The sequence below is a fragment of the Pseudomonas sp. GD03875 genome, assembly GCF_029840585.1.
Classification (GTDB): domain Bacteria; phylum Pseudomonadota; class Gammaproteobacteria; order Pseudomonadales; family Pseudomonadaceae; genus Aquipseudomonas; species Aquipseudomonas paralcaligenes.
The window spans coordinates 165,074-246,544 of the sequence record NZ_JAOCCV010000005.1; the positions used below are offsets into that span (position 1 = coordinate 165,074).

The 81,471-nt window shown below is 66.8% G+C and carries 76 protein-coding genes and 1 riboswitch (1 of these 77 running past the window's edge); of the genes, 25 read left to right on the forward strand and 51 right to left on the reverse strand.

Translation table 11 applies throughout. The annotated features are described in order from the left end of the window. Nucleotides 1-500, forward strand: the 3' portion of a protein-coding gene (locus tag N5D30_RS06295; protein WP_279908207.1) for a TetR/AcrR family transcriptional regulator. The gene continues 169 nt to the left of window position 1, outside the view; the window shows 500 of its 669 coding nt (coding positions 170-669); the start codon falls outside the window, past its left edge; the stop codon is at nt 498-500. On the opposite strand, the gene N5D30_RS06300 is transcribed toward N5D30_RS06295, so the two are convergent. Next, a complete protein-coding gene (locus tag N5D30_RS06300; protein ID WP_279904409.1) occupies nt 487-1,848 on the reverse strand; it encodes an HlyD family type I secretion periplasmic adaptor subunit in 1,362 nt (453 codons plus the stop codon). The genes N5D30_RS06295 and N5D30_RS06300 overlap by 14 nt on opposite strands. Continuing rightward, nucleotides 1,838-4,015 carry a type I secretion system permease/ATPase gene (locus N5D30_RS06305; protein WP_279908209.1) on the reverse strand — a complete coding sequence of 726 codons (2,178 nt, stop codon included), beginning with the start codon at nt 4,013-4,015 and terminating at the stop codon, nt 1,838-1,840. The genes N5D30_RS06300 and N5D30_RS06305 overlap by 11 nt, the downstream gene beginning before the upstream one ends. A gap of 305 nt (nt 4,016-4,320) precedes the next feature. On the opposite strand from N5D30_RS06305, the gene N5D30_RS06310 reads away from it, so the two are divergent. After that, nucleotides 4,321-8,724, forward strand: coding sequence for a retention module-containing protein (locus N5D30_RS06310; protein ID WP_279908211.1), 4,404 nt, complete (start codon nt 4,321-4,323; stop codon nt 8,722-8,724). Between the two features lie 39 nt (nt 8,725-8,763). Here the strand turns inward: N5D30_RS06310 and N5D30_RS06315 are convergent, their stop codons facing one another. From N5D30_RS06315 to N5D30_RS06325, 3 genes are all read right to left on the reverse strand, one after another. Then, nucleotides 8,764-9,135: a hypothetical protein gene (locus tag N5D30_RS06315; protein WP_279904406.1), complete on the reverse strand. Its 372-nt coding sequence runs from the start codon at nt 9,133-9,135 to the stop codon at nt 8,764-8,766. Between the two features lie 220 nt (nt 9,136-9,355). Further along, nucleotides 9,356-10,849, reverse strand: coding sequence for a sodium/proline symporter PutP (gene putP / locus N5D30_RS06320; protein ID WP_279904405.1), 1,494 nt, complete (start codon nt 10,847-10,849; stop codon nt 9,356-9,358). Between the two features lie 414 nt (nt 10,850-11,263). Continuing rightward, nucleotides 11,264-11,455 (reverse strand): PLD nuclease N-terminal domain-containing protein, encoded by a 192-nt coding sequence (locus N5D30_RS06325; protein ID WP_279908212.1) that lies wholly within the window; start codon nt 11,453-11,455, stop codon nt 11,264-11,266. A 242-nt stretch (nt 11,456-11,697) separates the two neighbouring features. Between N5D30_RS06325 and N5D30_RS06330 the strand changes: the two genes are divergently transcribed. The 7 genes from N5D30_RS06330 (at nt 11,698) to N5D30_RS06360 (ending at nt 16,889) form a co-directional block, all read left to right on the forward strand. Then, nucleotides 11,698-11,964, forward strand: coding sequence for a hypothetical protein (locus tag N5D30_RS06330; RefSeq protein WP_279908214.1), 267 nt, complete (start codon nt 11,698-11,700; stop codon nt 11,962-11,964). Nucleotides 11,965-12,140: 176 nt separating this feature from the next. Further along, nucleotides 12,141-12,425 carry a DUF1652 domain-containing protein gene (locus N5D30_RS06335; RefSeq protein WP_279904404.1) on the forward strand — a complete coding sequence of 95 codons (285 nt, stop codon included), beginning with the start codon at nt 12,141-12,143 and terminating at the stop codon, nt 12,423-12,425. A gap of 9 nt (nt 12,426-12,434) precedes the next feature. After that, entirely contained in the window at nt 12,435-13,127 is a 693-nt protein-coding gene (locus N5D30_RS06340) for a DUF421 domain-containing protein (RefSeq protein WP_279908217.1), read from the forward strand. After that, nucleotides 13,124-14,218, forward strand: a complete 1,095-nt coding sequence (locus N5D30_RS06345) for a DNA topoisomerase IB (protein ID WP_279908218.1) — start codon at nt 13,124-13,126, stop codon at nt 14,216-14,218. Before N5D30_RS06340 ends, N5D30_RS06345 begins: the two co-directional genes overlap by 4 nt. A gap of 89 nt (nt 14,219-14,307) precedes the next feature. Next, nucleotides 14,308-15,291, forward strand: a complete 984-nt coding sequence (locus N5D30_RS06350) for a helix-turn-helix domain-containing protein (RefSeq protein WP_279908219.1) — start codon at nt 14,308-14,310, stop codon at nt 15,289-15,291. Between the two features lie 132 nt (nt 15,292-15,423). Then, the gene (locus N5D30_RS06355; RefSeq protein ID WP_279908220.1) at nt 15,424-15,681 is read left to right on the forward strand and encodes a DUF1272 domain-containing protein; all 258 of its coding nucleotides are present in this window, start codon (nt 15,424-15,426) and stop codon (nt 15,679-15,681) included. 41 nt (nt 15,682-15,722) lie between these two features. Further along, nucleotides 15,723-16,889, forward strand: a complete 1,167-nt coding sequence (locus tag N5D30_RS06360) for an MFS transporter (RefSeq protein ID WP_279908273.1) — start codon at nt 15,723-15,725, stop codon at nt 16,887-16,889. A 24-nt stretch (nt 16,890-16,913) separates the two neighbouring features. Here the strand turns inward: N5D30_RS06360 and N5D30_RS06365 are convergent, their stop codons facing one another. The 5 genes from N5D30_RS06365 to N5D30_RS06385 all read right to left on the reverse strand — a co-directional run bounded on the left by N5D30_RS06365 (nt 16,914) and on the right by N5D30_RS06385 (nt 20,804). Continuing rightward, nucleotides 16,914-17,483 carry a DUF1285 domain-containing protein gene (locus tag N5D30_RS06365; RefSeq protein WP_279908221.1) on the reverse strand — a complete coding sequence of 190 codons (570 nt, stop codon included), beginning with the start codon at nt 17,481-17,483 and terminating at the stop codon, nt 16,914-16,916. Nucleotides 17,484-17,499: 16 nt separating this feature from the next. Then, nucleotides 17,500-18,105, reverse strand: a complete 606-nt coding sequence (locus N5D30_RS06370) for a DUF4823 domain-containing protein (RefSeq protein WP_279908222.1) — start codon at nt 18,103-18,105, stop codon at nt 17,500-17,502. A gap of 89 nt (nt 18,106-18,194) precedes the next feature. Then, nucleotides 18,195-19,088: a radical SAM protein gene (locus N5D30_RS06375; protein ID WP_279908223.1), complete on the reverse strand. Its 894-nt coding sequence runs from the start codon at nt 19,086-19,088 to the stop codon at nt 18,195-18,197. A gap of 29 nt (nt 19,089-19,117) precedes the next feature. Next, entirely contained in the window at nt 19,118-20,086 is a 969-nt protein-coding gene (locus tag N5D30_RS06380; RefSeq protein ID WP_279908224.1) for a radical SAM protein, read from the reverse strand. A gap of 79 nt (nt 20,087-20,165) precedes the next feature. After that, nucleotides 20,166-20,804, reverse strand: coding sequence for a TetR/AcrR family transcriptional regulator (locus N5D30_RS06385; RefSeq protein ID WP_220815965.1), 639 nt, complete (start codon nt 20,802-20,804; stop codon nt 20,166-20,168). A gap of 75 nt (nt 20,805-20,879) precedes the next feature. On the opposite strand from N5D30_RS06385, the gene N5D30_RS06390 reads away from it, so the two are divergent. Beyond that, complete coding sequence (locus N5D30_RS06390; protein WP_279908226.1) at nt 20,880-22,013, forward strand: aminotransferase class V-fold PLP-dependent enzyme; 1,134 nt, start codon at nt 20,880-20,882, stop codon at nt 22,011-22,013. A gap of 221 nt (nt 22,014-22,234) precedes the next feature. Here the strand turns inward: N5D30_RS06390 and N5D30_RS06395 are convergent, their stop codons facing one another. The 13 genes from N5D30_RS06395 to N5D30_RS06455 all read right to left on the reverse strand — a co-directional run bounded on the left by N5D30_RS06395 (nt 22,235) and on the right by N5D30_RS06455 (nt 32,322). Beyond that, on the reverse strand, nt 22,235-23,020 hold the full coding sequence (locus tag N5D30_RS06395; RefSeq protein ID WP_279908227.1) for a TatD family hydrolase: 786 nt from the start codon (nt 23,018-23,020) through the stop codon (nt 22,235-22,237). Nucleotides 23,021-23,090: 70 nt separating this feature from the next. Next, nucleotides 23,091-23,447: a PilZ domain-containing protein gene (locus N5D30_RS06400; RefSeq protein WP_043310025.1), complete on the reverse strand. Its 357-nt coding sequence runs from the start codon at nt 23,445-23,447 to the stop codon at nt 23,091-23,093. Between the two features lie 35 nt (nt 23,448-23,482). Further along, nucleotides 23,483-24,469, reverse strand: coding sequence for a DNA polymerase III subunit delta' (locus N5D30_RS06405; RefSeq protein ID WP_279908228.1), 987 nt, complete (start codon nt 24,467-24,469; stop codon nt 23,483-23,485). Beyond that, the gene (tmk, locus tag N5D30_RS06410; protein ID WP_279908229.1) at nt 24,462-25,094 is read right to left on the reverse strand and encodes a dTMP kinase; all 633 of its coding nucleotides are present in this window, start codon (nt 25,092-25,094) and stop codon (nt 24,462-24,464) included. Before tmk ends, N5D30_RS06405 begins: the two co-directional genes overlap by 8 nt. 9 nt (nt 25,095-25,103) lie before the next feature. Further along, entirely contained in the window at nt 25,104-26,141 is a 1,038-nt protein-coding gene (gene mltG, locus N5D30_RS06415) for an endolytic transglycosylase MltG (RefSeq protein ID WP_279908230.1), read from the reverse strand. A 3-nt stretch (nt 26,142-26,144) separates the two neighbouring features. Then, entirely contained in the window at nt 26,145-26,960 is an 816-nt protein-coding gene (gene pabC, locus N5D30_RS06420; RefSeq protein WP_279908231.1) for an aminodeoxychorismate lyase, read from the reverse strand. Continuing rightward, complete coding sequence (gene fabF / locus N5D30_RS06425; RefSeq protein WP_279908232.1) at nt 26,960-28,204, reverse strand: beta-ketoacyl-ACP synthase II; 1,245 nt, start codon at nt 28,202-28,204, stop codon at nt 26,960-26,962. The genes pabC and fabF overlap by 1 nt, the downstream gene beginning before the upstream one ends. 110 nt (nt 28,205-28,314) lie before the next feature. After that, nucleotides 28,315-28,548, reverse strand: coding sequence for an acyl carrier protein (gene acpP, locus N5D30_RS06430; RefSeq protein ID WP_220815957.1), 234 nt, complete (start codon nt 28,546-28,548; stop codon nt 28,315-28,317). Nucleotides 28,549-28,728: 180 nt separating this feature from the next. Further along, the gene (gene fabG / locus N5D30_RS06435; RefSeq protein WP_279908233.1) at nt 28,729-29,472 is read right to left on the reverse strand and encodes a 3-oxoacyl-ACP reductase FabG; all 744 of its coding nucleotides are present in this window, start codon (nt 29,470-29,472) and stop codon (nt 28,729-28,731) included. A gap of 16 nt (nt 29,473-29,488) precedes the next feature. Further along, the gene (gene fabD / locus N5D30_RS06440; protein ID WP_279908235.1) at nt 29,489-30,427 is read right to left on the reverse strand and encodes an ACP S-malonyltransferase; all 939 of its coding nucleotides are present in this window, start codon (nt 30,425-30,427) and stop codon (nt 29,489-29,491) included. Nucleotides 30,428-30,587: 160 nt separating this feature from the next. Continuing rightward, nucleotides 30,588-31,595, reverse strand: a complete 1,008-nt coding sequence (gene plsX, locus N5D30_RS06445) for a phosphate acyltransferase PlsX (RefSeq protein ID WP_279908236.1) — start codon at nt 31,593-31,595, stop codon at nt 30,588-30,590. 3 nt (nt 31,596-31,598) lie between these two features. Continuing rightward, nucleotides 31,599-31,781 carry a 50S ribosomal protein L32 gene (rpmF, locus tag N5D30_RS06450; RefSeq protein ID WP_007160601.1) on the reverse strand — a complete coding sequence of 61 codons (183 nt, stop codon included), beginning with the start codon at nt 31,779-31,781 and terminating at the stop codon, nt 31,599-31,601. A gap of 13 nt (nt 31,782-31,794) precedes the next feature. Then, nucleotides 31,795-32,322 (reverse strand): YceD family protein, encoded by a 528-nt coding sequence (locus N5D30_RS06455; protein WP_220815953.1) that lies wholly within the window; start codon nt 32,320-32,322, stop codon nt 31,795-31,797. 106 nt (nt 32,323-32,428) lie between these two features. Here N5D30_RS06455 and N5D30_RS06460 point away from each other — a divergent pair, with 106 nt between their 5' ends. Beyond that, nucleotides 32,429-33,007 (forward strand): Maf family protein, encoded by a 579-nt coding sequence (locus N5D30_RS06460; RefSeq protein WP_279908238.1) that lies wholly within the window; start codon nt 32,429-32,431, stop codon nt 33,005-33,007. Between the two features lie 34 nt (nt 33,008-33,041). Here N5D30_RS06460 and sppA read toward each other — a convergent pair whose 3' ends face one another. From sppA to rluC, 3 genes are read right to left on the reverse strand one after another with little or no spacing between them, the layout of a single operon-like run. Continuing rightward, nucleotides 33,042-34,010 carry a signal peptide peptidase SppA gene (gene sppA / locus N5D30_RS06465; protein WP_220815951.1) on the reverse strand — a complete coding sequence of 323 codons (969 nt, stop codon included), beginning with the start codon at nt 34,008-34,010 and terminating at the stop codon, nt 33,042-33,044. After that, complete coding sequence (locus tag N5D30_RS06470; protein ID WP_279908239.1) at nt 34,003-34,695, reverse strand: HAD-IA family hydrolase; 693 nt, start codon at nt 34,693-34,695, stop codon at nt 34,003-34,005. The genes sppA and N5D30_RS06470 overlap by 8 nt, the downstream gene beginning before the upstream one ends. Beyond that, a complete protein-coding gene (rluC, locus tag N5D30_RS06475; protein ID WP_220815949.1) occupies nt 34,688-35,641 on the reverse strand; it encodes a 23S rRNA pseudouridine(955/2504/2580) synthase RluC in 954 nt (317 codons plus the stop codon). Before rluC ends, N5D30_RS06470 begins: the two co-directional genes overlap by 8 nt. Before the next feature lie 591 nt (nt 35,642-36,232). Here rluC and rne point away from each other — a divergent pair. The 3 genes from rne (at nt 36,233) to N5D30_RS06490 (ending at nt 41,164) form a co-directional block, all read left to right on the forward strand. Continuing rightward, entirely contained in the window at nt 36,233-39,292 is a 3,060-nt protein-coding gene (rne, locus tag N5D30_RS06480) for a ribonuclease E (protein ID WP_279908240.1), read from the forward strand. A 535-nt stretch (nt 39,293-39,827) separates the two neighbouring features. Next, nucleotides 39,828-39,944: riboswitch (yybP-ykoY riboswitch) on the forward strand. 91 nt (nt 39,945-40,035) lie between these two features. Then, nucleotides 40,036-40,617 carry a TMEM165/GDT1 family protein gene (locus N5D30_RS06485; RefSeq protein ID WP_220815980.1) on the forward strand — a complete coding sequence of 194 codons (582 nt, stop codon included), beginning with the start codon at nt 40,036-40,038 and terminating at the stop codon, nt 40,615-40,617. Nucleotides 40,618-40,720: 103 nt separating this feature from the next. Continuing rightward, nucleotides 40,721-41,164 carry a ketosteroid isomerase-related protein gene (locus N5D30_RS06490; RefSeq protein WP_220815947.1) on the forward strand — a complete coding sequence of 148 codons (444 nt, stop codon included), beginning with the start codon at nt 40,721-40,723 and terminating at the stop codon, nt 41,162-41,164. 33 nt (nt 41,165-41,197) lie between these two features. On the opposite strand, the gene N5D30_RS06495 is transcribed toward N5D30_RS06490, so the two are convergent. Beyond that, nucleotides 41,198-42,010 (reverse strand): M48 family metallopeptidase, encoded by an 813-nt coding sequence (locus N5D30_RS06495; protein WP_279908241.1) that lies wholly within the window; start codon nt 42,008-42,010, stop codon nt 41,198-41,200. A gap of 183 nt (nt 42,011-42,193) precedes the next feature. Between N5D30_RS06495 and N5D30_RS06500 the strand changes: the two genes are divergently transcribed. Next, the gene (locus N5D30_RS06500; RefSeq protein ID WP_279908242.1) at nt 42,194-44,332 is read left to right on the forward strand and encodes a methyl-accepting chemotaxis protein; all 2,139 of its coding nucleotides are present in this window, start codon (nt 42,194-42,196) and stop codon (nt 44,330-44,332) included. An 85-nt stretch (nt 44,333-44,417) separates the two neighbouring features. Here the strand turns inward: N5D30_RS06500 and ispD are convergent, their stop codons facing one another. From ispD to N5D30_RS06545, 9 genes are all read right to left on the reverse strand, one after another. Then, the gene (ispD, locus tag N5D30_RS06505) at nt 44,418-45,128 is read right to left on the reverse strand and encodes a 2-C-methyl-D-erythritol 4-phosphate cytidylyltransferase (RefSeq protein WP_279908243.1); all 711 of its coding nucleotides are present in this window, start codon (nt 45,126-45,128) and stop codon (nt 44,418-44,420) included. Then, nucleotides 45,125-45,406, reverse strand: coding sequence for a cell division protein FtsB (ftsB, locus tag N5D30_RS06510; protein ID WP_220815943.1), 282 nt, complete (start codon nt 45,404-45,406; stop codon nt 45,125-45,127). The genes ispD and ftsB overlap by 4 nt, the downstream gene beginning before the upstream one ends. A 59-nt stretch (nt 45,407-45,465) precedes the next feature. After that, nucleotides 45,466-46,755 (reverse strand): phosphopyruvate hydratase, encoded by a 1,290-nt coding sequence (gene eno, locus N5D30_RS06515; protein ID WP_279908244.1) that lies wholly within the window; start codon nt 46,753-46,755, stop codon nt 45,466-45,468. 82 nt (nt 46,756-46,837) lie between these two features. Continuing rightward, the gene (kdsA, locus tag N5D30_RS06520; protein WP_220815941.1) at nt 46,838-47,683 is read right to left on the reverse strand and encodes a 3-deoxy-8-phosphooctulonate synthase; all 846 of its coding nucleotides are present in this window, start codon (nt 47,681-47,683) and stop codon (nt 46,838-46,840) included. A 10-nt stretch (nt 47,684-47,693) separates the two neighbouring features. Beyond that, nucleotides 47,694-49,322, reverse strand: a complete 1,629-nt coding sequence (locus N5D30_RS06525; RefSeq protein WP_279908245.1) for a CTP synthase — start codon at nt 49,320-49,322, stop codon at nt 47,694-47,696. A gap of 157 nt (nt 49,323-49,479) precedes the next feature. Further along, nucleotides 49,480-50,784: a tRNA lysidine(34) synthetase TilS gene (gene tilS, locus N5D30_RS06530; RefSeq protein ID WP_279908246.1), complete on the reverse strand. Its 1,305-nt coding sequence runs from the start codon at nt 50,782-50,784 to the stop codon at nt 49,480-49,482. A 58-nt stretch (nt 50,785-50,842) separates the two neighbouring features. Further along, nucleotides 50,843-51,793: an acetyl-CoA carboxylase carboxyltransferase subunit alpha gene (locus N5D30_RS06535; RefSeq protein ID WP_220815938.1), complete on the reverse strand. Its 951-nt coding sequence runs from the start codon at nt 51,791-51,793 to the stop codon at nt 50,843-50,845. Between the two features lie 118 nt (nt 51,794-51,911). Continuing rightward, nucleotides 51,912-55,433, reverse strand: coding sequence for a DNA polymerase III subunit alpha (dnaE, locus tag N5D30_RS06540; protein WP_279908247.1), 3,522 nt, complete (start codon nt 55,431-55,433; stop codon nt 51,912-51,914). Between the two features lie 159 nt (nt 55,434-55,592). After that, the gene (locus N5D30_RS06545; protein WP_279908248.1) at nt 55,593-55,952 is read right to left on the reverse strand and encodes a helix-turn-helix transcriptional regulator; all 360 of its coding nucleotides are present in this window, start codon (nt 55,950-55,952) and stop codon (nt 55,593-55,595) included. A 114-nt stretch (nt 55,953-56,066) separates the two neighbouring features. On the opposite strand from N5D30_RS06545, the gene N5D30_RS06550 reads away from it, so the two are divergent. Further along, nucleotides 56,067-56,618: an isoprenylcysteine carboxylmethyltransferase family protein gene (locus tag N5D30_RS06550; protein WP_279908249.1), complete on the forward strand. Its 552-nt coding sequence runs from the start codon at nt 56,067-56,069 to the stop codon at nt 56,616-56,618. After that, the gene (locus N5D30_RS06555) at nt 56,615-57,031 is read left to right on the forward strand and encodes a hypothetical protein (protein WP_279908250.1); all 417 of its coding nucleotides are present in this window, start codon (nt 56,615-56,617) and stop codon (nt 57,029-57,031) included. Before N5D30_RS06550 ends, N5D30_RS06555 begins: the two co-directional genes overlap by 4 nt. A 98-nt stretch (nt 57,032-57,129) precedes the next feature. Here N5D30_RS06555 and rnhB read toward each other — a convergent pair whose 3' ends face one another. The 15 genes from rnhB to rpsB all read right to left on the reverse strand — a co-directional run bounded on the left by rnhB (nt 57,130) and on the right by rpsB (nt 71,514). Continuing rightward, the gene (gene rnhB, locus N5D30_RS06560) at nt 57,130-57,738 is read right to left on the reverse strand and encodes a ribonuclease HII (protein WP_279908252.1); all 609 of its coding nucleotides are present in this window, start codon (nt 57,736-57,738) and stop codon (nt 57,130-57,132) included. Beyond that, a complete protein-coding gene (gene lpxB, locus N5D30_RS06565; RefSeq protein ID WP_279908253.1) occupies nt 57,738-58,871 on the reverse strand; it encodes a lipid-A-disaccharide synthase in 1,134 nt (377 codons plus the stop codon). Before lpxB ends, rnhB begins: the two co-directional genes overlap by 1 nt. 2 nt (nt 58,872-58,873) lie before the next feature. Beyond that, entirely contained in the window at nt 58,874-59,650 is a 777-nt protein-coding gene (gene lpxA, locus N5D30_RS06570) for an acyl-ACP--UDP-N-acetylglucosamine O-acyltransferase (RefSeq protein ID WP_279908254.1), read from the reverse strand. Beyond that, entirely contained in the window at nt 59,647-60,087 is a 441-nt protein-coding gene (fabZ, locus tag N5D30_RS06575; RefSeq protein WP_220816212.1) for a 3-hydroxyacyl-ACP dehydratase FabZ, read from the reverse strand. Before fabZ ends, lpxA begins: the two co-directional genes overlap by 4 nt. 45 nt (nt 60,088-60,132) lie before the next feature. Next, entirely contained in the window at nt 60,133-61,191 is a 1,059-nt protein-coding gene (lpxD, locus tag N5D30_RS06580) for a UDP-3-O-(3-hydroxymyristoyl)glucosamine N-acyltransferase (protein ID WP_279908255.1), read from the reverse strand. A 2-nt stretch (nt 61,192-61,193) separates the two neighbouring features. Beyond that, complete coding sequence (locus N5D30_RS06585) at nt 61,194-61,697, reverse strand: OmpH family outer membrane protein (protein ID WP_220816194.1); 504 nt, start codon at nt 61,695-61,697, stop codon at nt 61,194-61,196. Between the two features lie 36 nt (nt 61,698-61,733). Then, nucleotides 61,734-64,121 (reverse strand): outer membrane protein assembly factor BamA, encoded by a 2,388-nt coding sequence (gene bamA / locus N5D30_RS06590; RefSeq protein WP_262880165.1) that lies wholly within the window; start codon nt 64,119-64,121, stop codon nt 61,734-61,736. 75 nt (nt 64,122-64,196) lie between these two features. Further along, nucleotides 64,197-65,549 (reverse strand): sigma E protease regulator RseP, encoded by a 1,353-nt coding sequence (rseP, locus tag N5D30_RS06595; protein WP_279908256.1) that lies wholly within the window; start codon nt 65,547-65,549, stop codon nt 64,197-64,199. A gap of 20 nt (nt 65,550-65,569) precedes the next feature. After that, nucleotides 65,570-66,760 (reverse strand): 1-deoxy-D-xylulose-5-phosphate reductoisomerase, encoded by a 1,191-nt coding sequence (gene ispC, locus N5D30_RS06600; protein ID WP_279908257.1) that lies wholly within the window; start codon nt 66,758-66,760, stop codon nt 65,570-65,572. Then, a complete protein-coding gene (locus tag N5D30_RS06605; RefSeq protein ID WP_279908258.1) occupies nt 66,757-67,572 on the reverse strand; it encodes a phosphatidate cytidylyltransferase in 816 nt (271 codons plus the stop codon). The genes ispC and N5D30_RS06605 overlap by 4 nt, the downstream gene beginning before the upstream one ends. Further along, complete coding sequence (uppS, locus tag N5D30_RS06610; RefSeq protein WP_279904360.1) at nt 67,566-68,324, reverse strand: polyprenyl diphosphate synthase; 759 nt, start codon at nt 68,322-68,324, stop codon at nt 67,566-67,568. The genes N5D30_RS06605 and uppS overlap by 7 nt, the downstream gene beginning before the upstream one ends. Nucleotide 68,325: 1 nt before the next feature. After that, nucleotides 68,326-68,883 carry a ribosome recycling factor gene (gene frr, locus N5D30_RS06615; RefSeq protein ID WP_220814847.1) on the reverse strand — a complete coding sequence of 186 codons (558 nt, stop codon included), beginning with the start codon at nt 68,881-68,883 and terminating at the stop codon, nt 68,326-68,328. Next, nucleotides 68,880-69,623, reverse strand: coding sequence for a UMP kinase (gene pyrH / locus N5D30_RS06620; protein WP_220814846.1), 744 nt, complete (start codon nt 69,621-69,623; stop codon nt 68,880-68,882). Before pyrH ends, frr begins: the two co-directional genes overlap by 4 nt. 152 nt (nt 69,624-69,775) lie before the next feature. After that, nucleotides 69,776-70,639 (reverse strand): translation elongation factor Ts, encoded by an 864-nt coding sequence (gene tsf, locus N5D30_RS06625; protein ID WP_220814845.1) that lies wholly within the window; start codon nt 70,637-70,639, stop codon nt 69,776-69,778. 134 nt (nt 70,640-70,773) lie between these two features. Continuing rightward, a complete protein-coding gene (gene rpsB / locus N5D30_RS06630) occupies nt 70,774-71,514 on the reverse strand; it encodes a 30S ribosomal protein S2 (RefSeq protein WP_043306949.1) in 741 nt (246 codons plus the stop codon). A 253-nt stretch (nt 71,515-71,767) separates the two neighbouring features. Between rpsB and map the strand changes: the two genes are divergently transcribed. The 8 genes from map to N5D30_RS06670 form a co-directional block, all read left to right on the forward strand. Beyond that, on the forward strand, nt 71,768-72,568 hold the full coding sequence (gene map / locus N5D30_RS06635; RefSeq protein WP_279908259.1) for a type I methionyl aminopeptidase: 801 nt from the start codon (nt 71,768-71,770) through the stop codon (nt 72,566-72,568). Between the two features lie 27 nt (nt 72,569-72,595). Then, entirely contained in the window at nt 72,596-75,298 is a 2,703-nt protein-coding gene (locus tag N5D30_RS06640; RefSeq protein ID WP_279908260.1) for a [protein-PII] uridylyltransferase, read from the forward strand. A 31-nt stretch (nt 75,299-75,329) separates the two neighbouring features. Next, complete coding sequence (gene dapC / locus N5D30_RS06645; protein ID WP_279908261.1) at nt 75,330-76,523, forward strand: succinyldiaminopimelate transaminase; 1,194 nt, start codon at nt 75,330-75,332, stop codon at nt 76,521-76,523. Between the two features lie 157 nt (nt 76,524-76,680). Then, nucleotides 76,681-77,028, forward strand: a complete 348-nt coding sequence (locus N5D30_RS06650) for an ArsC family reductase (protein WP_279908262.1) — start codon at nt 76,681-76,683, stop codon at nt 77,026-77,028. Nucleotides 77,029-77,128: 100 nt separating this feature from the next. Beyond that, a complete protein-coding gene (locus N5D30_RS06655; RefSeq protein ID WP_279908263.1) occupies nt 77,129-77,809 on the forward strand; it encodes a hypothetical protein in 681 nt (226 codons plus the stop codon). Nucleotides 77,810-77,955: 146 nt separating this feature from the next. Then, nucleotides 77,956-78,990: a 2,3,4,5-tetrahydropyridine-2,6-dicarboxylate N-succinyltransferase gene (dapD, locus tag N5D30_RS06660; RefSeq protein WP_279908264.1), complete on the forward strand. Its 1,035-nt coding sequence runs from the start codon at nt 77,956-77,958 to the stop codon at nt 78,988-78,990. A 44-nt stretch (nt 78,991-79,034) separates the two neighbouring features. Further along, complete coding sequence (gltS, locus tag N5D30_RS06665; RefSeq protein ID WP_279908265.1) at nt 79,035-80,276, forward strand: sodium/glutamate symporter; 1,242 nt, start codon at nt 79,035-79,037, stop codon at nt 80,274-80,276. Continuing rightward, nucleotides 80,273-81,471: cysteine desulfurase (locus tag N5D30_RS06670; protein WP_279908266.1), on the forward strand; the 1,199-nt coding region annotated here is incomplete at its 3' end. The genes gltS and N5D30_RS06670, both read left to right, overlap by 4 nt.

The window sequence follows — 81,471 nt, forward strand, 5'->3', positions numbered from 1 at the left end:
CCCGCGCGGTGGCGCTGGAGTCGGGCTTCGCGGTGGGCACCCTGTACGAATATTTCCCCGGCAAGGAGGCGCTGCTCTCGGGCTATATCCGCCACTGCATCGAGCAGTTACTGGAGCACATCGACCAGCAGGTGATCGCGCCGCCGCTGGACTGGCGTACCCGGCTATCGCGCCTGCTGCGGCTGAGCTGCGGCCCGCAGGAATCCATGTACCAGCTGTTCACCTATGAGATGGCGGGGCTGGAAACGCGGGTCGCCGAGCCCAAGCACCACCTGCGCGCCTACCAGGAACTGCTCGGCAAGTGGCAGGAGGTATTCGACGCCTGCACGGACCTGCCTCAGCCCACGCCGCCAGTCCGGGTCGAGGCGCTGTTCCTGATGGTCTGGGGCGGGCGGCGCTACGCGGCACTCGGCCAGCTCGACGCCATGCGCCTGCAGGAATGGCTGGAGGAGACGGAGCGCCTGATACAGGGCGCCCTGGAAAGCCCTAGCGCTCCCTGAGCGCCTCCCCCCGCGCCCGGATGATCGGCTTGAGCAGATAGCTCAACACACTCTTGTGCCCGGTGATGATGTCCACCGACGCCACCATCCCCGGGATGATCAGCAGCGGGCTCTCCTCGCTGCCCAGGTGGCTCTTCTCCGTGCGCAGCTGGATCAGGTAGAAGCTGTTGCCTTCCTCGTCGGTGATGGTATCCGCGCCAATCTGCTCCAGCTGGGCCGGCAGGCCGCCGTAGATGGTGTAGTCGTAGGCGGTGAACTTGACCATCGCCTTCTGCCCGGGATGCAGGAAGGCGATGTCCTGCGGGCGGATTCGCGCTTCCACCAGCAGCGTGTCGTCCAGCGGCACGATCTCCACTAGGTCGCTGCCCGGCTGGATCACCCCGCCGATGGTGTTGACCAGCAGCTGCTTGACGATGCCGCGCACCGGCGAAGTGACCAGGGTGCGGTTGACCCGGTCCTCCAGCGCCTTGCCGCTGGCCTGTACCTTGCTCAGCTCGGTGCGCGCCTCGTTGAGCTGGGTGAGCGCGTCGCTGCGGAAGCGCGAGCGGGTCTCGGCGATCTTGCGCTCGACCTCCTTGATCGCCGATTCGGCGCGGGGGATCGCCAGGGTGGTGGCGTCCAGCTGGCCACGGTTCTCCACTTCCGAGCGGCGCAGGCGCAGCACTTCCACTTGGGAGATCGCCCCCTTGGCCACCAGCGGCTCGGACATGTCGATCTCCTGGCGCAGCAGGTTCAGCCCGCGCTGGTACTGGTCGCGCTTGGAGACGTACTCGCGCAGTTCCTGGCGCCGCTGCACCAGCTGCTCCTCCAGGCCTGCCACCTCGTCCTGCAACTGCTGGCGGCGACTCTGGTACAGCGCCTGTTCGCTGGCGGCCAGCCGGGGCACGGCTTCCAGCGCGTTGGCCGGCAGCTCCGGTTCGCGCTCCTCGACCTCCGCGGCCAGCCGCTCCACCCGCAGCAGCAGCGCCAGGCGGTCGGCCTCGGTCTCGCCGACGTTGGAGGCGAAGCGGGTGTCGTCCAGGCGCAGCAGCGGCGCGCCGGCCTCCACCACCTGGCCCTCGCGGACGAACAGCTCGGCGACGATGCCGCCCTCCAGGTTCTGGATCTTCTGCAGCTTGGACGAGGGAATGGCCTTGCCGTCGCCGCGGGTGACTTCGTCGACCACGGCGAAATGCGCCCACAGCAGGGCGAACAGGCTGAAACCGATCAGGCTCCAGAGGGTCAGGCGCACCAGGCGCGGGGCGTCCTCGATCAGCGCCTTGCGCACCTCCGGCAAGGGCTGCCCGGCCAGGGATTCGCGGCCGCGGAAGTAGCCGCGCAGCTGCTGGGAGAAGCTGTCACGCCACATGGATGCGACCTCCCTTGAGCGCGTCCATCACCTCGGCCTTCGGCCCGTCGGCGACGATGCGGCCGCGGTCGATCACCACCAGCCGGTCCACCAGACTGAGCAGCGAGGTGCGGTGGGTCACCAGCACCAGGGTCTTGTCGGCGATATAGGGCTTCATGCGCTGTTTGAGGCGCTCCTCGCCGGTGTTGTCGAGCGCGCTGGTGGGCTCGTCGAGCAGCAGGATCGGCGGGTCGAGCAGCAGCGCGCGGGCCAGGGCCACGGCCTGGCGCTGGCCGCCGGAGAGCAGCTGGCCGCGCTCGCCCACCGGCAGTTCGTAGCCCTGCGGGTGCAGGCGGGCGAACTCGTGCACCCCGGCCAGCTCGGCGGCCTGCAGCACCAGCTCGTCCTCCACGTAGCGGGCGCCGCTGACCAGGTTGTCGCGCAGGCTGCCGGAGAACAACTGGATGTCCTGGGCGACGTAGCCGATGTTGTGGCGCAGGTCGCCGACGTCCAACTGGCGCACGTCCACGCCGTCCACCAGCAGGTGGCCGGCATCGGCCTGGTACAGGCCCACCAGCAGCTTGGCCAGGGAACTCTTGCCCGAGCCGCTGCGGCCGATGATGCCGACCTTCTCGCCGGGCGCGATGCGCAGGTCGATGCCGCTGAGGGCTGCGCCCTGCTGCTGCGGGTAGCGAAACTCCAGCTGGCGGCATTCGATGGCGCCGCGCAGTTGCGGACGGCTGAGGGTGCGGGCCTGCTCCTCGCGCTCCTGCGGCAGCGCCATCATCTGGTCGATGCTCTGCATGCTCACCCGCGCCTGCTGGTAGCGGGTGAGCAACCCGGACAACTGGCCGAGCGGCGCCAGCGCGCGGGTGCCGAGCATGTAGCAGGCGATCAGCCCGCCCATGCTCAGCTCCCCGGCGATGATCAGGTACACGCCGAGGACGATGGTCACCACCCCGGCCAGCTGCTGGATGAAGCCGGTCAGGTTGAGCGCCAGGCTCGACAGCATGCGCGCGCGCAGCTCCAGGCGGCCGAGGGTGCCGATGGTCTGCTCCCACAGATACTGGCGCTCGCTCTCGGCGTTGTTGACCTTGACCGCGTCGAGCCCGGCCAGGGTCTCGATCAGGCTCGACTGGCGCTCGGCGGACAGCGCCATGGTGCGCTCCATGGTCTCGGCCAGCGGCCGCTGCAGCAGCCAGCCGAGGCCCAGGGCCAGGGGGAAGGCCAGCAGCGGAATCCACACCAGGTGGCCGCCGAGCCAGGCGATCACCGCCAGCACCAGCAGGGTGAACGGCAGGTCGATCAGGCTGGTCAGGGTCAGCGAGGCGAGGAAGTCGCGCAGCACCTGGAACTCGTGGATGTGCTGGGCGAAGCTGCCGACCCGCGCCGGGCGCACCTTCATGGCCATGCCGACGATGCGCTGGTACAGGCTGGCGGAAATGATCAGGTCGGTCTTCTTGCCGGCCAGGTCCAGGCACAGGCCGCGCATGGTCTTGAGCAGCAGGTCGAACAGGAAGGCGCCGGAAATGCCCACCGCCAGCACCCACAGGGTGGCCTCGGCCTGGTTCGGCACCACCCGGTCGTAGACGTTCATCACGAACAGCGGGGCGAACAGGCCGATCAGGTTGATCAGCACGCTGGCCGCCACCGCGTCGATGTACAGCCAGCGCGAGCGCGCCAGGGTGTCGCGGAACCAGGCGCGGGTGCGTGGGATCAGGCTCTCGCGGTCCTGGTCGAAGGCGTGGCGTGGCTGGGCGAAGAACACCTCGCCGCTGTAGTCCTCCTCCAGCAGGTCGAGGGCCACGCACACCTCGCCGCCGTCGCTCTCGCCGAGCAGCAGGCGCGCCTGCTCACCCTCGCGGGCCAGGAGGACGGCGGAGCGACCCTCCTTGAGCAGCAGCAGTGCCGGCAGGGCGATGGCCGGGATCTGCCGCAGCGGCCGGTGCAGCCAGCGTCCCTGCAGACCGGCGCGGGCGGCGGCGCGGGGCAGCAGCTCGGGCGACAGGCGCTGGGCCGGCAGCGGCAGGCCGGCGCTGAGCATGGCCCGGGTGGCCGGGCGCCGGTGCAGCGCGCAGAGCGCCAGCAGGCCGTCCAGCAGCGGGTCGTCATGGCGCGCACGGGGGTCGCCCAGATGCAACGTCGGGTGGGGCACGGCGGACACGGGCTGGCTCTCGGTACTGCTCATCGGGTTCCCTCCGGCGAGCCCGGCCCGCCAACTCCTTCAGGTTCCACGCGCCCCGCCGCCGCGGCCGGCGACGCGACCGTTGATCGGGACCGGGGAAGACGCCGCGCAATAGCAAAGTGACATGGCGGGGGCGATTGTTTAGCATGGCCGCCGCATGGTCAATACTTTGGCATTAACACAATAACCGCCAGGAATATGACAGATTTCTGGCGATAAAAAGTTGCCGCACCGTAGCGGACACGACGCCGGCGTCTCGCCGGGATGCATCGGGAAGCCTGCGGAAGCCAGACAAAGGAGAGTCCGTCATGAGCAATGTCATCGCTGTTGTGAAAACCGTCGTCGGCCAGGTGATGGCCCTGTCTCCCGACGGTGTCCGGCGCCTGCTGGTCGAGGGCGACCGCCTGTTTCGCGGCGAACAGGTGCAGACCGGCGAGGCCGGGCGGATCAGCCTGACGCTCGATGACGGACGGGCCGTCGACCTGGGCCGCGCCAGCCAGTGGCCCGCCCCGGTCGGGGACCAGCCCGCTACCCCCGCCGCCCAGGCGGAAGCCGTCAGCGATGCACCCTCGGCGGAAGAACTGCAGCAGGCCATCGCCGCCGGCGCCGACCCGACTACCGAGCTGCCGGCCACCGCCGCCGGCGCCAACCCCGGCACCACCAGCGGCAGCAGCGGCATCGCCGGCGGCCATGGCTTCGTGATGCTGGACGCCACTGCCGCCGAGCTGGACCCGCAGGTAGGCTTCGAGACTCGCGGCCTGGACTTCGCCCCCCACACCCTCGAGCGCGACGAGCGCATCGACGACTTCGTCCCCGCCGCCGCGACGGAACCGCCGCCCATCGAGCCGGAACCGGAGCCGGAAGCGCCGGAGCCGCCCGTGGAGGAACCCGAGCCGCCGGTCACCCCGCCCGGCCCGGTCACCAACACCCCGCCGGTGGCTGTCGCCGACAGCTACACCCTGGCCGAGGGCGGCTCGATCAGCGGCAACCTGCTGAGCAACGACTTCGATGCCGACGGCGACAGCCTGGTCATCACCGGCTTCACCCTGAGCACCCAGCCGCTGGTCGGCCAGCCCCTCGGCAGTCCGGTCGCCATCCCCCTCGTCGGCACTCTGCAGGTCAATGCCAACGGCAGCTTCAGCTTCACCCCGCTGCCCAACTACCACGGCCCGGTGCCGGTCATCACCTACACCATCAGCGATGGCAGCAGCAGCGCCAGCACCACCGTCAGCATCGACGTCACGCCGGTCAACGACCCACCCTTCCACCACGTACCGCAGGCGCAGACCACCCCGGAAGACACGCCGCTGACCTTCTCCCTGCTGACCAGCAACGCCCTCGGCGCCTTCGACGTCGACCTGGACACGCTGACCACCACCCTGAGCGTGCAGCACGGCGTGCTGGAAGTGGGCCTCAACCTGCTCGGCGTCACGGTCAGCGGCAGCGGGACCGGCACCCTGGTGCTGACCGGCGGCCACGTGGCGATCAACAACGCCATGGCCCAGCTCACCTACACCCCGGACGCCAACTACCACGGCCCGGACACCCTGACCATCAGCAGCAGCGACGGCCAGGCGACCGCCACCGACAGCGTCGCGATCACCGTCACCCCGGTCAACGACCCGCCACTGGCCGCGCCGGAAACCAACAGCGGCCCGGAGGACAGCGTGGTCAGCGGCAACCTGCTGACCCACGCCAGCGACGTGGACGGCGACGCCCTGAGCATCACCGGCTTCCGCTTCGCCGCCGCACCGCTGGTGCAGCACCCGGTGGGCACGCCGGTGCAGATACCACTGGTCGGCACCCTGCGGATCGACAGCGACGGCACCTACACCTTCACCCCGCTGCCCAACTACAACGGCACCGTGCCCCAGGTGATCTTCACCCTCAGCGACGGCACCGACAGCGCCAGCTCGACCCTGGACATCACCATCACCCCGGTCAACGACGCACCGCTCATCCACGTGCCGCAGGCGCAGACCACCCCGGAGGACACCAGCAAGGTCTTCTCCCTGGCCACCAGCAACGCCCTCGGCGTGTTCGACCCGGAACTGGACAGCCTCACCGTCACCCTCAGCGTTACCCACGGCGTACTCGACGTCGGCCTCAACGGGCTCGGCGCGGGCGTCAGCGGCGCTGGCACCAGCACCCTGGTGCTGACCGGCAGCCAGGCGGCGATCAACAACGCCATGGCCCAGCTCACCTATACCCCGGCCCCCGACTACAACGGCCCGGACACGCTGACCATCCTCGCCAGCGACGGCACCGACACCAGCACCGACGCGGTGGCCATCACCGTCACCCCGGTCAACGACGCCCCGACCACCAGCGACCTGGGCCTGGTCACCGACGAGAACGTGCCGATCAGCAGCACCGTCACCGGCGCCGACATCGAGGGCGACACGCTCAGCTTCACCGCCACCGGCGCACCGAGCAACGGCAGCGTGGTCCTCAACCCGGCCACCGGCGCCTTCACCTACACCCCGAACGCCGGCTACAACGGCCCGGACAGCTTCGTCGTCACCGTTTCCGACGGCAACGGCGGCTTCGCCACCAGCACCGTGACCATCGGCGTCAACCCGCTCAACGACGCGCCGGTCTCGCTGGCCGACAGCATCGTGGTCGCCGAGGGCGGCACCGCCACCGTGCTGGTCGACGGCACCACCAGCGTGCTGGCCAACGACAGCGACGCCGACGGCGACCCGCTCAGCGCAATCCTGGTCTCCGGCCCCGTCAACGGCACCCTGACGCTGAACGCCGACGGCACCTTCAGCTACACCCACAACGGCAGCGAGACCACCGCCGACAGCTTCACCTACCGGGCCAACGACGGCACCGTCGACGGCAACATCGTCACCGTCAGCATCGGCATCACCCCGGTCAACGATGCGCCCCAAGCCGTCGACCTGTCGGCCAACGCCGTTCAGGGCGGCGCGCCGGTGGTCATCGCCCTGTCCGGCAGCGATCCGGATGTCGGCGACGCGGTGGACAGCTTCCGCATCACCTCACTGCCCGACCACGGCACCCTGCAGATCAACGGCGTGGCCGTCAGCGCAGCCGCCGTCGCCGCGGGCACCGCCGTGATCAGCGCGGCCGACGCCGCCAGCGGCCTGCTGACCTACCTGCCGCCGGGCGACTTCGACTCGACCAACGACGGCCCCGCGCCCACCTTCGGCTACCAGGCCTTCGACGGCGACGCCTACAGCGCCGAGGCGACCGTCACCGTCAACGTCGCCGACGCGGCGCCCGTGGCGGTGGACGACTTCGTGGTGCTGACCGAAGGCAGCACCGCGGCCACGGTCAACCTGGTGATCATGCTGGACACCTCGGCGACCATGGTCAGCCCGTTCCTCGGCGGCGTGGTCAGCCTGCCGGGCGGCGGCACCACCACGCGCCTGGCCCTGGCCCAGAACGCCCTGGAGAACCTGATCACCAGCTACGGCGGCAGCCTGCAGAACGTGATGCTGGTGACCTTCGACGACAACGCCACCTACCACGGCTGGTTCAACGACCCCGCCGCCGCCATCGCCGCCATCCGCGGTGTCGGCACCGGCATCGGCACCAACTTCGACGACGCCCTGAGGCAGGTCCAGGCCAACTACGGCACCCCGCCGGACGTCGACCACACCTACGTCTACTTCCTCTCCGACGGCTACCCGGCCACCCCGCTGGGCGCCAACCGGCCCTCGGTGTCGATCTCCTCCAGCGAGCGGGACGGCTGGGTGGACTTCCTCACCGACAAGGGAGTGGATTCCGTCTACGCAGTGGGCATCGGCAGCGAACTGGTCAACGACTACGCCAAGAGCAACCTGGACACCGTGGCCTGGTCGCCGAGCGGCAACCCGCCGCTGACCTGGAACACCGACGACGGCCTGCTCCACGACCCGGGCGACTTCGTCCAGGAAAGCACCGTACACAACCCCAACACCATCGTGGTGGTCAACCCGCTCGACCTCAACGGCGTGCTGCAAAGCACCGTGCAGGTCGGCGGCCTGCTCGACGGCAGCGTCTCCGGCAACGTCGCCGACGACTTCGGCGCCGACGGCGCGGCCGCCCAGAAGATCGTCGCGGTCAGCCTGGACAGCGATGGTGACGGCACCGGCGACCTGCCCGCGACCTTCGACGGCGACTTCTACCAGCTGGACCTGGGCGCCGACATCGGCCTGCTGAAGATCGACGCCCACAGCGGCAACTACAGCTTCAACCCGGTCACCGGCTTCAAGATCACCCAGGACGTCACCTTCAAGGTGCTCTACACCATCGCGGACGGCGACGGCAGCCAGGCCACCGCCACCCTCCACCTGACCCTGGAAAGCGGGGCCACCGGCGGACGCATGGCCCCGCTCGCCAGCGGCGCGGCGGACGACGCAAGCAGCGCCGCCCTGCTGCTGGACGAGCGCGAGGACGCCCTGCTGATCGCGGACGACGCCTTCGACCACCCGGCCGACGATACGTCGTCCGGCAGCGGCCTCGAACCGAACCAGGAGAGCATCGACCTCAGCGATCTGTTGCAGGAAGACGGCGGGGATATCGGCGCCTACATCGCGTTCGAGGCCGGCACTGACATTCCGCCTCCGGTCGTGGAAAGCCCCCTGCCGGGCGGCGGGGGCGATGGGCTGCCGCTGGACGGCGGCGATCCGGGCATCCTGCCCGCGGCGATCATCAACTCGCTGGTGGCCGGCGCCGATCCGTCCGCCAGGCTGGACGCATAACGCGACGGGGCGGGCCTCCTGACCCGCCCCGTCGTCGCCTCAGCGCCTCATCGCCCGGCCGCGTATCTCGTGGTGCGGGCGGTGGTGCGGCTGCCGCCAACCGTCGTGGCGCTGCCAGCCGCGCCGGTCGTCGTAACGTGGCCGCCAGTCGGCGCGCGGCCTGTGGTTGTCGTGGCGACGGTACTCGCCGTGCCAGCGGTAGTGGCCGTCACGGCCCGGCGCGTAGTGGGAATGGCGCCGCTCCTGGTAGCGATCGCGGTGCCAGCGGTAGTCGCGATCATCGTAGCCCCGGGGCAGCGGACGAACCTCCTGGTAATACACCTCGTGACCCGGCGCATAGCCACCGCCATAGGCGACGCAACCGCTGGCAGCGAACCCGAGCACGAGGCAGAACAGCATTCGACGAATCATGGCGGCCTCCTTCGACCGCGGAGCAAGCGCCGGCCGACGCCGGCGCCCAGGCATGCACCTGTTCGTGAGACCCCGCCAGAGGGCAGGCCGCATGCGATGCACGGCAGCCAATTGCGTCAATTTGCTACGCCCGGTCCGGAAACGCGAAGGCCCCATGCCGGTGGGCATGGGGCCTTCGCGGGAAACCGGCGGACAGCGTCTCGGCCCGCCAGCGGATGCCTCAGCGGATGTGGGCGTCCTGGTATTCCTTCTCAGCCTCGTCGAAGCGTTTCAGCATGCTCTGGCTCGGGCCATTGCCGATACGGCTGAACACCAGGATGGCGATGGTGCCGAGGATGAAGCCCGGGATGATCTCGTACAGGCCCAGGCCGATCCAGTTCTTCCAGATGATCACGGTCGCGGCGCCGACCACCATGCCGGCCAGGGCGCCGTTGCGGGTCATGCCCTTCCACATCAGCGACAGGATCACCACCGGACCGAAGGCGGCGCCGAAGCCGGCCCAGGCGTAGGCCACCAGGCCCAGTACCTTGCTCTCCGGGTTCTGGGCGATGAGGATGGCGATCACCGCGATCAGCAGCACCATGCCGCGGCCGACCCAGACCAGTTCCTTCTGCGAGGCGCCCTTGCGCAGGAAGGCCTTGTAGAAGTCCTCGGTCAGGGCGCTGGAGCAGACCAGCAGTTGGCAGCTCAGGGTGCTCATCACCGCGGCCAGGATGGCGGACAGGACCACGCCGGCGACCCACGGATTGAACAGGATCTTGGTCAGCTCGATGAACACGCGCTCGCCGTTCTCGGTCACCGGGCCGGCCAGAGCCGGGTTGTTGGCGAAGTAGGCGATGCCGAAGAAGCCCACGGCCACGGCGCCGCCCAGGCACAGGATCATCCAGGCCATGCCGATGCGGCGCGCGGCCGGGATCGACTTGACCGAGTCGGCGGCCATGAAGCGCACCAGGATGTGCGGCTGGCCGAAGTAGCCCAGTCCCCAGCCCATCAGCGAAATGATCGCGATGAAGGACAGGTTGCGGAACATGTCGAAGTTCGCCGGGTTGGCCTGCTCGATGGTGGTCATCGCAGTATCGAAGTCGCCCAGGGCGAGGATCACGAACACCGGGGTGATGAGCAGGGCGAAGATCATCATGGTGGCCTGCACGGTGTCGGTCCAGCTCACTGCCAGGAAGCCGCCGATGAACACGTAGAGGATGGTCGCCGCGGCGCCGACCCACAGCGCGGTGCCGTAGGACAGGCCGAAGGTGCTCTCGAACAGGCGCGCGCCGGCCACCACGCCGGAGGCGCAGTAGATGGTGAAGAACACCAGGATCACCAGCGCCGAGAAGATGCGCAGGACCTTGCTGGTGTCCTCGAAGCGGTTGGTGAAGAAGTCCGGCAGGGTCAGGGCGTTGCCGTTGTGCTCGGTCTGCACGCGCAGGCGGCCGGCGACGAACAGCCAGTTGAGCCAGGCACCGATGATCAGGCCGATGGCGATCCAGCTCTCGGAGATGCCGGCGACGAAGATGGCGCCCGGCAGGCCCATCAGCAGCCAGCCGCTCATGTCAGAGGCGCCGGCGGATAGCGCGGTGACGAAGCTGCCGAGGCTGCGGCCGCCGAGGATGTAGTCGGAGAAGTTCTTGGTGGCCAGGTAGGCGGCGAAGCCGATTGCGATCATCGCGGCGATGTACACCACGAAGGTAATCAGCATGGGGGTGCTAGCTGTCATGGGGTGGATACCCTCTCGCTTGTTGTTATGCGCCGCGGCCGGTAGCCCGCGACGGGTTGGCGAACACGCCCGCTCGTGGCGGACGCTGGAACACCCCGATCGTTGAACCGGGGCCGTGCAAGGCGGACGCCCGCAAGCGGCGCCACATCACATCGCTCCCCTCCCGGAAACGACCGCAGCGCCCGCATCCCGTGCCCTGCCGAAAGCGGCAACGGAGCGGGGCTCTCTCTTCGGTTGTAGCCCATCGCCGAGGCGACACAAGCGCAACGCGAAAACCCTGCCCCCGGAGCGGGATGCAGGACTCTAGTGACAGCCACGTGACGGGTTCTTGCGAAAAGCTCCGGAGTTTTTTCGCAAAACTCCGGAGTGCGGGGCGCATCGATGGGAGCCAACGATGGGATCTGCGCGCGCGGCTCAGAGACGCACGTTGCCGCGCGGCCCGGCCAGGGCCCAGATGATCAGGCCGAGCACCGGCAGGAACAGGATCAGCAGCACCCAGAGAACCTTCTTGCCGGTTTCCGTGCTGCTCTTGACCACGTTGATGATCGCCCAGATGTCCAAGGCGAGGATGATCAGACTGACCAGACCGCTGAGGGTGGAACCCATGACGACACTCCTGTGACGAGGGAAGGTCCGGAAAAGGATAGCCGCCACCCGCGGGAACGCCCTCTTTCGCGCCCAGCGAAACGCGAAACACCCGAAAAAACACTTACATGCGACATATTCCTACGTTTTTACGACAGCATGTGACTCCAAGGTCAGGATTGATCATCCATTGTTCACAGGCCGCGGCAATACGTGCTTTCGCAGGCCAGATCGCACATTGGGCATCCTCGGAGAACAGACCCATGAACACCTCGCTCCGCGTCAACGAAGCACTTCTGATCGCAGGCCGCGCCTTCCAACCCTTCCAGTGCGTGGCCTGGCAGCCGCAGGACGGCACTGGCGAACTCAACCTCACGGTGATCGACCGCACCAACAACCGGGTCGGCCAGGCTTGCATCGACAGCCGCACCTACCGCGACCCGGAACAGCTCGCCAACGCCCTGACCCGCTCGCGCGAGCAGATCAGCAGCCAGGGCTACTCCCTCGATCCCTGGAGCATGCCCGAGTAACACTTTCGCCCCCGGCCTGCCGCACCACCCGAAGCCCCCTCGGCCACCTGGTCGAGGGGGCTTCGCTTTTCTCGAACCTAACGCCTGCCGTCCCGTCTACTCACTAGGTCTGTCGATTTCGGCGCGACTGCGCTACCGATCGACAAACCCTCTCAACCACAGACGGAGAGAGCAGCATGAGCAGCGCCATCACCCTCGAAGAAGCCATGGCCATCGTCGAACAGGCCTTCCTGCCGCACGCCTGCGAGACCCGGGCGGACCGCGAGGACGCCAGCTTCTCCTTCCGCGTGTTCGACGACAGCGACGTGGAGCTGCTGTCCCAGGCCCACGTGGCGCGCTCGCAGTACGGCGACCCCACCCGCCTGGCCGGCCTGATCGAGCTGGCGCGCCTGGAGCTGAGCAAGGACGGCTACGAGCTCACCCCCTGGTCGATGCCCTGGAGCAACCCGCAGATCGGCTGAGGACTCGCCTTGGAAGCCTTCGACTGGCAACGCATCCTGATTCACGACTTCCCGCTGGCGTTCCTCGGGGAAGTGGCGCTGAGGGCCGCCTTCGCCTACCTGGCGGTGTTCGTGTTCCTCAAGATCTCCGGCCGGCGCGGCGTACGCCAGCTGTCGGTGTTCGAGCTGGTGGTGATCCTCACCCTCGGCTCGGCAGCCGGCGACGTCTCCTTCTACGACGACGTGCCGCTGCTGCCGGTGATCGTGGTGTTCGCCACCCTGCTCCTGCTCTACAACCTCACAACCCGGGTGATGAAGCACAGCCCGCGCTTCGGCGGCTGGGTCGAGGGCAAGCCGGTGGTGATCATCCGCGACGGCCTGTTCGAGCTGGGCACCCTGGACGAGCAGAACATCTCCAGCGACGAATTCCACATGGAGCTGCGCCGCGCCGGCGTGGAACACCTGGGCCAGGTACGCCTGGGCATCCTCGAAGTCGACGGCGACCTGAGCCTGTACTTCTTCCCCGCCGAGGCCACCCGCAGCGGCCTGTCGGTGCTGCCCGAACCGCTCAACCCGACCTATCGACAGGCGCCCGGGGACGGCCTGTACGCCTGCGTCCGCTGCGGCCATCCGCAGCCCCAGCAGGCCGGCCAGGGCTGCGCCTGCACGCGCTGCGGCGGCACGCTCTGGAGCCGGGCCCTGGACGGGGAGCGCGAACCATGAGCGATCAACAGGTCCCGCCCCTGGCCAAGGGCACGCGGCCGCTGCCCGCCGACGAGCGCGAGGACACCGGCACCGCGCTGTGCCCGCCGCTGCCACCGGACCTGGTGTATGTCGACGACCGCCAGGCGGGCATCCGCCGGCGCAAGCTGCGCGGGCGCTTCGCCTACTTCGACGCCGACGGCGAGCGCATCCGCGACGAAGACGAAATCCACCGCATCAACGCCCTGGCGATTCCGCCGGCCTACACCGACGTGTGGATCTGCCCCGACCCGCGCGGCCACCTGCAGGCGGTCGGGCGCGACGCCCGCGGGCGCAAGCAGTACCGCTACCACCCGCGCTGGCGCGAGGTACGCGACTGCAACAAGTACGAGCGCCTGCTCGACTTCGGCCGCACCCTGCCCGGCCTGCGCCGCCAGGTGGAAAGCCACCTGGCTCTGCGCGAGCTGGGCCGCGACAAGGTGATGGCCACGGTGGTATCGCTGCTCGACTCCACCCTGATCCGGGTCGGCAACCCGCAGTACGCGCGGGACAACAAATCCTTCGGCCTCACCACCCTGCGCAACCGTCATGTGCAGGTGAACGGCGGCGCCATCCGCTTCCACTTCCGCGGCAAGAGCGGCATCGAGCACCGCGTCAGCCTCACCCACCCGCGCCTGGCGCGGGCGGTGCGGCGCTGCATGGAGCTGCCCGGCCAGCAGCTGTTCCAGTACCTGGACGAGAACGGCGAGCGGCGCGGCGTCAGCTCGGCGGATGTCAACCAATACCTGCAGACCCACGCCGGCGCCGACTTCACCGCCAAGGACTACCGCACCTGGGCCGGCACCGCCCTGGCGCTGCAGCGCCTGCGCGAGCTGCGCCCGACCAGCGCCACCGAGGCCAAAAGCCAGGTGGTGGACGTCACCCGCCAGGTGTCGCGCCTGCTCGGCAACACCCCGGCCATCTGCCGCAAGTGCTACATCCACCCGGCGGTGATCGACGCCTTCCTCGACGGCAGCCTGGCCGAACTGCGCGCCGCGCGGCCGCGCCAGGGGCTGCGCGAGGAAGAGAGCCTGCTGCTGCGTTTTCTGGAGAAGCTGGCCAGGGCCGACTGAGCCGTTTGGCAAGATCTGTGGGCCTGTTGTCCTTGTTGCCAGACGGGCGCCGGTCCAGACTGGCCTCCAGCCAATGGAGGAGCGCCCCGGTGAAGACCGTCGCCAGCCTGATCTACCCCGACGTGATGAGCCTCGACATCACCGGCCCGCTGCAGGTGTTCGCCTCGGCCAACGTCGAACTGCGCCGCCTCGGCCAGGCCGAGGCCTATCGCCTGCTGGTGCTGGCCGACGAGGCCGGGCCGGTGGCAACCTCCGCCGGCCTGCGCATCGTCGCCGACCGCGCCTGGCGCGACTGCGCGCCCGGCGAACTGGACACCCTGCTGGTGCCCGGCGGCCTGGGCGAGACGGTGCAGTGCGCCAACCTGCCGCTGCTGGCCTGGCTGCGCGACGTGGAGCCACACACCCGGCGCCTCGGCTCGGTGTGCTCCGGCGCGCTGATCCTGGCCGCCGCCGGCCTGCTCGACGGCCGCCGCGCCACCACCCACTGGGCCGATGTGGCGGCCCTGTGCTGCCACGAACGCATCGAGGTGGACGGCGACCGGCTGCACACCTACGACCCGAGCGGCCACGACGGCGACCCCCATGTGTTCACCTCGGCCGGGGTCACCGCCGGCATCGACCTGGCCCTGGCGCTGGTCGAGGCCGACCTGGGCCGCCCTCTTGCCCTGGCCGTGGCCCGCCGCCTGGTGATGTTCCTGCGCCGCCCCGGAGGACAGGCGCAGTTCAGCGCCCTGCTCGCCCCGGACCCCAGCCGCACGCCGCGCCTGCTCGGCCTGCTCGAATGGATGGCCCAGCACCTGTCCGCCGACCTGTCGCTGGAGGCCCTGGCCCGGCAGGCCAACCTCTCGCCCCGCAGCCTGTCGCGGCTGTTCGTCCAGGAACTGGGCATGGGGCCCGGCCGCTACGTCGAGCAACTGCGCCTGGAAGCCGCACGCAACCTGCTGCAGGACAGCGGCGCGTCGATCGGCACCGTGGCCCGGCTGACCGGCTTCCGCCACCCGGAAAACCTGCGCCGCACCTTCCACAAGCACCTGTCGGTGAGCCCCCAGGACTACGCCGAACGCTTCGCCTGAGCCTTGAGAAAAGGCTGAACCAACCGTTGTCGCCCCCCCTGTGGGAGCGGACTTGTCCGCGAACAGAGCCGGCACAGCGAAGCTTCGCAGAGCCACGGCACTCGCCAGCGACACTCAATCGAGGAAAACACCATGCTGCAACTACGACCCGGCTGCGAATGCTGCGACCGCGACCTGCCGCCCGACTCGCCCGACGCCCGCATCTGCTCCTTCGAATGCACCTTCTGCCACGACTGCGCCGAAACGCGCCTGCACGGCCACTGCCCCAACTGCGGCGGCGAACTGGTGCGCCGCCCGATCCGCCCGGCCGGCAAGCTGGAGCGCTTCCCCGCCACCGCCGAACGCACTCACAACCCGGCCGGCTGCGCGGCACGGGAGCAGGCATCGTGAGCGGTTCACCGAGCAAGACCGCCACCGCCGGCACTTCGCTGCTGCTCCTGAGCAACCCCACGCTGCTGCGCCTGTTCCTCGCCCAGGCCCTGTTCTGGAGCTGCGCGATGATCGGCATCACCCTGACCTCGCTGGTCGGCCTGCAACTGGCGCCGCTCAACGGCCTGGCCACCCTGCCCCTGGCCCTGCTGGTGCTCGGCTACCTGCTGGCGACCCAGCCGCTGTCGCTGTTCATGCAGCGCCACGGGCGCCGCGCGGGACTGCTGCTAGGCGCCGGCGCGGGCATCGGCGGCGGCCTGCTCAGCGCGGCCGGGGTGTGGCTGGCGGACTTCTGGCTGTTCTGCCTCGGCGCCCTGCCCATCGGCATCTACCAGGCCTCGGCGATGTACTACCGCTTCGCCGCGCTGGAGGCGGTGGACGAGGCGCACAAGGGCCGCGCCACCGCCTGGGTGATCGGCGGCGGCCTGTGCGCAGCGCTGCTGGCGCCGACCCTGACGCTGTGGGCGCAGGGCGCCCTGGCCCGGCCCTTCGTCGGCGCCTACCTGCTGGTCGCGCTGCTCGCCGCGCTGGCCGTGCCGCTGCTCCTGGGCCTGCGCCAGGGCGCGCTGCCACCGCCGGCCCAGCGCGGTTGGGCCGGCATGCGCGCCCTGCTGGCGCGGCCGCGGGTGCGCGCCGCAGTGCTGATCACCGCGATCGGCAACGGCCTGATGGTCCTGGTGATGAATGCCACGCCCCTGGCGATGAGCTTCTGCGGCCTGCCGCTGGAGGCCGGCGCCGAGGTGATCCGCTGGCACATGGTCGGCATGTTCCTGCCGGCCTTCGTCGCCGGCCCGCTGGTGGACCGCCTGGGCTGCCCACGGGTGGCGCTGCTCGGTATCGTGCTGCTGGCGGCCAGCGCCGCCATCGCCCTGAGCGGCGAATTGCGCAGCTATTTCCTGATCTCGTCCCTGCTGCTCGGCATGGGCTGGAACCTGATGCTGGTGGCCGGCACCACCCTGCTCGGCCAGGGCCACGGGCCCGAGGAAAGCGGCCAGGCCCAGGGCCTGATGGAGCTGGGCAACGGCGGTGTGGCGGCAGCCGCCTCGTTCGCCTCGGGCGCGCTGATCAGCGGCCTGGGCTGGAGCCCGGTGAACCTGGCGATGCTCGGTCTGCTGGCGGTGGCGCTGGTCGCGCTCGCCGCCGGCGCGCGGCAGCCCCGGCCAGCCTGACGCAGGCTCATCGGGCGCGCCGGGTCACTCAGGCAGCGGGCCGATGGGGAAGAATTCGCCGTTGCTCCATACGCCCAGCCAGGTCCGCCCCTCGATCTGCCGCTCCACCGCCAGTTCCACCAGCTGGTAGAACACGTTGCGGTGCACCAGCGCCTCCAGGTTGCGGCGCACGTGCAGGTAGGGCGAGGGCTCCTGGGTCTCGGGGTCCAGCTCCACCCGCAACGGGTGCTCGGCGCCGGCCTCGATCTCCTCGTCGACGTTGGTGGTGAAGCGCAGCACCTGCGCCTCGCCCTCGCCGACGACCTGCAACGTCACCGCCACGAATGGCGCGTCGTCGACCACGATGCCGACCTTCTCCACCGGAGTGATCAGGAAATACTTGTCGTCGTCGCGGCGGATGATGGTGGAGAACAGCTTGACCATGGGCTTGCGCCCGATCGGCGTGCCCAGGTAGTACCAGGTGCCGTCCCGGGCGATGCGCATGTCGATGTCACCGCAGAAATCGGGGTTCCACAGGTGCACCGGCGGCAGGCCCTTGCCTTCGCCCTTGGGAATCTGCGCCAGCAGGTCGTTGGCCTTGCCCGGGTCGCTCATGCTTGTCTCCTTCTGCTCAGCGGGCGCTCACGCCCAGCAACGTCCGCGCGTACTGCTCGAACGGCGCGCGCAGCTGGTCGGCCGGCTGGTTGTCGTAGAGTGTCAGAAAACCGCCTCGGTTGCGGATGCGCGCGGTGTCCACCAGGTAGCGGGTGCTGGTCTCGATCAGCATCAGCTGGATCACGCCGGAGTCGACCCCGACCCGGTCCAGCGCCTCCTGGTCCTCCCATTCCGTCAGCGTGCCGATGCGGTCGTCGGCGTCGGCGAAGCGGGTGTACAGCAGGTAGTGGGCGCCGGCCGTGCGCGCATCGTTCATCGCCTCGTCCAGGCCCTGGGGCGCGCTGGCGCGGCGCACCAGCGGGAAGTACTCGACGAAGGCCTTGAAGGCCTCCTGGGCCACCACGTTGGGCCGTGGGTGAGCATCGCCCGGCGGCACGTAGTGCCCCTGGGAGATGAAGATGAAGGAATCAGCCTGCAGCCGCCAGGAGGCGGAGCGGCGGGTGTCGCTGTGGTCGAGCACGCCGGCATCGCGCAGGTGGTACTCGGTGCCCGTGGCCATGTCGCTGACTTTCATGCAGCCGCCGAGCGCACCCAGCACCAGCAATAGAATAAAGCTACGCATCGGATTTTCCTCCCTGCCGGCGACGGAAAACCGGCGGATAGAAAGGCATAGCAGCTTCCGCGCCAACAGCTCTCCGCCGCCGCATCTGCTCACAGCCCGCGCTGCCACTCCTGGCGAAGCCCCACGCTCTGCGGCCGCTCGATGGCCTGGCGCACCTGGGCCAGCAGCCTCTCCTTGTCGGCGCCCAGGTTGCCCTTGAGCACCAGGTAGTTGGAGGCGTGATCGCTGCGGAACACGGTGTCACGCAGTTCCAGCCCCTGCAGCAGGCGCTCCACCTCGAGGAACAGCTGCCGCTGGCCGAGCGGCTGGAAATCCTCGAAGCCCGTGCGGAAACGCGCCTCGCCCATGGGGAAGCTGACCACCAGGGTGGAGAGGAATTCCGGTTGCGCGGCGTTCATCAGGCGCGCCGAGTTGTCGGCGTGCTGCTCGCTCAGGGCGGTGCCGCCGAGGCCGTTGAGGATCATCACCGAACGGGTGATGCCCGCCTCGCCCAGCTTCTCCAGCGCGCTGAGGCTGGAGGCGAAGGTCTCGCCCTTGTTGACCCGCGCCAGCACCTCGTCATCGCCGGACTCGCAGCCGACATAGGCCATCCCCAGGCCGGCGTCGGCCAGCTCGCGAAGCTCCTCCACCGACTTCTTGCGCAGGTTGCGCGGCAGGCAGTAGCTGGAGACGCGTCGCACGTCGGGCATGTGCTCGCGGATGGCGACGAGGATGTTCAGCAGGCGCCGCGTCGGCAACACCAGGGCGTCGCCGTCGGCGAGGAACACGCGCTGGACGATCAGGCGCTCGCCGGCGCGGCGGATCTCGTCGAGCACCTGATCCTCGTCCCGGGCACGGAATTTCTTCTGCGGCGCCGTGTACATCTCGCAGAAGGTGCAGTGGTTCCAGGAACAGCCGTTGGTCACCGGCAGGATCAGGGAATGGGCTTCGCTCGGTGGTCGGAACACCGGCTCGATATAGGCGATGGGGAATTCGGCAGTCATGGGATTTCTTATGGGAACCGGGCGACGAATCAGCCGCCGATGATCTTCATCACGGTGGCACCGCCAGCAAAGGCGATGTCCTGTTTATCCGCCAGCGCGCGCACCAGCAGGCGCTGCAGCGCCGGCAGCGCCTGGTGGCGGGGTTTGTCGAGCAGATCACCGACGTAGTGGCGGTTGCTCGACGACAGGCAGCCGTGCAGCCAGCCCGTCGAGGACAGGCGCAGGCGCGAGCAGGTACGGCAGAACGGCACGCTCTCGTTGGCGATCACGCCGAAGAAGCCGTAGCCGGGAATCTCGTAGCGCAGCGCCGTGGCGTCCAGCGGCGCCGGCGCCTGGACGAAAGCATGGCGGCCGGCGACCGTCTCCAGCAACTCGGCCATGCCGTAGAACTGCTGCTGGAAGCTCGCGCCCTCGCGGGCCAGGTGGCCCATGCGCATCAACTCGATGAAGCGCAGCTCGAAGCCCCGCTCCAGGCAGTAGTCGAGCATCGGCAGCACCTGGTCGTGGTTCTGCCCGCGCAGCGGCACCATGTTGATCTTGACCTTGAGTCCCGCCGCCCGCGCCTGGTCCAGGCCCTGCAGCACGGTCGGCAGGTCGCCGCCCCGGGCGATGCGCCTGAAGGCAACCGGGTCGAGGGTATCCAGGGAGACGTTGATGCGCTTGAGCCCGCACTCCACCAGCAGCGGCAGCTTGCGTGTGAGCAGCTGGCCGTTGGTGGTCAGGCCGATGTCCTGCAGGCCCAGCCGGCTGGTCTCGTGCAGGAAGTGATCGAGCTTGGGGCTGACCAGCGGCTCGCCGCCGGTGATGCGCAGGCACTCGATGCCGGCCGCCTCCATCAGGTAGGCGACGCCGCGCACCATGGCCTCGGCGGAGAGTTCGTCCTGCGCCGCCACCAGGCGCTTGCCGTCCGGCACGCAATAAGTGCAGGCGTAGTTGCAGGCGGCCGTCAGGCTGATACGCAGGTTGCGGAAGCGGCGCCCCTGGCGGTCGACGATCATGGAAGGCTCCGGCGGTGTTCACCCGGAGTATATGCCCGCCGCCGACCACGTGAGCGCATCATTGGCGGGCTGAATGGCGTCAGGCCGAGGGCGTTTCGCTGTCGCGCTTGCGCTTGTTGCCCATGCGCACGCCGATATCCATGAGGAACTGGAAGAAGCCTTCCTGATCCTCCAGCACGCCGCTCCAGAACGGCGAGTGGTACAGCGCCACAGCGCCGTGCACCAGCGCCCAGGCGGCGCAGTAGTGGAAGTACGGCGGCACGTCTTCCAGCTTGCCTTCGGCGATGCGGCCTTTGATCAGCTGGGTCAGGCGCTCGAAGTTGGAGGCGCGTATCTTGTGCAGTTGCTCGACCATCTCGGGCACCTGGTTGCCCTTGGCCACCTTTTCCTCCAGGCGATCGAACAGGCGATAGCGCTGGGGGTCCTGCATGCGGAATTCGAAGTAGGCGCGGGACAGGGCTTCCTTGTCGCGGGCCACGTCGTCGGACAGGAACAGGGCGTTGAGGTCGCGCTCGTAGTCCAGCATCAGGCGCAGATAGACCTCGGCCTTGGACTTGAAGTGCTTGTAGATGGTGCCTTTGCCGATGCCGACCGCATCGGCGATCATCTCGACGGTAACGCTGTCTTCACCCAATTCAAGGAAGAGCTTGAGCGCGGTATCGAGAATTTCCTGTTCGCGACGACGGAATTCACGGACTTTGCGAGGTTCTTTGTTCATGAAGTGACTACAGGATAAAAATCGAAGCGCGCCATTATGCCTGTTCAGCGCCAAAATGCACGGATCATCGGCCCAATGCCCAATTTAAACGACGAATTCCCTCTCGATCGCGACCTCTGCTATCTCAACCACGCCGCCGTCGCGCCCTGGCCGAAACGAGCCAGCGAAGCCGTGCAGCGCTTCGCGATGGAAAACATCCGCAGCGGCGCGCGCGACTACCCGCAGTGGCTGCAGGTGGAGAAGCGCCTGCGCGAACGCCTGGCGCGCCTGCTCAACGCCTCGGGCACGGCCGACATCGCGCTGGTGAAGAACACCTCGGAGGCGCTGTCCTTCGTCGCCTTCGGCCTGGACTGGAAAAGCGGCGACCAGGTGGTGATCAGCGACGAGGAATTCCCCTCCAACCGCATCGTCTGGGAGGCCCTCAAGCCACGTGGGGTCGAGGTGGTGCAGGTCAGCCTGGCCGGCAGCGACCCGGAAGGCGCCCTGCTGGCCGCCTGCGGGCCGCGCACCCGGCTGCTGTCGATCAGCTCGGTGCAGTTCGCCAGCGGCCTGCGCCTGGATCTGACGCGCCTGGGCGCCGGCTGCCGGGAGCGCGGCGTGCTGCTGTGCGTCGACGCCATCCAACAGCTCGGCGCCCAGCCCCTGGACGTCCAGGCCTGCGACTGCGCCTTCGCCATGGCCGACGGCCACAAGTGGATGCTCGGCCCGGAAGGCCTCGGCGTCTTCTATTGCCGCCGCGACCTGCGCGAGCAACTGGCCCTGCACGAATACGGCTGGCACATGCTGGAGCACGCCGGCGACTACGACCGCACGGAGTGGGAGCCGGCCCGCAGCGCCCGCCGTTTCGAGTGCGGCAGCCCGAATATGCTCGGCGCCATGGCCCTGGAGGCCAGCCTGTCGCTACTCGAGGAAGTAGGGATGGAACAAGTGGCGGCGCTGATCGAGGAGCGCGTGCTGCAGCTGCAGGAGGGCCTGGAGCGGATCGACGGAGTGCGCCTGCACAGCCCGCTGAACCCGGCGCGACGCGCCGGCATCCTGACCTTCAGTCGGGACGGCTGGGACAACCAGGCGCTGTTCGCCCGGCTCAGGGAACGGCAGGTGATCTGTGCGCAGCGGGGCAAGGGCATCCGTCTGTCGCCCCACTTCTATACCGACCCGGCGCAGATCGAGCGAAGCCTGGCGGTACTGGGCCAGTTGCGACAAGGCTGAGTGCTCAGCAGCCGTGGCGGTATTCCAAATACGTTTAAGAAACCGCCGCGACCAATCTGGACGATGGGAAATCCTGGCCAATACTCAGAAGACTGGTGTGCGGCATCTCCCCCCAAGTGCCCCCCAGTCGAGGTACCGTGGATCGTGTACCTTCGTTTTACTCCTAATGGTCTTGACCCGGATTCATCCCCCAGAACCCGGGTTTTTTTTGCCCGCGATTTTTACGATACGACCCGGGCCAGCGGGAACAGCCGCCTGAAGTTGGCCGTCGTCTGCGCGGCCAGCGCCTCGAACGTCTCGCCCCGGACCATCGCCAGGAACTCCGCCACCTCGCGCACGTACTGCGGCAGGTTGGGCTTGCCGCGATGGGGGATGGGCGCCAGGTACGGCGAATCGGTTTCCACCAGCAGGCGGTCCGCCGGCACCTTGCGCGCCACTTCGCGCAGGGCGTCGGCGTTGCGGAAGGTGACGATGCCGGAGAGGGAGATATAGAAGCCGATGTCCAGGGCGGCCTTGGCCATGTCCCAGTCCTCGGTGAAACAGTGCAGCACGCCGGCCTGCGGCAGCGCCGCCTCGCGCAGCAGCGCCAGGGTATCGGCGCGCGCCTCGCGGGTATGCACGATCACCGGCTTGCCGGTGCTCTTCGCCGCCTCCAGGTGCAGACGGAAGGACTGCTGCTGCAGCTCGGCCGCCTCGGGCTCGTAGTGGTAGTCCAGGCCGGTCTCGCCGATCGCCACCACGTTGGGGTGGTTCAGCTCGTCGAGCAGCCAGTCCAGAGCCGGGCTCTCGCCCTTCTCCAGGTCCAGCGGATGCACGCCCACCGAGCAGTCGACGTCGGCATAGCGCTCGGCCAGGGCCTTGACCGCGCCAGCGTTGGCGGCGCTGACCCCGATGCACAGGAAGTGCCCCACGCCCCGGGCGCGGGCGGCGTCCAGGGCCGCGTCGAGGGAACCATCGTGGGCCGCCAGGTCGAGGCGGTCGAGGTGGCAGTGGGAGTCGACCAGCATGGAATTCTCTGTCTCTGAAATGACGAAGCGCCCGATCAGGGCGCCTCTCGTTGAAGCCTGTACCGTGTTCCTACATGGTGTGGGTCGGGCGGTCCGACTTGAGCGCACCGGCCAGGTAGGTCTCGATCTTGTTGCGGGCGGTGTTGTCACCGTCGTTGAACTGCACGCCCACGCCAGCGGCGCGGTTGCCCTGGGCGCCCTTGGGAGTGATCCACACCACCTTGCCGGCCACCGGGATCTTCTCCGGCTCGTCCATCAGGTTGAGCAGCATGAACACCTCGTCCCCCAGCTTGTAGCTCTTGGCGGTGGGGATGAACAGCCCGCCATTGCGGATGAAGGGCATATAGGCGGCGTACAGCACCGACTTGTCCTTGATGGTCAGCGACAGGATCCCGTTACGCGGCCCCAGGTTCGGTGGCAAACTCATGCACTATATCCTTGCAACTTGTCCGACTTTCGATTCTAGCCCGGTCCGGGCAGGCTTGCCCACTGCACCAGCAGGGCTTCGAGAAGCAGCGCACCGTTCAGATTGGCCTTGCCCAATACTTTCTGGCGCTGCAGCAAAAGCCAGTCCTGCATGGCCAGCAACCTGGCCTGGGGCGTCTTGTCGGCCAGATATTGCACCACCTTGCGCATATCGGCCAGGCCCAGCCCTTCTTCGTCGCGGCTGAGCTGATAGCGCAGCATCAGCTGGGCCCAGTCGCAGAACCAGTCGAACAGCATGGCCAGCGGCAGGTTCTTCCAAGCTTCGGCCAGCTGGCTGGCGCTGGCCTGCTGCTTGAGCAGCTTCTTCACCCCCTCGACCACCAGGGCGCGCTGCTCCAGCACGCCCCGCCCATGCAGGCGGCGCGCCGCCAGGGGCGAGCCGCCGGCCAGGGCCAGCAGCTCCAGGCGCTGCTCCGCGCTGCACTCCGGCAGTGCCTGCTCCAACCAGGCGAGGCTCTGCGCCTGGCTCGGCAGCGGACAGGCCTGCTGCACGCAGCGGCTCTTCACAGTGGGCAGCAGACGGCTCGGCTGGTGGCTGACCAGCAGCAGCACGGTGTCGCCGGAGGGCTCCTCCAGGCTCTTCAGCAGGGCGTTGGCGGCGTTGAGGTTCATCGCCTCCACCGGCTCCAGCAATATCACCTTGCGCCCGCCAAGCTGCGCGGTCTGTACCACGAAGCTGACCAGTTCGCGCACCTGATCGACCTTGATCGCCTTGTCCGCCTCTTCCGGCTCCAGCACGAACACGTCCGGGTGGGTACCGGCGGCCAGCAGATGGCAGCCCTTGCACTGGCCGCAGGCATCCAGCCCATCGGGGCTCTGGCACAGCAGGCGCGCCATCAGGCGCTCGGCCAGGTCGCGCTTGCCGATGCCGGCGGGGCCGTGCAGCAGGTAGGCGTGGGCGTGGCGCGGACGGCTGGAGAGCTGCTGCCAGAGCTGCTCCTGCCAGGGGTAGGCTTCAGCCACGGCAGCGCTCCAGGATGTCCGGCAGCAGGGCGTCAAGGGAGCGCTGCACCGCCTCCAGCGGCTGCGCGGCGTCCAGCACGCGATAGCGCGCCGGCGCGGCCTCGGCGCGGCGCAGGTAGGTGTGGCGCACGGCCTCGAAGAAATCGCGGTCCTCCTGCTCGAAGCGATCCAGCCGGCCGCGGGCGGCGGCGCGGGACAGGCCGACTTCCACCGGCAGGTCGAACACCAGGCACAGGTCCGGGCGCAGCTGGCCCTGGACGAAGCGCTCCAGCTCGGCGATGCGCGCCTCGCCCAGGCCACGCCCGCCGCCCTGGTAGGCGTAGGTGGCGTCGGTGAAGCGGTCGCAGAGCACCACGGCGCCGCTGGCCAGGGCCGGGCGGATGACCCGGGCCAGGTGCTGCGCGCGGGCGGCGAACACCAGCAGCAGCTCGGTGTCGCTGTCCATCGGCTCGTCGCTGGGTGCCAGCAGCAGTTCGCGGATGCGCTCGGCCAGCGGCGTGCCGCCGGGCTCGCGACTCAGCACCACCTCGACGCCCTGCTCGCGCAGGCGCGCGGCGAGGTACTCGCGGTTGGTGCTCTTGCCAGCCCCTTCCGGGCCTTCCAGGGTGATGAACAGACCGCTCACGGGGTTTCCTTATCTGGGCGCGGGGCTGGAGCGGTAGTCGGCCCGGCGCTTGAGCTGGTACTCGCGCACGGCACGGTTGTGCTGCTCCAGGGTTTCCGAGAAGACGTGGCTGCCGTCGCCACGGGCGACGAAGTACAGGGTCTTGCCCTCCGCCGGGTGCAGCGCGGCGTGAATCGCCTCGCGACCGACCAGGGCGATGGGGGTCGGCGGCATGCCGACGATCACGTAGGTGTTGTAAGGCGTCGCCTCGAGCAGGTGGGCCCGGGTGAGGTTGCCGTTGTAGCGCTCGCCGAGGCCGAAGATCACCGTCGGGTCCGTCTGCAAACGCATACCGAGCCGCAGGCGGCGGATGAACACGCCGGCGATCTGCCCGCGCTCCTCGGCCACACCGGTTTCCTTCTCCACCATGGAGGCCATGATCAGGGCGTCGTAGGGCTTGCGGTAGGGCAGCCCCTCGGCGCGCTTACCCCACTCCTCCTCCAGCACAAGGTCCAAGCGATTGCGGGCCTGCTTGAGCAGGTCCAAGTCGCTCATGCCGCGCACGTAGCGGTAAGTATCCGGGAAGAAGCGGCCTTCGGGGCTGACGCCCGGCAGGCCGAGCTTCTCCATCAGGGCCCGGTCGTCCAGCTCGGCCAGGCTCTGCTCCAGCTTCTCCTGACGGGCCAGCGCGGCACGTACCTGGCGGAAGCTCCAGCCCTCGACCAGGGTCAGGCTGTACTGGACGACCTCGCCGCGCACCCACAGGCCGATGAGGTCACGCACGTTCTGCCCCGGGAGGATGCGGTACTCGCCGCTGTGCAGCGCTTGGTTCGGCAGGTTGAAGCGCCAGTACAGGCGCAGCCAGAAGGCACCGTCCAGCACACCCTCGCCTTCCAGGCGGTTGATCACGCCACCAGGCGTATCGCCGGGCACGACCTCGATCAGGCGCTCGCCCTCCAGCTGGAGTGGCTGGTTCAGGGTGGCGTGCAGGCGCCAGCCGGCCAGCGCCAGAGCCAGCACGACCAGCACCAGGCCGGCAGCCAGCAGCAGCATCAACTTGCGAATCACGAATCAGGAATCCAGAAGACTGCGAACGATGGCCTGCAGTTTACGGGTGAGCGGGCCGGCCGGCCAGACACACCCGGCCAGTTCGCGCACCGGCCAGATGCCGTAGACGCCGTTGCAGACGAACACCTCATCGGCCTGCGCCAGCTCATCGAAGGCAATATCACGCACCGCGCAAGGGATACCCAGGCACGCGGCCTGCTCCAACAGCTCGGCACGCATCACCCCGGCGACGCCGCAGCGCGACAGGTCGGCGGTCAGCAACACGCCGTCGCGGATCAGGAACAGGTTGCTGAACACCCCCTCGATCACCCGCCCGGACACATCCCGCATCAATCCCTCGGCGAAGGCCGGGTCGCTCCACTCCCCTCGCGCCAGTACCTGTTCCAGGCGGTTGAGATGCTTGAGGCCGGCGAGCAGCGGCTGTTCGGCCAGGCGCGTGGCGCAGGGGAACAGGCGTATCCCCTCCTGAGCATGGCTCCCGGGGTAGCCGGGCAGCGGGCTACCCAGCAGGATGCGCCTCGGGCTGGAGGATTGCGGCGGCGCATAGCCACGCAGGCCATCGCCACGGGTGATCAGCAGCTTGGCGACACCGTCGCCCAGCTCGGCGAAGAAAGTCCGCAGCTCGGTTTCCAGGGCAGCCAGGTCGAGTTCGATGGACAGGCGGCGCAGCCCCTCGCCGAGGCGCGCCAAATGGCGCGGCAGCAGGATCGCCCGACCGCCACGCACGGCGATAGTCTCGAACAGGCCGTCACCGTAGGCCAGGCCACGGTCGCCCAACGGCAGTTCCGTGGCCGGGCGGCCGTCGACCCAGCTCGGCATCAGCCGTTGAAGCGGCGGAACACCAGGGAACCGTTGGTGCCGCCGAAGCCGAAGGAGTTGGACAGCACCGCGTCGATCGCCAGCGGCTTGGCCTGGTGCGGCACGAAGTCGAGGTCGCAGCCCTCGTCCGGCTCGTCCAGGTTGATGGTCGGCGGCGCCACCTGGTCGCGCAGGGCCAGCACGCTGAAGATCGCCTCCACCGCGCCGGCGGCGCCCAGCAGGTGGCCGGTCATCGACTTGGTCGAGCTGACCGACAGCCTGTGCGCGTGCTCGCCGAACACCGACTTGACCGCGCAGGCCTCGGCCTTGTCGCCGGCCGAGGTCGAGGTGCCGTGGGCGTTGATGTACTGCACCTGGTCCGGGTTGAGGCCGGCATCGCGCAGGGCGTTGGCCATGCAGCGGGCCGCGCCTGCGCCATCCTCGGGCGGCGAGGTCATGTGGTAGGCGTCGCCACTCATGCCGAAGCCGGTCAGCTCGGCATGGATGGTCGCCCCACGGGCCTTGGCGTGCTCAAGCTCCTCCAGCACCAGGGCGCCGGCGCCGTCGGACAGCACGAAGCCGTCGCGGCCCTTGTCCCAAGGACGGCTGGCCCGAGCCGGCTCGTCATTGCGGGTGGACAGCGCGCGGGCCGCGCCGAAGCCGCCCATGCCCAGGCCGCAGGTGGCCATCTCGGCACCACCGGCGACCATCACGTCCGCCTCGCCGTAGGCGATGTTGCGCGCAGCCATGCCAATGCAGTGGGTGCCGGTAGTGCAGGCGGTGGCGATGGCGTAGTTAGGCCCCTGCAGGCCCAGATGGATCGACAGGAAGCCGGAGATCATGTTGATGATCGAGCCCGGCACGAAGAACGGCGAGATACGCCGCGGGCCCTGCTCGAAGAGGGACTTGCAGTTGTTCTCGATGTTGGTCAGGCCGCCGATGCCGGAACCCATGGCCACGCCGATCCGCTCACGGTTGGCGTCGGTGACCTCCAGGCCCGCGTCGCGCATCGCCTGGAAGCTGGCGGCCAGGCCGTACTGGATGAACAGGTCGAGCTTGCGCGCCTCCTTGGCCGACAGGTACTCCTCCACGTTGAAGCCCTTCACCGAACCGCCGAAACGGGTGGAAAAGGCCGACAGGTCCATATGCTCGATCAGGCCGATGCCACTGCGACCGGCCAGAATGCCCTGCCAGCTGCTGGCTACATCGGTGCCCAGCGGCGACAGCATGCCCATACCGGTAACCACGACGCGTCTACGCGACACTGCACAATCCTCTCTTCTCGTTGAAACGGGCCGGCCCGATAAAGAAAAACCGCACGCCTTTTGAGGGGCAGTGCGGCTTTTCTGGGCCGAAAACCGGCGATTACGGGCGCTTAGGAATGCGCGGTGATGTAATCGATGGCTTCCTGAACGGTGGTGATCTTCTCAGCCTGCTCGTCCGGGATCTCGGTCTCGAATTCCTCTTCCAGAGCCATCACCAGCTCGACGGTGTCAAGGGAGTCGGCGCCGAGGTCTTCGACGAAGGAAGCGCTGTTGGTCACTTCGTCCTCTTTGACGCCCAGTTGCTCGGCGACGATTTTCTTGACGCGTTCTTCGATGGTGCTCATGTCTTGTTTTCACTCCTATGGAAAATTCCGTGCAGCTGGGCTGCAGTGTATAGAAAGGGTTTTCTAAGTTTCAAGCCGGTTGCCCGGCCCCTTCCCGAAACCGCCGTCTTTCGCCGGTCGCACTTTTGTAACGGACTTTAGACTGGTTCTATGACAGTTAGCTGAAAGGCCGAGTCACATTCAGCTCATGTACATGCCGCCATTCACCGGAACCGTGGCGCCGGTGACATAGGCCGCACCCTCGGAGGCGAGGAAACCGACTACCTTGGCGATCTCCTCGGCCTGCCCCAGGCGGCCCAGCGGAATCTGGGTCAGCAGCGCCTCGCGCTGGGCTTCCGGCAGTTCGCGGGTCATGTCGGTATCGATGAAGCCCGGCGCCACCGAATTGACGGTGATGGCACGGGAGCCGACTTCACGGGCCAGGGCGCGGCTGAAGCCCTCCAGGCCCGCCTTGGCGGCAGCGTAGTTGGCCTGACCGGCGTTGCCCATCGCCCCGACCACCGAGCCGATGCTGATGATGCGCCCCCAACGGGCCTTGGTCATGCCGCGCAGCACGGCCTTGGACAGGCGGAACAGGCTGTTGAGGTTGGTGTTGATGACGTCGAACCACTCGTCGTCCTTCATCCGCAGCATCAGGTTGTCGCGGGTGATGCCGGCGTTGTTGACCAGGATGGCCACGGCGCCGAAATCCTTCTGGATCTGCTCCAGGACGGCATTGACCGACTCGCTGCTGGCCACGTCCAGCATCAGGCTGGCCCCCTGGATGCCCTGCGCCTTGAGCGCCTCGCCGATGCGCGCCGCGCCGGCTTCGCTGGTGGCGGTACCGATCACCACGGCGCCCTGGCGGCCCAGTTCGAACGCGATGGCCTGACCGATGCCACGGCTGGCGCCGGTGACCAGCGCGACCTTGCCTTGCAGACTCATGATGCTCTCCTTGTAATCAGGCCAGCGCCGCACGGGCGGCAGCGAAGGCTTCCGGGGTTTCCAGATTGTGGGTGTTGATGCCCTTGACGCAACGCTTGTTGAGCCCTGCCAGCACCTTGCCGGGGCCGCACTCGACCAGATCGGTGACACCCTGGCCAGCCATGTGGACCACGCTCTCCACCCAGCGGACCGGGCTGTAGAGCTGGGCCAGCAGGTCGCGCTTGAGCGTGTCGAGGTCGGCCGGTACGGCGGCCGAGACATTCTGCACCAGCGGAATCCGCGGCGCCTGCCAGCCCAGACCGTTGACCGCCTCGGCGAACGCTTCCGCGGCCGGATGCATCAGCGCGCAGTGGGACGGCACGCTGACCGGCAGCGGCATGGCGCGCTTGGCGCCACGCACCTTGCAGGCCTCGATGGCGCGCTCGACGGCGGCGGCGCTACCGGCGATCACCACCTGGCCCGGCGCGTTGAAATTGACCGCGCTGACCACCTCGCCCTGGGCGGCCTCGGCGCAGGCGGCCAGCACATCGGCATCTTCCAGGCCGAGGATCGCGGCCATGCCGCCCTGCCCGGCCGGCACCGCCTGCTGCATCAGTTGGCCACGGCGCTCGACCAGCCGCACCGCGTCGACGAAGCCGATGGCGCCCGCCGCGACCAGCGCCGAATACTCGCCCAGGCTGTGCCCGGCGACGAACGCCGGGCTCGGGCCGTCCTCGGCCTGCCAGAGGCGCCACAAGGCGATGGAAGCGGTGAGGATGGCCGGCTGGGTCTTGTCGGTTTCGTTCAGGCGCTCTTCCGGCCCCTGCTGGGCCAGCGCCCAGAGGTCGTAGCCGAGCGCGTCGGAGGCCTCGCCGAAGGTGTCGCGGATCAGCGACTGCTGAGCACCGAGTTCGGCGAGCATGCCGAGCGACTGCGAACCTTGGCCCGGGAAGACAAATGCGAGGGAGGCAGACATCGAAACGTTCCCTTATCTGGTCGAAGGAGGCACGGAAACCGTACCGGAAATTGCAGATTGGATGGCGCGGCGGCGCCTGCGGTCACACGACGGTCAGGCTTGGAAAGACCCGGCGCACGGAGTTCAGAAGACGGGAAAGCACGCCGACGGGACGCCGCCATCACAGCAGCAGGTCGCCGAGACGGCCGTGCAGGCGCTGGGGCAGGTTCTCGCGAACCTCGACCACGGCCCGACGAATGGCGCTCTGGAAGCCCTCGGCACTGGCCGCGCCGTGGCTCTTCACCACGATGCCCTGCAGCCCGAGGAAGCTGGCGCCATTGTGCCGCGCCGGCGCCAGTTCGCCGCGCAGGCGCTTGAGCAGCGGCAGGGCCACGGCGCCCGCCAGGCGGGACACGAAGCCCTCGTTGAACAGCGCCTCGATGCGATCGGAGATCATCGACACCAGACCCTCGCTGGACTTGAGCAGGATGTTGCCGACGAAACCGTCGCACACCACCACGTCGGCCTCGCCGCGGTACAGGCCATCGCCCTCGATGAAGCCGGTGTAGTTGAGGCCCTCGGACTGCGCCAGCAGGCTGGCGGCCAGCTTCACCTGCTGGTTGCCCTTGATGTTCTCCGTGCCGACGTTGAGCAGCGCCACCCTTGGCCGGTTGGTGCCCTGGGCCTCCGCGGCCACCGAGCCCATCACCGCGAACTGGTACAGCTGTTCGGCGCTGCAGTCGACGTTGGCGCCCAGGTCGAGCAGATGGCAGACGCCGCCGGCGGTGGGCACGGCGGTGACCATCGCCGGCCGGTCGATGCCCGGCAGCGGCTTGAGCACATAGAGGGAGAGCGCCATCAGCGCGCCGGTGTTGCCGGCGCTGACGCAGGCCTGGGCACGGCCGCCGCGGACCAGTTCGAGCATCACGCGCATCGAGGCATCGGGCTTGCCGCGCAGGGCATGGGTGGGGCGCTCGTCCATGCCGATCACCTCGCTGGCGTGCTCGACATGCAGGCGCGCGCGATCGACACCCGGGTGACGGGCGATCAGTTCTTCGAGGAGGGAGGCTTGGCCGACGAGGACCAGGTGCAGCGAGGGGAATTCAGCCAGACTGGCGATGCAGGCTGGAACAATGAGATGGGGACCGAAGTCCCCACCCATTGCATCAATCGCGATCGTGGCGGACAAGGATTACTCGTCGGAGCCCTTGTCGATCACTTTGCGGCCACGGTAGAAACCGTCCGGGGACACGTGGTGACGCAGGTGAACTTCACCGGTGCTCTTCTCGACGGACAGAGCGTTGGCCTCGAGTGCGTCGTGGGAACGGCGCATGTCGCGGGCAGAGCGGGATTTTTTGTTCTGCTGAACAGCCATAACTCAATAACTCCTAAACGTTTGGGTCACGCTTTAACTGCGCCAATACACTGAACGGGTTGGACCGCGATACCTCGTCCTCGCTCGACTCGGGTGTTTCGACACCGGCCGGCTGCTGGCATTCCTCAGGGTCATGGGCTGGAACGATGGGCAGAGCGAGCAGAAGCTCATCTTCGACCAACGTCATCAGATCCAGCGGATCCTCACCCACTTCCAGCACGTCATAGCCCTTCGGCAGCGACTGGGTATCCGCGCCTTCCTTCACCACCGCGTAATGACATTCGCTGCGGATCGGCAGGGCGACCAGTTCCAGACAACGCTGGCAAACCATCTTGACCTCAACCTCGAGCTCGCTGTGAATCGTCACAGCGCGGCGCTCGTCACGTTCGAAGACCAGCTTCGCATGCACCGTGCCGGCGTTGTCCGCCAGCGGGTCGCACAACCGCTCGAAACTGGCCAGCGGCATCTCCCCTTCCAGGGTGACACCGCGATCGGCGAGCTTGCGCGGATCAACGTGAGGTGGAATCGGCCCATTCGACATAGGCGCGGTATTCTAGGGATGCACCCTCCCCCTGTCAAAGGAATTTCCGCCCTGTCCGTCGGCCGCCGTGGCCGCTAGAATCGCGCGCCCAACCTGGAGATCGACCATGCTGCCCCTGGTGCTCGCCTCGAGTTCGACCTACCGCCGCGACCTGCTGGCCCGCCTGCGTCAGCCCTTCACCTGGGCGTCGCCCGACATCGACGAGACGCCGCGCCCCGGAGAAAGCGCCGAGGCCCTGGTACGCCGCCTGGCCGAAGCCAAGGCCCGCGCCCTGCGCGACCAGCACCCGGCGCACCTGATCATCGGCTCCGACCAGGTGGCCGTGCTCGGTGGAGAGATTCTGGGCAAGCCCCACGATTTCGAGCGAGCCCACCGCCAGCTGGCGGCCGCCAGCGGTACCAGCGTGACCTTTCTTACCGGCCTCGCGCTGCTCAACAGCGCCAGCAGCGAGTGCCAGGTGGACGCGATCCCCTTCACCGTGCATTTCCGCCATCTGAGCGACGAACAGATCACCCGCTACCTGCAGGCCGAGCAGCCCTACGACTGTGCCGGCAGCTTCAAGGCAGAGGGCCTGGGCGTCAGCCTGTTCCGCGCCACCGAGGGCGAGGACGGCACCAGCCTGGTCGGCCTGCCGCTGATCCGCCTGGTACAGATGCTGGACAGGGAAGGCATCGCCATTCCCTGACCGCCTATATAAAGGAAGGAGTTGGCGCGCCCTGTCAGCGCAGCGCCGGCCCCTGGAAGCCCATCCACAGCGCCAGCCGCTCGGCCACGCTGGTGCCGAGCTTCTTGGTGAAGCGATCGAAGGGGTTTTCCTTGCGGGTGAAGTCGACGATGTCCTTGGCCCCCACCACCTCGCGCGCCACGTAGCTGCTGCTGCCCAGGGCATCCACCAGCCCCAGCTGCAGGGCCTGCTCGCCGGACCAGATCAGCCCGGAGAACAGCTCCGGATGCTCGTCGGCCTTGAGGCGCTCGCCACGACCCTTCTTCACGCTGTCGATGAACTGTTTGTGGGTGGTTTCCAGCACGCCCTGCCAGAAACGGGTCTCGTCCTCTTTCTGCGGCTGGAACGGGTCGAGGAAGGCCTTGTGTTCGCCCGAGGTGTAGACGCGGCGCTCGACGCCGACCTTGTCCATCACGCCGACGAAGCCGAAGGAAGCCGCGGTCACGCCGATGGAACCCACCAGGCTGGCCTTGTCGGCATAGATTTCGTCGGCCGCGCTGGCGATGTAGTAGGCGCCGGACGCGCCCAGGTCGGTGATCACCGCATAGACCTTGATGTCCGGATGCTCGCCGCGCAGGCGCTTGATCTCGTCGTAGATGTATCCGGACTGCACCGGGCTGCCGCCCGGGCTGTTGATGCGCAGCACGATGCCCTTGGTCTTCTTGTCCTCGAAGGCGGCGCGCAGGCTGCCGACGATGTTGTCGGCGCTGGCTTCCTCGTCAGCCATGATCATGCCGCGAATCTCGATCAGCGCCGTATGGTTCTCACCCGAGGCGGAGGCCTTGTCCAGCTTCAGCGCAGGCGAGAACAGGGCCAGGGCGCCGAACAGGTAGACGAAGGCCAGCAGCTTGAAGAAGATGCCCCAGCGCCGCGCCCTGCGCTGCTCGACCACGCTGGCCTGGAGGGTCTTCTCCAGCAGCTTCCAGGCCTTTTCGTCACCCGACGCCTTCCATTCATCAGACATACTCGCCCACCTCGACAGTACTAACGGTCGCGCGCCCTTCCAGCCAGGCGCGCAATTCGGAAAATTCGTTGATCGCAAGCCGCGGCCCGTGGGCACGCAGGCTGTCCAGCGGCTGGGCGCCGAAGCCCACGGCCACCGAATCGACACCGGCATTGCTCGCCATCTGCAGGTCGAAGACCGAGTCGCCGACCATCAGCGCCCGCTCCGGCGCCACGGCGCAGTGCGCCATGATCTCGTGCAGCATGCGCGGGTGCGGCTTGCTCGCCGTCTCGTCGGCGCAGCGGGTGACGTCGAAATAGTCCAGCCAGCCATGCCCCTCCAGCACCCGGTGCAGGCCGCGACGCCCCTTGCCGGTCGCCACGGCGAGCTGGTAGCCCTGCTCGCGAAACGCCGCCAGCGACTCGGCGACACCCGGGAACAGCGCCGACGGCTCGCTCTCCAGGCTCATGTAGTGCTCGCCATAGCCCAGTCGGAAGCGTTCGATCAGCTCTGCCTCGCGCAGTTCCGGATAGAGCGTCTGGATGGCCTCGGGCAGGCCGAGCCCGATGATGCCCTTGATCGCCTCGTCGTCCAACGACGGCAGGCCACAGCCGGCGGCGGCGCGGTGCATGGATTCGACGATACGGCCGATCGAATCGACCAGCGTCCCGTCCCAATCGAAGATCAGCAGCCGATAGTCAGGCACCGAGGCGCTCCAGGGTCCGCTCCCACATCTCATCCACTTCCGCTTCCAGCTCCAGAGGCTGGCCGTCCGGCAGCTCGATCTTCAACCGGTAGGCGTGCAGGAACAGGCGCTTGCCGCCCAGCTCGCGAATCTCGCGGGTGAAATCGTCGTCGCCGTACTTGGAATCACCGGCGATGGAATGCCCGGCGTGCTTGGCATGGACGCGGATCTGATGGGTGCGGCCGGTGATCGGGCTGGCCTCGACCAGGGTGGCGAACTCGCCGAAGCGGCGCAGCACGCGAAACTCGGTGAGCGCCTCCTTGCCCTCGGGATTGACTTCCACCATGCGCTCCCCGGAGCGCAGGTTGTTCTTCAGCAGTGGCGCCGAGACCCTCTTCTTCGAGGTCGGCCAGTCACCGCGCACCAGTGCCATATAGCGCTTGTCCACGCCGTCGCCGCGTAGCGCCTCGTGCAGGTGGCGCAGCATGCTGCGTTTCTTGGCGATCATCAGCAGGCCGGAAGTGTCGCGATCCAGGCGGTGGACCAGCTCGATATCCTTGGCGTCCGGGCGCAACTGGCGGAACGCCTCGATCACCCCGTAGTTGAGGCCGCTGCCACCATGCACGGCGATGCCGGCCGGCTTGTTCAGCACGATCAGCGCCTTGTCCTCGTAGACGATGGCCTCCTCCAGACGCTCGAGCAGGCTCTGCGCCAGCGGCGCCGGCTCGTCGCGCTCGGCCAGGCGCAGCGGCGGCACGCGAACGATATCGCCGGCCTGCAGCTTGTACTCGGGCTTGATCCGCCCTTTGTTCACCCGCACCTCGCCCTTGCGCAGGATGCGGTAGATCAGGGTCTTCGGCACGCCCTTGAGCTGGGTGCGGAGGAAATTGTCGATGCGCTGGCCGGCAAGCTCGGGCGCGACCTCGAGCAGCTGGACACCGGAGGTCGGGGAGGCGGGAGTAGTCATACCGCGAATCATAACAATTTTTTATGGAATTGAAGCACTTAATCATTGCTGCTATAGTCGCGAACGCCGCCAAAAGCGGCCCGGCCAGCGGGTGATCATCGACAATCTGCCATCCCTGCCGAGCGCAACCCTTTCAGGGCGTCAGGCCGTCCGACGGGACTCTCGCCGCACAGAGCGCGAAGAATCCCGGAAACCAAGCCTTGAGCCAAAGAGCCCCAAGCGCGCAACTCGCGACCAGGCTCGACAGACGCGCAGGCCTAGCCTGCGGTAATGCAAACCCGCTTCGGATTCAGCGAGCGGCACCCGATTTCAGCGATACGTGTAGGGTGGAGATGCACAACCGTCGGACAGCGTAGCTACAGGCATTACCCAGACGCTTCACTTTCGTCCGCACCGACCGGTTGATTCCTCCCCTGACTGAGTGCTTCTGTCACCACAGCAAACAGGAGCGTTGTCGCGGCCCCGCCCACGTTGGCCTGGCCGCTGGACACCGGCGTGATTTACGACCACGCCGTACGCGCCCTGACACCGACCGTGAGAGTCGTGTGTGCCAAACGCCGTTTCCGGCAGCCCGGAAACCATTGGTACAACATGAAAAGAATGCTGATCAACGCAACTCAGCCCGAAGAGTTGCGTGTCGCTCTGGTAGACGGCCAGAAGCTCTATGACCTGGACATCGAGTCCGGCGCCCGTGAGCAGAAGAAGGCCAACATCTACAAGGGCCGCATCACCCGCGTCGAGCCCAGCCTCGAAGCCGCCTTCGTCGACTTCGGCGCCGAGCGCCACGGCTTCCTGCCGCTCAAGGAAATCTCCCGCGAATACTTCAGCAAGTCGCCCGAGGGCGGCCGCGTCAACATCAAGGAAGTATTGAAGGAAGGCCAGGAAGTCATCGTCCAGGTCGAGAAGGAAGAGCGTGGCAACAAGGGCGCGGCCCTGACCACCTTCATCAGCCTCGCCGGTCGCTACCTGGTGCTGATGCCGAACAACCCGCGCGCCGGCGGCATCTCCCGCCGCATCGAAGGCGAGGAGCGCAACGAACTGCGCGAAGCGCTGAACGGCCTCGACGCCCCGGCCGACATGGGCCTGATCGTGCGCACTGCCGGCCTGGGCCGCTCCAGTGAAGAGCTGCAGCTCGACCTGGACTACCTGATCCAGCTGTGGACCGCGATCAAGGAAGCCTCCCAGGGCCGCGCCGCGCCCTTCCTGATCTATCAGGAATCCAACGTCATCATCCGCGCCATCCGCGACTACCTGCGCCAGGACATCGGCGAGGTACTGGTGGACAGCATCGAGGCCCAGGAAGAAGCCCTGGCCTTCATCCAGCAGGTCATGCCGCAGTACGCCAGCAAGATCAAGCTGTACGAAGACAGCGTGCCGCTGTTCAACCGCTTCCAGATCGAGAGCCAGATCGAGACCGCCTTCCAGCGCGAAGTGAAGCTGCCGTCCGGCGGCTCCATCGTCATCGACCCGACCGAGGCCCTGGTGTCCATCGACATCAACTCGGCGCGCGCCACCAAGGGCGGCGACATCGAGGAAACCGCCCTGCAGACCAACCTGGAAGCGGCCGAGGAAATCGCCCGCCAGCTGCGCCTGCGCGACATCGGCGGCCTGATCGTCATCGACTTCATCGACATGACCCCGGCGAAGAACCAGCGCGCCGTGGAAGACCGCGTCCGCGAGTGCCTGGAAGCCGACCGCGCCCGCGTCCAGGTCGGCCGCATCTCGCGCTTCGGCCTGCTGGAAATGTCCCGCCAGCGCCTGCGTCCGTCCCTCGGCGAGACCAGCGGCATCGTCTGCCCGCGCTGCAACGGCCAGGGCATCATCCGCGATGTCGAGTCCCTGTCGCTGGCCATCCTGCGCCTGATCGAGGAAGAAGCCCTGAAGGACCGCACCGCCGAGGTCCGCGCCCAGGTGCCGATCCCGGTCGCCGCCTTCCTGCTCAACGAGAAGCGCAACAGCATCACCAAGATCGAGCTGCGCACCCGCGCGCGCATCGTGATCCTGCCGAACGACCACCTGGAAACCCCGCACTTCGAAGTCCAGCGCCTACGCGACGACAGCCCGGAAGTGCTGAGCGGCCAATCCAGCTACGAGATGACCCCGGCGGAAGTCGAGGACGCCCAGCCGGCCAGCGCCACCCGCACCCTGGTTCGCCAGGAAGCCGCGCTGAAGACCACCCCACCGCGCCCGGCGGCACCCGCTCCGGCAGCGCCGCTGGCTCCGGCGGCACCCGCCCCGCAACCGAACCTGTTCAAGGGCCTGGTCAAGTCGCTGGTCAGCCTGTTCGCCGGCAAGGAAGAAGAACAGCAGCCGGTCGCCGAGGCCAAGCCGGCCGAGCGCAAGCCGCGCAGCGAAGAACGTCGCAACGGCCGCCAGCAGAACCGTCGCGACGGTCGTGGCAACCGCGAGCGCGGTGAACGTGGTGAACGCAGCGAGCGTGGTGAACGCGAAGAGCGCAAACCGCGTGAAGAGCGCCAGCCTCGCGAAGCCCGCGAGCCGCGTGAAGAACGTCAACCGCGGGAAGCCCGTGAAGAACGCCAGCCCCGCGAGGAGCGCCAGGAGCGTCAACCGCGCGAAGCTCGCGAGCCGCGTGAAGGCCGTGAAGGTCAGGAAAATCGCCGCGAACGTGGCGAGCGCCAGCCGCGTGAGGGCCGCGAACCGCGCGAAGAGCGCCGCCGCGAACTGCGCGAGCCGCTGGACGCCGTCACCGCGAATGGTGAAGAGCAGCAGGAACAGCGCGCCGAGCGCAAGCCACGCGAAGAACGCCAGCCGCGTCCGCCGCGCGAGGAGCGCCAACCGCGCACCGAGCAGGCCGAGGCCGCCAGCGAGGAAGAAGTTCTGCTGAACGGTGAACAGGCCGAAGACGATCAGGAAGGCGGTGAAGGTGGCGATCGCCCACGCCGCCGCTCCCGCGGTCAGCGTCGTCGCAGCAACCGCCGCGAGCGCCTGCGCGACGCCGACGGCAACCCGATCGCCGATGAGGGTGAAGAGGTTGCAGCAGAGGTGGAAGCCGGCACCGAGGGTGGCACCACCACCGCCGCCGAAAGCGCTGCGGTCGCCGTCGCCGCCGCGGTGACCATCGCCGCCGAAGCCGAAGATGCACCGGCCCAGCCGGAGCAGGTTCAGCCGGAGCAGGCCCCGGTGGTCGAGCAACCCGTGCAGGCTGAAAGCAGCCCGGTGGCCGAAGAACCCGCCCCCGCTCCAGCCGTCGTGGCCGAACCGGTTGCCGAGCCCGCTCTGGCGGAACAGCCGGCGCCGGTCACCCCGGTCGCCGAGGCCCCTGCCGCTCCGGCCAACGCGCCCCAGAGCGCTGGCGGTCGCGCACCGAACGATCCGCGCGAAGTGCGTCGCCGTCAGCAGGAGGCCGCGCGCCTGGCAGCCGAAGCCGCCAAGGTCGCGGAAACCGCCCCGATCGAGGCCGCTCCGGTGGTCGAGCAGGCTCCGGTGGAAGCACCAGTGGCTGAAGTCGCTCCGGCTCCCGAGGTCGAGGAAACCGCGCCTGCCGCGGAACCGCAGGCCGAAGTCGCCAGCGAGCCGGTAGCCGAGGCGACCAGCGAAGCGCAGGTCGAGCAGCCTGAGACCCCTGCCGATGACGAGACCGCCGCGTCCAAGGCGGACGAGCAAGAGCAGGAAGCCAAGCCGCAGCACTGATAGCCGCGGAACATGAAAAAGGGGATGCCTAGGCATCCCCTTTTTCTTTGGCTATGTCCACGTTGACTGTTGCACACCTTGTGGGAGCGGATTTATCCGCGAATTTCGCGGCCAATCGGAATGCCACGCAGGATTGCGCCACCAGCATGCCACGGGACATAGCCTTTTCTACCCGCACTGGTCATCCGCGCGCAGGCGGGAACCCATGAATGCCGAGTCTTGACCCGAGCATGGATTCCCGCCTACGCGGGAATGACGGAGATTTCCTACCTTGTCCGTAATAGGGCCCCTCACCCGAGGCCCTGCCTGCTCCATCAGGGCCATCGAGTGGAACAGCGGCTGTACGCACATCCCAACGCCCGTCGTCCCCGCGAAGGCGGGGATCCAGGGATACGCCACCTGACCCACACATGGATTCCCGCTTTCGCGGGAATGACGGGATGTTCTGGCTGCCTTGTCCGTACAGGGCCTTCAGCCGATTGCCGGATGACAAGTCGGAACGCGCTTGCGGCCGCCGGATGTTTGCGGCAGAATTCGCGCCGTCCTAGGGGAGTAGTCTCCCGTGAGCACCCTGCTCACCCGGCATGCGTCAACACACTTGCTCCGCAGAGCATGGCGCATGCGACCCGAGGCCCTCGTGGCCTGGCGGTTTGACAAGACCTATGACACGCACACCTTGCCCGGGGCGGGAAGGTAGTACGTGTCATAGAACAGTCGAACCCGCCCCTTAGGAATACCTGATGTTGGAATCCCTGTTCGTCCCCACCGGAATCGTCGCCCTCGCCGAAATCGGCGACAAGACGCAGCTGCTCGCCCTGCTGCTGGCATGTCGTTTCCGCCGGCCCTGGCCGATCATCTGGGGCATCGTCCTCGCCACCCTCGCCAACCACTTCGCCGCGGGCGCCGTGGGCAACTGGGTCGCCGGCTTCTTCTCGCCAACCACGCTGAGCTGGATTCTCGCCGCCTGCTTCGCGGCCGTGGCGCTGTGGACGCTGGTGCCGGACAAGCTGGACGATGAAGAGGAATCTCACCTCAAGCGCTTCGGCCCCTTCCTGACCACGCTGATCGCCTTCTTCCTCGCCGAGATGGGCGACAAGACCCAGATCGCCACGGTGATGCTGGCGGCGCAGTACCCCGACTTCCTCATGGTGGTGATCGGCACCACGCTGGGCATGCTGATCGCCAACGTGCCGGTGGTGCTGGCCGGCAACTTCGCCGCGGATCGCCTGCCGCTGGCCCTGATCCGCCGCCTGGCCGCCCTCGCGTTCGCCGCGCTGGCGATCTACGCGGTCTGCCAGGCGCTCGGCCTGGTCGGCGGGCTCTGATGCCGAACGGCGAAAACGGGTAGCCCAGCGGGTCTTCCGGAGTGCCTCGGCATTGGTAATCTGACCGACGAATCGCGCAGTTCCAGTGCTGAAGGAGCGGTACATGTCCCTGGAAGAAATGAAGAAGCGCGTGCGCCAGCATGTCGACCTGAGCTGGAACCGGGGCCGCCTGGCACTCGCCGAGCAGATGCACGGCCCCGATTTCATCTACAAAAGCTCGTTCATCGGCCAGCCGCTGAGCAGCTCGGCCTTCGCGCGCATGGTGCAGGAAATCCGCCAGGCCATGCCCGACCTGGAGGTGGTGATCGAGGAATGCATCGCCGAGGGCAACAAGGTGGTGACCTGGAGCACCCTGATCGGCACGCTGGAGAAGCCCGCCCTGGGCTACCCAGCCAGCGACAAGGTGCTGAGTATCTCCGCCATGGCCTTCTGGACACTGACGCCGACCGGCAGCATCCGCGAGATCTGCACCATGTTCGACATGGAAAGCTTCCACGCCCAGCTCGGCCTGGCGAACCGCCCTATCGCGGCAAAGACTCAACCCTGAGAGGAAAACGGCGCCCTCGGCGCCGTTTTCCTTTCACTTCCTGGCTTGCTCGTACAGCGGCATCACCTTCGGGATGGCCGCCTGCAGCGAGGCAATGCGGCTGCCCGACGACGGGTGGGTACTCATGAACTCGGGCGGAGCGCCACCACCGGCCTGGCTCATCTTCTGCCACAGGCTGATCGCCGCGTTCGGGTCGTAGCCGGCGCGTGCCGACAACTCCAGGCCGATGATGTCAGCCTCGTTCTCGTTGCCCCGGCTGTTGGGCAGTGTCATCAGGTACTCCACCCCGGTATTGGCCATCTGCAGGCTGCCCTCCCCCACGCCGAGGACTGCGCCCAGCTGGGTCGCCATCTGCACGCCGTAGGCCTTGGACATGGCCTCACGGCTATGCTCGCGCAGGGCGTGGGCGATCTCGTGCCCCATGACCGCTGCCAGTTCGTCGTCGGTGAGCTGCAATTTCTCGATCAGGCCGCTGTAGACGATGATCTTGCCACCGGGGCCGCAATTAGCGTTGAGCTCGTCGCTCTTGATCAGGTTGACCTGCCAGTCCCACTGCGCGGCGTCGGCGCGGAATACCGGAGCCTGGGCGATCAGCCGCTTGGCGATGGCGCTCACCCGCCTGGCGTTGGCGCTGGTGGTGTCCAGGGCGCCCTGCCCCGAGGCTTCGCTGAGGGTCTTCTGGTAGGCCTGCGAGTACATGCTGTCGACCTCCTGGGCGGACAACATGCTGAACATGTACTGCTTGCGCTCGACCCCCACCGCGCCGCCGCTGGTGGTGTTCACGGCCTGGCAGGCGGCGAGCAGGGAGAGACCGACCAGGGCGGAGAGACGAGTTGGGTTGGACATGGCGAATCTCCAGGCTGTAATGCAGGCGCCCTATGCTAGGGCGCCACGAACCGACCGACAACGTTCGACCTTGCACTCAGACCATGGGCGATCTTTGCTAGTTGCAGGGTACCGCTCATGAATTGCCCATGGGCGGCCGATAAGCCAGGGACAGGCGAAGAAACCAACGCTGTGGGAGCCCCTATGCGATTCAAGTCCATCCAGTTTTCCGTCGCCTTCCTGGCCGGCGCAAGCATCCTGGCCGTGGTAGTGGCGCTGGTGCTGTACGCCCTGTTCGCCGGAACCCACACCCAGGCGCTGGTCCAGCAGCGCACCCAGGAACTGTTGCAGGAGTCCATCCACCAGCGCCTGCGCGCCATCGCCGATGCCCAGGTTGGCAAGCTGCAGCGCCAATTCGAGCAGCCCATGCTGCTGTCCAAGTCCATCGCCACCCTCAACAGCCGGCTCGGCCAGACCCTGGCCGGCGGCACGGTGCTGGGCACCAGCCGGGAAGAACTGAGCGCGCTGCTTGGCGAGTACCTGAAGGACAACCCCGATCTCGTCGACGTATACATCGGCTGGGAAGCCAATGCCTTCGACCAGGACGACGATCTCTACGCCGGGCAGAAGGAAAACGGCTACGACGCCAGCGGGCGCTTCATGCCCTGGTGGTACCGCGACGGCGGCCAGCTCAAGCTCGAGCCGCTCACCGTCGAGATGATGGAAGACCAGAAGCGCCAGGCCACCGGCGTGCGCACCGGCGAGTACTACCTGTGCCCGAAGGAGACCGGCAAGCCCTGCGTGATCGACCCGGCCTCCTACGACTTCGGCGGCAAGCAGGTGCTGGTCGCCTCGTTCAACGCCCCGATCACGGTCGGCGGCCAGTTCAAGGGCATTGTGGGCAGTGACCTGGCCCTCGACTTCATCCAGGACCTGCTCAACCAGGCCAAGCAGCAGCTCTACGACGGCGCCGGCGAGCTGGCCCTGATCTCCGCCAACGGCAGCCTGATCGCCGCCACCAAGGACGCCGGCCTGATCACCCAGCCCGCCGGCAAGGCGGTGAACGCCGAGCTGCTGCAGCAGTTCAAGCAGAGCGGCGGTGACGCGACCATCCTGCGCGTGGACGAGCAGAACAACCTGATCCAGCTGCTGCAGCCCTTCCGCGTGGCCGGCACCGAGACCCGCTGGGCCCTGGCCATCGAACTGCCCACCGAGGCGGTGCTGGCGGAGTTGCGCCAGCTGCAGGGCGAACTGACGGAGCAGGCCCGCAAGGACACCCTTGGCATGACCGTGGTCGGCCTGCTGATCGCCGCCGCCGGCCTGCTGGTGATCTGGTTCGTCGGCTACGGTATCGCCCGGCCGCTGCGGCAGATGGTCGGCATGCTCGACGACATCGCCAAGGGCGACGGCGACCTCACCGTGCGCCTGCAGGTGGACCGCGCCGATGAGCTGGGACAGATCGCGACCGGCTTCAACACCTTCCTCAACAAGTTGCAGAACATGATCCGCGACGTGGTGACCTCGGTGCAGAAGGTCAGCGACTCGTCGGAATACACCGCCGACATCGCCATCCGCACCAACCAGGGCGTGCAGCGGCAGATGGCGGAGATCGACCAGGTCGCCACCGCCGTGCAGGAGATGAGCGCCACCGCCCAGGACGTGGCCCGCAACGCCACCCAGGCGGCGGAGGCGGCCAACCACGCCGACCACTCGGCCAACGATGGCAAGCGCATCGTCGAGGGCACCTCCAAGGCGATTTCCGCCCTGGCCAACGAGATCGGCCGCGCCGTGGGTGTGGTGCAGACGCTGGCCAAGGACAGCGAGAACATCAATGCGATCCTGGTCGCCATTCGCGGCATCGCCGAGCAGACCAACCTGCTGGCGCTCAACGCGGCCATCGAGGCCGCACGGGCCGGCGAGCAAGGGCGCGGCTTCGCCGTGGTGGCCGACGAGGTGCGCAACCTGGCGCAGAAGACCCAGCAGGCGACCGAGGAAATCCAGTCGATGATCCAGCAGCTGCAGAACGGCACGCGCGAAGTGGTCAACGTGATGGAGCAGAGCCAGGCGCGCACCGACGACAGCGTGCAGCAGGCCCAGGCCGCGGCCCAGGCACTGGAGTCGATCACCCAGGCGGTGTCGGTGATCAACGACATGAACACCCAGATCGCCAGCGCCGCCGAGGAACAGAGCGCGGTGGCCGAGGACATCAACCGCAACGTCACCAATATCGGCCAGGTCGCCGGCGAAGTGGCGGGTGGCGCCGACGAGGCCAGCGGCGCCAGCGCCGAGCTGACCAAGCTGGCCGAGCAGCAGCGGCGGCTGATCAATCAGTTCCGGGTTTGATGCCAGGGACTTATGTGGGAGCGGCCTTGGCCGCGATACCTGGGGGCTGCAGGGATCGCGACCAAGGCCGCTCCCACCAAGCCGATCAGGTCTTGTGCACCCAGCGCTGGCGCAACCACTCCAGGTCTTCCGGACGGGTGATCTTCAGATTATCCGCCCGGCCTTCCACCAGCTTCGGCGCCAGCCCGGCCCACTCCAGGGCCGAGGCCTCGTCGGTCACAACCACGTCGGCCACCAGAGCATCGGCGAGAGCCCGGTGCAGGGCGGCGAGACGAAACATCTGCGGCGTATAGGCCTGCCAGATCAGGCTGCGGTCCACGGTTTCCGCCACGCGCCCGTCGGCGCCGGCACGCTTGAGGGTGTCGCGGGCGGGCACCGCCAGCAGGCCGCCGACCGGGTCGTCGGCCAGCTCCTGCAGCAGCAGGTCGAGATCGCTGCGGCTCAGGTTGGGGCGTGCGGCGTCATGCACCAGCACCCAGTCGTCCGGCTGGGCGCCCAGTTCGATCAGCTGCAGCAGGCCGGCCAGCACCGAGTCGGCCCGCTCGGCGCCGCCCTCAGCACGCTGGATGCGCGGATCGCCGGCGCAGGGCAGTGCCGGCCACCAGGGATCGTCCGCCGCCAGGCTGAGCACCAGCCCGCGCAACCGCGGATGATCGAGGAAACAGTGGAGGGTGTGTTCGAGGATGGTCCGCCCGGCCAGGGCCAGGTACTGCTTGGGACGGTCCGCGCGCATGCGCGAACCGATGCCGGCGGCAGGGATCACCACCCAGAAGGAAGGAAGTTCGCGGGTGCTCATTCGGCCAACTGGTAGAGGGTTTCGCCTTCCTTGACCATGCCGAGTTCGTGGCGGGCGCGCTCCTCGACGGTCTCCATGCCTTTCTTCAGCTCCATCACCTCGGCTTCGAGGATGCGGTTGCGCTCGAGCAGGCGCTCGTTCTCGCCCTGCTGCTCTTCGATCTGCCGGTTCAGTTCGGTCACCTGGGCCAGGCTGCCTTCGCCCACCCAGAGGCGGTACTGCAGCCCGGACAGGACCAGCACCAGGGCAACGAACAGCCAGTAGGGAGCTTTCGACATCGGAACGGAGTTATCCATGTGAAAAGGGCAGCTTGCGCTGCCCTTTTACCATTCCCGGCTTAGCCGCGGAACTCGGCGCGGCCCTTGTAGGGTGCCTTTCCGCCGAGCTGCTCTTCGATACGCAGCAGTTGGTTGTACTTGGACACGCGGTCGGAACGGCACAGGGAACCGGTCTTGATCTGACCGGCGGCAGTGCCTACGGCCAGGTCAGCGATGGTGCTGTCCTCGGTCTCGCCGGAGCGATGCGAGATCACGGCGGTGAAACCGGCGGCCTTGGCCATCTGGATGGCCTCCAGGGTCTCGGTCAGCGAGCCGATCTGGTTGAACTTGATCAGGATCGAGTTGCCGATCTTCTCGTCGATGCCGCGCTTGAGGATCTTGGTATTGGTCACGAACAGGTCGTCACCGACCAGCTGCACCTTGGCGCCGATCTTGTCGGTCAGCACCTTCCAGCCAGCCCAGTCAGACTCGTCCATGCCATCTTCGATGGAGATGATCGGGTAGCGCTGGGTCAGGCCGGCCAGGTAGTCGGCGAAGCCTTCGGCGCTGAATACCTTGCCCTCGCCTTCCAGGTCGTACTGGCCGTCCTTGAAGAATTCGGAGGAAGCACAGTCCAGGGCCAGGGTGATGTCGTCGCCCAGCTTGTAGCCAGCGTTGGCCACGGCCTCGGCGATGGCGGCCAGGGCGTCCTCGTTGGAGGCCAGGTTCGGCGCGAAGCCACCCTCGTCGCCCACGGCGGTGTTCAGGCCACGGGCCTTCAGCACGGCTTTCAGGTGATGGAAGATCTCGGCGCCCATGCGCAGGGCATCGGCGAAGTTCTTGGCGCCAACCGGCTGGACCATGAATTCCTGGATGTCGACGTTGTTGTCGGCGTGCTCGCCGCCATTGATGATGTTCATCATCGGCACAGGCATGGAGTACTGGCCGGGGGTGCCATTCAGGTCGGCGATGTGCGCGTACAGCGGCACGCCCTTGGCCTGAGCGGCGGCCTTGGCGGCAGCCAGGGACACGGCGAGGATCGCGTTGGCGCCCAGTTTGCCTTTGTTCTCGGTGCCGTCGAGGTCGATCATCGCCAGGTCGAGAGCCTTCTGCTCAAGGGCGTCTTTGCCCAGCAGCAGGTCGCGGATCGGCCCATTGATGTTGGCCACGGCCTTGAGCACGCCCTTGCCCAGGTAACGGCTCTTGTCGCCATCACGGAGTTCCAGCGCTTCGCGGGAACCGGTGGAGGCACCGGACGGCGCGCAGGCGCTACCGATGATGCCGCCTTCGAGGATCACATCGGCTTCTACGGTGGGGTTACCACGGGAGTCGAGAACCTCGCGGCCCTTGATGTCGACGATTTTTGCCATCGCGTGTAGCACTCCAAGCTGTTGTCGGGAGGGGATGCCGGTTGCGGCCGACGGGCGCGCACTTTACCGGAGAACGGCCGAGTCAGGCAGTCTCGATCGGCGAAAAACTCTTGACCAGGTCATCCAGCTGCTTGAGCTGGGACAGGAAGGGCTCCAGCTTGTTCAGGCGCAGGGCGCACGGACCATCGCACTTGGCCTGCTCCGGCTCGGGGTGAGCCTCGAGGAACAGCCCCGCCAGGCCCTGGCTCATGCCGGCCTTGGCCAGGTCGGTGACCTGGGCGCGACGACCGCCGGCGGAGTCGGCGCGGCCGCCCGGCATCTGCAGGGCATGGGTCACGTCGAAGAACACCGGGTACTCGAACGACTTCATGATGCCGAAGCCGAGCATGTCCACCACCAGGTTGTTGTAGCCGAAGGAGGAACCGCGCTCGCAGAGGATCAGCTGGTCGTTACCCGCCTCTTCGCACTTGGTCAGGATGTGCTTCATCTCCTGGGGCGCGAGGAATTGGGCCTTCTTGATGTTGATCACCGCGCCGGTCCTGGCCATGGCGACTACCAGGTCGGTCTGCCGGGAGAGAAAGGCCGGCAGCTGGATGATGTCGCACACCTCGGCCACCGGGGCAGCCTGGAACGGCTCGTGGACGTCGGTGATCACCGGCACGCCGAAGGTCTTCTTCACTTCCTCGAAGATCTTCAGCCCCTCTTCCAGACCCGGGCCGCGGAAGGAGGTGACGGAGGAGCGGTTGGCCTTGTCGAAGCTGGCCTTGAACACGTAGGGGATGCCGAGCTTCTCGGTGACCCGCACGTATTCCTCGCAGGCCTGCATGGCCAGGTCGCGCGACTCCAGCACGTTGATGCCACCGAACAGGACGAACGGCTTGTCGTTGGCGATCTCGATGTCGCCGACCTTGATGATCTTCTGGGCCATGGGCTCTTCCTTATGCCTTGCCGGCTTTGTTCAACGCCGCCTTGACGAAACCGCTGAACAGCGGATGGCCGTCGCGCGGGGTGGAGGTGAACTCCGGGTGGAACTGGCAGGCGATGAACCACGGATGGTCCGGGGCTTCGACCACTTCCACCAGGGCGCCGTCGGCGGAGCGACCGGTGATGTTCAGACCGGCCTGCTCCAGTTGCGGCAGCAGGTTGTTGTTCACTTCGTAGCGGTGGCGGTGGCGCTCGACGATCACGTCCTGGCCGTAGCACTCACGCACACGGGAGCCATCGACCAGCTGGCAGTCCTGGCCGCCCAGGCGCATGGTGCCGCCCAGGTCGGAAGCGTCGGTGCGCAGCTCGGTGGCGCCGGTGGCGTCCTGCCACTCGGTGATCAGGCCGACCACCGGGTGACCGCTGTTCTGATCGAACTCGGTGGAGTTGGCATCGCTCCAGCCCAGCACGTTGCGGGCATACTCGATCACCGCCACCTGCATGCCGAGGCAGATGCCCAGGTAGGGAATCTTGTTCTCGCGAGCGTACTGCACGGTCCTGATCTTGCCTTCCACGCCACGCAGGCCGAAGCCGCCAGGCACCAGGATGGCATCGACGCCTTCCAGCTTGGCGATGCCTTCGTTCTCGATCTCCTCGGAGTCGATGTAGCGCAGGTTGACCTTGGTGCGATTCTGGATGCCGGCGTGGTTCATCGCCTCGATCAGCGATTTGTAGGCGTCCAGCAGCTCCATGTACTTGCCGACCATGGCGATGGTGACTTCCTTCTCCGGGTTCAGCTTGGCGTCCACCACGCGGTCCCACTCGGAGAGGTCGGCAGGCTGGCACTGCAGGCCGAAACGCTCGACGACGATGTCGTCCAGGCCCTGGGCGTGCAGGACCGTGGGAATCCTGTAGATGGTGTCGACGTCTTCCAGGGCGATCACCGCACGCTCTTCCACGTTGGTGAACAGGGCGATCTTGCGCCGCGAAGCCAGGTCGATCTCGTGGTCGGAGCGGCAGATCAGTACGTCAGGCTGCACGCCGATGGAGCGCAGCTCCTTGACCGAGTGCTGGGTCGGCTTGGTCTTGGTCTCGCCGGCAGTGGCGATGTACGGCACCAGGGTCAGGTGCATGAACATGGCACGCTTGGCGCCCAGTTCCACGCGCAGCTGGCGCGCGGCTTCGAGGAACGGCTGGGACTCGATGTCGCCCACGGTACCACCGATCTCGACCATGGCCACGTCGGCGTCGCCGGCGCCCTTGATGACGCGGCGCTTGATCTCGTCGGTGATGTGCGGGATCACCTGGATGGTGGCGCCCAGGTAGTCGCCACGGCGCTCCTTGCGCAGCACGTGCTCGTAGACGCGGCCGGTGGTGAAGTTGTTGTTCTGGGTCATGGTGGTGCGGATGAACCGCTCGTAGTGGCCCAGGTCGAGGTCGGTCTCGGCGCCGTCGTGGGTGACGAACACCTCGCCGTGCTGGAACGGGCTCATGGTGCCCGGATCGACGTTGATGTAGGGGTCCAGCTTGAGCATGGTGACCTTCAGGCCACGCGCCTCCAGGATGGCCGCCAAGGAAGCCGAGGCGATGCCTTTCCCCAATGAAGAAACAACACCGCCCGTGACGAAGATGTAGCGCGTCATGAAAAATCCTAGAAGTCTGCGTTCAAGCGGTCAGCGCCGCCGGGGTATGAGCGCAGGCCGGCCTTGGCCAACCTGAATAAAGCATGCCGCTGCGGGTTCCGAGGGAGCCCACAGAAGCAGTAATAAGACGGGAGCGTAGTCTACCCGAAAGGGCCTTTCAGCTCAAATCCGAGCTTAGCCATCTGAACCGCCACTCTCCCGACGAAGGGCCGTCGAGCCCGGGCAGGTTGGCCACAGCCAGCAGCTCGTCGCCACGGTAGAGCAGTGGCAGACGGCTGCGCACAAAGGCCGGCACGCCCCGCTCGTTGAGCAGGCGTTTGAGGTCGCGATGGCCCCGCCCCGGCAGCGCCATGACCTCGCCGCCCTGGCGGTAGCGCAGCCGAAGCGGGCCGGCAGGCGGCGCACCCTCCAGACGTACCAGCCCATTGCCGTCGAGACACAGCGGCTGCGCCGGGTCGAACCCTTCGGCCGGAGCCGGTGGGTTGCGCAGCCAGTCGCCGCAGATCCACCACAACCGCCCGTCGGCACGCCTGAGTTCGCCCCCCTCCAGCCGCCACACCGGCGCGGCGTCCACCGCCGCATCGCGCAGATCGTCCCAGCCGGCCCAGTGGCCGCTGTCCGGCATGCGTGTCAGTGGCAACAGCCAGTGGCGCAGCGCATTGCGCTGGCGCGGCTCGGGCAGCGCCAGCAAAGGTGCCAGTTCCAGCGAAGGCAGTTCGAGCCACGGCAGGCCGCTATCGCAGCGGGCCGCCGCGAGATCCAGCTCGGCCAGTTCCGCCAGCAACTGCTCCGTTTCACGCATGTGCTCGGCGGTGCGAGCCAGATTGGCGCCGGCCTGCGGCCAGTGCCGCGCCAGCGCCGGGAACACCTCGCGCCGCAGGAAATTGCGCGCCAGCCCCGTATCGGCGTTGGACGGGTCTTCCACCCAGCGCAGGCCCTGCTCGCCGGCGTAGGATTCGAGCGCCGCGCGCGGACACTCCAGCAGCGGGCGCACCAGCCAGCCGGCACCGAGACGGCGCGACGGCGGCATACCGCCCATGCCCCTCACCCCGGCGCCGCGCAGCAGTCGAAACAGCAGAGTCTCGGCCTGATCGTCGCGATGCTGCCCGGTCAACAGGACCTCGCCCTCCCCCAGCCGGCGCTCGAAGGCCGCATAGCGGGCCATGCGCGCGGCGCGCTCCAGACTGGCGCCGCCCTCCACCCGTACCCGCTCCACCCACAACGGTACGCCCAGGCCATCGCAGAAAGACTGGCAGTGCGCCGGCCAGCCATCGGCAACCGCCTGCAGGCCATGGTGGACATGCACGGCGAACAGCGGCGGCAGCGCTTCCCGCTCACGCAGACGCACCAACAGGTGCAGCAGCACGGTCGAGTCCAGGCCGCCGGACAGGGCGACATGCCAGGCCGGTGCATCGCGCCAGGGACGGAGAGAATAGAGAAGGAGGGATTCGAGCGCGGTCATGCCGCCAGCTTAAACAACAACGGGCCCAAAGGCCCGTCGTGCGATGCGCATGGCCCGATCAAGCCACGCCGTAGCTCATCAGGCGCTCGTAGCGGCGCTCCAGCAGCTGGGCGTCGTCCAGGGTGCGCAGCATGTCGAGCTGCTCGACCAGCTCGGCGCGGATCGACTGGGCCGCGGTGGCCGGATCGCGATGGGCACCGCCCAGCGGCTCGGCGATCACCTTGTCGACGATGCCCAGGCCCTTCAGGCGCTCGGCGGTGATGCCCATGGCCTCGGCGGCGTCGGGCGCCTTCTCGGCGGTCTTCCACAGGATCGAGGCGCAGCCTTCCGGCGAGATCACCGAGTAGGTGGAGTACTGCAGCATGTTCAGCTGGTCGCATACGCCGATGGCCAGGGCGCCGCCGGAGCCGCCTTCGCCGATCACGGTGGCGATGATCGGCGTCTTCAGCCGTGCCATCACGCGCAGGTTCCAGGCGATGGCCTCGCTCTGGTTGCGCTCCTCGGCGTCGATGCCCGGGTAGGCGCCGGGGGTGTCGATGAAGGTCAGGATCGGCAGCTTGAAGCGCTCGGCCATCTCCATCAGGCGGCAGGCCTTGCGATAGCCCTCGGGACGCGGCATGCCGAAGTTGCGCCGCACCTTCTCGCGCACCTCGCGGCCCTTCTGGTGGCCGATGATCATCACCGGCTGGCCATCCAGGCGGGCGGTGCCGCCGACGATGGCGGCGTCATCGGAGAAGTGGCGGTCGCCATGCAGCTCGTCGAACTCGGTGAAGAGGTGCTCGATGTAGTCGAGGGTGTAGGGCCGGCGGGGATGGCGCGACAGCTGGGAAATCTGCCAGCTGCTGAGGTTGCCGAAGATGGTCTCGGTCAGCGCACTGCTCTTTTCCTGCAGGCGGGAGATCTCGTCATTGATATTCAGCGCGTTGTCGTTGCCGACCAGGCGCAGTTCTTCGATCTTGGCTTGCAGGTCGGCGATCGGCTGTTCGAAGTCGAGGAAGTTCGGGTTCATAGGCGTCCGTCTTGCATCGGCGGCCGAAAGGCCGGGCGGCTGATTCCATCTGGCGCCCTACCTTAAGGGATAAGGCACCCAGGGTCGAGGCCGATGCGGCAGACCTGCGGACTGCCGCTCAGCGGTATTGGAGGAAGACGTTGTCTTTTCCGAACTGGTCACGCAGGGCCTGGATCAGGTTATCCGCCGGGTCGATGTGCCATTGCTCGCCGAACTGCAGCACCGCACGGGCCTCGCTGCCGCTGTAGTCCAGGGTCAACGGGCAAGCGCCCTTGTGCTTGCCGAACAGCTCGCCCAGCCAGCGCAGGCGGTCGCCCTGCAGCGCTTCGCGTGGTGCACGGATGCGCAGGCTCTCGGCCAGACCGGTGCGCGCCTCCTCCAGGCTCATCACCCGCTTGGCGCGCAGGCGCAGGCCGCCGGAGAACTCGTCGTTGCTCACCTCGCCCTCGACCACCACCAGGGCGTCGGTCTGCAGCAGCGCCTGGGCGCTGGCGAAGGCGTCGGCGAACAGCGAAGCCTCGATCCGCCCGGAGCGGTCGTCCAGGGTGATGAAGCCCATCTTGTCGCCCTTCTTGTTCTTCATCACCCGCAGGTTGACGATCAGGCCGGCAATGGTCTGGGTATCGCGGGCGGGGCGCAGCTCGACGATGCGCTGGCGGGCGAAGCGGCGCACTTCGCCCTCGTATTCGTCGATCGGGTGACCGGTCAGGTACAGACCGAGAGTGTCCTTCTCGCCCTTCAGGCGTTCCTTGATCGACAGCTCGCGCGCCTTGCGGTGGTTGGCGTACATATCCGCCTCGGGCTCGGCGAACACCCCGCCGAACAGGTCCATATGGCCGCTGTCGTGGCTGCGGGCGGTCTGCTCGGCCGCCTGCACGGCTTCCTCCATGGAGGCCAGCAGCACGGCGCGGTTCTTGTCCACGCTGGCCTGGTAGGCCTTCAGCTCGTCCTGGTAGTAGGGGCCGAGGCGATCCAGCGCGCCGGAGCGGATCAACGCCTCCAGGGTGCGCTTGTTGATGCGTTTGAGGTCGACCCGGTTGCAGAAGTCGAACAGATCCTTGAACGGCCCGCCCTCGGCGCGGCACTCGACGATGGCCTCGACCGGTCCCTCGCCCACGCCCTTGACCGCGCCCAGGCCATAGACGATGCGCCCGTCGTCGTTGACGGTGAACTTGAACTCGGAGGTGTTCACGTCCGGCGCATCGATGCGCAGTTTCATGTGGCGGCATTCCTCGATGAGGATCACCACCTTGTCGGTGTTGTGCATATCCGCCGACAGCACCGCGGCCATGAACGGCGCCGGATAGTGCGCCTTGAGCCAGGCGGTCTGGTAGGAGACCAGGCCGTAGGCGGCGGAGTGGGACTTGTTGAAGCCGTAGCCGGCGAACTTTTCCACCAGGTCGAAGATGTTGCCGGCCAGGTCGGCGTCGATGCCGTTGTTGGCGCAGCCCTCGATGAAACCGCCGCGCTGCTTGGCCATCTCCTCGGGCTTCTTCTTGCCCATGGCGCGACGCAGCATGTCCGCGCCGCCCAGGGTGTAGCCGGCCATGACCTGGGCGATCTGCATCACCTGCTCCTGGTACAGGATGATGCCGTAGGTGGGCTTCAGCACCGGCTCCAGGCCAGGGTACTGATAGTCCGGGTGCGGGTAGGAAATCACCTCGCGACCGTGCTTGCGGTTGATGAAGTCGTCCACCATGCCCGACTGCAGCGGGCCAGGGCGGAACAGCGCCACCAGTGCGATCATGTCTTCCAGGCAGTCCGGCTTGAGCTTCTTGATCAGCTCCTTCATGCCGCGTGATTCGAGCTGGAAGACCGCGGTGGTCTCCGCCTTCTGCAGCATCGCGTAGGTCGGCTTGTCGTCCAGCGGAATGAAGTCGATATTGAGGTCCGGCAGGCCCTTCTTGGCCTGCTCGCGGTTGATCGTCTCCATCGCCCACTTGATGATGGTCAGGGTGCGCAGACCGAGGAAGTCGAACTTCACCAGACCGGCCTGCTCGACGTCGTCCTTGTCGAACTGGGTCACCAGGCCATCGCCCGCCTCGTCGCAGGAAGTCGGCGCGAAGTCGGTGAGCTTGGTCGGCGCGATCACCACGCCGCCGGCGTGCTTGCCGGTGCCGCGCACAATGCCCTCCAGTTTGAGGGCCATGTCCCAGATTTCCTGGGCCTCCTCGTCGTTCTTGAGGAAGTCGCGCAGCACCTCTTCCTGGGCGTAGGCCGCCTCCAGGGTCATGCCGACCTCGAAGGGGATCATCTTCGACAGGCGGTCGGCCAGGCCGTAGGACTTGCCCTGCACCCGCGCCACGTCGCGCACCACCGCCTTGGCCGCCATGGAACCGAAGGTGATGATCTGGCTCACCGCGTTGCGGCCGTATTTGTCCGCCACGTAGTCGATCACCCGGTCGCGGCCGTCCATGCAGAAGTCGACGTCGAAGTCGGGCATGGAAATCCGTTCGGGGTTGAGGAAACGCTCGAACAGCAAGTCATAGGCCAGCGGATCGAGATCGGTAATCTTCAGCACGTAGGCCACCAGCGAACCGGCACCCGATCCCCGGCCGGGACCGACCGGCACGCCGTTGCCCTTCGCCCACTGGATGAAGTCCATCACGATGAGGAAGTAACCGGGGAAGCCCATCTGGATGATGATGTCCAGCTCGAAGTTGAGGCGGTCGATGTAGACCTGTTTCTTCGCTTCGTAGTCGGGGGTGTCCCTGGGCAGCAGGACCTCCAGGCGCTCTTCCAGGCCCTCGAACGAGGCGTGGCGCAGGTAGTCGTCGATGCCCATGCCGTTGGGGGTGGGGAAGTCGGGAAGGAAGTACTTGCCCAGCTGCACCTCAATATTGCAGCGCTTGGCGATTTCCAGCGTGTTTTCCAGCGCCTCGGGCAGGTCGGAGAACAGCTCGGCCATTTCCTCCGGGCTCTTGAGGTACTGCTCCTCGGAGTAGTTGCGCGGGCGGCGCGGGTCGTCCAGGGTGCGGCTCTCGCCGATGCACACGCGGGTCTCGTGGGCCTCGAAATCTTCCTGCTTGAGGAAGCGCACATCGTTGGTCGCCACCAGCGGCACACCGGTGCGCGAGGCCAGGTCGACGGCCGCGTGCAGGTGCTCCTCGTCGTTGACCCGGTTGGTGCGCTGCACCTCCAGGTAGAACCGGTCCGGGAACACCGCCATCCATTCGCCGAGCAGCTCCTCGGCACGCTTCTGCTCACCGGCCAGCAGGGCCATGCCGACTTCGCCCTCGCGGGCGCCGGACAGCGCTATCAGCCCCTCAGCCGCCTCCTTGACCCAGTCGCGCTGGATGATCACCAGGCCGTTGTCCTGACCCTCGGCCCAGCCACGGGAGATCAGCTCGGTGAGGTTGCGATAGCCCTGGGCGTTCATCACCAGCAGGGTCAGGCGCGACAGCGGGCCGTCCTCGTCCGGGCTGGCCAGCCAGATGTCGGCGCCGCAGATGGGCTTGACGCCCGCGCCCATGGCGGTCTTGTAGAACTTCACCAGCGAGCACATGTTGCTCATGTCGGTGACGGCTACGGCCGGCATGCCGGCACCGGCCACTGCCTTGACCAGGGGTTTGACCCGCACCAGGCCATCGACCAGGGAGAACTCGGTGTGCAGGCGCAGATGGACGAAGGTGGCGGTCATGGCAATCCCGTTGGTGACACAGAAACGATAGGGCCCGGATTGTACCGGGCCCTACCCGAAACGACAGCCACATAAAGGGAATCGGACCGGATTCTCTGCTCAGCCCCTATAGCCTGCTCCAGAGAGGATGAGGCTGCTTGCTGCCCATCCCGATCACGCCTACTGGCGGCGTCCGAGCAGGAATTCCCGCTGCCTGCGGGCTATGTCGAGAATGAAGCTGCGGCCCGATTCGTCAAGCCCTTCAAGCAGGCTCTCCATCTGCCGAGCCTGGTCGCTGGCCAGCGTAGAGCTGCCACCTACCAGCGCAGCGACCGATGCTCCCAACGCTGCGGCCAGCTCCTCGATCTTCAGCAGTGACGGCAGAGCGCTGCCACGCTCCAGTCGGGAGATCGTTTCCGTTTCCACCCCTACACGCTCAGCCAGCTGACTCTGGGTCAGATTCTGCGCCAGTCGATGCTCTCTCACCTGCACCCCCAGCAGATGGCCGATACGTGAGGACCTTTTCTTGGGTTTCGACATGGTTGGCGTCTCGGAGGAATACGCCGTAAATCGTTGCCTGTAGACATGTTATGTTGAATGATATAATTTGATTACAGTAGTCTTTTTATGTCTATAAGCGAGATTGTGATGCTCATGCGCCGACTCATCGGAGCCGCCGATACCCTGATTTATGGGGTCGTAGCTCCCTTCGGAGTTCTCTACGTCTTCCCACGCTTCTTTCTTGGACTGGAGCAAAGCCTGGACATCGAATTGCCGCGTGTCCTCGTACTGAAGTACGCCGGGGTCACATTGATGAACCTGGGTGGTCTGCTGGCAATCATCTGCGCGGTACTCATGCACAGCAGAAAAGGCGGCACTATCAGCCCTTTCGCTCGACCGACGACATTGGTCCGCCGAGGGCCATATGCCTGGGTACGACATCCGATGATGTGGGCGGGCAACTTCGTACTGATAGGGCTCATGCTGGTCTACAGCTCTCCCCTGCTGGCCCTGTGGCTATTGATATGGAGTCGTTTTTCGGAAATTTACATTGACCGATACGAAGAGCCTTACCTGGTAAGAGTCTTTGGCGACGAATATCTCGATTACTGCCGAGCAACACCGCGCTGGTGGCCAGACTTCAGCCGCATACTTTCCAGAGAATCCAAAAGCGAACTTTCTCGAGAGCGGCAATCTCAGCCATGAACAAGTGCATATCGGACAATATGAGAAATCTATTCTTTTTCGTTATCCTGCTGCTATGTGGCTGCACCAGCGCACCGGTGAGCAATATAAATAACGAGACCATCCCCACGGCATGGAATGGTAGCGCACCGGCCCTTGGAGACGTTGAAAGAGCCATACTCTCGGCATCCCAGACACGAGGCTGGAGTTCCCGGATAGTCAGGCCCGGCCTTATAGAAGCCAGTATTTCAGTCCGCAGTCATCGGGCAGAAGTAAACATTCCCTATACGGAACGCAACTACAGCATCTACTACAAGAGCAGCGATAATCTCGACTACCGCAACGGCAGAATACATAGAAACTATAACAAGTGGGTGATGAAACTATCCCAGGCGATTCAGCGCGAACTCGGCGTCAATGTACAGAAGTATTGACTCCTGATTTATACACCAGAGTTTCTTTTGGCTGCGCGCCAGATCGGATACGACAATACTCCCACGTGGAATGGTGTGGATCGTCGAAGTAACCAACCTCAATCGGCAGGCTGATTCTGCAGCACCACACGCACCGGAGCGAAGGAGCGCCGGTGGATCGGCGTGGCGCCCAGGCGCTTGAGCGCCTCCAGGTGCACCGGCGTGGGGTAGCCCTTGTGCCCGGCCATGCCGTAGCCCGGGTAGAGCAGGTCCAGTTCGACCATCTCGCGGTCGCGGCTGACCTTGGCCAGGATGGAGGCAGCGGCGATGGCCGGCACCTGGGCGTCGCCGCCGACCACAGGAGCGCTGGGCACCGCCAGTTTCGGGCAGCGGTTGCCGTCGATCAGGGCCAGCTTCGGAATGACGCTCAATCCCTCCACCGCACGCTGCATGGCCAGCATGGTGGCATGGAGGATGTTCAGGCGGTCAATCTCCTCCACCTCGGCGCGGGCGATGCACCAGGCCAGGGCCTTCTCGCGGATCTCGTCGAACAGCTTCTCGCGGCGGGCCTCGGTGAGTTTCTTCGAGTCGTTGAGACCCGTGATCGGGCGCATCGGATCGAGGATCACCGCGGCGGTGACCACCGGCCCGCACAGCGGGCCGCGGCCGACTTCATCGACGCCGGCGACCAGCTCCTCGACCAGGGCGAAATCGAGTCCGAGTTGCATCAGTCCTCCCCCACCAGCTTGAGCACCGCGTCGGCGGCCTGTTGCGAGGCATCCTGGCGCAGGGCGCGATGGATCACGTCGAAGCCCTCGGTCTGCACCGCGCCATCATCCAGCAGCGGCGCCAGAGCCTGGGCCAGGGCGTCCGGGGTGGCGGCATCCTGGATCAGTTCGGGCACCAGCATGCGCTCGGCCAGCAGGTTGGGCAGCGAGATATAGGGGCTCTTCACCAGGCGCCTGAGAATGCGATAGGTCAGCGGCGCCACCTTGTAGGCCACCACCATCGGGCGCTTGTGCAGCAGCGCCTCGAGGGTTGCGGTGCCCGAGGCGATCAGCACCGCATCGCAGGCAGCCAGCGCCTCGTGCGAACGGCCGTCGAGCAGGCGCAGCGGCAGGTTGCGACCGGCAAGCATGGCTTCCAGCTGGACGCGGCGCTCCGCGTTGGCGCAGGGCAGCACGAACTGCACCCCGGGGCGCAGCGCGCGCAGGCGCTCGGCGGCATCGAGGAACAGTTCGCCGAGGCGTGCCACCTCGCTGCCACGGCTGCCCGGCAGCAGGGCTACCACCGACTCGTCTGCGGCAAGCCCCAGGGTTTCGCGTGCGCCAGCCCGGTCGGCCTGCAGCGGGATGGTGTTGGCCAGCGGGTGGCCGACGAAGCGCACCGGCACCTGGTGATCCAGGTAGAAGCGTGCCTCGAAGGGGAACAGGGTCAGCATCAGGTCGCAGGCCTCGCGGATCTTCAGCACCCGCTTCTGCCGCCAGGCCCAGACCGAGGGGCTGACGTAGTGCACGGTGCGAATCCCGGCCTGGCGCAGCTTGAGTTCCAGGGTCAGGTTGAAGTCCGGGGCGTCGATGCCGATGAACACGTCAGGTTTCTCGGCGATCAGGTCCCTGATCAGGCGCCTGCGCCGCCCGAGCAGCTCGCACAGACGGCCGAGCACCTCGACCAGCCCCATCACCGAGAGGCGCTCCATGGGGAACGCGGAGACCAGGCCTTCGGCCTCCATGCGGGGGCCGCCGACACCGATGAACTCGACGTGTGGATGACGGGCCTTGAGTGCCTGCATCAGGCCGGCACCGAGAATATCGCCGGAAGCCTCGCCGGCGACCAGCGCGACAAGAAGAGGACGGCTCATGATCAGCGGGTGATGCCGCGGGTCGAGGCCTGAACGGAGTCACGGAACACCGCGACCTCCGGGAACTGGACGGCGGATTCGGCCAGCTCGGCCAGCGCCTGCTCGACCGTCAGGCCCTGACGATAGACCACCTTGTAGGCCCTCCGCAGCGCGGCGATGGACTCGGCGCTGAAACCGCGACGGCGCAGCCCCTCGAAATTCATGCTGCGCGCCTCGGCCGGGTTGCCGAACACGGTGACGTAGGCAGGCACGTCCTTGCCGATGGCCGTGCCCATGCCGGAGAAGCTGTGGGCACCGATGCGGCAGAACTGGTGGACCAGGGTGAAGCCGGAGAGGATCGCCCAGTCGCCCATGTGTACATGGCCGGCCAGCGCGGTGTTGTTGACCAGGATGCAGTGGTTGGCGATCACGCTGTCGTGACCTACGTGCACGTAGGCCATCAGCAGGTTATGGTCGCCGATGGTGGTCTCCGACCGGTCCTGCACGGTGCCGCGATGAATGGTCACGCCTTCGCGGATCACATTGTGGTCGCCGATCACCAGGCGGGTCGGCTCGCCGTTGTACTTCAGGTCCGGGGTATCTTCACCGACCGAGGAGAACTGGTAGATCTTGTTGTGCTTGCCGATAACGGTCGGGCCTTTGACTATCACATGCGGACCGACCACCGTGCCCTCGCCGATTTCCACATCGGGTCCGATGATCGACCAAGGGCCGACCTGGACGTCCGCCGCCAACCTGGCCGACGGATCGATGATTGCGCGAGGGTCGATCAAACTCATAGCTTGCGTTCCGCACAGATGATTTCGGCCGAGCACACTTCCTTGCCGTCGACGCTGGCCTGGCATTCGAATTTCCAGATGCTGCGCTTGCAACTCAGGAACTTGGCCTGCAGCACCAGCTGGTCGCCCGGCAGAACCGGCTGACGGAAGCGTAGCTTGTCGGAGCCGACGAAGTAGTAGAGGGTGCCGTCGGCCGGCTTCACGTCGAGCATCTTGAAGCCGAGGATGCCGGCCGCCTGGGCCATGGCCTCGATGATCAGCACGCCCGGCATGATCGGGTGCTCGGGGAAGTGGCCGTTGAAGAAAGGCTCATTGATGCTGACATTCTTGTAGGCGCGAATGGTCTTGCCTTCGACGTCCAGCTCGGCGACCCGATCCACCAACAGGAACGGGTAGCGGTGCGGCAGATATTCGCGAATCTCGGTGATGTCCATCATTTGCGGAAAGCCTTTACTGAAAATAGGGGCGTGCCTCGGGCACGATCAGGCATCTGATGAGGCCTGGTCGGCCGGGGTCACGGCGGCGAGGCGCTTTTCCAGCTCGCGCAGGCGCCGCGCCATGTCGTCCAGTTGACGTATGCGGGCGGCGCTCTTCTTCCAGTCGGCCGCCGTCTGCATGGCGGTACCGGAGGAATAGGCGCCCGGCTCGGTGATCGAGCGGGTGACCATGGTCATGCCGGTGACGAACACGTTGTCGCACACCTCGATGTGCCCCACCATGCCGACACCACCGGCGATCATGCAGTGCCTGCCGATCTTGGTGCTGCCGGAGATGCCGACGCAGCCGGCCATGGCGGTGTGATCGCCGACCTGCACGTTGTGCGCGATCATGATCTGGTTGTCCAGCTTCACGCCATTGCCGATCACGGTGTCGGCCAGGGCGCCACGGTCGATGGTGGTGTTGGCGCCGACTTCCACGTCGTCGCCCAGCACCACGCCACCGATCTGGGCGATCTTCTGCCAGACGCCCTTCTCGTTGGCGAAGCCGAAGCCTTCGCCGCCGATCACGGCGCCCGACTGGATGACCACGCGCTTGCCGATCATCACGTCGTGGTAGAGGGTCACGCGCGGCGCCAGCCAGCCGCCCTCGCCGATCACGCAGCGCGCGCCGACCACGCAATGGGCGCCGATGGTGACGCCGGCACCGATCCGCGCACCGCTCTCGATCACCGCGCAGGCACCGACGCTGGCACTCGGGTCGACCTGCGCATCGGCGGCCACCACGGCGGTCGGATGCACGCCGGCGGAGGCCACGGGCTTGGTGTCGAACAGGTGGGAGAGCTGGGCGAAAGCCAGGTAGGGATTGGCCACCAGCAGCACATCGCCCTCGTAACCTTCGGCATCAGCCTCGGTCAGCAGCACCACGCCGGCGCGGGTGTCGCCGAGGAACTTGCGATACTGGGCGTTGGACAGGAAGCTGAGCTGATCCGGGCCGGCATCCTGCAGAGTCGCCAGGCCGCGGATCGGCTTGTCCGCGGCGCCACGCAGGGTGGCGCCGAGACGCTCGGCCAACTGGCCGAGGGTGAAGACCGGAGCGTTCATCTTCAGCGCAGCGAGTTCATGCGCTGGATGACCTGACGGGTGATCTCGTACTGCGGCTTGACGTCGACCACGGCACCACGCTCCAGCACCAGATCGTAGTTGCCCTGCTTGATCACTTCCTCGACCGCCTTGTCCAGCTTCGGCTTGAGCTGCTTGAGCATGTCGCGGTCGGAGATCGCCTTGGCGTCGTTCAGTTCCTTGGACTGGAACTGGAAGTCCCGGGCCTTCTGCTTGAATTCCAGTTCGAGGCGCTCGCGCTCGGCCTGCTGCATCTTCTCGCCATCCTTGACCAGACGGTCCTGGATGCGCTTGGCGTCGGACTCCAACTGCTTGAGCTTGCTCAGCTGCGGACCGAACTTCTTCTCGGCGTCCACGGCGTATTTCTTGGCGGCGTCCGACTCGAGCAGGGCCATTTGATAGTTCATCACCGCGATCTTCATCTCGGCGAAGGCCGGGGTCGCCACCAGGGCCGCGGCAACCAGAACCAGTTGAGTCAACTTACGCACGATGCACTCCTGCAACAAGACATGTTGTCTAGCAAATTAGAAAGTTTGGCCCAGGGAGAACTGGAAGACCTGGGTGTCCGCGTTTTCCGGCTTCTTGATCGGTGCCGCCAGGCTGAAGCTCAGCGGCCCGAGAGCGGTGATCCAGGTCACGCCCACACCCACCGAGCTGGCCAGGTCGCCGAAGTCGATGTTGTTGCAGCTCGGCGAGGAGGACGCGCAGGAGGTGTCGTACACGTTACCCACGTCCCAGAACAGCGAGGTACGCAGGGAGCGCTGGTCCTTGACGAACGGCAGGGGGAACAGCAGCTCCACGCCACCCTGGACCAGCACGTTGCCACCGAAGGGGAGCGGGTCCTGGTCCGGGTCGGTGTAGCGGCCGTACTGGTCGGGAACGTCGTATACGATCTCGTTTTTCGAGTTACGCACCACGCTTGGGGTACTACGCGGGCCTAGGCTGCTGTCCTCGAAGCCACGTACCGAGTTGAAGCCGCCGGCGAAGTAGTGCTCGTAGAACGGCAGTTCCGAGGTCGAGCCGTAGGAGTCGCCATAACCCAGTTCGGTATGGAAGCGCAGGGTGTAGTTGTCGCTGATCGGCGTGAACAGCTGACCGCGGTAGTCGAGCTTGAAGAACGACAGATCGCTGCCCGGCACGGTGGTTTCCAGCACCAGGCTCTGGGAATGGCCACGGGTAGCCAGCACGCCGCGGTTCAGGGTCGATTCGGACCAGCCGATGGATGCCTTCAGGTTCAGGTAGTTGTCGCCTTCCTGGTTCATGAAATCGATGATTTCGTCGACCGTGTAGCGACCCGCATCGATGCTGTCCTGCTGGATGGTCAGGCCATAGGTCAGGCGCGAAGTCTCGCTGATCGGGTAGCCGATGCTCACGCCGGCGCCCATGCTGTCCACCGAGTAGCTGGAGACATCGACATCGAGGTCGTCGTAGTCGGTGGTGCGGTAGAAGGCGTTGTAACCCAGGCTCACACCGTCGACGGTCCAGTAGGGGTCGACGAAGCCGAAGTTATAGCGGGTCTGGTATTCGGAACGGGTCAGGCCGACGCTGACCTTGTTACCGGTACCCAGGAAGTTGTTCTGGCTGATCGAGCCGCCGAGGATCAGGCCCGCGTTCTGGGCGAAGCCGATGCTGGCGGTGATCGAGCCGGACGGCTGCTCTTCCACGGTGTAGTTGACGTCGACCTGGTCGTCGGTGCCGGGCACCTGCGGGGTTTCGACGTTGACTTCCTTGAAGAAGCCCAGGCGCTCCAGACGGGTCTTGGACTGGTCGATCAGGTAGGTCGAGGCCCAGCCGCCTTCCATCTGGCGCATCTCGCGGCGCAGAACTTCGTCCTCGGTCTTGGTGTTGCCGCGGAAATTGATGCGGTTGACGTAGGCACGCTTGCCCGGGTCGACCATGAAGGTGATGGCGACGGTCTTGTCGGCGTCGTTGGGCTGCGGCACGCCGTTGACGTTGGCGAAGGTGTAGCCCTCGTTACCGAGACGGCGGGTGATCAGCTCGGAGGTGGTGGTCATCACCTTGCGCGAGAACACCTGGCCTTCCTGGACCAGCAGCAGCTTCTCGACTTCTTCCTGCGGCACCTTCAGGTCACCGGAAAGCTTGACTTCGCTGACGCTGTACTTCTCGCCTTCCTCGACGTTGACGGTGATGTAGACGTGCTTCTTGTCCGGGGTGATGGATACCTGGGTAGAGGAGATATCCATGTTGATGTAGCCGCGGTCCAGGTAGTAGGAACGCAGGCGCTCCAGGTCGCCGGACAGCTTCTCGCGGGCGTACTTGTCGTCGTTCTTGAAGAAGGACAGCCAGTTGGTGGTCTTCAGCTCGAACAGGGCGGTGAGGTCCTCGTCCGGGAATACGCTGTTGCCCACCACGTTGATGTGCTGGATGGCGGCGACCGAGCCTTCGTTGATGGTGATCTTCAGGGCCACGCGGTTGCGCGGCTGGGGAATCACCTCGGCCTCGATCTCGGCGGAGTAGCGGCCCTGGGCCACGTACTGGCGCAGCAGCTCGTTGCGTACGCCCTCGAGCGTGGCGCGCTGGAAGATCTCGCCTTCGGCCAGGCCGGACTGCTGCAGGCCCTTCATCAGGTCTTCGGTGGCGATCGCCTTGTTGCCTTCGATCTCGATGGTGGAAATCGAAGGACGCTCGATCACGTTGATCACCAGCACGTCGCCTTCGCGGCCGAGCTGGATGTCCTGGAAGAAACCGGTCTTGAACAGGGCGCGGGTGGCATCTACCAGTCGGCGGTCGTCGACCTGGTCACCGACATTGAGCGGCAGCGCACCGAACAGGCTACCGGCGGATACCCGCTGCAGGCCGTTGACGCGGATGTCGGTGACTGTGAAGGACTCGGCGTGAACTTCGGCGATCATCAGAGCGGCGAGGACCGCAGGTAGCAGCAGACGTTTCATGAAGTCCTTTCTTATTCCAACTGATAATAAAGAAACTGCCGCGATACGCGGCAGATTCGGAATTCAGCTATTCGATTACAGACGGCTCAGATCGTTGACCAGGGCCAGCAACATCACCCCAAGCACCAGACTGATACCGATCTGAATGCCCCAACCCTGTACCCGTTCGGACAGCGGGCGACCACGCACCCACTCGGCCAGGTAAAACAGCAAATGCCCGCCATCCAGCACCGGGATGGGGAGCAAATTGAGAACCCCCAGGCTAATGCTCAGGTAGGCGAGGAAATTGAGGAAGTCCGTCACGCCCGACTGAGCCGAAGCGCCCGCCACTTTAGCAATGGTTATCGGCCCACTCAAGTTTTTTACCGACAGCTCGCCGAACAGCATTTTCTTCAGCGAATCAAGGGTTAGAACCGTCATGCCCCAGGTGCGACGCAGGCTTTCGGTGACCCCGTCGAGCGGACCGAAGCTGACTTCGCGCAGCATCTGCTCCGGCCACTCCCCTCCCTTGACCCCTACCCCCAGGTAGCCGCCCCGGGCCTCGCCCTCTCCCCGCGCGCCCAGCGTGACGGGTAGCTCGAGCTGCTCGTCACCACGCTGCAGGTGCAGGGTTACCCGCTCTTCGGGCCGGGTGCGCAGCCAGTCCACCACCTGTTTCCATTCATCCAGCTTCTGCTCGTTCAGCGCCAGCAGGCGATCGCCCAGGCGCACGCCCGCCTTCCCGGCAGGCCCTTCCGGATCGAGTTCGTTGACCACGGGCTCGACCGCCGGCCGCCAGGGCGTGATGCCCAGGGACGCGAGCGGATCGGGCTCGTCGACGCCGCGCAGCCAGTCGCGCAGCACCAGCTGGTGTTCGGCGACCAGGGACGAGCCCTGGTCACGCACCTGCAGCTGGACCACGCCGCTCTCGCCGAGCCGGCGGACCAGGCGCAGATTGACCGCGGACCAGCCGGGCGTGTTCTCGCCGTCCACTGACACGATCTCCTGCCCGGCGCGCAGCCCCGCCGCCGCCGCCATGCTGTCCGGCTGGACCTGGCCGATCACCGGCCGCACCTGCTGAGTGCCCAGCAGGGCGATGACCCAGAAGAACAGGATGGCGAGCAGGAAGTTGGCGATGGGGCCGGCCGCGACGATGGCGATGCGCTGGCGGACCGACTTGCGGTTGAAGGCCTGGTCGAGTTGCTCGAATGGCACGTCACCCTCGCGCTCGTCGAGCATCTTCACGTAGCCGCCCAGCGGGATGGCGGCCACCATGAACTCGGTGCCGTGGCGGTCGTGCCAGCGCACCAGCGGCGTGCCGAAGCCCACCGAGAAGCGCAACACCTTGACGCCACAGCGCCGCGCCACCCAGAAGTGGCCGAATTCGTGAAAGGTCACCAGCACCCCAAGCGCGATCAGGGTGCCGAAGAACATGTACAACGCGCTCATTCCACTTTCCTCCGGGCCGCTCAGCGCCCGTGGCGATTCAACCAGTCGACCGCCAGGGCCCGGGCCCTGGCATCTGCCGCCAGCACGGCATCCAGGTCCTCGACCTGCGCCGGGGCGTCGCGATTCAGAACGTCCTCGATGATACCCGCGATCTCGGGGAAACGGATGCGCCGTTCGAGAAACGCCGCCACCGCCACCTCGTTCGCCGCATTCAGCCGGGCCGGCGCGCAACCGCCGGCCTCGGCCGCCTGCCGGGCCAGGCGCAGGCAGGGGAAGCGTTGCTCGTCGGGATGCTGGAAGTCCAGGCGCGCCACCGCGAACAGGTCCAGCGGCGCCACGCCGGAGGCGATGCGCTCCGGCCACGCCAGCGCGTTGGCGATCGGCGTGCGCATGTCCGGGTTGCCCAACTGGGCCAGCACCGAACCGTCCACGTAGTCGACCAGGGAATGGATCACGCTCTGCGGATGGATCACCACCTCCACCTGGTCGGGCCGCGCATCGAACAGCCAGCAGGCCTCGATCAGCTCCAGCCCCTTGTTCATCATGCTCGCCGAATCCACCGAGATCTTGCGCCCCATGGACCAGTTCGGATGGGCGCAGGCCTGCTCGGGCGATACCTCATCCAGCGCCGCCAGTGGCGTCTCGCGGAAGGGACCGCCGGAGGCGGTCAGCAGGATGCGGCGCACCCCCACGGCGCCCAGGCCACGGGCATGATCGCCGGGCAGGCACTGGAAGATGGCATTGTGTTCGCTGTCGATCGGTAGCAGCGTGGCGCCGTGCTCGCGCACCGCCTGCATGAAGAGGTCGCCGGACATCACCAGCGCTTCTTTATTCGCCAGCAACACCTTCTTGCCCGCCCGTACCGCCGCCAGGGTCGGCTTGAGGCCGGCGGCGCCGACGATGGCGGCCATCACCGCATCCGCCTCCGGATGAGCGGCCACTTCGCACAGCCCGCCCTCCCCCGCCAGCACCCGGGTCGCCAGGCCGGCGGCCTGCAAGGCATCCTGCAGCGCACGCGCGCTGCCTTCATCGGCGGTCACGGCGAAGCTGGGCCGGTGCCTGAGACAGAGCTGTTCGAGTTCATCCAGGCGGGAGAAGCCGGTCAGGGCGAAGGCCTGGTAGCGCTGCGGATGGCGGGCGATCACATCCAGGGTGCTCAGGCCTATCGAACCGGTCGCCCCCAGCACCACGATGCGTTGCGGCTGGCTCACTGTGCGCCCCAGCCCGCGAGCCACAGCAGCACGGCGAACACCGGTACGGCGGCGGTGAGGCTGTCGATCCGATCCAGCACGCCGCCATGGCCCGGCAGCAGGTTGCTGCTGTCCTTGATACCCGACTGGCGCTTGAACATGCTCTCGGTCAGGTCGCCGATCACCGAGACCGCCACCACCAGGGCGGCGCCGGCCAGGGCGAGCAGCAGGCTGGTGGTCTGCCAGCCCTGCTGCAGGCCGACCGCCAGGGTGATCAGCAGGCTGGTGGCCAGGCCACCGTAGAAACCTTCCCAGCTCTTGCCCGGGCTCACCCTCGGCGCCAGCTTGCGCTTGCCGAAGGCCTTGCCGGAGAAGTAGGCACCGATGTCGGCCGCCCACACCAGCACCATCACCGCGATGATCAGGGCATTGGCCTGCGGCCACTGCTTGAGCAGCACCAGCCCCTGCCAGGCCGGCAGCAGGATCAGCAGGCCGATCAGCAGCTTGCCGGGCAGCCCGCCCCAGTAGCGGCTGCTGTCGGGATAGCTCAGCACCAGCAGGGTCGCGGCCAGCCACCAGAGCACCGCGGCACCGAGCAGCCAGGGCGCCAGCGCCGGCACCTGCCAGGCGCCGAACAACAGGGCCGCGACCACGACTGCGTAGATCACCCGTTGCGGCTGCGCCTCCAGCCCCGCCAGGCGCGCCCACTCCCAGGCGCCCAGGCTGACCACGGCGCCGATGAACAGGGCGAACCATGCACCTTCGAGCAGGAAGAACCCGCCCAGGGCGATGGGCAACAGGATAAGGGCGGTGATGATGCGCTGCTTCAGCATTGACGGGCCTCGGCTTCCACCTGTTCGCTGGTCTTGCCGAAGCGACGCTGGCGGCTGGCGAAATCGGCCAGCGCCTTGCGCATGGCCTCGTGCTTGAAGTCCGGCCAGAACAGGTCGGAGAAGTACAGCTCGGAATAGGCGAGCTGCCAGAGCAGGAAGTTGCTGATGCGGTGCTCGCCGCCGGTGCGGATGCACAGGTCCGGCAGCGGCAGGTCGCCAGTGGCCAGGCAGCCCTGCAGTAGGCCGGGGGTGATGTCCTCCGCCTGCAGGTGGCCGGCCTGGACCTCGCGCGCCAGCCGCTGGGCGGCCTGGGCGATGTCCCACTGGCCACCGTAGTTGGCGGCGATCTGTAGGACGAAGCGGTTCTCGCCGGCGGTCTGCAGCTCGGCCTCGCGCATGGCGGCCTGCAGCTCCGGATGGAAGCGCGAGCGGTCACCGATGATGCGCAGGCTGATGGCGTTTTCCTTGAGCTTGCGCGCCTCGCGACGCAGGGCGCTGAGGAACAGCTCCATCAGCGCGCCGACTTCCTCGGCCGGCCGCTGCCAGTTCTCGCTGGAGAAGGCGAACAGGGTCAGCACCTCGACGCCGGCCTCGGCGCACACCTCGATGACCGCTCGCACGGCGTCGACGCCGGCCTTGTGCCCGGCCACGCCGGGCAGCAGGCGCTTCTTCGCCCAGCGGTTGTTGCCATCCATGATGATGGCCACGTGACGAGGTATTACCGCCGGGGCTTCCTGCTTGGCCTTGCTCACATCACACCGCCATCAAGTCGGCTTCTTTGACTTCCAGGGCCTTGTCGACTTCGGCGACGAACTTGTCGGTGAGCTTCTGCACCTCGTCGGCGGCGCGGCGCTCTTCGTCTTCGCTGATTTCCTTGTCCTTGGACAGCTTCTTCAGCTCGGCCAGGGCATCGCGACGCACGTTGCGCACGGCCACCTTGGCATCTTCGGCAACGCCGCGCGCCTGCTTGGTGTAGCCCCTGCGCGTCTCTTCGGTCAGAGCCGGCATCGGTACCCGAATAGTGGTACCGGCGCTGCTCGGGTTCAGCCCGAGATCGGAGGTCATGATGGCCTTTTCGATCGCGGCGCTCAGGGTCTTGTCATGGGCGACGATCTTCAGTGTGCGAGCATCTTCCACAGTGATCGCGGCAACCTGGTTCAGCGGCATGTCGCTGCCGTAGGCCGGGACCTTGACGCTATCCAGAATGCTCGGATGCGCACGACCGGTACGAATGGAAGCCAGGTTACGACCCAGAGACTCCAGGGACTTGCTCATGCGCTCCTGGGCGTCTTTCTTGATCTCGTTGATCATTGTGCATCCTCCTCGATCAGGGTTCCTTCGCCGCCGCCCACGACGATGTTCAACAGGGCGCCAGGCTTGTTCATATTGAAGACCCGCAGCGGCATCTTGTGGTCGCGCACCAGGCAGATGGCCGTCAGGTCCATCACGCCCAGCTTGCGGTCGAGCACCTCGTCATAGGTCAGGCGCTCGAATTTCTCCGCGTTGGGGTCCTTGAAGGGGTCGGCAGTGTACACGCCATCGACCTTGGTGGCTTTCAGCACCAGGTCGGCGTCGATCTCGATGGCGCGCAGGCAGGCCGCCGAGTCGGTGGTGAAGAACGGGTTGCCGGTGCCGGCGGCGAAGATCACCACCTCGCCGGTGGACAGGTGGCGCACGGCCTTGCGGCGATCGTAGTGGTCGGTCACGCCGACCATGGAGATGGCCGACATCACCAGCGCCGGGATGTTCGAGCGTTCCAAGGCGTCGCGCATGGCCAGGGCGTTCATCACGGTGGCCAGCATGCCCATGTGGTCGCCGGTAACCCGATCCATGCCGGCGGCGGACAGCGCCGCGCCGCGGAACAGGTTGCCGCCGCCGATCACCAGGCCGACCTGCACGCCGATGCCGACCAGCTGGCCGACCTCCAGCGCCATGCGATCGAGCACCTTGGGATCGATGCCGAATTCTTCCGAGCCCATCAGGGCCTCGCCGCTTAGTTTGAGCAGAATGCGTTTATAGCGAGGTTGACGACCACTCACCTGCTGAGCCATTGCGTATCTCTCCTGCGGCGTTATTTGGCTGCTTATTCTACCCGGCAGTCAGACCGCTGCCCGGAGAATTGGTGCGGGATGGCCCCGCACTTTGCAAAAGAGGCTGCACGCGCGAGCGGGCAGCCTCTTCGATGCGACAGTGTAGAACCGTCTTACTGCTTGGCAGCGGCTACCTGGGCAGCTACTTCGGCAGCGAAGTCGGACTCGGCCTTCTCGATGCCCTCGCCCACTTCATAGCGGGTGAAGGAAACGATCTCGGCACCGGCCTTCTTGACCAGGTCGCCGACCTTGACTTCCGGGTCCATGACGAAGGCTTGCTCGACCAAGCTGGCTTCGGCCAGGAACTTGGCGATACGGCCCTTGACCATGTTCTCGACGATGTTCTCCGGCTTGCCGGCGATCTTGTCGGCGTTCAGCTGCAGGAAGATTTCCTTTTCCTTGGCAACCAGTTCCTCGGAAACGTCGGACGGGCTCAGTACGGCCGGGTTGGAAGCGGCGACGTGCATGGCGACGTGCTTGGCCAGCTCCTCGGTGCCGCCCTTCAGGACGACCAGCACGCCGATGCGATGGCCGTGCAGGTAGGAGCCCACGACTTCGCCTTCAACGGCGGTCAGGCGACGGATGTTGACGTTCTCGCCGCACTTGGCAACCAGGGCCTCACGGGCGGATTCGCGGGAAGCGATCAGCGGGGCGGCGTCGGTCAGCTTCTGCTCGAAGGCTTCGTCCAGGCTCTCCTTGACGAAAGCCTTGAAGTCGTCCTGCAGGGCCAGGAAGTCGGTCTGCGAGTTGACTTCGATCAGCAGGCCGCGACCACCTTCCACACGAGCGGCGATGGCGCCTTCGGCGGCGATGTTGCCGGCCTTCTTGGCGGCCTTGATGGCACCGGAGGCGCGCATGTCGTCGATGGCCTTCTCGATGTCGCCCTCGGCGGCAACCAGGGCCTTCTTGCACTCCATCATGCCTTGGCCGGTACGCTCGCGCAGTTCTTTAACCAGGGCTGCAGTGATTTCTGCCATGTTCACAATCCTCTTGAAGTGGTGTTCAACCATTCAACCCGGCCACGCCGGGCACAAAATTCGCGACAAAATTCGCAAGAGGCAAAAAGGGGGCCTAGCCCCCTTCTCGCGCAACGGGATGCTCGCTCCCGTTATCAGCCTTCGCTGGCCTCGGAGGCGGCTTCTTCGACGAACTCGTCGGTGCCGCCAGCGGAGTTGCCACGACCACGGATCACGGCGTCGGCCATGGCACCCATGTACAGCTGGATGGCGCGGATGGCGTCGTCGTTACCCGGGATGATGTAGTCAACGCCTTCCGGGCTGCTGTTGGTATCGACGATGCCGATGACCGGGATGCCCAGCTTGTTGGCTTCGGTGATGGCGATGCGCTCGTGGTCGACGTCGATCACGAACAGCGCGTCCGGCAGACCGCCCATGTCCTTGATGCCGCCCAGGCTGCGATCCAGTTTTTCCAGATCACGGGAGCGCATCAGGGCTTCTTTCTTGGTCAGCTTGGCAAAGGTGCCGTCCTGGGACTGGGTTTCCAGTTCGCGCAGGCGCTTGATCGAAGCACGGATGGTCTTGAAGTTGGTCAGCATGCCGCCGAGCCAGCGGTGATCGACATACGGAGAGCCGCAGCGCGCAGCTTCTTCGGCGACGATCTTGCCAGCGGAACGCTTGGTGCCGACGAACAGAATCTTGTTTTTACCGGAAGCCAGCTTCTCGACGAACGACAGAGCGTCGTTGAACATCGGAAGGGTCTTTTCCAGGTTGATGATGTGGATCTTGTTGCGCGCGCCGAAAATAAACTTGCCCATTTTCGGGTTCCAGTAACGGGTCTGGTGGCCGAAGTGCACACCGGCCTTCAGCATATCGCGCATATTGACTTGGGACATGATAGTTCCTTGATAAGTCGGGTTAGGCCTCCACGCATCCCAATCTCCAACCCTTGCGGGCACCCAGGAAATCGTGTCGATACGTGTGCGGGTTAAGCTCTGCGGGCCTACTGCCCGTAAAGCGGCGCGTTTTATACCACAGTCTGCGACCACAGGCTAGCCGAACCCCACTTTGCCGCGCCAGGCGGCTTTCTTTGTTAGAATCGCCCCCTTCCCTGATTTGCCTAGCGCCATCGGCGCCGAGAGATATCGCATGACCGTGACCATCAAGACGCCCGAAGAGATCGAAAAGATGCGCGTGGCCGGCCGCCTGGCCGCCGAAGTGCTGGAGATGATCGGCGAACACGTCAGGCCGGGCGTCACCACCGAGGAAATCGACCGCATCTGCCACGACCATATCGTCAACGTGCAGAAGGCCATCCCCGCCCCGCTCAACTACGGCGCCGCACCGGGCCGTCCGGGCTTTCCAAAGTCGATCTGCACCTCGATCAACCACGTGGTCTGCCACGGCATCCCCAACGACAAGCCGCTGAAGGACGGCGACGTGCTGAACATCGACGTCACCGTGATCAAGGACGGTTACCACGGCGACACCAGCAAGATGTTCATGGTCGGCAAGGTGCCGGAGTGGGCCCAGCGCTTGGCCCAGGTCACCCAGGAGTGCATGTACAAGGGCATCCAGCTGGTCCGCCCGGGCGCGCGCCTGGGCGACATCGGCGAGGTGATCCAGAAGCACGCCGAGAAGAACGGCTTCTCGGTGGTCCGCGAATACTGCGGCCACGGCATCGGCGCGATCTTCCACGAGGAGCCCCAGGTGCTGCACTACGGTTGCGCCGGCACCGGCGTGGAGCTCAAGGAAGGCATGACCTTCACCATCGAGCCGATGATCAACCAGGGCCGTCCGGAAACCCGCCTGCTGGGCGACGGCTGGACCGCCATCACCAAGGATCGCAAGCTCTCCGCCCAGTGGGAGCACACCGTGCTGGTCACCGCCGATGGCTACGAGATCCTCACCCTGCGCCGCGACGACACTCTGCCGCGCACCTCCGCCTGAGCCCACGTATATAGAAGGTAGGCGCGCATGCCCCAGATGGACCCGGAGTTGTTCGACCACGGCCAGTTCCAGGCGGAACTGGCGCTCAAGTCCAGTCCCATCTCGGCCTTCAAGAAGGCCATCAAGCAGGCGCGCGAGGTGCTCGACGAGCGTTTTCGCGAGGGGCGCGACATCCGCCGCCTGGTCGAGGACCGCGCCTGGTTCGTCGACCAGATCCTCCGGGAGGCGTGGAAGCGCTTCGACTGGAGCGAGGACGCCGACATCGCCCTGCTGGCGGTCGGCGGCTACGGCCGTGGCGAGCTGCATCCCAATTCCGACATCGACCTGCTGATCCTGCTGGACAGCGCCGACCACGAGACCTTCCGCGAGCCCATCGAGGGCTTCCTGACCCTGCTCTGGGACATCGGCCTGGAAGTCGGCCAGAGCGTGCGCAGCGTCGACGAATGCGCCGAGGAGGCGCGCGCCGACCTGACGGTGGTCACCAACCTGATGGAGAGCCGCACCATCGCCGGCCCCGAGCGGTTGCGCCTGCGCATGCAGGAGGTCACCAGCCCGCAGCGGATGTGGCCGAGCAGCGAATTCTTTATCGCCAAACGCCGGGAAGCCAAGGCGCGCCACGCCAAGTACAACGACACCGAGTACAACCTGGAACCCAACGTGAAGGGCTCGCCCGGCGGCCTGCGCGACATCCAGACCATCCTCTGGGTCGCCCGCCGCCAGTTCGGCAGCCTCAACCTGCATTCCCTGGTGCAGCAGGGCTTCCTGGTCGACAGCGAGTACAGCATGCTGGCCTCGGCCCAGGAATTCCTGTGGAAGGTGCGCTACGCCCTGCACATGCTGGCCGGCCGCGCCGAGGACCGCCTGCTGTTCGATCACCAGCGCCGGATCGCCGGCCTGCTCGACTTCGAAGACGGCGACGGCAAGCTGGCCGTCGAGCGCTTCATGCAGAAGTACTACCGGGTGGTGATGGGCGTCGCCGAACTGTCCGACCTGATCAACCAGCATTTCGAGGACGTGCTGCTGCGCGGCGGCGGAAGCGGCGTGGCACAGCCGCTGAACAGCCGCTTCCAGGTGCGCGACGGTTACATCGAAGTGGCCCATGCCAACGTCTTCAAGCGCACCCCGTTCGCCATCCTCGAGGTGTTCGTGCTGCTGGCCCAGCACCCCGAACTGAAGGGTGTGCGCGCGGACACCATCCGCCTGCTGCGCGACAGCCGCTACCTGATCGACGACGAGTTCCGCCGCGACATCCGCAACACCAGCCTGTTTATCGAGCTGTTCAAGTCGCCCCAGGGCATCCACCGCAACCTGCGGCGGATGAACCGCTACGGCATCCTCGGCCGCTACCTGCCGGAGTTCGGCCACATCGTCGGGCAGATGCAGCACGACCTGTTCCACATCTATACGGTCGACGCCCACACCCTCAATCTGATCAAGCACCTGCGCAAGCTGAAGTGGCCGGAGATGGCGGAGAAGTACCCGCTGGCCAGCAAGGTCATCGACAAGCTGCCCAAACCCGAGCTGATCTACATCGCCGGCCTCTACCACGACATCGGCAAGGGCCGCGGCGGCGACCACTCTGAACTCGGCGCGGTGGATGCGGAAGCCTTCTGTGCCCGCCACCAGCTGCCGCTGTGGGACAGCCGGCTGATCGTCTGGCTGGTGCAAAACCACCTGGTGATGTCCACCACCGCCCAGCGCAAGGACCTGTCCGACCCGCAGGTGATCTTCGACTTCGCCCAACTGGTCGGCGACCAGACCCGCCTCGACTACCTCTACGTGCTCACCGTGGCCGACATCAACGCCACCAACCCCAGCCTGTGGAACTCCTGGCGCGCCAGCCTGCTGCGCCAGCTCTACACCGAGACCAAGCGCGCCCTGCGCCGCGGCCTGGAGAACCCGCTGGACCGTGAGGAACAGATCCGCGCCACCCAGGTCGCCGCCATCGACATCCTGGTGCGCAACGGCATCGACCAGGACGACGCCGAGCAGCTGTGGAGCCAGCTCGGCGACGACTACTTCCTGCGCCACACCGCCAGCGACGTGGCCTGGCACACCGAGGCCATCCTCCAGCATCCGGCCGGCAAGGACCCGCTGGTGCTGATCAAGGAGACCGCCCAGCGCGAGTTCGAGGGCGCCACCCAGATCTTCATCTACGCCCCGGACCAGCACGACTTCTTCGCCGTGACCGTGGCGGCCATGGACCAGCTCAACCTGAACATCCACGACGCCCGGGTGATCACCTCCACCAGCCAGTTCACCCTGGACACCTACATCGTCCTCGACGCCGACGGCGGCCGCATCGGCGACAACCCGGCGCGCATCCGGGAAATCCGCGACGGCCTGGTGGAGGCGCTGAAGAACCCGGACGACTACCCGTCCATCATCCAGCGCCGGGTGCCGCGCCAGCTCAAGCACTTCGCCTTCGCACCCCAGGTGACCATCCACAACGACGCCCAGCGCCCGGTCACCGTGCTGGAGATCACCGCGCCGGACCGCCCCGGCCTGCTGGCGCGGATCGGCAAGATCTTCCTCGACTTCGACCTGTCGCTGCAGAACGCCAAGATCGCCACCCTCGGCGAGCGGGTGGAGGACGTGTTCTTCGTCACCGACGCCAACAACCAGCCGCTCTCCGACCCCGAACTGTGCGCCCACCTGCAGGACACCATCATCCGGCAGCTGTCCCAGGCCAACGGCGAAACCCTCGACCTCGGCTCGATCAGCATCTGACCCCGGCCGCACCGCGCAAGAAAGAGACCTCATGAACCACGCCCTGACCCAGCTGCAGCCCTACCCCTTCGAGAAACTGCGCGCCCTGCTCGCCGGCATCACCCCGCCGGCGGGCAAGCGGCCGATCGCCCTGTCCATCGGCGAACCCAAGCACAAGTCGCCGGACTTCGTCGCCAAGGCCCTGGCGGACAATCTCGATCAGCTGGCCGTCTATCCCACCACCCTGGGCATCCCGCCCCTGCGCGAAGCCATCGCCGCCTGGTGCGAGCGCCGCTTCGGCGTGCCGGGCGGCTGGCTGGACGCCGCCCGCCATGTGCTGCCGGTCAACGGCACCCGCGAGGCGCTGTTCGCCTTCACCCAGACCGTGGTGCAGCGCGATGCGGGCGGCCTGGTGGTCAGTCCCAACCCGTTCTACCAGATCTACGAAGGCGCGGCCCTGCTCGCCGGCGCCGAGCCGCACTACCTGCCATGCCGGGAAGACAACGGCTTCAACCCGGACTTCGACGCCGTGCCGGCCGACGTCTGGCGGCGCTGCCAGATTCTCTTCCTCTGCTCGCCGGGCAACCCCACCGGCGCGCTGGTGCCGCTGGAACAGCTGAAGAAGCTGATCGCCCTGGCCGACGAGTACGACTTCGTGATCGCCGCCGACGAGTGCTACAGCGAGCTGTACTTCGACGAGGACAACCCGCCGCCCGGCCTGCTGACCGCCTGCGCCGAACTGGGCCGCCGCGACTTCAAGCGCTGCGTGGTGTTCCACAGCCTGTCCAAACGCTCCAACCTGCCGGGCCTGCGCTCGGGCTTCGTCGCCGGCGACGCCGACATCCTCAAGGCCTTCCTGCTGTACCGCACCTACCACGGCTGCGCCATGCCGGTGCAGACCCAGCTGGCCAGCATCGCCGCCTGGCAGGACGAGGACCACGTGCGCGCCAACCGCGACCAGTACCGGGCGAAATACGATGCCGTGCTGGAAATCCTCCAGCCGGTGCTGGACGTGCAGCGCCCGGACGGCAGCTTCTACCTGTGGGCACGCACCCCGGGCGACGACACCGTCTTCACCCGCGACCTGTTCGCCCGCGAGCACGTCACCGTGGTGCCAGGCTCCTATCTGTCGCGCGAAGTGAATGGCGAGAACCCGGGCGCGGGGCGCGTGCGCATGGCGCTGGTCGCGCCGCTGGCCGAATGCATCGAGGCCGCGCAACGCATTCGCGACTTCATCCGGGGCTGATCAGCGGGCAAAAGAAACCCGGCACGGGGGCCGGGTAGGGAGAGCATCACGGTGTCACCTTGACCGGGTGGACGTGAAAAGAATGTGAAAAGCCCGCCCGCGTCTTCCAGTGCTGCCCAACGGGCATCCTAAAACCAAATAATCTCTAGGAGGATCAATGCCTTACGTTCTTTACGGGATCAAGGCCTGCGACACCATGAAGAAGGCCCGCACCTGGCTCGACGAGCATGGCGTCGCCTACGACTTCCACGACTACAAGGTCTCCGCCATCGACCGCGCCAATCTGCAGAAATGGTGCGCCGAGCATGGCTGGGAAACCGTGCTGAACCGCGCCGGCACCACCTTCCGCAAGCTGGACGACGCACAGAAGGCCGATCTGGACCAAGACAAGGCCATCGAGCTGATGCTGGCCCAGCCCTCGATGATCAAGCGCCCGGTGCTGGACCTCGGCAACAGGACGCTGGTCGGCTTCAAGCCGGACCTCTACGCCGCCGCCCTCGAGTAGCCGCCCAGCTCCGGGAGACGATTCATTGATCTCGATCTATAGGGCTCCCGGCGCGACTCGATAGTGTTCCCTCCCGTCCACCCAGCGAGAGGGAGCCCCCATGTCCGCCTCCATCCAGTACGACCCGACGCGCCACGGCGACATGCCCGAAGTCTGGCGGCAGATCGGCATGCCCGCCGCCGCCGTGCTGCGCATCGGCTATGAAGACACAGTCGGCAGCGTGGTCGAGCGGGTGATCGATACCCGCATGTTCGCCAACCTGGCCTTCGGCCCCACCATCCTGGCCCACTGCCGGCTGCGCGACGCTGTGCGCGAGTTCCGTATCGACCGCATCCACAGCTGCTTCGACGAGAGCACCGGACAGCCGGTCGAGGATGTCTACGAGCACCTGCACGGTCTGTACATGAGCACGCCGGACTACACCCTCGACTGCCTGATGAACGAACAGCACGACGTCCTGCGCGTGCTGCTCTATCTGCTGGAGGCCGGCGACAACACCTCAGAGCAGGTGACCGCCGCCCTCGCCGAGACCTGCCGCCACCTGAGCGGCGACGAGCGCATCAGCGAGGCCGCGCTGGACGAGCGCCTGACGCCGATCCGCGGCGCCGGTGCCCAGGCCTACCGCGCCTGGGTCGGCCGCCTCGGCAAGCGCCTGACCGGCGATGCCCGGCACCTGCTGCTGCGCCTGGCCAATCGCCTGGTCAAGCGCGAGGGCAACCTCAACGAGGCGCAACGCGACGCCCTGGACTACCTGTCCGCGCGCTTCACCCAGGTGGCCTGAACGTCCGCGGAGACATGCGGCAGCGATTGGGGCTCGGGAATACGCCCGGACAGTTGTAAACTGCGCGCCACACAATCCGGTTCGCAGTCCGGGCCGGCGCATGGCCGCCCCTGCCCTCCATTCGTCTTGTCACAAGGAATCCCCACATGTCGCAATCCCTGTTCAGCCTGGCCTTCGGTGTCGGCACCCAGAACCGCCAGGGCGCCTGGCTGGAAGTCTTCTACGCGCAACCGCTGCTGAACCCGGCCGCCGAGCTGGTCGCACTGGTCGCCGGGAAGCTGGGCTACGCAGGCGGCAACCAAGCCATCGCCATCAGCACCACCCAGGCCGCCGAGCTGGCCGCCGCGATCAAGGGCGTGGACGCCGCCCAGGCCGCCCTGCTCACCCGCCTGGCCGAGAGCCACAAGCCGCTGGTCGCCACCCTGCTGGCCGAGGACGCGACTCTGGCCTCCACCCCCGAGGCCTACCTCAAGCTGCACCTGCTGTCCCACCGCCTGGCCCGGCCCCACGGCCTGAACCTGGCCGGCATCTTCCCGCTGCTGCCCAACGTGGCCTGGACCAGCCAGGGCGCCGTCGACCTGGCCGAGCTGGGCGAGCGCCAGCTGGAAGCGCGCCTCAAGGGCGAGCTGCTGGAAGTCTTCTCGGTGGACAAGTTCCCGAAGATGACCGACTACGTGGTGCCGGCCGGCGTGCGCATCGCCGATAGCGCCCGCGTGCGCCTGGGCGCCTACATCGGCGAGGGCACCACGGTGATGCACGAGGGCTTCGTCAACTTCAACGGCGGCACCGAGGGCCCGGGCATGATCGAAGGCCGCGTCTCCGCCGGCGTGTTCGTCGGCAAGGGCTCTGACCTGGGCGGCGGCTGCTCGACCATGGGCACCCTGTCAGGCGGCGGCAACATCGTCATCAGCGTCGGCGAAGGCTGCCTGATCGGCGCCAACGCCGGCATCGGCATCCCGCTGGGCGACCGCAACACCGTGGAGTCCGGCCTGTACGTCACCGCCGGCACCAAGGTGGCCCTGCTCGACGACCAGAACAACCTGGTGCGGGTGGTCAAGGCCCGCGAGCTGGCCGGCCAGCCGGACCTGCTGTTCCGCCGCAACTCGCAGACCGGCGCGGTGGAGTGCAAGACCAACCGCACCGCCATCGAGCTGAACGAGTCCCTGCACGCGCACAACTGATCCATGGCGGGGCAGCTCCGGGCCGCCCCGTGCCATGCACGGCCATGCAGACACTCGACGTCTCCGCCTTCGTCAGCTTCACCCTGGCGATCCTCCTGCTGTTCGCCGGCAAGGCGCTCACTCACGCCTTCGAGCCGCTGCGCCGCTACAGCATCCCGGAGTCGGTGATCGGCGGCTTCATCTGCGCCGCCGCCACCGCCCTGCTCTACTACGGTTTCGACCTGCAGCCGCGCTTCGAACTGGAAGTGCGCGACCTGCTGCTCCTGTACTTCTTCGCCGCCATCGGGCTGCGCGCCGACCTCTCGACTCTGCTCAAGGGCGGACGGGCGCTCACCGTCCTGCTGGCCCTGGCGACCACCTATATCCTCGCGCAGAACCTGCTCGGCATGGGCCTGGCCGACGCCTTCGGGCTGGACGCCAAGGCGGGGCTGATGCTCGGCTCGATCTCGCTGACCGGCGGCGTGGGCACCACCCTGGCCTGGTCGCCCTACTTCGTCGACAGCCTCGGCATCGACAACGCCCTGGAACTGGGCATCGCGGCCAACACCATGGGGCTGATCGCGGCCTGCCTGATCGGCGGCCCCATCGCCCGCTACCTGCTGACCCGCCACCGACTGCAGGCGCCGGAGACGACCCGCCTGGACGTCGGCCTGAGCTTCGCCGAGGAACGCCCCAAGCTCGACTACTACGGCGTGCTCTGGGCCTGGATGTGGCTCAACCTGACGCTGCTGATCGGCGAGGGCCTGCACGGCCTGCTCGCCCGCACCGGCCTGACCCTGCCTGAGTTCGTCAGCTGCCTGATGGCCGGCATCGCCCTGCGCAACGGCCTGCCGCCGCTGCGCCGCTGGCTGTTCCGCAGCCGCCTGCTCAGCCCGCGCACGGCCCGGGCCAGCAGCTGGCTCAACGCCAAGGACGGCCTGGCGCTGATTTCCGACATCTGCCTGGGGCTGTTCCTGACCATGGCGCTGATGGGCCTGCGCCTGTGGGAGCTGGAAGGGCTGCTCGGCCTGATCCTGCTGGTGATCGGCCTGCAGGTGCTGATGTGCGTGGCCTTCACCCTGCTGGTAGTATTCCGCCTGATGGGCCGCGACTACGAGGCCGCCGTGATCTGCTCCGGCTTCGGCGGCATCGCCTTGGGCTCGACCGCGACGGCCATCGTCAACATGACCGCCGTCACCCAGCAATATGGCGCGGCGCATCGGGCCTTCATCCTGGTGCCGCTGGTGTGCGGTTTCTTCATCGATCTGGTCAACGCCCTGATCATCAACCTGCTGGTAACCCTGTGAGTTCGCTCGTTTCGCCCTGGCGCCAGGACTTCCCGGCCCTGGCGGCCTTCGACGCCGAAGGCCAGACCTACCTGGACAGCGCTGCCACCGCGCAGAAGCCCCGGGCCATGCTCGACAGCCTGCTCGGCCACCTGGCCGGCGGCGCGGCCAACGTGCACCGCGCCCAGCACCTGCCCGGCGAGCGCGCCACCCGCGCCTTCGAGGCCACCCGGGACCAGGCCGCGGCCTGGCTGAACGCGGCCAGTCGCGACGAGATCGTCTTCACCCGTGGCGCCACCGAATCCCTCAACCTGCTCGCCTACGGCCTGGAGCACCTGTTCCAGCCCGGCGACCGGATCGTCGTCAGCGCCCTGGAACACCACGCCAACCTGCTGCCCTGGCAACAGCTGGCGCTGCGCCGCGGCCTTGAGCTGGTGGTGCTGCCGCTGGACGCCACCGGCACCATCGATCTGGAACGGGCCGCCGGGCTGATCGGCCCGCGCACCCGCCTGCTTGCGGTGTCGCAGCTGTCCAACGTGCTCGGCCGCTGGCAGCCGGTGCGGGAACTGGCCGCCCTCGCCCGCGCCCAGGGCGCGCTGAGCGTAGTCGACGGCGCCCAGGGGGCGGTTCACGGCCGGCACGACATCCAGGCCCTGGGCTGCGACTTCTACGTCTGCTCCAGCCACAAGCTGTACGGCCCGGACGGTGTCGGCCTGCTGCACGGCCGGCGCGAAGCCCTGGAGCGGCTGCGCCACTGGCAGTTCGGCGGCGAGATGGTGTTGCAGGCCGACTACGAGGAATCCCGCTTCCGCGCCGCGCCGCTGGGCTTCGAGGCCGGCACGCCACCGATCTCCGGCGTCATCGCCCTGGGCGCGACGCTGACCTACCTGGCCGGCCTGGACGCCGCCGCCGTCGCCCGCCACGAAGCCGCGCTGCACGCCGAACTGCTCGCCGGCCTGGCCGTCCGCGACGGCGTGCGCCTGCTCGGCGAACCACAGCTGGCACTGGCCAGCTTCACCGTGGACGGCGTGCACAGCGCCGACCTGGCCCACCTGCTGACCGACCAGGGCATCGCCGTGCGCACCGGCCACCACTGCGCCATGCCGCTGCTCAAGCACCTGGGCCTGAGCGGCGCGATCCGCGTGTCCCTCGGACTGTACAACGATGGCGCCGACCTGGAGCGCTTCTTCGACGCCCTCGACCAGGCCCTGGAGCT

What these genes read in the sequence shown, in the direction of transcription:
- N5D30_RS06300 (WP_279904409.1), bottom strand. Translation starts at nt 1,848, where the DNA reads ATGTGGCGTGACAGCTTCTCCCAGCAGCTGCGCGGCTACTTCCGCGGC.
- N5D30_RS06305 (WP_279908209.1), bottom strand. Translation starts at nt 4,015, where the DNA reads ATGAGCAGTACCGAGAGCCAGCCCGTGTCCGCCGTGCCCCACCCGACG.
- N5D30_RS06310 (WP_279908211.1), top strand. Translation starts at nt 4,321, where the DNA reads ATGAGCAATGTCATCGCTGTTGTGAAAACCGTCGTCGGCCAGGTGATG.
- N5D30_RS06315 (WP_279904406.1), bottom strand. Translation starts at nt 9,135, where the DNA reads ATGATTCGTCGAATGCTGTTCTGCCTCGTGCTCGGGTTCGCTGCCAGC.
- putP (WP_279904405.1), bottom strand. Translation starts at nt 10,849, where the DNA reads ATGACAGCTAGCACCCCCATGCTGATTACCTTCGTGGTGTACATCGCC.
- N5D30_RS06325 (WP_279908212.1), bottom strand. Translation starts at nt 11,455, where the DNA reads ATGGGTTCCACCCTCAGCGGTCTGGTCAGTCTGATCATCCTCGCCTTG.
- N5D30_RS06330 (WP_279908214.1), top strand. Translation starts at nt 11,698, where the DNA reads ATGAACACCTCGCTCCGCGTCAACGAAGCACTTCTGATCGCAGGCCGC.
- N5D30_RS06335 (WP_279904404.1), top strand. Translation starts at nt 12,141, where the DNA reads ATGAGCAGCGCCATCACCCTCGAAGAAGCCATGGCCATCGTCGAACAG.
- N5D30_RS06345 (WP_279908218.1), top strand. Translation starts at nt 13,124, where the DNA reads ATGAGCGATCAACAGGTCCCGCCCCTGGCCAAGGGCACGCGGCCGCTG.
- N5D30_RS06355 (WP_279908220.1), top strand. Translation starts at nt 15,424, where the DNA reads ATGCTGCAACTACGACCCGGCTGCGAATGCTGCGACCGCGACCTGCCG.
- N5D30_RS06365 (WP_279908221.1), bottom strand. Translation starts at nt 17,483, where the DNA reads ATGAGCGACCCGGGCAAGGCCAACGACCTGCTGGCGCAGATTCCCAAG.
- N5D30_RS06370 (WP_279908222.1), bottom strand. Translation starts at nt 18,105, where the DNA reads ATGCGTAGCTTTATTCTATTGCTGGTGCTGGGTGCGCTCGGCGGCTGC.
- N5D30_RS06375 (WP_279908223.1), bottom strand. Translation starts at nt 19,088, where the DNA reads ATGACTGCCGAATTCCCCATCGCCTATATCGAGCCGGTGTTCCGACCA.
- N5D30_RS06380 (WP_279908224.1), bottom strand. Translation starts at nt 20,086, where the DNA reads ATGATCGTCGACCGCCAGGGGCGCCGCTTCCGCAACCTGCGTATCAGC.
- N5D30_RS06385 (WP_220815965.1), bottom strand. Translation starts at nt 20,804, where the DNA reads ATGAACAAAGAACCTCGCAAAGTCCGTGAATTCCGTCGTCGCGAACAG.
- N5D30_RS06390 (WP_279908226.1), top strand. Translation starts at nt 20,880, where the DNA reads ATGCCCAATTTAAACGACGAATTCCCTCTCGATCGCGACCTCTGCTAT.
- N5D30_RS06395 (WP_279908227.1), bottom strand. Translation starts at nt 23,020, where the DNA reads ATGCTGGTCGACTCCCACTGCCACCTCGACCGCCTCGACCTGGCGGCC.
- N5D30_RS06400 (WP_043310025.1), bottom strand. Translation starts at nt 23,447, where the DNA reads ATGAGTTTGCCACCGAACCTGGGGCCGCGTAACGGGATCCTGTCGCTG.
- pabC (WP_279908231.1), bottom strand. Translation starts at nt 26,960, where the DNA reads ATGCCGAGCTGGGTCGACGGCCGCCCGGCCACGGAACTGCCGTTGGGC.
- acpP (WP_220815957.1), bottom strand. Translation starts at nt 28,548, where the DNA reads ATGAGCACCATCGAAGAACGCGTCAAGAAAATCGTCGCCGAGCAACTG.
- fabG (WP_279908233.1), bottom strand. Translation starts at nt 29,472, where the DNA reads ATGAGTCTGCAAGGCAAGGTCGCGCTGGTCACCGGCGCCAGCCGTGGC.
- fabD (WP_279908235.1), bottom strand. Translation starts at nt 30,427, where the DNA reads ATGTCTGCCTCCCTCGCATTTGTCTTCCCGGGCCAAGGTTCGCAGTCG.
- rpmF (WP_007160601.1), bottom strand. Translation starts at nt 31,781, where the DNA reads ATGGCTGTTCAGCAGAACAAAAAATCCCGCTCTGCCCGCGACATGCGC.
- N5D30_RS06455 (WP_220815953.1), bottom strand. Translation starts at nt 32,322, where the DNA reads ATGTCGAATGGGCCGATTCCACCTCACGTTGATCCGCGCAAGCTCGCC.
- N5D30_RS06460 (WP_279908238.1), top strand. Translation starts at nt 32,429, where the DNA reads ATGCTGCCCCTGGTGCTCGCCTCGAGTTCGACCTACCGCCGCGACCTG.
- sppA (WP_220815951.1), bottom strand. Translation starts at nt 34,010, where the DNA reads ATGTCTGATGAATGGAAGGCGTCGGGTGACGAAAAGGCCTGGAAGCTG.
- rluC (WP_220815949.1), bottom strand. Translation starts at nt 35,641, where the DNA reads ATGACTACTCCCGCCTCCCCGACCTCCGGTGTCCAGCTGCTCGAGGTC.
- rne (WP_279908240.1), top strand. Translation starts at nt 36,233, where the DNA reads ATGAAAAGAATGCTGATCAACGCAACTCAGCCCGAAGAGTTGCGTGTC.
- N5D30_RS06490 (WP_220815947.1), top strand. Translation starts at nt 40,721, where the DNA reads ATGTCCCTGGAAGAAATGAAGAAGCGCGTGCGCCAGCATGTCGACCTG.
- N5D30_RS06495 (WP_279908241.1), bottom strand. Translation starts at nt 42,010, where the DNA reads ATGTCCAACCCAACTCGTCTCTCCGCCCTGGTCGGTCTCTCCCTGCTC.
- N5D30_RS06500 (WP_279908242.1), top strand. Translation starts at nt 42,194, where the DNA reads ATGCGATTCAAGTCCATCCAGTTTTCCGTCGCCTTCCTGGCCGGCGCA.
- ispD (WP_279908243.1), bottom strand. Translation starts at nt 45,128, where the DNA reads ATGAGCACCCGCGAACTTCCTTCCTTCTGGGTGGTGATCCCTGCCGCC.
- ftsB (WP_220815943.1), bottom strand. Translation starts at nt 45,406, where the DNA reads ATGTCGAAAGCTCCCTACTGGCTGTTCGTTGCCCTGGTGCTGGTCCTG.
- eno (WP_279908244.1), bottom strand. Translation starts at nt 46,755, where the DNA reads ATGGCAAAAATCGTCGACATCAAGGGCCGCGAGGTTCTCGACTCCCGT.
- kdsA (WP_220815941.1), bottom strand. Translation starts at nt 47,683, where the DNA reads ATGGCCCAGAAGATCATCAAGGTCGGCGACATCGAGATCGCCAACGAC.
- N5D30_RS06525 (WP_279908245.1), bottom strand. Translation starts at nt 49,322, where the DNA reads ATGACGCGCTACATCTTCGTCACGGGCGGTGTTGTTTCTTCATTGGGG.
- tilS (WP_279908246.1), bottom strand. Translation starts at nt 50,784, where the DNA reads ATGACCGCGCTCGAATCCCTCCTTCTCTATTCTCTCCGTCCCTGGCGC.
- N5D30_RS06535 (WP_220815938.1), bottom strand. Translation starts at nt 51,793, where the DNA reads ATGAACCCGAACTTCCTCGACTTCGAACAGCCGATCGCCGACCTGCAA.
- dnaE (WP_279908247.1), bottom strand. Translation starts at nt 55,433, where the DNA reads ATGACCGCCACCTTCGTCCATCTGCGCCTGCACACCGAGTTCTCCCTG.
- N5D30_RS06545 (WP_279908248.1), bottom strand. Translation starts at nt 55,952, where the DNA reads ATGTCGAAACCCAAGAAAAGGTCCTCACGTATCGGCCATCTGCTGGGG.
- N5D30_RS06550 (WP_279908249.1), top strand. Translation starts at nt 56,067, where the DNA reads ATGCGCCGACTCATCGGAGCCGCCGATACCCTGATTTATGGGGTCGTA.
- N5D30_RS06555 (WP_279908250.1), top strand. Translation starts at nt 56,615, where the DNA reads ATGAACAAGTGCATATCGGACAATATGAGAAATCTATTCTTTTTCGTT.
- rnhB (WP_279908252.1), bottom strand. Translation starts at nt 57,738, where the DNA reads ATGCAACTCGGACTCGATTTCGCCCTGGTCGAGGAGCTGGTCGCCGGC.
- lpxB (WP_279908253.1), bottom strand. Translation starts at nt 58,871, where the DNA reads ATGAGCCGTCCTCTTCTTGTCGCGCTGGTCGCCGGCGAGGCTTCCGGC.
- lpxA (WP_279908254.1), bottom strand. Translation starts at nt 59,650, where the DNA reads ATGAGTTTGATCGACCCTCGCGCAATCATCGATCCGTCGGCCAGGTTG.
- fabZ (WP_220816212.1), bottom strand. Translation starts at nt 60,087, where the DNA reads ATGATGGACATCACCGAGATTCGCGAATATCTGCCGCACCGCTACCCG.
- lpxD (WP_279908255.1), bottom strand. Translation starts at nt 61,191, where the DNA reads ATGAACGCTCCGGTCTTCACCCTCGGCCAGTTGGCCGAGCGTCTCGGC.
- bamA (WP_262880165.1), bottom strand. Translation starts at nt 64,121, where the DNA reads ATGAAACGTCTGCTGCTACCTGCGGTCCTCGCCGCTCTGATGATCGCC.
- rseP (WP_279908256.1), bottom strand. Translation starts at nt 65,549, where the DNA reads ATGAGCGCGTTGTACATGTTCTTCGGCACCCTGATCGCGCTTGGGGTG.
- N5D30_RS06605 (WP_279908258.1), bottom strand. Translation starts at nt 67,572, where the DNA reads ATGCTGAAGCAGCGCATCATCACCGCCCTTATCCTGTTGCCCATCGCC.
- frr (WP_220814847.1), bottom strand. Translation starts at nt 68,883, where the DNA reads ATGATCAACGAGATCAAGAAAGACGCCCAGGAGCGCATGAGCAAGTCC.
- pyrH (WP_220814846.1), bottom strand. Translation starts at nt 69,623, where the DNA reads ATGGCTCAGCAGGTGAGTGGTCGTCAACCTCGCTATAAACGCATTCTG.
- tsf (WP_220814845.1), bottom strand. Translation starts at nt 70,639, where the DNA reads ATGGCAGAAATCACTGCAGCCCTGGTTAAAGAACTGCGCGAGCGTACC.
- rpsB (WP_043306949.1), bottom strand. Translation starts at nt 71,514, where the DNA reads ATGTCCCAAGTCAATATGCGCGATATGCTGAAGGCCGGTGTGCACTTC.
- map (WP_279908259.1), top strand. Translation starts at nt 71,768, where the DNA reads ATGACCGTGACCATCAAGACGCCCGAAGAGATCGAAAAGATGCGCGTG.
- N5D30_RS06640 (WP_279908260.1), top strand. Translation starts at nt 72,596, where the DNA reads ATGCCCCAGATGGACCCGGAGTTGTTCGACCACGGCCAGTTCCAGGCG.
- dapC (WP_279908261.1), top strand. Translation starts at nt 75,330, where the DNA reads ATGAACCACGCCCTGACCCAGCTGCAGCCCTACCCCTTCGAGAAACTG.
- N5D30_RS06650 (WP_279908262.1), top strand. Translation starts at nt 76,681, where the DNA reads ATGCCTTACGTTCTTTACGGGATCAAGGCCTGCGACACCATGAAGAAG.
- N5D30_RS06655 (WP_279908263.1), top strand. Translation starts at nt 77,129, where the DNA reads ATGTCCGCCTCCATCCAGTACGACCCGACGCGCCACGGCGACATGCCC.
- dapD (WP_279908264.1), top strand. Translation starts at nt 77,956, where the DNA reads ATGTCGCAATCCCTGTTCAGCCTGGCCTTCGGTGTCGGCACCCAGAAC.
- gltS (WP_279908265.1), top strand. Translation starts at nt 79,035, where the DNA reads ATGCAGACACTCGACGTCTCCGCCTTCGTCAGCTTCACCCTGGCGATC.